The organism is Mesorhizobium sp. WSM4976, from assembly GCF_029625685.1.
Lineage (GTDB): Bacteria > Pseudomonadota > Alphaproteobacteria > Rhizobiales > Rhizobiaceae > Mesorhizobium.
Window position 1 is genome coordinate 1 of the sequence record NZ_JARTVT010000020.1, and the last position, 112,345, is coordinate 112,345.

The window sequence follows — 112,345 nt, forward strand, 5'->3', positions numbered from 1 at the left end:
TTCCTTCTTTGCATTCCCACTCTCCAGTTCCGTCAAACACCTTATCTCGGTGTCCACGAAACCGGCAGCAGGCCAGCCTCCCAGGTTGCGGTGGCACGTCCGCAAGCTGGTGAGCAGCCGTCCACACTGAGCCAAGGCCAAACCTACCAGTCACCCGCATATCAGTCTGGCCCCAAGCCCACTTACCAGCCGAACTATGCGCCATCGGCGCCCTCAGTTGGTCCCTGTGCAGAAAACGGAAGTTGTTACGGCGACCTGAGCAATCTTACCGGCAGACCTAAGACCGTGTTGGTGCGCGGCTATTTTCGGAAGAACGGCACGTATGTCAGGGGACACTATCGCAGCCACTGAGTCTGCGTTGCTCTTGCCGGGTGACTTGGGGCAGACTCTTCGGCATGTGCAACCTCTACAACATCACCACCAGCCAAGACGCCATCCGTGAGTGGACCCGCGCCATGCGGGACATTATGGGCAACCTTGAACCCTCTCTGGACGTCTACCCCAACATGCCAGGTCCCGTGGTTCGCAATGCACCGGACGGCCAGCGAGAGTTAGCTAAGCTGTTGTGGGGCATGCCCACACCAATCGAACGAGTGAAGGGCAAAGCTGACTACGGGACGACTAACATCCGCAATCCACAGTACGGGCATTGGCAGCAATACGTTGGGGTGGAGAACCGTTGTGTGGTGCCCGTCACGAGCTTTGCGGAGCCGAGCCCAACGCCGAATGATAAGGACCCTGAGACGGGCATTCAGCGGAACTACTGGTTTGCACGCGGCGAGGGCCTACCTCTTTTCTTCTTTGCTGGATTCTGGACGCGGTGGCAGGGCGTCCGCAGGGTCAAGGACGGGCCGGGCGATTTCGAGCTTTACGGATTCATGACGACCAAACCCAATGCTCTCATCGCACCGATCCATGAAAAGGCTATGCCGGTCATCCTTACGACGCCAGATGAGGTTGAAGTCTGGCTCACGGCACCATGGTCGGAAGCGCGGCGCATGCAGCAAACAGCCCTGGACGATGCCTTGGTGATCGTGGACAAGCCAGCTACGCAGATTAAAATTGGGCAGGGTGAGTCGCACCAGGACGGCCAGCTGCCGCTCCTATGACACTACTCCAGCTGCGCCCGCCCGCTAAATTTCAGGTCCCGGATCACGTGGGCATTGCAAGTCGTCCCAGACATGCATTTAATACTGCCCGGGGGGAGTATGGGCAGCTCGGCGATCTCAGTTGTGTCGGTGAAACCGCGCGAGAAATCTGGCGCTCGCACTGCGGCACGCTATGCGTTCCAAGTACATGTATCCCTTGAAAAGCTTTTGAACCTCTATCAGAGCGGTGCGGATTTTCGAGCTGTTATCGACTATTTTGACGATTTGACCATCTTCGACGCAGATGAAATGCCCACTTCCGCGGAATTTTTCCAAATCAAAGGAAAGGCTACTGGCAAATGGACATCAGTAAGCCTCTCTAAAGAGGAGCCCGAGGCGCCAAAGACTATAGTAGGAAAAATGTACTATAACTCCCAAAATTTTGGTGCAGCCACCAAGGCATGCGTTTTCGTGACCAATGCCCACTTTGATTTCCAACTGGCGGATGGCACAAAGACCACCGTCGACCACGAAGAAATAGAGTACGGTGAGTTGGGTACGATCGATAAGGCACGATTTTCAACAGCGTTGACCCTCGACTTTGCCCCACCACGAAATCCTGACGAAGCTGCGGTGATTCGTTTCGAGCGGACAAAAGTGCCGCTGACAGGATACGACACTTTTCTCAAGGGGCGGATAGTCGACATCGTAGCCAACATGCCCGGTGCGACTGTCGCAGCTGTCTACCGAACACTGATCGAGACCATATCGACCAAAGGAAATGATACTACAGAATGTAAGTCTCTCGCCGATGTGTTCGACCATAAGTCGATTGGGCGGACGGATTTCGAGGCCACGTTCAAAGCAGCCGAGGAGCATGAGAGCATCCTGGACCACTGGGTTGTCGTCGAGCAAGAACTTGCAAATGCCGGTCGAACGCCCGTCGCGCGAATTCGTACCAAGACGGCGACAATCCAGTATTTGCGTGATCGCGCCAAGCGCACATCAGACACGTCGATTTTGACGAAGGCTATCGACGGCGCTGTTGCTGAAATCATGACCACCCTAATTACATTGGACAGCCTGTTAGCTGCAGCCGCTCTGATCCAGCAACATTTGGACGCTAACCTCGTCGCGAGTGCGGAACCCTCCAAATTGGAAGCCGCCTTGCTGACTGCGGCTTACGAGGTTCTCAATGGATGATGAGCGTGAATTTGGCCTGCGGCGGTTGCTACTAAATCTCGGGGGGAGGCGGCGTGCGCACTCTGAAGTTCAACAAGATCTTTCTGCTCTCACAGGTAGAGCGACGAGCGACCTCGGTGGAGTTCGACTCAGGAGCGACAGTGCTTCAGGCGGGGAACGGGTTCGGCAAGTCAGCACTCCTGAAGAGCCTGTATGATACCTTTGGGGCTGAGCCCCATCGGATTGATGACAGCTGGCGTAACGCCAATGTAGCCTCGCTTGTCGATTTCGAGATTGACGGAAAGTCGATGTCGATGATGAAGTTTGCGGGGACTTACACCGCATTTGATTCCGAGGGCGTCAGGGCCTTCCAAGGGAATTCCATAACCCAGGAATTGGCGCCGTATCTCTCTGAGGTTCTCGACTTTCGCCTCTTGATGACGGATCAGCGCGAAAAAGTTCTCATCCCCCCGCCAGCGTATGCGTTTGCTCCTTATTATGTCGACCAAGATAAGAGTTGGTCTTCGGCCTGGGAGCCGTTTCGCGGAATGTATTTGCCGCGCAGCGCTGCGACGTTGACGGACTATCATTCTGGTTTGAAGCCGAACGACTTCTATGTTGCGCAGGCCGAGCGTGACCGCCTCGCTTTGAGTCTAAGGGACGCCGAGGGTCGCCACCGAGGTCTTACCGACGCACTAACGCAGCTGCGTGAGATTGCGCCGGAGACCGCAGTATTTTTCAGCCTGAGCGATTTTCAAGCCGAAACAGACGCTTTGACAAACGAAAGCGCGCGTCTGTACGAACAGCAAGCCAACAAGCGAAGTGAGTTGAACGACCTAACGGAGGTCCGCGCAATGTGGTCTGCGCAGATCACTGTCACCAAGGCGGCCTTGGCTGAGATTGACGACGTTTTTAAGAGCGCGGCCGAGCACCCAATTGAAGTTGAATGCCCTACCTGTGGCGAACATTACGTCAATGATATCGCCACGCGCTTCCATATCGCAGCCGATGCCGAGGCTTTAGTCGCGGCGCTACAGCACGCCCAGCACGAGCAACAGCGCGTAGACAAACATATCTCTACGGCGCGTACCAGCATGGACGAGATTTCTGCATCTATTTCCCGGGTGCAGGCTGTTTTGTCCACGCGGAAGGACGGAGTGTCGCTGGACGAGGTCATCGCAGCCGAAGGCCGAAACGCGGCGATTCGAGTCCTTCGAGACCGTCTCAAGGAAGTCGAGGAGGAAATCGGGAGAATTAAAGTCAGCATGGACGGCTTTTCGCGCGATATGAAGGCGTCGCAGGACAGGAACCGCCAAAAGGCGATAAAAGACTACTTCGCTGCCAAGCTGGCGGAATTCTCCGCTGAACTGGACGTGCGTGTGGATGCAACGCGAATCAAAAGTCTGTCAGCTGCCACCCACGCGAGGGGTAGTGAGGGCCCGCGAGGTCTGGCCGCATACTACTATGCGTTTCTTCACACCACACACCAGTTTGGGTCGGCGACGTTCTGCCCGATAGTCATTGATGCTCCCAATCAGCAGGGGCAGGATGCGGTACACCTCCCGGCAATCATTTCCTTCCTCGTCAAGCGTCGTCCAAAAGGGGCGCAACTTGTCCTTGGTACTGAGGAGGCTGTGGGCATTGGCGCAAGCGACGCAAAAATAATCTCGGTGGGTAAGCAGAAACTGCAGCTACTTGGCGACAGGGAGTTCGATGCGGTAAGCGAGCATTTTCGGCCGTACTTGGCGCAGTTGGTAGCCTAAGTGCCAGCCCCTCAACCGCACCAAGGGCGCGGGGTAGGTGGGCAACTGGTCGCACCGCAGATAAACGGCACCGCCAGCCCCTCGGAAATCAGCACGTCGCCGACGTCCTGGCCATTCGCGAACAGGTGGCCGCAGGTTCGCCCGTAGTTGCACCTGTCGGTACCTCGGTCCCCTTGGGGGCACGAGCAGGGGATCATCTGCAATTCCAGCTTTGCTGAAGAGACCAGTTCTGTCAGGCGCGCCTTGGCGCGGCGCCCAAGGTCTCCTTCAACGGCGCACCTTGGCTCGATGCTCTCGGGGGCATTGAAGCCGACCAGCCGGGTTCCCTTCGCGGTGCCGTCAAGTCGGATGGTGTCGCCATCTGTGACGCTGAACTGTGATCTTGCGAGCGGCGCTCTGTCACCCGTGCCTGACCTCGCGAAGGATGGCATGCTTGGCCAGGGGATTTGTCTGTCCTTGACGATGAACGAGTAGATCAGAGACCCGACTACCAGTGCCAACACGATCCCAAAGGTCCTGGCAAAACGGCGGGCCAAGTATCGGGCCTCACGTTCGAGCGGGCTTCGCCTGCGGCTCGGCTTCCACCGCGGTGGCGAGTAGGTTTTGTTCGGGGGCGATTGCGGTAGTGTGTTGAGGCTTGCCGGGGCCGCGCCGATAATCTCGTACAGCTTAGCCCACTGCTTTGCGCTCAGCCGCGTGCGTGGGCCGTACTTGATCAGCCGATCGCGTATGTCGAGCAGAAATTGCTTTTGCCATTGGGTAAGCTGGCCGCGAACAAGCGCAGCCTCGATACGGGACTTTAAGTCGTCCTCCGGCTCCATCCTGCCCGTGCCCGCAGAGATACTTGTTAGACGATCAAGCGTGACCCAAATCTAATGTCTGAGTTGAATCTGCACCGAGCTTACCGTCGTTCATCCTCTGGGTTAATACGGTCCATGGCCTCGCGCCTCTTTTCCTCAGTCTGCATTTTGCGAGATTCTAAGTTTAAGACGTAAAACACATAGAATGCCAGTGAAATGCAGAGGTAGATCGCCCCTGCTGCAATGATCCACCCCAGTCCTGCTGCAGGGTCGCCAAGAACTATAATTAGAGTGATCAACATTAGGCTAAACGTGGTCCAGAACCATGCATGAATATTATAGAGCAACCAGCCGATCAACCCACCCAGGGCCAAAGCAGGGGCTATTGTGCCGAACCCTCGGGCAAGTTTCAGCCCACTGGTTTGACGCAATTCGGAGGGCATCAGCCACAAGGCCGCAACTAAAACGACTGCTCCCGCTATGGCGATCCGCCTGCCTGGGTGTTCGGAAAACATTTGTTACGCTCCGTCAAATGTGCATTTGCCGCCGCAATTCAGCTGGTACGTCAAACGTCGCGCTTGTCTAAATCGACGAGGAATTGATCTTTACCCCGAGCATTGTAGGTGATGGCGGCTATCCCAGTCGCGGTGAAGGCGATTCCCAGCGGGTATACAAAAGCCAGCAACAAGAAGGATGTCGCGAACAGCACCCACGGATACTTCTGGACGAGTGTCATCAGTCCGACGGCGATAAGGAAGCGCATTTGGACGTTCCAAGTTGACACAAGCACCCGGCCCAAAATCGGGATCAGCCCGTTAACGGAATTCTCGAATTCCTTTAGCGTTCCCGGCTTTGGCGCCTGAGTCTCGCCAGGACGCTCTGAAGAGTCCTCGTTCGATGGTCCTGAGTTATTTGCGTGACTGCTCATAGTACCCCCGTGTTTGTGAAGTCGGAGGTACCGAATTGGCACGACCTACGTCAACTCTCCGCGATAGCGCAGCCTCTCTGGTGCTCGGACTTTTTTCCTCTGACGACATGTGATTCATGGCGTGTCGGCAACAACGCCGTGCTTCAAGATGGAAGGCCGACATCATGGTCAACTACAGAGTCATGTTCTTTGGGAAACGAGGACGCCTTGTCAGTCAGCGACAAGTGCCCTGCGAGGGACATTGGGAGGCCTGCGAATGGGCGTGGAGACATAAACCTTCTCAGGCGGATGACTTCCATATCGAAGAGGCGGACCTTGACCATGATCCGGAAGCGCAGCTTCGCAAGGAGGATGCGACGATCAGTGCGGCGTTCCACATTCTTCGCAAGCGAGCAGGAATGATCAAGCTACCCTGACGGAAAGTCGGGGCACCTTGCGCGACCGTAACGAAACGCAAGGTGCCCCTGTCGTTCTATCCTCCAACGACCCAGCTACCCGCTGACCGGGTGAGACAACGAACGGGAAAGCCGCGCGTCGGGGGTAGATTGAAGGATTATGCGCTCGCGCTATCGCGAGGACGCTTCGGTTTCCAACACCTCATCTTCATCATTAACTTCGTCCTCGTCATTGACTTCGACTTCCCACAACTCAGTTTCGTCGTTGATTTCGACATCGGAGTCGCTCAGGGCCGGGAAGAACGAAGTCAGTTCCGTCTTGGTGACTTTGAGCGAACCCGCTTCCAGACTACGCCGTGGCTTTGTCTCGACGGTATGGGGCAGGCCGGTAGCGGGGTCGTGGGTGCCTCGGCGAATACCCGCGCGGACCTCGGCCAGGGCCATGCGGTCAGAACGGTCAGCAGCGGCAGCAGTCTCAGCTAGCCTGTCGGCGCCATGTGAACGCGTCCGGACGTCGACCTTGCGGATTGCCTCGCGGACCAACTGCATGGCCTCGCGTTCCTGCTTAAGCTGCCGCTCAAGCTCCCGGCGTTGCGCCGCAAGGGTTGCGTTTTCATTGATGAGCCGTGAGACTTCGGCGTTCAGCTTGCCGACCTCGGTGGAGTTGTCGAGGGCGTCGAGTTGGGCGAGGAGTTCCTCGCGGGTCATTGGTTTCTTGGCCATGTTCTTCCTTTCGGTTATTGTTAGTGGGGCAGCAGGGCTGCGATGGTGGATGCGGTCGCGATGACCAAATAGAGGGTGGCGAGGTGTTTCATGAGAACAGCCATGGATCAGAACTCGTCCGCGTCGGGCAGAGACTGCCACCACCAGTCATAGGCCTGGGGTAGACGGGAAGGGTCCAAGCGACCGGTGACCACATCGGAAACGATGCGACGGGCGAATGTGTCGTCCGTCCGGGAGGCCGCATAGACCAGAGAGGCCCAACGTTCATCGCCGATATGCTCGGATGCTACCGGCGAGGCCTCCATCACAGCTGTCTCGACCAGGACCGAAGCGGTGGCGGCATCCACCCCAGTGGCCTCGGAGAGGCGGGTGAGCGTGTCGTTGAAGTCGCCTGTTTCGACCAGGGTTTCCACGCCATCCACGAAGGCCTCGGGGGTGAAGCATTCCGCAATGGCGTCAAGGGTCTCGGAGGGTGACGGCGCCGCGTCCTCGTCCTTGATCTCAAGTTGCTCCTGAAGGCCCGCAAGTTCCGCGTCGGTCATCTCGTCAACGTCGATGTGTTCGAGAGGGTCGTGACCCGCAGGAATGGCCTCAGGGTTGAGGGTGGCACGCGAGGCAATGGGAGCGGCCTCGGGGTACGCTTGAGACACTTGGGCACCACCAGTGAGACCAAGCTCGGCGGCGATGTCGGCATCCACATAGGTGTTGAGACCAGCCACGAAGACCTTGCCATCGGGGGCAGGACCAGCGGCAGAGCCTGAGGCATAGTTCGGGTTGCTGTTGGGGGACCAACCGGACCTATGGTCCATCGGGTTGGGCATGCGCATCATTCCGTCATCGGACATGAGGTTGTGTTTCCTTGCAGTTAGAGAAGACCAGCGGCCTTGAGGGCCATGCGGGTGTAGTCGCGGAGGGTCAGAGACTGACCGTCATTGGAGGAGACGGGTGAGGACCAGAAGTCCCTCCCGTAGATCGTGTTGGCGTGGTGGATGAAATCGCGGCCAAGAAGCCGGTGGGTTGCCCCTGAGGCCTCCTTGCGCAGCGTCGTCCGACCGATGATCTTGCGGAAGTCCCCCAGAAGGGAACCGGCTCGAGTGGTCAGGAAGGCCTTGCGGTTCTCCCAGAGGCCCCCGGCGTGGCCCGTGTCGTAGTATACTTCCATCCATCCGATGAGCGCCAAAGCGTTGGTGACTGCCTCGGTATAGGTTCGCTTGTCACGGTGCTGCCAGTTGGCCAACAGACCCTTGGCCTTGGCGATCTGGGGCAATCCCTTGTGGATGTCGGCAGGGCTGAGGCAGAAGGCAGGAGGCTGTGACATGCGGCGCTCAAGACCCCTGAGGTCCACCCCAATGCGCTCGGCCAGCTTGGTGTCGGTCTGGAGGTAGACGGCAATGGCATGGCGGAAGATGGCCAGTTCGTTGCGGGAGGGCAGACGAGCCAGAGGGTCCCCTCGGGAACTCGTCGCGTCCCTATGCGTGCTGCAGTATCGAGAGACGCCGTAACGCGTCCTATCGCATCCCGGGCAGGAGCAAGGTTTACGTTCGTTGATGATCTGGCGGCGCCGCAATTGGGCGCCATTGTCAGGGGCTTGGACACCCACACGCCAGTCGCGCGGGTGGCCCCGAGTGACCGGAGAGGCCATGAGGTTTCCTTGGGGTTACTGAAAGGCGCCGTAGTTCTTGAGACCAGACGACGCGATGTCCATGAAGGTGGACATTGGGTTCGGCTTCAGAGCGTTGACGGTACTCTGGGCCTGCAACTGCTGGGACTTGCCAGTCATGATGTAGTTGGCCTTGGCCCCGTCCATCTGGTCCTTGGCGTTGGCGATAGAAAGGGCAGTCTGGCGGGATTGTTCGGCTACGCGGAGACCAGCGGTCGGCCCAGACATGCCAGCGCCTGAGGCTACAGCCGCCGAATGGGCGCGGTCGCCCTCCAACTGGGCCTGATAGCCATCCTTGAGGGCGGCATTGGTGTTTACGATGAACTCGCGTTCATTGGCGGCTTGCTGCAGATTGTAGTTGGTCACAGTAGCCTTTTGTTTGTCGCTCGCTACAGCTGCCTCACCGGCAGCACTTGCGGCCCCGGCAGCAAGGCCGAGGACAAATCCGAAATCGCACATGGCGACCTCCTATGGTTGATGATGGTGATGAGGTAACTCGGGATAACTATCGGCGAGCCCATGGATGAGACGGCTTTGCCGTTCATGGGAGAAGCGATAGGTCTCCGAGCTAATCCTGTTAATGAGGAGATCGAAGAGGTGTGGTTGTCTTCACCAATCCGATCTCTGCTTTTGTCTTCTCTAATCGGTCTTCCAAGCGCAGCTGGCAGCACGGTCGGTTATCCCATGAACGGCGAAGCCGTCTCATCCATGGGCTCGCCGACTTATCCCGCCAGTAGGGTGGCCTTGAGTTTCCCTATAATAGCTATGTTGTAGCTTAGCGCGTTGAATTGGTTATAGTTTTCACTTTCCATTGGCTTTTTTGGCGTTGGATACGTAACCTTGCCGAGAAAAGGTTGTTGACGTGTCTTGATACAGCCTGCTGTGAGATGCCCAGCAGCTTGGCCACGTCCCCTTGCGTGAGCCGACGGCTCGATAGGTCTTCCAGAAAGCCCTGGATCGTGGCCCGCATGTCACCACGAGTCCCCTGCATTATCTCCTCCCACGCAATATCTGCGTCGGACAGGAAGCGTGTACAGGGAGCGCGGCGGTTTTCCCGGTCCCGCCGTTCTTCGTCGTAGGCAGGGCAGGGAGTGTACTGAAGGCGTCTGGCGGTAGCCTCGGATAGCCCCAGGAGTGCCGCGATCGCAGAACGCTCGATGCCGTTGGTCGTGAGCGCCTTGACGGCTTTGTGGTTGAATTCGCCCTGGTCGCGCTTGGCTGCGGACGCTGCGAAGACTGAATTGCGGCGGCGGTCTGAGACCGTCCCGGCGGTGGTGTGCATGTTCATGGGAATGCCTTTCCTCGGGGCGTACAGGCCGTCCTGAGTCAATCGAATAGAGGAGCGGTGTAGGTGCCGAGAAACCCGAACGCCTCTCAGGCCCGCTGGGAGAGTCAGGGGAGCGCTATGCGTCCTTACCGTCTCGGAAGGTCTTCAGTTCATCGGCCGTATGGCGCCGAGCGAACCATTCGGGGATTAGGTCCAGGGTGTCCGCAGGGCGCTGGGTGCCAGCCGCGACGAACTGCTCGGCTTGAGACCACGTGAGGTAGAGCGTGTCCGAGGGGAGCCACCCGAGGAGCCGGAAGGACCAGAGGGTTTTCATGATGTCCTTGAGAACATCAATGCGAATGCGGTGATTGGTGCGGACGCGTTCCATCTCACCTGCGGCGCAGCCTTCGAGGGCCATGGCGCCGTTGTTGGCGAGGCGGCGGGTGGCACGAGTCAGACGGATGGGAAGGGGCGACTCGCGCGCCCAATGGCGTTTGTCGGGGCACGGAAAGGTTTTCGCGAGGCTTGGGGTTTTCGAGGGGGTACGCATGGCTGCATGGAGGGCGAGCAACTCGGCATCGCCAACCTCATAGGTTGTGGCGGTATAGGTCATTGATCCTGCATGTTGTGTTGGGCTGGTGAATGGGCGCCAGATGTAGAGGCGAGAGCTTAGGTGACCAGAAGGGACCCCCAAGAAAAAAATCAGAAAGACATGGGAGGGAATGTGAGCAAGCGAAGGCTGGCCCTGTTTGGACTTTCTATGTGCAGAATGACGACATAATCGAAAGCGCGAGGTCCCGTTTGGGCTTCCTATGTGCCATATGACGACATAATCGAGAGCCAATGTTAGATGATGCTAATGCTCATCTTGCGCTCTTCTCTTTATGAGGCCCGCAATCCGGATGATGGAGGTAGGGAGCTTGGGGCTATCTGTATGGTCCCCTAATTAGCCGGGCTCTCCGCTACCATTGAAAATGATGGAGTGGCTGTGGCCGCTCCGCATGGTGACAAAGGCCCACCTGGGGCCATCGATGCGCCCACAGGGTTGATGCCTCGGCTGCTGGGCGCAAGAGCTTGGGCTCTCTATACGGCAACCTAATCAGCCCGGCTCTTACCAAGCCTTCTCAAGAGCGGCGCGCTTCACATTGAGCGCATAGCCAGCGCCATAGTTGAACGCCACGCCTGCCTCCGAGTGTCCCATGATTTCCTTGGCGAGGCTCTCAGGGCAGTCAGTGTTGCGGAGTAGGTCTTTCATCCTGTGGCGTAGGCTGTGGATGGTCTTCTTTGTATCGGTGACCACGGTGCGTAGGCGCTTCATCAAGGCTGCGGAAGCTTTCTCGGAGCGACGCGGACCAGCGTAGCGCTTGAACAAGGTGGCTTCGGGGGCAAGGTCGGACGCGAGAGACTTGAGAACCTCCAAGGCCTTCGGAGAGAGCGGCACGTCCCGCTCTGAGTTCTTCGTCTTGAGCGTGTGGTCACCATAGGGCCGGATACGCATGCACCTCGACGCCTCGTCGACGTCCATTCGCCTGAGGTTGCAAACTTCGCCAAGGCGCGCCCCGGTGTCCCTGAGGACCACCCACAGCGCAGCGAGGGAGGCGTCACCCTTCTCCATCGTGGGAGCGAGAGCCGTCATGTCGTCCTCAGACAGCGGGAGCCGGGCGTCCCTGCTATTTGTCGCGCCCTTGATCTCCAGTTGGGCGAAGGGGTTCTTCATGTCGAGGTCATGCTCCTTGATCATCTTGTTGATGGCAGGGCTCACGATCTCAATGGTTCGCTTTACGGAGGGCGGGGCCATCTCATCGGCCAGGGCGTCACGGAACTTGCGGGCCTCAGCGCGGGTCAGCTTCTCCAGAGGGCGCTTGGTGACCTCGTGCTTGCCGATCACAGCTATAAGCCGCTCCTTCACCTTGTTGACCCGATTGGTCAGCGCGAGGTCCCTTGCATGAACCCCGGTTGCCTTCATGGTCAGATAGTGGGTGAGGGCGCTTGCGACGGTATAGGTGTCCTTCGGCAACCGCTTTCGGCCAATTGCGCGGATGGCCTCAAGGGAAACTGCTGGGCTCTTGCCCCGGTCTTCGGCGTCTTCGTACTCGGTTATCAATTCGTCTTGGAAGATGCTCAGGCCTTCGTCCAGGCGGTCACTTAGTTCCCCGCCATGACCGCCGACGGTGTTGATGTCCTTTTCCGTAAAGCCGAATTGCCGCATCTTGCGAATGATCAAGGCGCGGTCGCTCGCGTCCACGGAGGCTGTGGCCTTGACCGACTTGAGCAGCCTTTCGGTCTCCCGCTCGACCTGAGCGTACATCTTGAGGGCTCGGGTACGGTCCTTCCCGAGAGACTTCTTGATCTCGCGCTTGCCAACGATTCCCCTGAGGGCCTCAGGGACGACGAAGCGGTATTGATAGTGACCGGATGGAGAGACTTTGAGGTGCGGTGTGGACAAGGCTAACTCCCGAATTGACGGGATCTTTGTACCGAAATTTGTACAACTCAGTCAACCGGAGAGCCAAGGAAGCCAATGTTTCCGGGCTTTCCAGTGGATTTTGTGGTGCGGATGAAGGGACTCGAACCCCCACGCCTTTCGGCACTGGAACCTAAATCCAGGGCGTCTACCAATTCCGCCACATCCGCTTTCCCCGGCAATCCCATGTAGCCATCATTCTGTCAATGTCGGGGCTCAGATCATGCTTATCCGGCTAGACGCGAAGATAGTTGAAAATTGGGCTAGCCTGTGACAAAAGGCGTGTCGAATGTGACGGAACGTGAGTTTCCGCTTCTGCAAGATGTGAAAAGTTATAGGAAAAACAAAAACTTATTCGCATCTGGCACGGCGTAGTTCAGGAGAGTTTGAACCGCGTTAGCGGTCAAATCGCCAGGTTCCGTACCAAAAGCCATTTCCGGCAACATCATACCGGCAGGCTGTAAACGGCTAATACCGTTTCGCAGCCTCATTGTTGAAAACAAAGGTTCTAGGATGCAGGTCACCGAAACGCTCAACTCCGGTCTCAAGCGCGAGATCAAGATCACCGTGCCGGCCGGTGACATGGAAGCCAAGCTGATGGCGCGGCTGACCGATGCCCGCGACAAGGTGCGCATCAACGGCTTCCGCCCGGGCAAGGTGCCGGTGCAGCACCTGCGCAAGATGTACGGCAAGTCGTTCATGGCCGAGGTCGTCAACGAGATTCTCAACGACTCGACCCGCTCGATCATCACAGGGCGCGGCGAAAAGGCCGCCATGCAGCCCGAAGTGATCATGACCGAGGACGAGAAGGAGGCCGAGAAGATCCTGGCCGGCGGCGCCGATTTCGAATTCAGCCTCAACTACGAAGTCATCCCGGCGATCGAGATCAAGGATTTCTCCGATATCAAGGTGACGCGCCAGGTCTATGACGTGCCGGAATCGGAAGTCGACGATCAGGTGAAGCGCGTTGCCGAATCGTCGCGCAGCTACGAGCCGAAGACCGGCAAGGCCGCCGAGGGTGACCGTGTGAGCATCGATTATGTCGGCAAGATCGGCGGCGAGGCTTTCGCCGGCGGCGCCGGGACCGACCAGCCGCTCGTGCTTGGCTCCAAGGAGTTCATCCCGGGCTTCGAGGACCAGTTGATCGGCACGAAGGCCGGCGACGAGAAGCAGATCACCGTCACCTTCCCCGAAAACTACCAGGCGGCGCATCTGGCCGGCAAGGAAGCCACGTTCGACGTCACCGTCAAGGAAGTGTCGGCGCCCGGCGAGCTCGAAGTCAATGACGAGACGGCCAAGAATCTCGGCCTAGAATCGCTCGAGCGCCTGCGCGAGATCGTGCGCGGCCAGCTCGAGAACCAGTTCGGCTCGATGACTCGCCAGAAGGTGAAGCGCCAGCTGCTCGACCAGCTCGACGCATCCTACTCCTTCGAGGCGCCATCGAAGCTTGTCGAGGCCGAGTTCAACAATATCTGGGCTCAGGTCAATCGCGATCTCGAAGCCGCCGGCCGCACCTTCGCCGACGAAGAGACGACGGAGGAAGAGGCACGCGCCGAATATATGCGCCTTGCCGAGCGCCGCGTGCGTCTCGGTCTGGTGCTCGCCGAAATCGGCGAAAAGGCCGGCGTCACCGTGTCGGACGAGGAACTGCAGCGCGGCCTGTTCGAGCAGGTGCGCCGCTTCCCGGCCAACCAGCAGCAGGAAGCCTTCGAGTTCTATCGCAGCAATCCGGAAGCCATCAACGCGCTGCGCGCGCCGATGTTCGAGGAGAAGGTCGTCGATTATTTGCTCGGCCAGATCTCGGTCAATGACGTCAAGGTCGGCAAGGAAGAGCTGATGGCCGACGACGAGGAAGCCGAAACCGCGACCAAGGCGAAGCCGGCCAAGAAGGCCTCTTCGAAGAAGGCCGAAGTCAAGGCAGAGGCGGGCGAAGCCGCCGCCGAGGCGGAAGAGCCGAAGAAGAAGGCCGCGCCGAAGAAGAAAGCAGCCAAGGAAGCCGAGTAACAGGTTTCAACACCGCGATTTCGAAAGGCCGCCTCCGGGCGGCCTTTTTCATTGCGGGATGTTTCATTGTGGCGGCGCGGCAACACAGACAACTTGTCTTGATTGTCCGGTGCTGGCGATACCAAGCATTGAACATTATCTGCGCCTCATCGTATTCGCGGGCGTTTGGAGGCATCGGTGAGGCTGGGTCCATGATGAGAGACGTGGTCATTGCCGCGGCGCTCTTGTTGGCCGCGACGGTCGGCGTCGCGCGGGCTGAGCCGAATATGGGCAACTGGAGCGTCGGCTCCGGCAATGACGGCCAGATCACGGCGTCGCTCCATGCCAGCAACAAGCTGATCACTGGCGGCGGAGCCCTAGGCTACAGTCCGGTGCTTACGCTTGCTTGCCGGCCTGATGGCGAACCGCGCTGGAGCGAATGGCTCCAGCTCGACGACGCCGTCTCCGCCAGCCGCAAGATCACCATCTCCGTTGTTGTCGACGGCGGCAAAACCGATGAAAGCTGGTCGGTCGGCCCGCGCGGCAGAACTCTGGTCAGGGATGGGAACGACGGCATCAAGCGCCTGGTTTCGGCGAACCGGCTGACGCTGTCATGGCGCTTCGGCCTGCTGTCGGGGCGTGGTGAGGCGGATTTCGAGCTTGCCGGTCTTTCGGAAGCGATCGGTCAGCTTGCTGCGAGTTGCAACACCGATCCGCCTTGATCCCACCGCTTAAAGCGCGTCGCGCTGAAACGGAATCAGGCGCGGCGCTTTAAAAGATCTTTGTTTGATGGATGTCGTCATCCCAAAACCCTGCCCAGTTTTGGGCGACATGCATTAGAATAGGCTGTCCAGTTCGGCGGCCTTGTCACGCACCGAACAGCTTGCCGATGACGCCGAGCACCGCAGTGTACGGGCCTAAGCCTCGGCCAAAGCCGGCCTTTTCTATCCATTTGGACAATTCTGTGGTATGTAGGTGCCGCAATTCCACTGAAGAGCCCGGATCCTCCGCTCTAGCGTGCAGCGCCCGCAGGCGGGATTGGCGTGGTGCCGATCGTTCCGACGCAAAACGAGAACCATCAGGGAGGAAATGCGATGCGTACAATCGCGCTTTTCATCGTCTTGCCCGCTACCACCTTCTTCATAAGCCCATCGCAGGCGCAAGATGCTGCCGCGGGCGAGAAGGTCTTCACGAAGTGCAAGGTCTGCCACATTGCCGACCAGGACCAGAATAAGATCGGTCCGTCCCTGCACGGCGTCATCGGGCGTGTTGCCGGCACGCATCCCAACTTCACTTATTCCGCAGCGATGATCGCAGCTGGAAAATCCGGCGTCAAATGGGACGAGCCGACCCTGACGACCTACCTGCACGCCCCCCAGGCGATGGTCAAGGGGACAAAGATGACATTTCCCGGCCTCAAGGACGACAAGGACATAGCCAACGTCATCGCCTACCTGAAGCAGTTCTCCAAATAGGTCACCCTTCCGGGCACCGTCGCTGGTCGTCCTGCAATTGCGCTGTTGAAATGTCGCGCCCCCGTGCCGTTATGCCGGCAGCGTGAGGAATCCCAACAGCAGCAGAACAACTATGCCAAGGCCGAGTATGACAAGTGTCCGCGTGTCCATGACGTTCACCTTCGACCGGGCGGATGACCGAAAATCTGGATCGATTTTCGAAAAGGATCATAGGCCCATCAAAGCGGAACAGCGCCCTGCGCTTCCGAAAAAGGGCGCGCGACGCTGTAAGAGGATATCTCCTCGTTTTTACGCGATCAGGGGCCGGGTCCGAAAAACGCGATACGGGTCAGCAGCGTATAATCGGCTTCGAAAACCATCATGGTCACGAAGACCAGCACCAATATCGGCGGCAGGATGATCGCATACATCATCGCCAGCCGCTCCCAGGCCATGTGCATGAAGACGGCGACGATCAATCCCGCCTTGAGCATCATGAAGATCAGGATCAGCGACCATCTGAGATAGCCGTGGATGCCGAAATAGTCGACCAGGTAGGAGCATGTGCTGAGGATGAACAGCCACGCCCAGACCACCAGGTAGAGCTTGATCGGGTGCTCCTGGTGGGTGTCGGTGGTGGCGACGGCCGCCGCATCATGCCCATGGGTGGCGTGCAGCGCGTGTTGTCCGAGACCGTTTGCGGTTGCTTCAGCCATATCTGCCTCACCAAAGATAGAAAAAGGCGAAGATGAACACCCAGACCAGATCGACGAAGTGCCAGTAGAGGCCCATGATCTCGACATTCTCATAGCGGCCCCGGCGGCTGGTGAAGAAGCCGGGGCGCCCAGTGTCGAAGTCGCCACGCCAGACCTTTCGCGCCACGATGACCAGGAAGATCACGCCGATCGTGACATGGGTGCCGTGGAAGCCCGTGATCATGAAGAAGCATGAGCCGAACTGCGCTGCCCCCCAAGGATTGCCCCATGGCCGCACCCCTTCGGTGATCAGCTTGGTCCATTCGAAGGCCTGCATGCCGACGAATGTCGCGCCAAGTACTGCGGTCAAAAGCATCAATATCGCGGTTTTGCGACGATCGTGGCGGTAGCCGAAATTGACCGCCATGGCCATCGTTCCGCTGCTCGAGATCAGCACGAAAGTCATGATGGCGATCAGGATCAGCGGAATTTCCGAGCCGCCGATGCGAAGTGCAAAGACCTCACTTGGATTCGGCCACGGCACGCGCGTGGAAATGCGCGCGGTCATGTAGGAGAGCAGGAAGTATCCGAAGACGAATGTGTCGCTGAGCAGGAAGATCCACATCATGGCCTTGCCCCAGGACACGTTCTTGAAGGCCCGCTGGTCCGAGGCCCAATCGGCGGCGATGCCGCGCCAACCGGCGGGCCTGGGCTCCATCTGGCTGGTATGGGTCATGGTCGTCTCGGCCATCGCCGGTCTCCTAGGTCAGCAGCCGTTGGCAGATGTCGATGAAGGTCGCGGCCCAACCCGCCAGCAGGGCGAAGATGCAGAGCCAGACGAAAAGCAGGAAATGCCAGTACATGGCGCAGAGCTCGACGCTGAGTCGAAGCCGCTCTGGCCGCGCTCCATTCCAGGCGCCGATGCTCGTCCTTCCAAGTCCAACCAGACCGCCGAATATGTGCAGGCCATGCATGCCGGTGATCAGATAGAAGAAGCTGTTGGCCGGGTTGGATGCGAGCAGGTAGCCGTCCCCGGTCAGTTGCCGCCATGCCATCAACTGACCGACGAGAAAGGCAAGCGTCGTGAACCCCGCCGTGGCAAGGCCCAGCCGGACGTTGTCGATCTGGCCTTTGCGCGCGGCGACCACGGCACATTGCAGCGCGACGCTGCTTAGCACCAGCACGCCGGTGTTGAGCCAGAGCAGGCGCGGCAGCGGCAGCGGCTGCCAGTCGGGCAGCCCCATGCGCATGAAATAGGCGCTGGTGAACAGCGAAAACAGGCAACCGACGACGGCGAGGAAGACACCGAGGCCGATCTTGGCGGTGGGCAGCGCTGACCGGTCGAAACCGACGAAATCGCCGACAAGGCCTTGCTCCAACCAGGGCTTGGCCGTCAGCCGTTGGTGCGAAAGCCACCATCCGGCAAAGCCCGCGATCACCAGCAGAAAGACCAGGATGACGCTCATGCCGGCTCCCTCGAGGGGGCGAAGTCGCCCGGCACGTTCTGCGGGATGAAGTCCTCCTTGGCCCCCGGCACGCTGTAGTCATAGGCCCAGCGATAGACGATGGGCAGTTCCTTGCCGAAATTGCCGTGCGCCGGCGGCGTCTGCGGCGTCTGCCATTCGAGCGTCGTCGCCCGCCAGGGATTGCCGCCGGCCCCTCGGCCATGCCGGATGCTCCAGATCAGGTTGAACAGGAAGACCATCTGGGCGAAGCCGACTGTGAAGGCCATGATGCTGATGAACGAGTTCAGGTGACGAGCCGATTCCGTCATTATGGTCATGTCGGTGAGCTCGGCGTAACGCCGCGGAACGCCCATCAGGCCGAGATAATGCATGGGGAAGAAGATCAGGTACGCGCCGACGAAGGTCACCCAGAAGTGGAACTTGCCGAGCGTCTCGTCCAGCATCCTGCCGGTGACCTTCGGGTACCAGTGATAGATCGCGCCGAAGATCACCAGGATCGGCGCGACACCCATGACCATGTGGAAATGAGCGACCACGAACATGGTGTCCGACAGCGGCACGTCGACCACGACATTGCCGAGGAACAGTCCGGTCAAGCCTCCATTGACGAAGGTGACAATGAAGGCGAGCGCGAAAAGCATCGGCAGGGTGAGGTGAATATCGCCGCGCCAAAGCGTCAGCACCCAATTATAGACCTTGATCGCCGTCGGCACGGCAATGATCAGGGTCGTGGTCGCGAAGAAGAAGCCGAAATATGGGTTCATGCCGCTGACATACATGTGGTGCGCCCAGACAACGAAGCTCAGGGCGCCGATGGCGAGGATCGCCCAAACCATCATGCGGTAGCCGAAGATGTTCTTGCGCGCATGCGTGCTGATCAGGTCGGACACGATGCCGAAGGCCGGCAGGGCGACGATGTAGACCTCCGGGTGGCCGAAGAACCAGAACAGATGCTGGAACAGGATCGGGCTGCCGCCATTGTGCTGCAGCTGCGCTCCCATCTCGACAATCGCCGGCATGAAGAATGAGGTGCCGAGAACGCGGTCAAGCAGCATCATCACACAAGCGACAAACAGGGCCGGGAAAGCGAGCAGCGCCATGACGGTGGCGGTGAAGATGCCCCAGACGGTGAGCGGCAGGCGCATCAGGGTCATGCCGCGCGTGCGGCCCTGAAGCACCGTCACCACATAGTTGAGGCCGCCCATGGTGAAGCCGACAATGAACAGGATGAGCGAAGAGAGCATCAGGATGATGCCCCAGTCCTGTCCGCCGGGTGTGCCGGACATGATGGCCTGCGGCGGATAGAGCGTCCAGCCGGCGCCGGTCGGTCCGCCCGGCGCAAAGAAGCTGGACACCAGAACGAGCACGGCGAGGAGATAGACCCAGTAGCTCAGCATGTTGACATAGGGAAAGACCATGTCGCGGGCGCCGACCATCAGCGGGATGAGGTAGTTGCCGAAGCCGCCGAGGAAAAGCGCGGTGAGCAGATAGATCACCATGATCATGCCGTGCATGGTGATGAACTGGTAGTAAGCTTCCGGAGTGATGAAGTCGAATGTGCCGGGAAAGCCGAGCTGAAGGCGCATGAGCCAGGACAGAACCAGCGCCACCAGGCCGATCGCGGTTGCCGTTGCCGAGTACTGGACCGCTATGACCTTCGCGTCCTGCGAGAAGACATATTTCGTCCACCAGCTGTGCGGATGGTAGAGTTCCACCTCCCCAACTTCGGCGGGCGGAATGGCATCTGCGGGTGTGACGTCGACCATTGGAGCACCTCCGTGCCCTATTGTGCGGACCTCGAAAGTTTCGAGTTTGCCGCGACGCCCAGACTGGACGCGATTATCTTTCCCGGCGGCTGGTTCGCTGAGCCCGATTGCGGGGGCGCCGACAATTGCGCGAAAGTCTGCTGCTGGCCGAGCCAGGCCAGATAATCCTGCTCGGTGTCGACCACGACCACGCCATGCATCAGCGGGTGCCCTTGGCCGCATAGTTCAGCGCACAGGACCTGGAAGGTCCCGGTCCTGATCGGGGTGAACCAGAAATAGGTCACCGAGCCGGGGATCATGTCCATCTTGGCGCGGAATTCCGGGATATAGAAATCATGCAGCACGTCGATCGAACGCAGCAGCACCTTGACCGGCTTGCCGACCGGCAGATGAAGATCGGCGGCTTCGACCAGGACATCATCCTGACCGTTCGGATCCTTGGGGGCGACGCCCAACGGATTGTCAGCAGTGACGTCGCGGGTGTCGGAAGTGCCGAGCTTGCCGTCCTTGCCCGGCAAACGGAAGCTCCACTGCCATTGCTGAGCGACGACTTCGATTTCGGTCGCATCGCTTGGCACCGTGACGAAGCGGCTCCAGACGAATAGTCCAGGAACCAGCAAGGCGGTGACGCCGAACGCGGTGACGATCATCAGCCACGATTCGAGGCGCTTGTTCTCGGGTTCGTATGTGGCGCGATTGCCCTCCCGGTGCCGGAAGCGGAAAACACAATAAGCCATGAACAGGACGACAGCGGCAAAGACGATGCCGGTGATCCAAAAGCTGATGATGATGGTGTGGTCGATGTAGTCCCAGTTCGAGGCAATGGGCGTCCACCACCATGGGCTCAGGAAGTGGAACAACACCGAGCCCACAACGATCAAAACGAGTACAAGCACGACGGCCATGTCCCGTTCCTCCGGCATTCCAAACGCGCGAAGCGTCCTAGAATGCCAAGCGCATCATGCTCGTTTTTCGGCAGAAATTCCAGAGCCGACTATCTGATTGGCAAAATGTTGCTCTTTACGCCCGGTTTTTTCGGGATGCGGGCGGCGGCTGTCAGGTGGCCGGAACGCCATGCCAGCGCGATCGCTATGTCTTTGGATCACGCTTCAGCTTGCTCTAGCGGCACCATTTCTCCACGGCAATCGCAATTGCCTTCGTGCAATCGACAAGGTCGCGCACCGAAACGCGCTCATTGGGCTGATGCGCCTGAGCCGGGTCGCCAGGGCCGAAATTGACGGTCGGCGTGTTGCCGAGGCCTGTCGGCAGGCCGATGTCGCTATGCGCGCCGAAGCCGCTCAGCACCGGCGACAGATTGGCATCCTTCACGGCTTCCTGGAAGACGCTCACAAACGGACTGTCGGCGGGGATTTCGGCGCAGTCGGCATCAAGAATCCATTCGACGCGGGCAGGGTGCAGGCGCAGATAAGGGTCTGCCTGGCAGACATTGGCGATATGCTCTTCGATCTCGCGCTTGACGTTGCCGCCCAGCCTGAATTCGTCATGCTCGCTCGGCAGGTACTGCGCGTCGATGATGATCTCGCCGCGGCCAGCCATGGAGGAGGGATGCTCGCCGGCATTGATCTGGGTGACGATGATCTGGTTGGGCAGCTCCATCAGTGGATGGTTCTTTTTCGGGTCGAACATCCAGCGCCGGTTGAGGATGTCGATGCCGTCGAGGAGCTGCCGGCAGAGCTGCACGGCATCGACAGGGCCGCTCGAATACCAGGCGTTCGGCGTCAGCTCGGCATGGCCGCCTATGCCGTCGATGATGATCCTGCCCCAGAGTATGCCGTGGCAGAGCGGTGCGATCTTGTTTGCCGTCGGCTCGGTCATGATGCCGGCGTCGGCGCGAAAGCCGCGATCGACCATGGCCAGCGACCCCATGCCGCCGATCTCCTCGTCGACGACGGTGGTGAAGACGATGTCTCCGGAAAGCGGGATGCCAAGCCCCTTCAGGATATCGACAGCCATCAGCATGCAGGCGACGCCGCCCTTCATGTCGACTGTGCCACGGCCGTGCAGGAAGCCGTCCTTCAGCACCGGCTGGAACGGATCGGTTGCCCAGTGTCCGGCGGCGCCTGGCGGCACAACGTCGATATGGCCGGTCAGCATGATCGAGCGGCCGCCGCCCGTGCCCTTCAGCACGCCGCCCAGATTGGGCCGGCCCTCAAAGGTCCTGCCCTTGTTGGCGCCGGCGCGTCCTTTGTATTTTTCATAAAGCGCCGGGCCGTCCGGATCCCACAGGTCGGTCGTGAAGCCGAGCGCCTCCAGGCGCTTTTGCAGATAGAGCTGGCAATCGCGCTCGCCTGGGCCGGCCTCCTTCGGATTGGATTTCACGATCGAGGGGAAGGCGACGAGATCGCTCAGCGTCTCGACGATGCGATCGGCCGCTGCCTCGACGCGCGTGGCGATGGTCTCTTCCATGGAAGGCATTAGGATCTCCAACGTTGGGAAAGCCGGTCGGCAAGAAGGACGAACACCAGAAGGGCGCCGACGATCCCCACCTGCCAGACCGTGTTGATGTTCAGTTGCAGCAGGCCGGTCTTGAGCGTGACCAGGAGCAGCACGGCCGCGAACACGCCGCCGACGCCGCCGCGCCCGCCAGTGATGGCGATGCCGCCAAGCATCGCGGCGGTCAGCGATTCCAGCTCGAGGTTCTGGCCGATATTGGGCCTGCCGCTGCCGAGCCAGGCGAGCGAAACCAGGCCGGCGGCGCCGGCGAGCGCGCCGCTCAGGGCGTAGAGGATGAAGCGCACGCGATCGACTGGAATGCCGACCAGCCTGGCCGAGCGTTCGTTGAAGCCCATCGCGTAGATCCAGCGCCCCCAGGCCGTCGCCATCAGCGCAAGGCTGGCCAGCGCGAAGCAGGGGATGGCCAGGGTGAGGAAGGGCAGGGGAATGCCGGCGACGACACCGCGCCCCCACACAAGCAGCCATCCTGGCACGCCCGACTGGGCCGCGCCGCCCGTGACGGCAAGCGCTACGCCGGAATAGACGAAGAAGGTGCCGAGCGTAGCGATGAAGGGCAGCAGCGCCAGGCCGTTCACCAGCAATCCGTTGAGGGCGCCGAGCGCTGCGCCGGCCAGGATGCAGACGGCCGGCAGCAGGACCGGCGGCAAGCCCAGTTTGAGCGACAGCATGGCGATGATGGCGGAGAGCGAAACCGCGCCGCCGACCGATAGGTCTATGCCTGTGCCGCCGGCCAGGATGACCATCCCCTGTCCGAGGCCGACCAGCGCCAGGATGGTCGAGAACTGAAGAATGGTAGTTACGGTGCCGAGATTGAAGACGGAAGGCTTGAGCGCCAGCAGGCCGACAATCACGATCAGCCACAGCGCGCACAGCAAAGCCAGGATCAGGGCCGGGCCCTGCAGGTTCCGAAGCGTTCTCATGCGCGGGCTCGCTGGAACCGGGTAAGTGGCAGGCGATTGGAGACCGCTTCGAAGCCGAGCACACCGATGATCAGCACGCCGGTGACGACCGGCTGCCAAAGCGAGGGGACACCGATGAGAAGCAGGCCATTCTGGAGGATTCTGAGCAGGAGCACGCCAAGCACCGTGCCGAGCAGGCTGCAGCGGCCGCCCAATATGCTTGTGCCGCCGAGAATGACCGCGGCGATGGCATCCAGCGCCGAGGTGCTGCCGATCGACATTTCAACGTTGCGGTAGGTTGCGACATAGAAGGTGGCGGCAATGCCGGTCAGGACGCCGCTGATGACAAAGGTCAGGAATCTGACCTTGATCACCGGAATTCCCGAAAGCCGCGCCTTTTCTTCCGAATTGCCGATCGCCAGCAGATGCAAACCATAGGGCGTGCGCCGCAGTGCCAGCCAGACAGTCAGATAGGCAACGGCGATCACCAGGGCCGGCACGGGGATGCCGAGCACGGTGGTTGCCAGCAGATCGGTGAGGCTCGAGGGCAGACCGGAAAGCCATTGCCCGCCAAGCAGCGCAAACACGGCGGTGCGGTAGACGCCGAGCAAGCCAAGCGTTCCGACGATTGCCGGAACGCGGCCCAGGACGACGACGGCGGCCGTCACGCAGCCCAGCAGCGCACCGACCAGCGGGCCCGCGACAAGCGCCACGTACGGGCTGCCATCGGCGCCAAGAATGCGGCCGATGGCGATGGCCGCGAGGCCCATGACGATGCCGATCGAGACATCGATGCCGCCCATGGCGAGCAGCAAGGTCATGCCGAGGCCGATCAGCAGCAGCTCGACGCTGTTGCGCAGCACGGTGACCGCGTTGCCCGGGGTCGCGTAGTGCGGCGATGCGACAGAGAAGATGGCGATCGCCAGCAAACAAGCGACAAGCAAAGACCACTCCCGCCCGTTCATGGAGAAGACACCGGTTCCAGACTGCCGCACCGCGCTCACGCCAGGCTCAGAAGTTGAACTTGTCGACATTGTCCTTGGTGAAGACGGCCGGCGGCCCGAGCAGCAGGATGCCCTTGGCGGCATCATAGGTGGCGGGCTTGTCCAGGCCGGCAATCTTGTTCTCGGCCTCGAAGCTCTTGCCGTCGATGAGCTGCTTGCCGGCCCAGACCGTCAGGTAGCCGAGCTGTTCGGGGTCCCACAGCACGGTGAAGCCGAAGGCGCCGCTCTTCAGATAGGAGCGGGCGGTGTTCGGGCTGCAGTACCCCGTGCCGATGACCGAGCCGATCTTGCCGGCGGTCTCGATCGCCTGGGCAACGCCCGGGCAGGTCGAGGATGCGACGGCGATGATGGCCTTGATGTCAGGGTTGGCGGCCATGAGGTCGCCGGAGATCTGCGCGGCGCGCTCCGCAGTGCCGCCGGCAAATTGCGGGGCGAGCAGCTTCAGCTTGGGATATTTGGCGGCGGCTTCCTTCTGCATGAAGCCGATCCAGGCGTTGAGGTTGGACGCGGTCGCCTCGCCGGAGACGATGCCGATCGTGGCGTCTTCGCCGACGCGCTTGACTAGTTCGTCAATGATCGTTGTGCCGAGACCCTCGTCTGTCGCCTGCGCCACATAGACCGCACGGCCGCTGTCGGGCGCATCGCTGTCGCTGGTGAACAGTTTGACGCCCTTGGCCTTGGCGCTCTCCACCACCGGGGCGATGCTCGAAGCATCGAGAACGGAGACCGAGACCGCTTCGACGCCTTGATCGATCAGGTTCTGCACGATCTGCAACTGGTCGACCGGGTTGGTGTCGACCGGACCGGAATAGACGAAATCGACGCCGAGATCCTTGGCGGCTCGGTTGCCGCCGGCCTCCATGGCATTGAAGTAGGGAATGCCGATAAGCTGCGGGACGAAGGCGACCTTGTGCTTGTCTGCCGCATGCCCCGCCGTCGCGGCGACCAACGACAGCGCGGAGGCCGCGAGCACTTTCCTGAGTTGTGAAAGCATTGTGTGTGATCCTCTCTGGAATGACGTGCGTTTCAGTTTGTTTTTTCGAGCGCCCGCACGTCGGGATGGGCGCCTGTTATGAGCGAAACGACTTCCTCGTGATTGGTCTCGGTCGCCAGCCGTTCGGCCACCTTGCGGCCGCGCCGGAACACGACGATCCGGTCGGCAACCTCGAAGACTTCGGAAATGTTGTGGCTGATCAGCACAACCGCGCAGCCGCGGCCGGCAAGGCGCCGCGTCAGCGCCAGCACCTTGCGGGTCTCGGCGACGGCAAGGGCGGCCGTCGGTTCATCCATGATGACCAGCCGGGCGTTGAGATTGAGCGCCCGACAGATGGCGACGGCCTGGCGCTGGCCGCCCGACAGGCTGCCGACCGGGGCCTCGGGATCGGAAATATGGGCGTCGAGTTCCTGCAGAAGCCCGTCGACGCGCTGGCGCATCTCGGCGCGTTTCAGGAAAGGGATGCCAAAAATGGAGCGTTTCAATTCGCGGCCGAGGAAGACATTTTCGGCGATCGAAAGGTTCTCCGAAAGCGCCAGTTCCTGGAAGATCGTCGCGATCCCGGATGCCGCCGCATCCTTCGGCGAGGAGAATGCGACGGCGTTGCCTTCGATGAGAAGTTCGCCGTCGCTCGGCGGATGGGCGCCCGCCAGGATCTTGATGAAAGTCGATTTGCCGGCGCCGTTGTCGCCGAGCAGCGCCAGCACTTCGCCGGAGCGGATCTCCAGGTCGACATCGGCAAGGGCGGTCAGCGCGCCGAAGCGCTTGGCGATGTTCCTGGCGACGAGAAATGGTGCCGTCATGACGGTCTCTCCGGCATTCGTGCTAGACGGCCTTGCTGACCCAGCGCAGCACGTTCGTCCAAAGCCGGGCATAGCCCGGCCATTCGACGAAGCCGTTCGGCAGCCAGTGCGGGCCGATGTCGGACGTCCAGACCAGGGTGCGCCCCTCGCCATGGCGTCCGGTGACCAGCAGCGGATGGCCGCCCTGGTCCTGCGGCAGCCGGGCCAGGACCTCGACATCATCGCGGTCGCGGGCGATGACCTCGTTGGCGCCGAGCAGGATCGGCCATTCGCCCTCGATACCGGCAAAGAGCGCATGATCGCTGAGGCCGGTGATCTCGGGCCGGAAGCCCTCGGGAATCTCGAGCCGGTCGTCATTGGGAAGGCAGGTCACCGGCAGCGCCTCCTCGACGGCCGTGCGGTGCCAGCGGGCCTTGCCGTCGATACCCTGGAAGCTGAAATAGCCGCCGATCATGACCAGGCCGCCACCGGCCTGTGTCCAGTCGCGCAGCAGCTTGAGTCGGTTGGGCACGGTCTTGCCGTGCAGCCAAACATCGGGATGCAAAAGCAACGAGTTGGCGCCGATATCGGAGAGCACGATCGCCTTGTATTGCGACAGGCCCTCCAGGGTGAAAGGGAGCTTATCGACGGCCTCGTGGGCCGGCATGTATTCGAGATCGAACTCGCTGTCCTTCAAGGCGTTGACCAGGGGCGTGGCGCCGAGATGGAAGGTAACGCTGCCGAACTGGTCAAAGCCCTTGTAATGGGTGGCGGAACTCATCCAGCTCTCGCCGACCAGAAGGACTTTCGTTTTCGCCATGACCCATGTTCTCCCGATATTGCCTGGTGGTTGCTCACCGGATGCCCTCGGCCCGGTAAGCTGTTGATCTAGCTGGCCATCACGTCGCTCGCGGCGGCGGTGGCTTTCAGTGTCGCGAAATCGGCGATGTAGCCTTGCGCGCCCTCGACCGTGGTCGTCAGGCTGGCGCCGACCGCGGCGTAGCGGGCAGCGGTCTCCAGCGATGCGCCATGCAGCCAGAGGCTGAGGAAGATGCCGGCGAAGCTGTCGCCGGCGCCGGTCGCGTCCACCCGGTTGACGGGCAGCGCGGGCACCTCGATCTGCGGCCCGCCGGTTGCCGGAAAGACCACCGCGCCGAACTCGCCCAAGGTAAGCACGACCGTTCCGCGCGGCTTGATGCGCGACAGCATGAGGCGGACCTCTTCGATCATGGTCGCCATGCGCGTGCGAAATCCGTAGATCTCCCTGATCATCACGTCGTTGATGAAGGTCAGGTCGATCTGCCTGACCATCTGCGCGAAGATTTCAGGCGTGCGCGCGCTGCTGGGCAGGCCGGCAGAATGCAGGCTCACCTTCCAGCCGGCCTGGTGAAAGCGCGCGATGGATGCTGTCATCGTCTCGTAATGGAAACCTTCAATGTGAAGGCAGGCGGGTCGCTTTTCGGGTTGGATGTCGAGGTTGGCGGTGAGATCGACTTCGCCCAGCTCGAAAGGCTCGCTGATGATGGTGCGGCTGCCGTTGCGCTCGATAATGACGATCGCCTGCGAGAGCCGGTTGTTGGGCGTGCTGCGGATGGGCAAAGTATGCACGCCCAGCTTGGAAAGCTCGCCTAGCGCCCAGTCGCTCTCGGCGTCCTTGCCGACCGCCGTCGCCAGCTCGACGTCAAGCGCATAAGGCGCCCCGACGCCGGCGGCGGCAACCGCGAGATTGGCGGCGGGGCCGCCGAGCGCCTTGTCGATATGGCTGGCCGTGATCCGGTCGTCGCGATGAGGTAGCACCTCGACGCGGCAGAGGAAGTCGATGCTCACCCGCCCGGCGACGAGAAGCCTGGGCAGATGGTCGAGATTCTTCGGCCGCTGCGGCGCACGACCGGGCAGGGAGCGCGCAAACGAGCTCGGCCGGTACATCAAGGCGGCGATCGCCTTCTCGATCCGGTCCCGCGTGCCTTGTCTGAGCCCGGCCGTGCCATTGATGAAATTCGACACCGTGCCGATGGAGACACCGGCGGTTCGTGCGACATCCGCGATGGTCGGGCGTCTGCGTTGCAAAGGCGTGATCCGATTGAAGCGTTTCAAAACGCTAGCAGTGGATGTGAAAGGCCTCAACGAAATTATCTTCCAAAGAGGCATCGGTTGTCCTTTGTAGATAGAAGATTGATCCGTGAGAGGGCCGTCACGGGGATCATTCGTTGCGCACTTGAAGTATTTTCAAATCCAGCCTTTTTGCGCCTTGTGCGACAGGCCGTGCCATTCATCGTCAGACGGCAGTTCGATCCGCCGGCAGTTTGCAAGCCGCGGCAGATGTCAGGCAGCCGATCAGATCAGCAGCAGGCCTTTCATCGAGGCGTTGCCCTTGCGGCCGATGATGATGTGGTCATGCACAGCGATGCCAAGGGGCTTCGCCGTATCGATGATCTGCTTGGTCATCTCGATGTCCGCGCGGGAGGGTGTGGGATCTCCCGAAGGATGGTTGTGGACCAGGATGACGGCGCTGGCGGAGAGCTCCAGCGCGCGCTTCACCACCTCGCGCGGATAGACCGGCGTATGGTCGACGGTGCCAGTCTGCTGCACCTCGTCAGCGATCAGCCCGTTCTTCTTGTCGAGGAACAGGATACGGAACTGCTCACGCGTTTCGAAGGCCATGGCGGAGCGGCAATAGTCGAGCAGTTGCGTCCAGTTGGACAGCACCTCGCGACCGCGCACCTCGCCGCGCGCCATGCGCTGGGCCGTCGCGGCGATGACTTTTAGATCGATTGCAACGGTCGGCCCGATGCCTTTGACTTCCTCGAGCAGCGAAGGCGGCGCGCCGAGGACTTCGGCCAGCGAACCGAAACGAGCGATCAGCGCCTTGGCGATCGGCTTGGTGTCGACGCGCGGGATCAGCCGGAAAAGCAGCAGCTCAAGCAGTTCATAGTCGGGCAGGGCGTCCGGCCCGCCCGTCGCAAAGCGTTCGCGCAGACGATCGCGATGGCCATGATAGTGCGGCTTTTCGGCCGGCGCGGCCTTGGTGGGCCGCCGGACGGGCAGCTCCGCGAAAAATCCCCTCTCGTCGTCGCTGGTTTCCCCCATGGCCGCCCGCTCTTGGCCGGAAAGGCCCGGCAGAGCGAAACTGTAAGGCGACGGGCCGGGCGCAGTCGAGTTCTTTTCGGCGCGAGCGCGAAAATCCTGCATCGATCATGGCGACGGTGCGCGTGTGCTCCAACCGTGATTTCGAGGGCTCGCGTGCTCGCGGTGTGAGGAGGGTACAAGAAGGCATCCTCCTCATGGCTATTCAAATGTAGGCAGCCGGCTTTCGTCCCGCCTTGTCAGAAGCGGTAGGTGACGCCCGTGCCAATTAGCCAGGGGTTGAGCTTGGCCTTGCCCGTCAAGTTCGTGCCGCCGACCGTGACGTCGAATTTCGGCTCCAGAAAGAGCTTCTTGACGTCGAAATTGACGCCCCAATGCTGATCCAGCATGTAATCGAACCCGACCTGCAAGGCGCCTCCGAATGTATTCTTGACATGGAGAGCTTCGGCGCTGCCGGTATCCTGATTGTAGAAGATCGTGTAGTTCACGCCAGCGCCGACATAGGGCTTGAAGGCGCCGAAATCGGTAAAGTGGTATTGCAGCGTGAGCGTCGGCGGCAGCACCCAGACCTTGCCGATCTTGCCCAGCCCGCTGATCGTCCCCTCGCCGTAGATATTGGCGTAGGTGGTGCCGAGAATGAGCTCGGCAGCGAGGTTGTCGGTGAAGTAGTAGGAAATGTCCAATTCCGGCGTCACGGTATCGGAATAGGAAAGGTCGGAACCGGGGATTCCATTCACGTTGCCCTTATTGTCCGTGATCACGCCCAAGGCGCGCAGGCGAACCTGCCAGGGGCCGGATGCTGCTACAGGCGGCTCGTTCTGTGTCACGGATTGTATGTCCGCCGCCATGGCCTGCTGCATCCCTGCCGCGACAATCGCTGCGGCAACTGCGATCCCCCGCCACTGCCCAACCCAGTTTCTCACCATAATATCTCTCCATGGAATTCGAATGTGGTGCGCTGCAGCAATGACAGCCCTGGAGAGATGGCCGGTTGATCCAGGTCAATGGTCGGAGGAAGTCATTGGAGCTGCGTTCAATCCGGCGTCGCATGTAACAAAAATGCTACATGCCGATCACCATGGTCGCTGTTCGGAACGACTCGAAGGAAAGGCCCCTAACGGGACCTGTGATGCTGCAGATCGCCCCGGCCGCTCTTCGTCGCGCGCCAGATGCCTTTCGCGACTTGAAGGCGCCACGGGGTTCGATTCTCGGGGACGAACGTCAAGCGAGCGCCTAAAGCGCGTCGCGATCTTTCAGATTCGCTCCATGCGCTTTAGGTTTTTTGATTTTACGCATGTCTTTATCCCGAAACCGGTTCCCACTTTCGGGAGACATGCTTTAGCCGGGAAGGCCGGCGGCAAGAAAGCTAGGCCGGCAGGCCGGGACGGTCGAGCTTTTTCGGCGATAGCGTGAAGATCTCGCAGCCGGTGTCGGTGACGCCGATCGTGTGCTCGTACTGCGCCGACAGCGAGCGGTCGCGCGTGACCGCGGTCCAGCCGTCCGACAGTACCTTCACATGCGGGCGGCCGAGATTGATCATCGGCTCGACGGTGAAGATCATGCCGGGCCGCATCTCGACGCCTTCATTGATGGTGCCGTAATGCAGGATGTTCGGCGCGTCGTGGAAAAGTTGGCCGACGCCGTGGCCGCAGAAATCGCGCACCACCGAGCAGCGCTCGGCCTCGGCGTAGGTCTGGATCGCGGCGCCGATGGCGCCGGTGCGGGCGCCGGGCTTGATCGCGGCGATGCCGCGCATCAGGCATTCATAGGTCACCTCAAGCAGGCGCTCGGCTGCGCGTTTGATCGTGCCCACCGGATACATGCGGGAGGAATCGCCATGCCAGCCGTCGAGGATGTAAGTGACGTCGATGTTGACGATGTCACCTTCCTTCAGCGGCTTGTTGTCGGGAATGCCGTGGCAAACGACGTGGTTGATCGAGGTGCAGGACGATTTGGTGTAGCCGCGATAATTGAGCGTCGCCGGCAATGCGCCATGGTCCATGCCGAATTCGAAAACGAAGCGATCGATCGCTTCCGTCGTCACGCCGGGCTTCACCATCGGCACCAGCTCGTCGAGACAGCGCGCGGTGAGATCGCAGGCCTTGCGCATGCCGGCAAAACCTTCCTCGCCATAGAGGCGGATCTGGCCGGTGTTTCGAAGGGGGGCCGTGGAGGCGTCGAGATAGGTAACCATTTTAGTCCGTTTGCCGGCGTTGGCTCCAAAGGGAGCCGAGTGCCAAAATCTGTCCCAGATTTGGCACCGGAAGCCGCAAGGTTCAAGGACGAAGTGCGAGCGCGCCGTCCATTGCGGCTTTCCTTCGGCCATTCCATGGGTTACGGCGGACCTGAATTCCGGAGATTGCCTTGACGGCACCTGAACGCGAAAGATCGAAATTGCCGCCGATCAGGACCGCTTTTGCGGGCCTGATGGCGCTGCTGATGCTCGCGCTGCTGGGCTTTGCCCAGGCCGGAATTTCCGCGTCGGCCGCCTCGTTCCAGGGTGGCTCCAGCATCAGCGCCGCCCGCCAGGGCGATACGATCGCGCTGCTCAGGACCTCCGGCAAGGCCTCGGCGCTTGAAGTCCGGGCCAGCCGGCCGTTTCCCGTAAAGCTCGCCAGCGGCAATCACGGTGCGCTTGCGCCCGCATCCGATTTCCAGGTTGTTGGACAGGCGCTGCCCGTCGAAATGGGCGTCACGCCCGTAGCGGCAAGCGTAACAGCCGCACCCACCAACCAGCCGCGCGCGCCACCCGCCGCGTAGAGCCTAGCCCACAAGCGCGGCCTTCAATCAGAAACATTCCTTCGCGTCGCGATCCGGCGACGGCCGCCAGCCGTCCGCCGGTCGCGTGCGCGTCAGTTCGGATTCCCAATCAATGCAACGCATCAAGACATTCAAGACACTCACCCACGCGGCCGCTGCGGCCTCCTTTCTGGCCGTCCAGGCGGTGATCTGCATCGGCACTGTCTACTGGGCCGTTGCCGTCACCCTTCGCATGGAAGGAACGGCGGCCATCGTGCTCGGCGCCATCTTCGCGCTGCCGTCCGCCTATGTGCTGATGGTGGTTACTCGCATGGCCTACGACGCCGAGACTGATCCGGGCAATCATTAGCGGCAAGGGCACGGAAGAGGGGGGCAGGGCGAAGCGGGTTGCGTCGCCTTGTCACCTGGCCTGCGCGGATTGTCGGGCGCCGGCCTGCCGCATCTGTGAACCTATTGTTGACCGCACTGAGGTCACATTCCTGAGTCAGAAGGCCGCCAAAGCAACTTTTGACATCGAGCGGCGTTGCTGGGGCTGCGCCCGTTCGGGAGACAGGGAATGGACAGACTGCAATTCGCGGTGCCGGTGCGCATCATGCCCGCGCCCGGCCTGCCGGTCGAGGAAATCTACAGTGTCGAGCAGGCGCTCGATTTCCTGCAGGACTGGCCGAAGCGCCGGCAGGGCAAGATCTACGAAGCCGCCTTCAATGCCTGCTTCGGGGCGACGGTCGATGTGGCCAGCACCGAGGAAGCATGCCGGGCGTTTGCAACTTTCTGCCGCGTCAGCGGATTGCTGGCGAGGGATGCGATGTTTCCCGGCAAGCGTAGGGCAGGGACGCATCGCGAGGCGCGGGCCTGAGTCTTTAATTCATCCAGGTCGTTCCCCCCAAGAGCGTGTCGTCGGGCGACATGCGTCGCAACTGGCTCAGCCGCCGAACGACACGCCCCGATAGCGCATTCCCACCTGCACGCCGCGCACTATCACGCGCGACAGGATCTCCATGTCCAGCGGCATTTGCGGACGCCACACGTCGAGCAGGAGAGCGACGCGCGGCTGATCCGAGTTGTTCATGACTTCGTGCTCGAACGTGTCGTCCCACAGCATGCACTCGCCGTCGGCGATGCGCCTTTCCTCGTGGTTGATCATCATGATCGTCGCCGGACGGCCGTCCGGCTGTTTGGGGATGACGAGGCCGAGGTGAAAGCGCATGATGCCGCGAAACGGTCCGCGGTGCGGCGGGATGTGCTTGCGCGGGGCGAGGAACGAGACGGCGGCCGACTTGACTTCGGGGCATTCGGCGAGCAGCCGGCTCAACACCGGCATGCGCGCGAGATTCTCCGGCACCGTCATGTCGTAGGCCTTGAGCACGAACATGCGCCAGTCGAGCCCGTCATTGGCCGAGATATCGGCCTGTTCCGGCATGATCTCGTGGAAACGCGGCGCCTTGTTCAGCTTTGCCGCCAGCGCCTCGTCGCGGATGTCCTGCCAGGCGGCGGCGAACTTCGCGGCATTGGGAAAATGCGTGCCCGCGTCAAGGATAGCCGGCGCATCTATGCGTTTTTCATAGATACGGCGGACCAGATTGGTTCCCAGATCGTAGGCGCCTGGCATCTCATCACCTCAGTGGGCCCGTTATATAGTGGGATATTGCTTGCGGCCATCGCTCACGGGAATTTGTATAGGCCGTCAACAGGCTGATAGAATCCTGCGCCTAGTCTAAGCCTCGCTGAGCCTTCGACGCCAGTCGTGGTGCCGACATCGATGATTTCGGCGTGGCGGCGTCGATCGTCCCAGCCGCCGCCAGGCGCCTTGCTGAGGCAATGCAGTCGGGGCAATCCCGGCTCTGCCTCTTCAAGGCTTCGCTCGCTGCATCGTGACCGCGCCACCGTTGCGGAACCGCCTCGCAAGGTGCGTATCTTGCGATACGATGTTTTGCGAGGATGCCACCATGCCCTTACGCAGGATTGCGTTTTGCGCCGCAGCGATGATCGTTGCGGCCACGAATTTCGCCGATGCACGGCCCGACTCACGCAAGATGACTTGCGCGCAGACCCAGGCGCTGATCCAGAGCCGGCATGCGGTAGTGCTGACCACGGGGGCGAACACATATGAGCGCTATGTCCGCCAATTCGGCAATGAATGCGATGCTCCTTATGTGCCGATGGTCGACTATGTTCCGGCCAGTGACGGTCGATGCATGGTCTATCGGTGCGAAGAGCCGGCGCCGATGGTTCCGGATTGATCGGAGACGGCCGCTTCTCTCTGCTGATGCCTGCTTTCTTTGAGCGTCAACGCGACCAGGCGAGGGTGGCGGCCTTCTATTCCCGCGACAGAGCCCCACTGCCTCTCACTTGACCTTCTTGATCTCCGGGCCCGCCGGCTGGTCGGTCGCTGGAGCCGGCGTGCAATCCTGCCCCTTGCACTCCAAGGCGGGATCGTCCTTCGCCGGCAGGCAGTTCTGACCCTTGCAGTGAATTGCCGGCTGCGCCGCATCGCCGTTTGGCTGGGTGGGCTGATCCTCGGCACGGACGGGCTGCAACCCGGCCGGGCAGGTCATTGCCGCGCACAAGAGCGCTGTCCAAAGCAGGTTCATCCGCGCCTCCAGGGCGAGGTAGAACTCTACACTGTCCGATTGCCGCCTACATGCGTCACTTAACAACGCCGTTAACGACGCGTTTCCGTTCGGAGAGCGTGAATTCGCGGCTGTTCAGGGGAGACAAGTCTGGTACGCCCAAGGGGAATCGAACCCCTGTTACCGCCGTGAAAGGGCGGTGTCCTAACCGCTAGACGATGGGCGCGCTCAGACGAAGCGGCTTATAATTGTGTTGTTGGCTACCGGCAACCCATCTGCCGCCATATGCGACAACTTTTTTCACGGCGCCGTGCAACGCGAGCTTTGGGCAAAAAGTGGGCTGCGAACGAGGCCGAGGGACAGGCGGGCTCAGCCGTCTTCCCCACCGCCGCTGCGGCGACGGCAGCGCCAGTTCCAGTCGCGCTCCGGGCCGACGTCGATATGGACGGATTCGGTGTGGCAGTAGGTGCCGACGCCGCCGCGGCCGGGCATCGAGCGGACATAGCTCGCCAACTCCCACTTCGAGATGCCGGGCAACTGGATGTCGGCGGCGGCGCAGTACATGTGCAGCGAGTTCTTGGCGCCGTTGGCGCGGCGGTTGCGCGAGGGATCGCGGTAGCCGGAGGTGACGACCATCTTGCGGCCGAAATGGCCCTCGATCGTCTTCAGCACCCGCACCAGCGACGGTTTCAGGCAGGCGACGTCGACGCTTTCGTTCTGCTTCAGAAGGCCGTTGGGCGCGAGTCTTGCCATGCCGGCGGCCGAGGCCACTTGGTAGGAACCGCCACCGCCCTCATCCTCGTTGAGGTCGACGTCGCTCTCGTCGTCGATGCCGGACTTGCGCTTGATCTCGAATAGCGCGGTCTGGCGCACGCCGGGAAGGGCGTCGGCGCCGGTGATGTGATAGCTCGGGTCGTCGAGCGAGGCCAGTTGCACCGGTTTTGCGGCGGGTGTCGCGGAGGCCAGCTCAACAATCGGCTTGGCAGGGGCGGGCGCGGCGGTTGCGGTCTTGGCCTGTGCCGCCGGTTGATCGCCGGAGCGCGAATTGATCAGCGGCGCTGGCGCGGCCGAAGCCGGCGTGGTGCTGAACAGCGAGGCAAACAGGCTCTTCTTTGGCGCGGTGACCTGTGGCTGCGCCGGCTCGCCGGCGGTCACATAGACGCCGTTGCTCATGGCCTGCGTTGTCGCCTGCGCCTTCGACGCAATGGCGGCGGCATCGCCGGCGGCGACCTGCTGGGCGACGGCTTGCGTCTGTTCCGCCGTCTGCGCCGGCTGAACCAGTGGTTGCGGTGTGTTCCCGGCAATCGCGGTGGCGCCCGCGGGCACGGCAACGGCAGGGAACGCGGCCTGCGGTCGCGTCTCCGGCACAAACGCGACCTTCTCGGGCAAAGGCGTGTCGCCTTCGCTCATCACGGTGGCTGCCGTATCGGTGGTTGCGGATGCCGCTTGGGCCGACGAATCGGCGGTTGCTGCCGTCTTGGCGCCGGATGTCGCGCTCATTTCGGCGGTTGAATTATAGGCGGGCGAAACCACCGACATCGTCGGGTCGCCGGTCGATGTGCAGGAGGCCAGAAGCACGGACAAAAGCGCTGCCACTATGCTGCGACCTTCCCTTCGTGCAAGACGCCAACCTGCTGATTTCAAAATAAATTCCCCCTCGGCATCCGGTCGGTCTGTCATCGCGGCGCCACTCCAGCATTGCGCCGCGATAACCCTCCTGTTCCCAACCGGAAACGGGATATGTGTCGAATCTGCAAGCCCCGGAATTATTCTGCGTCTGAAGGCGAATTGAGGCCGTGAAACGATTGACGCCACCATTTCGCCCTGTTTTGGCGGCCCGTCAACTCACCAGACATTACAGTCCGTTACACGCGCACCTTGACATAAGTCCCCGGCGCATCTCCCAAGGTTTTCATGCGCTTGCCGGGTTTGCGGGCGGTCACGCGGATGTTGTCCTGGTTCTCGATCCAGTGCTGCCAGTGGGTCCACCAGGACCCCTGATGCTCATGGGCCGCGGCGAGCCACGCGTCGAAGTCGCCCACCGGTTTGCCGCCGGTCCAGTACTGATATTTCCTGGCGGCAGGCGGGTTGACGACGCCTGCGATGTGGCCGGAACCCGCCATCACATACTCGACGTCGCCGCCGAAGAACCGTGAGCCCAGGAACACCGAAAGCGCTGGCGCGATGTGGTCTTCTTTCGTGGCAAGGTTGTAGACGGGGATGGTGATGTCGGCCAGGGAGACGGTGCGGCCGGCAAGCTCCATCGTGCCGCGCGAGAGATTGTTCTCAAGATAGCAGTTGCGCAGATAGAAGGAGTGATTGGCCGCCGCCATGCGCGTGGAATCGGAATTCCAGTAGAGCAGGTCGAAGGGCAGGGGCTCCTTCCCGCGCATGTAGTTGTTGATGACATAGGGCCAGATCAAGTCGCCCGAGCGCAGCATGTTGAAGGCGGTGGCCATCTTGGTGCCTTCGAGATAGCCCTTCTCGCTCATCGAGCGCTCGACGGCTGCGACCTGGTCCTCATCGACGAAGACCTTGAGGTCGCCGGCATGGGTGAAGTCGACCTGCGTGGTGAAGAAGGTGGCTGATTTGATGCGGTGGTCGCCTTCCTGCGCCAACAGCGCGAGGGCCGCGGCAAGCAGCGTGCCGCCGACGCAATAGCCAATGGCGTTGACTTCCTTCTCGCCGGTCGCCTTCTCAACAATGTCGAGGCCGTATTGCAGGCCTTCGCGGATATAGGCCTCCCAGCCCTTGGCGCCGTGGCGCTCGTCAGGGTTGATCCAGGAGATGACGAAGACCGTGTGGCCCTGCTCGATCGCCCAGCGGATGAACGATTTCTGCGGGTTGAGGTCGAGGATGTAGAACTTGTTGATCCATGGCGGGCAGATCAGCAGCGGCCGCTTCAGCACCGTCTCCGTCACCGGGTCGTATTGAATGATCTCGGCGACATCGCTGCGGCCGATCACCTTGCCGGGCGTGGTGGCGATGTTCTTGCCAATTTCGAAGGGCGTGTAGTCGGCCTGGCGCAGTTTCAGGTCTCCGCGGCCGGCCGCGATGTCCTCGGCCAGCATCTTCATGCCGCGCACCAGGTTCTCGCCGTTGGAGGCGACAGTCTCGCGGAACAGCTCCGGATTGGTCAGGATGAAGTTCGACGGCGCGATCGCGTTCGACACCTGCTTGACGTAGAAGCTCGCCTTGTGGCGGGTGTGATCGTCCAGGCCCTCGGCGTGCTCGACCAGCTCGTTCGCCCAGCGGGAAGTGACAAGATAGGCCTGCTTCAGGAAGTCGAAGAAGGCGTTGCGGCCCCATTCGGGGTCCTGGAAGCGCTTGTCGCCGCGCTCGGGCTGAACCGCGTCCTGTGGCGCCTCGGCATTGGGATTGACCTTCTGGATGGCGTTCGCCCAGACCGTCATATAGCCGGCGAACAGTCGCGTCTGCGCTTCGAGCGCGCGTTGAGGGTCGCCAAGCCAGTACTCCGAGAGCTTGGAGAATGTCTTGACCATGTCGACGACCGGTTCGGCGATATGGTCGCGCACCTCGCCTTTCTCGCGCGGCTCGGTCCAGGCGGAAGCCGCCTTGCCGGCCTGCTCGATCATGCGGGCCATGTTCAGGGCAAAGCGCTCGGGGTCCTTCACCAGATATTGCTCGATGGCCGAAGGTCCGCCATTTTCCGCTTTGTCCGAATCGTCAGGTTTGGACATGGTCCGCGGGGTTCCTCCCGGAGCGTTTTCTTGACATATTACCATGGGACATCTGACCGGGTCCAATTTGCTGTAACCCGGCTGCCAGGAAAACAATATGACGATTAATGTTGGCGGGACTTTTTTCCTCAGGCTCGGTTCTCTCTGCCGCAAGGCGGCCCTGGCCGGGCTGGTCGGCGTGCTGTTGCCCGCCAGCGGCTGCACGAGCACCAGCACCAACAATGTAGCGCCGACAGCCTTGACCGAAGGCCCGAAGGACACCGGCTCCTACCCGAACCTCAACATCCCGCCGCAGGTGGCCGCCAAGCAGTTCACCAAGGAGGAGACCGCGGCGAACCTGGCCAAGCTCAAGGCCGAGCAGCAGGCGCAGAATGCCAAGGGCGGCAGCGTCAAGGCGCCGACGAATTCCGCGGCGCTGAAGACGCTTGCCAAGACGCATGGCGGCGACACGCTGAAGCAGATCGAGGGCAAATGCGACCCGACCCTCGACCCTAACTGCAATTAGGTTTATATCGCGCGCCGAAAGCGCCCCCTTCGATCGTCTGGAACTCAAATGGAAGAATTTCACAAGGTCCGCCGGCTTCCGCCCTACGTGTTCGAGCAGGTCAACCGGCTGAAGGCCAGCGCCCGTTCGCGCGGCGCCGACATCATCGACCTTGGCATGGGCAATCCGGACCTGCCGACGCCGAAGGCCATCGTCGACAAATTGTGCGAGGTGGTGCGTGATCCGCGCACGCATCGCTATTCGTCCTCGCGCGGCATTCCGGGCCTGCGCCGCGCCCAAGCCAACTACTACGCCCGCCGCTTCGGCGTGAAGCTCAACCCCGACACCCAGGTGGTGGCCACGCTCGGCTCGAAGGAAGGCTTCGCCAACATGGCGCAGGCGATCACCGCGCCGGGCGACGTCATCCTGTGCCCCAACCCGACCTATCCGATCCACGCCTTCGGCTTCATCATGTCGGGCGGCGTCATCCGCTCCCTGCAGGTCGAGCCCGATGACGGCTTCATCCCGGCGGTCGAGCGCGGTATCCGCCATTCGATCCCGAAGCCGCTGGCGCTGATCCTCAACTATCCGTCGAACCCGACGGCGCTGGTCGCCTCGCTCGACTTCTACAAGGACGTGGTCGCCTTCGCGAAGAAGAACGACATCATCATCTTGTCGGATCTCGCCTATTCCGAGATTTATTTCGACGGCAATCCACCGCCTTCGGTCCTGCAGGTGCCGGGCGCGATGGATATCTGCGTCGAGTTCACCTCGATGTCGAAGACCTTCTCCATGCCTGGCTGGCGCATGGGATTCGCCGTCGGCAACGAGCGGTTGATTTCGGCGCTGACGCGGGTGAAGTCCTATCTCGACTATGGCGCGTTCACGCCGATCCAGGTGGCGGCGGCGCACGCGCTGAACGGCGACGGGGCCGACATCGAGGAGGTTCGCGAGGTCTACCACAAGCGGCGTGACGTGATGGTCGATTCCTTCGGCCGCGCCGGCTGGACCATTCCCGCGCCCGCGGCTTCGATGTTCGCCTGGGCGCCGATCCCGGAACAGTTCCGCCATCTCGGCTCGCTCGAATTCTCCAAGCTGCTCATCGAGCATGCGGATGTCGCGGTGGCGCCGGGCATCGGCTTCGGCGAGCACGGCGACGATTATGTGCGCGTGGCGCTGGTCGAGAACGAGCACCGGATCCGTCAGGCTGCGCGCAACATCAAGCGCTTCCTGGCATCGACCGCCAAGCAGCCCAACAATGTGGTGCCGCTCGCCGCTCGGCGCTGAGTCTGCCTAATATTTCTGGATTTTGAGGGGCGTCGCCGGATATGGCTGAAGCGTTGCGTGTTGGAATTGCCGGCCTCGGCACGGTTGGCGCCTCGGTGGCGCGCGTGCTGCGCGACAAGGCGGCGGAGCTCACCCGCCAATGCGGTCGCGACATTGTCGTGACCGCCGTTTCCGCCCGCGACCGGAAACGCGACCGCGGTATCGATCTCAGCGCCGCGACATGGTTCGACGATCCGATCAAGTTGGCAGAAAAGGCCGATATCGATGTCTTCGTAGAGCTGATCGGCGGCGACGAAGGGCCGGCCCGGCTGGCGGTGAAGGCGGCGCTCGAGGCCGGTCGGCATGTCGTCACCGCCAACAAGGCGTTGCTTGCCAAGCATGGCGTGGCGCTTGCCGAGATCGCCGAGAAGAAGGGCGTTCTGCTCAACTACGAAGCGGCGGTGGCCGGCGGCATCCCGGTCATCAAGACGATGCGCGAGGCAATGGCCGGCAACGCGGTGACGCGTGTCTTCGGCATTCTCAACGGCACCTGCAACTACATCCTGACCCGCATGGAGGCCGAAGGCATCTCCTTCGATGCCTGCCTGAAGGACGCGCAGCGGCTGGGCTACGCCGAGGCCGATCCGACCTTCGACATCGATGGCCATGACACGGCCCACAAGCTTTCGATCCTGACCAGCCTTGCCTTCGGCACGAAGATCGCCGCCAACGACATCTATATGGAAGGCATTTCCAACATCACCCAGGCCGATATCCGCGCGGCGGCAGATCTCGGCTACCGCATCAAGCTGCTCGGCGTCGCGCAGCGCACCGACAGTGGCATCGAGCAGCGCGTCCATCCAACGATGGTGCCGACGGCCTCCGTCATCGCGCAGGTGCACGGCGTCACCAACGCCGTGGCGATCGAGACCGACATTCTGGGCGAGCTTCTGCTCTCCGGTCCAGGCGCCGGCGGCAATGCCACCGCGTCGGCGGTGATCGGCGACATCGCCGATATCGCCAAGAGCCGGCCCGGCTTCCAGCATGCTCCGGTGTTCGGCTGGCCGGCGAAGGAGTTGAAGCCTTATAAGAAGGCCCAGATGCGCAGCCATGCCGGCGGCTACTTCATCCGGCTGACCGTGCATGACCGCATCGGGGTCTTCGCGGCCATAGCCAAGCGCATGGCCGACAACGACATCTCGCTGGAATCGATCGTCCAGCAAGCGGCCGGCACGGAGACAGAGGCGCAGAAGACGGTCATCCTCGTCACCCACGAGACAACGGAAGCGGCGGTGCGCAAGGCGGTCGAAGGCATCACCAAGGACGGTCATCTGACCGACAAGCCCCAGGTGATCCGCATCGAGCGGGCGGAATAGGATCGATTGTCAATCGCGCTCGGCCCGTTTTCCGTTGATGTTATGCGGCCTTTGTCGACGATGCCGGCGGCCTTTCCCGGACGGACGGCCCTAGTCATACTTCGCTTAATCGATTGATATTGCTGTGATTTCAAAAAATGACAGTCGCGGTCTTGCCGTTGTCATGGAGCTTTGCCAGAAGAAGTCCGCCTCTGGCGGGAGGCGGGAGCAATCCACGGGAGACGACCCATCGGGTCCTTCGACCACGGATTGTCCGAAGCAAACAGTCAACGAGGAATGCCCTTCATGAACATGGCCTCCAACATCGCTGCCGGCCTCGACCGGATCCTCACCATGGAAGTGGTGCGCGTCACCGAGCGGGCCGCCGTCGCGGCCGCCAGGCTGCGCGGGCGCGGTGATGAGAAGGCAGCCGACCAGGTGGCGGTCGATGCGATGCGCCAGGAGCTCAATCGACTGGCCATCAAGGGCCGTGGTCATCGGCGAGGGCGAGCGCGACGAGGCGCCGATGCTCTATATCGGCGAAGAAGTCGGCACCGGCAAAGGCCCGGCCGTCGACATCGCGCTCGATCCGCTGGAAGGCACGACGATCTGCGCCAAGAACCTGCCCAACGCACTGGCGGTCATCGCCATCGCGGAAAAGGGCAGCCTGTTGTTCGCACCCGACGTCTATATGGACAAGATCGCCATCGGCCCCGGCTATCCGGAAGGCCTGATCGACATCGACGCTTCGCCGGCCGAGAACCTCGCCAATCTGGCCAAGGCCAAGGGTGTGGCGGTTTCCGACGTCACGGCCTGCATCCTCGACCGGCCGCGTCACGCCAAGCTGATTGACGCCGTGCGCGCCACGGGCGCCGCGATCCGGCTGATCGGTGACGGCGATGTCGCCGGCGTCATCCACACCACCGATCCGGATGAGACCGGCATCGACATTTATCTCGGCACGGGCGGCGCCCCGGAAGGCGTACTGGCGGCGGCCGCGCTGCGTTGCACCGGCGGGCAGATGCTGGGCCGGCTAATCCTCGACACTCCGGAAAAGCTGGCGCGGGCTGAGAAGATGGGCATTTCCGATCCGAAGCGGATCTATCGCGCCCAGGACATGGCGCGCGGCGACGTGCTGTTCGCGGCGACCGGCGTCACCGACGGCAATCTGCTCGACGGGGTGAAGTTCGGCCGCACCTTCATCACCACGCATACCATCGTGCTGCGCTCGTCCTCGCGCACGGTGCGCGAGATCAAGGCGCGCCACCAGGATCTGGATAAGTTCTGATTTCGCCTCGCCTGGAGGTTTTTGCGGCAATTCGGAAGAAGCCTTCCAAAGTTTTCCCCGAATTGCCCACTTCCCCGCAATTGCTCCGGTCGCCGCATATTGATATCTGCCCAAAGATGATGGGCGGATGGCGCGTCGCATGACGGGCGAGAAACGGTTCTTCCTCGATGTCAGGCAGTCGGCGACCGGTGTTTCCTGGCAACACCGGCTGACCGAGCGGCAGGACATGGCCGCCTTGGCGATCGCCCAGGGCCACGGCGTGCCCGATATCGTCGCGCGGGTGCTTGCCGGCCGCGGCGTCAGCGCGGAGCAGGCCGAGCGCTTCCTCGACCCGACCATTCGCGAGCTTTTGCCTAATCCGGCATCGCTGACCGACATGGAGAAAGCCGCGGCACGGTTGGCCGATACGATCGTCGCGCGCGAGAAAGTGGCAATCTTCGGCGACTACGACGTCGATGGCGCCGCCTCGTCGGCGCTCCTGAAACGCTTTCTCACGCATTTTTCGGTGCCGTCGGAGATCTACATCCCGGACCGCATCTTCGAGGGCTATGGACCCAATCCGGAAGCGATGCGAGAGCTGATCTCGCGCGGCGCAAAGCTGATCGTCACCGTCGACTGCGGCACCAACAGCGCGACCTCGATCGAGGCGGCCAGGGAAGCCGGTGCCGACGTCGTGGTGCTCGACCATCATCAGGTCGGCGGCCCGCTGCCAGCGGCGAACGCGGTGGTCAATCCCAATCGCGAAGACGATTTGTCGGGGCAAGGACATCTGTGCGCCGCCGGCGTCGTCTTCCTGTGCCTGGTGCAGACGGCCAAGGTGCTGCGCGAAAGGTTGCCGAACGCCGCGCCGATCGATCTGCTTTCACTGCTTGACCTCGTGGCGCTGGCTACGGTCTGCGACGTGGTGCCGCTCACCGGGGTCAACCGTGCTTTCGTGGTCAAGGGGCTGCAGGTGGCGCGCCAGCAGAAGAATGAGGGGTTGGCGGCGCTGGCGCGGGTCTCGCGCATCGGCGAGCCGATCAACACGTTCCATTTGTCCTTCCTGATCGGCCCGCGCATCAATGCCGGCGGCCGCATTGGTGATGCGGCACTCGGCAGCCGGCTTTTGGCCACCGACGATCCCATCGAGGCAGCAAGCATTGCCGAGACGCTCGACCGGTTGAACCAGGAACGGCAGCAGATGGAGCAGGAGATGCTGGCGCAGGCGCGCGCCGAGGCCGATGCCGAGCTTGCCGGCGGCAACGGTCCGGCCATCATCGTCACTGCCAGCAACAGCTGGCATCCGGGAATTGTCGGGCTGATCGCCTCCCGGCTCAAGGACTACGCGCGCCGGCCGGCCTTTGCCATCGCCTTCAATTCGACCGGCATCGGCACGGGCTCCGGTCGCTCGGTGACTGGCTTCGACCTTGGCCGGCTGGTGCGCGAGGCGGCGGATGCCGGGCTGATCGTCAAGGGCGGCGGCCATGCGATGGCCGCCGGCATCACCGTCGAGCGCGCCAAGCTCGGCGAGTTGCGCGCCTTCTTCGAGGAGCGCGCCGCGGCCGATGTGTTCCGGCTGCAGAATGAGGAGAGCCTGGCAATCGACGGCGCCCTGGCCGCCGAGGGCGCTACGATCGCGCTGCTCGACGCGCTGGAGAAAGCCGGCCCGTTCGGTGCCGGGCATATCGCGCCGGTCTTCGTGCTGCCGCGGCACCGGCTGGCCGATGCGCGCGCGATCGGCACCAATCACATTCGAGTGGACCTGCAATCGCAAAGCGGCGGCAACATCCAGGCCATAGCGTTCCGTGCCGTCGACACCGCGCTGGGCGAATTCCTGTTCAAGAACAGGGGCAGGACCGTCCATATCGCCGGTTCGCTGTCGGGCAACTACTGGAACGGCAACCGCACAGTGCAGTTTCGCATCAGCGATGCGGCGCTAGCTTAAGGTTTGTCAGACCAGAACGGACTGTAGCCGGGTCAGTTCGCTGATCTGGGACATCGTCGCCTGGTAGCCGAGGCTGATCGCCTCGTCGGCGCGGTGGAATTCGGTGAGGCCGATATGGCTGAGCTTCGGCTGCAGCGACATATCCGGCGGGTCGCCAGCGAGCCTAGCGCGCGAAATCCGATCCTGGATGATGTTGAAGGCCTCCACCATGACGCCGGTGATGCCAAGCCGCGTCTGGTGTGATTGAGGGTTGATCTGGCCGGGTCGCGGCGCGTCTTTCTCGACGACCAGCTCGCCGGCGCTGTGCTTGATAACGGCGGCGCGTCCAAACAGGTCGTAATGCAGGTTGACCGCCACGACGAGCGGCTGCTCGTAGGCGCGGCAGACCGAGACCGGCACCGGATTGACCAGCGCGCCGTCGACCAGCATGCGGCCGTTGCAGGCCACCGGCTCGAAGACGCCGGGCAGCGCATAGGAAGCGCGCATGGCGGTGACGAGCGAGCCGCTCGACAGCCAGATCTCATGGCCGGTGCGGATTTCAGAAGCGACGGCGACGAAGGGTTTCGACAGGTCGTCGAAGCGGGCGCCGTCGAGATGCTCGCGCAGGCGCTGATCGAGCTTCATGCCGCCGAACAGGCCGCTGCCGCGCAGATTGAGGTCGAGCAGGCCGAAAATGCGCCGTTTGGTCAGGCTTCTGGCGAACTCCTCCAGCTCGTCGAGCTTGCCGGCGAGATAACAGCCGCCCACCAGGGCACCGATCGAGGTGCCGGCGATCATCGACACTTCGATGCCGGCTTCGTCAAGCGCGCGCAACACGCCGATGTGGGCCCAGCCGCGGGCGCATCCGCCACCCAGCGCCAGCGAGATGCCGGTTTTCCTGCCGGGCTTAGGATCGGGCAAGCCCCCGGACGATGCGGGCCCATTGGCCTCCCGAACGTCAGGTCTGCTGCGCAATGACGCCCATTCGAGCATCACGATCTCCCCTTGTCCCATATCCCTTCTACCGCAAGGATATTTGAGAATAGTGAATCTGAGTGGTTTGTGAATATTGAATGGTTCACACCGGCTTCCGATACGTCTCTTCCGCATCGAACAGCGGCCTGCTGCCGTCGCCGGCAAGCGTCGCTTTGCCGTCATTCAGCCCCACCGTCCGATAAAAACAAGAACGCCGTCCGGTGTGGCAGGTTGCGTCGTGGCCCAACACTTTCACGCGCAACCATATCGCGTCCTGGTCACAATCCGTGCGCATCTCGACGACGTGCTGGAAATTGCCCGAGGTCTCGCCCTTCTTCCACAGGGCGCTGCGCGAGCGCGACCAGTAGTGAGCAATGCCGGTCTCCAGCGTAAGCGCCAGCGCCTCGGCATTCATATGCGCGACCATCAACAGCATGCCGTCACCGGCGTCGGTGACGACGACGGTGACGAGGCCCGCGGCGTCAAAGCGCGGAGAAAGGACTGAGCCTTCCTCCAGCGCTTTCTTGTCGGATGAAGGTTTCGGGAATTGCAGTGCCGACATCGCCGGTCCTTATGTGTTTTGGCCGGCGACGGCCGGCAAATCAGCCGCCTGCGCGCACCATGGTAACGAAGCGGACCTGCTCCTCGGGCGTATCCTTGAAAACGCCGGTGAAGGTAGAGGTCAGGGTGGTCGAGCCCTGCTTGCGGATGCCGCGCATGGCCATGCACATATGCTCGGCCTCGAGCATGACGGCGACTCCGCGCGGGTTGAGCACGTCCTGGATGACGCCGGCGATCTGCGCGGTCATCGCTTCCTGCGTCTGCAGGCGGTGGGCGAAGATGTCGACCACGCGCGCGATCTTCGACAGGCCGACGACCTTGCCGTCCGGCAGATAGCCGACATGCGCCTTGCCGATGATCGGCACCATGTGGTGCTCGCAATGCGAATGGAACTTTATGTCCCTGACGATGACGAGATCGTCATAGCCGGCGACTTCCTCGAAGGTGCGGCCAAGCTCGTCGGCCGGGCACATGTCGTAGCCATTGAACATTTCGCGAAATGCCTTGGTGACACGCTTCGGCGTGTCGACAAGCCCTTCGCGGTCCGGATTGTCGCCGGTCCAGCGCAACAGCGTGCGCACGGCGGCTTCGACCTCAGCTTCGCTCGGCCGGTCGGTGACGGGCTTCTCCAGATATTCGGATGGGGGCATGATTTTCTTGATGACGGCATCCATAAAGGCGTCTCCCGTAGTCCCACTCAGGGGTGGGACGAGTTGAACGGACCACGACCTTTTGGGTGAAAATCGCCCATTTCCATCCCGCAAGCGGCGTGAACAGATGGGCAAGAACAATGGCTTGTCGATGCCCGACTGCGGTCATTATATATGGTCCTAGCGGAGCGAAAGGAAGACGCGAGAGCGGCAAAGCCTGTTCGCTGGGCGGCCACGGATTGGAAAAATATGATCGACGACGTCTACAATGCGAAAATTCTCGGCTTCGCCGGAAACATCGGGCGGATCGGCCGGCTCGACGACGCCGACGCGACGGCCAGGGCGCACTCCAAATTGTGCGGGTCGACTGTGACCGTCGACCTGAAGATGGACGGCGACGTGGTGACCGATTTCGCCCATGACGTGAAGGCCTGCGCGCTTGGCCAGGCCTCGTCGTCGATCATGGCCCAGCATGTGGTCGGCGCCAGCGCCGACGAATTGCGCGCCGTGCGCGAAACCATGCTGAAGATGCTGAAGGAAAACGGCGCGCCACCGGAAGGCCGCTTCGCCGACCTCAAATATCTGGAACCGGTGCGCGACTATAAGGCCCGCCACGCCTCCACCATGCTGACCTTCGACGCGGTGGTCGATGCGATCGGCCAGATCGAGAAGAAGCGCGCCGGACAGGCGGCTTGAGGAAAGGGCTTAGGCCGTTCTCCTGGTCGCAGCGAATTCACTTCGGATCCAGTCAGCAAAAGCCTTTGCTGGCTCCGGCAGGTTCTTCAAGCTCCTGGCCACCAGCCAGTAGGCGCCGGACGCGACATCGATATGGAACGGCTTGATCAAAGTCCCCGAAGCGAGCTCCTCGCCGACCTGCAGGAGATCGCCGAGCGCCACGCCATGTCCAAGCAGCGCAGCTTGCTTCGAAAGCGAGACATCGGCCAGCATCGGGCCACGCGCTGGCACTGCGTCGGCGGGCACGCCGGCTGCCTGGAACCAGCGCGCCCAACCCTGGCGGTTTTCCTCGTGCAGCAGCGTGTAGTGGCGAAGGTCGATCGGCTTTTCCAGCGGAGGCCCGGCGGCAAGCAGCGCCGGCGACAGTACCGGTGAATCGACAGTCGAGGCTAGACGCTCGGCCTCGCTGCGCGGCCATGAGGTAGTGTGCGCGCTGAAACGAAGAGCGAGTTCGGGCTGATCGCTGCGGAACTCGATCGGCCGTGGATCGACTTCAAGGGAAACGTCGATATCGGGTCGAAGTTGGCGAAAACGATTGAGCCGCGGCAGCAGCCATATGGCGGCAAGGGCCGGTTCGACGCTGACGCGGACAATCGCCTGCGCTGGCGAGGCCGTGAGCTCGGAAAGCACACGGTCGATCTCGTCGAAGCTTTTCACCAACTGGTCGAGTAGTCGATGCCCTGCATCCGTCAGTTCGACGCGCCGGTGGAGACGCAGAAACAGTGGCCGGCGCAGAAAACTTTCGAGCTCGCGGATCTGCCGGCTGATCGCGGCCTGCGAGACATAAAGCTCTTCGGCCGCCCGGCTGAAGCTCAGATGCCTGCCGGCCGTCTCGAAGCTTCTCAATGCCGTCAGCGGCAGGCGGCCCCGCTTCATTCGCATAACCTCAAGTTATCCGAGAAGGAAATTATACTCGTTTGAGGAGGAAGGCCAGCGGCAGTCTAGTCCGCCTCAAAGGAGACCTGCCATGAACGAGTTCCTGGCCATTTTCAGCAACATGATACGGATAGCGACCTTCCAATGGCACGGTGAAGTCGTGCGCGACGGCCCCCATGACCGCCGCGATCTTCCCGTTCACCATCGCCCATGGACCGGCAGCCATCCAGTCCGGCGCTCCAGGCGTTGAGGGCATTGCGTTTCGGTGCCGAAGCCCACATCTATCGCGCAGGGAAACAGGCTGCGGAGCGATGGGCGATCATTGCGGGCATACACATGGCGTCCGGCCGATACAGCGCGGGCGCAACTGGCCGGGGCCATGGCGCAAGACGCCTGGGCGCGTGCTCGGCACGTTGCTCGTGCGCCTTTATCAGCTGACGCTCTCCGGCTTCGTCGGCAACAGCTGCCGGCACCTGCCGACCTGCTCGGAATACGCGCATGAGGCGATCGCCCGCCATGGCCTGTGGGCCGGCGGTTGGATGGGGCTGTTCCGGGTCATGCGCTGCGGGCCTTTCGGAACGCATGGCATCGACCGCGTGCCGGAGACGCTTGCGGCGCGCTATGTCTGGTTCATGCCCTGGCGCTACTGGCGCATCGGGAAGAAGCGCAGCGACTCCGAAATCTGATCGCTAAGACGTCACGCGCGACCGATTTTAGCGATCCGGTAGGGTTAACGCGAAGCTGCACAAACACTGCGAATTTGAGACAAAATCGAGACAAGACGCCTCGTTAAGTCGCTCCTGTAATCTCATACCGGAGTGACTTCGCCATGCGCCATATGGACCGCTATCCCTTCATTTTTGCCATCGTCCTTTTCCTTCTGGCCTGGATGCTCGGCTTGCCGGTGCGGGCGCAGTCGGCGCCGCTCAACGACATCCGCTGCACGCTGATCCAGGATGCGCAAAGCGGCGCCACGCTTTACCAGGACGGCGTCTGCGACCAGCGGGTCAGCCCGGCCTCGACGTTTAAGGTGCCCCTGGCGCTGATCGGCTACGATGCCGGTATCCTGGGCGATCAGCACACGCCGAGCTGGGATTACAAGCCGGAATTCAAGGCGGCGAAGCGCGACCAGAAGACCGTCGATCCGACGATCTGGGAACGCGATTCCATAGTCTGGTATTCGCGCGAGATCGCGCGGCGTCTCGGCGCCGAGAAGTTCGCCGGCTACGTGTCGAAATTCGGTTATGGCAACAGGGATGTCTCGGGCGATGCCGGCAAGGACAATGGGCTGACGCAATCCTGGATCAATTCCTCGCTCGAGATATCGCCGGTCGAGCAGGCGACGTTCCTGCGCCAACTGCTCGCGGGCAAGATGCCGGTGTCGGCGAGGGCGCATGAGATGACCAGGTCGATCCTGCCGAGCTTCGCGGCAGGAGACTGGACGGTGCAGGGCAAGACCGGCAGCACCAGGCTTGGCCAGGACGGCAGGCGATCGCTCGGCTGGTTCGTCGGCTGGGCCGAGAAGGACGGCCGTCGCATCGTCTTTGCAAGGCTCGTCGTCGACGCCAAGCGCACCGACCAGCCGAAAGGGCTTGCGACGCGGGCGGCGTTCCTGAAAGACCTGCCCGGCCTCGTCAAGTAGAACAGCTTGCAGCTTTACGGCGGCGGAAACTCCTCATAAAAGACTGCCGCTGCCGGACGCCTCCGGCTAACACTCTGCATGCAGCAACTCAACCTGCGACATGCATTTTCACCACCCGCGCTCGTTTGCGGGACTGGATAGGAGAACCTTGATGCCGAATTCCGTTTCCCTGACATTTCCCGATGGTTCCGTCCGCGGCTACGACGCGGCGATGACCGGTGCTGCCCTTGCCGAATCGATCTCGAAGTCGCTGGCCAAGAAGGCTGTGGCCTACAGCCTCGACGGCACGGTTCGCGATCTTTCCGATCCGCTCGGCACGTCCGGCAAGGTCGAGATCATCACCCGCGAGGATCCGCGCGCGCTGGAGCTGATCCGCCACGATACGGCGCATGTGCTGGCCGAGGCCGTGCAGGAATTGTGGCCGGGAACGCAGGTGACGATCGGGCCGGTGATCGAGAACGGGTTCTATTACGACTTCGCGCGCAACGAGCCATTCACGCCGGACGATTTCCCGGTGATCGAGAAGAAGATGCGCGAGATCATCCAGCGCAACAAGCCGTTCACCAAGGAAGTCTGGTCGCGCGAGAAGGCGAAGAAGGTCTTCGCCGAGAAGGGCGAGCGCTACAAGCTCGAGTTGATCGACGCCATCCCCGAGGATCAGGACCTCAAGATCTACGCGCAGGGCGACTGGTTCGATCTCTGCCGCGGTCCACACATGGCTTCGACCGGGCAGATCGGCAACGCCTTCAAGCTGATGAAGGTGGCCGGCGCCTACTGGCGCGGCGACTCTAACAATCCGATGCTGACGCGCATCTACGGCACCGCCTGGGCTGACCAGGCGCAGCTCGACGCCTACCAGACGTTGCTGGAAGAGGCCGAGAAGCGCGATCACCGCAAGCTCGGCCGGGAAATGGACCTGTTCCATTTCCAGGAAGAGGGGCCGGGCGTCGTCTTCTGGCACGCCAAGGGCTGGAAGATGGTGCAGAACCTCATCAACTACATGCGCCGCCGCCTGGATGAGCACGGCTATCAGGAAGTCAACGCGCCGCAGGTGCTCGACAAGAGCCTGTGGGAGACGTCGGGACATTGGGGCTGGTATCGCGACGCCATGTTCAAGGTGACCGTCGCCGGTGACGACACTGATGACGACCGTGTCTTCGCCCTGAAGCCGATGAACTGTCCCGGCCATGTGCAGATCTTCAAGCATGGGTTGAAGTCATACCGCGAACTGCCCGTAAAACTTGCGGAGTTCGGCAATGTGCATCGCTACGAGCCGTCTGGCGCCCTGCATGGGCTAATGCGCGTGCGCGGCTTCACGCAGGACGATGCGCATATCTTCTGCACCGAGGAGCAACTGGCGGCCGAATGCCTGCGCATCAATGACCTGATCCTGTCGACCTATGCCGATTTCGGCTTCGACGAGGTCAGCGTGAAGCTGTCGACGCGGCCGGACAAGCGCGTCGGCACCGACGAGGCCTGGGACCATGCCGAGGCGATCATGAGCAATGTGCTGGAGACGATCCGCACGCGCTCCGGCAACCGTATCAAGACCTCGATCAATCCGGGCGAGGGCGCCTTCTACGGCCCGAAATTCGAATATGTGCTGAAGGACGCCATCGGCCGCGAATGGCAGTGCGGCACCACGCAGGTCGACTTCAACCTGCCGGAACGCTTCGGCGCTTTCTATATCGGCTCGGATTCGGAAAAGAAGCAGCCGGTGATGGTGCATCGCGCCGTCTGCGGCTCGATGGAGCGGTTCCTCGGCATCCTGATCGAGAACTATTCCGGCCATTTTCCGCTATGGTTCGCGCCGCTGCAGGTGGTGGTGGCGACGATCACGTCGGATGCGGACGAGTACGCCTTGAAGGTGGTCGAGCGGCTCAAGGCGGCGGGACTGCTCGCCGAAGCCGACCTTCGCAACGAGAAGATCAACTACAAGGTGCGCGAGCATTCGCTGGCCAAGGTCCCGGCCATCCTCGTCTGCGGCAAGCGCGAGGCCGAGGAAGAAACCGTCAATGTCCGCCGGCTGGGCTCCCGTGACCAGGAAACGCTGAAGCTCGAGGACGCTGTGAAGGCTCTCGCCGACGAAGCGGTCTCGCCGGATCGCAAGCGTCGCGCGGCAGCCTGACATACCAACGCGTCCTGAAATGGCGGTAGCCGGTCCACCGCCATTTTCATATGTCTGTCACGCCAGCCCTGTAACGAGCCGCCATGCTCAAATTGAAACCGCGGGAAAGACGTTTTCCCGAGCTCTCCTACGCCAACCCGCATCAGCCGATGCTGACGCGCTGGTTCATCCATTCCGTCGAGGGCCTGTCGGGCCGCGACCGTTTTGCAGTGCTTTATGATTTCTGGCGCCGCCAGGTGGTGCCGACCGGCGACCGTGTGTTCAGCCGCATGCTGGAACTGATCGACGTCGAGGTCCGCAACGTCGTGCAATGGCCGCCAGCGGCGCTGCCGGACACGCCGCTGGTGATCGTCGCCAACCATCCCTTCGGCATCGGTGACGGCATAGCGGTGCTGTCGCTGGTCGAGCAGCTCGGCCGGCCTTTCCGGGTCATGATCCATAAGGATCTGCTCCGAATCCGCGAGATGGAGCCCTATTCACTGCCCATCGATTTTTCCGAAACGAAGGAAGCGATGAAGAACAACATGGCTGTGCGTCACGAGGCGGTGCGGCTGTTGAAGGACGGCGTCACCATCGTCGTCTTCCCGGCCGGCGGCGTCGCCACGGCGCCCAAGGGCTTTGGCCGCGCCGTCGACCTGCCGTGGAAGATGTTCCCGGCCAAGCTCATCCAGGACGCCAAGGCCTCGGTCATCCCGATGCACTTCTCCGGCCAGAATGGCCGCCTGTTCCACCTCGTCAGCGGCCCGATGAACATGGCCGAGCGCGACAACCGCGTGGCGAAGTTCATCGGCAAGGCGTCGCTCACGCTGCGCACTTCCTTGCTCATCCGCGAGTTCGCCCGCTTGTCAGGCAAGGCGATCGATGTGCGAATCGGCGATGTGCTGAGGTGGAGCGATCTCGATCCGCTGGGCGACCGCAAGGCGCTGCTCGATCGCCTCTATCGAGCGGTCTTCGACCTGGAGTCGCCTTCTGCGCAGCGCGGCCGGGTGCCGTTCCTGCAAAAAGCGGATGCGCAAAGCGGCCTGAATAAAAGCGATTAATCCGCGCCTTCCTCGGGATCGATGGCGGACTGTTCGTTGGCCAGAACCTCGATTTCCTGGTTCTGGCCGGCCACGACCGTGAAATCCTTTTGGTAGATGCGGTCGCGGTTCTTGGCGATGATGGTGTACTGGCCTTCGGCCAGCACCATCGAGGCGAAGGCCCCAACCGCTTCCTTGATCGGATCGCCACTCTCGTTGAGCAAAGACCAGGACGTGTCGGCGATGGCTTCGCCGCCGGGCTCGCGCACCAGCTTCATGGTCATTTCGGCGGCGCGGTGCTCGACGGTTGCCTCGGTCAGCTTGCCGGCCTCGACGCGGATGTCGGAGCGGATCACGGCGTTGACCGCACCGTAGGTGGAGACGACGTGGTAGGTGCCGGCGTTCAGCCGAACCACGGTGTTCGGCGCCACGTCGGGGGCGATCAGCGCGCGGTCGCCATTGGCGGCGGGATGGCCTTCATAGATCGAGAAGCGCAGTTTCTTCGACTGGATGGGGGCGCCACCGGATGTCACCGCGTCGAGCTTCAAACCGCCGGCATCGAGCACGAGGCTTTCACGCTTGGCGTCCTTGCCGACGGTGATGCGCTTGGTGGCGCCGGCGCGTCCATAAGAGGCGTGGACGAGATAGCTGCCGGGGTCGAGTTGGAACACCGCCGTGCCGCCATGGGCTGAGGCCACCATCGGAAGCTTGCCGTCGCCGGACGGCTGCGGCTTGAACACCCGCCAGACGATGCCGCGCGTGATGTCGGAGCCCTTGTCGGTCAGTTGCGCCGAAAGGGTGATGGCGCCGCCATTGCCAAGCGCCAGCGGTGCTCCTGTCTTCGGCGTCGCGTAGCTCGAAATGCCAGGAAGCTTGATGTCGCCGACATCGTTGGCGTTCTGGGCCAGCGCGAAGGAAACCGGCACCGCGAAGAACGCAGCGACGAGTGCGATCACCAAAAGGCGCAGGGTCCCCTCAAACATGCCTTGCGTTGAAGCCCAAGGCGGTGGCAATTTCAAGGCTTAAGAGTTCGAGGCCTTGCGCCGATAGCTCTTTATCCGGCGCAAAACGCCACCGCCCGAGCCGCCCGACCTCCCGATGGCGCGCTTCAGCTCAAAATTGAACGCTATAGAATGCTTAGGAGACTTGCGCCCATGGCGTCGCCGATCATCAACTTCCTGCTCACCCGCAATTCCGCGCCGATCACCGACCTCAAGGAGCCGGCGCCGAGCGATGCCGAGATCGCGACGATGATTGCGGCGGCCTCGCGCGTTCCCGACCATGGCCGTCTCGAGCCCTGGCGCTTCATCCTCTACCGCGGCGAGGCGCGTGTCGAGATCGGCAAGAAGCTGGCCGCACTTGCCGAGCAGCGCGAAGGGCCATTGCCGGAGGGCAGGCGCAACCAGGAACTGGCGCGTTTCTCGCGGGCGCCCCTGGTGATCGGCGTCGTGTCTGTGCCGAAGGAGAACCCGAAGATCCCGCAGTGGGAGATGTTCCTGTCGGGTGGCATGGCGGCCATGAACCTAATGATCGCGGCGAACGCGCTGGGCTACGGCACCAACATGATCAGCAACTGGTACTCCGACGTGCCGGAGGGCAGGGCGATCCTCGGGCTCTCGCCGCAGGAGCGCGTCGTCGGCTTCGTCCATATCGGTTCCTATCAAGGGCCGGCGCCGGAGCGGCCGCGGCCTGATCCGGCAAAGCTTTATGCCGACTATGCCGGCCCTTGGGCGGGGTGAGTGATCTGCGGGTGGCGCGAGCGGTTGGCCCTGCTTCGAGGCGCCAACGCCGAAGGTGGCATTGGAGTGGCGTCGCTCGCGTTCGCTACAAGCTGATCCCGTCGGTTTGGTAGTGGGATCACGCAGGTCTGACCGCAGCCTTGGCGCGGGCCAGCAAGCGCTCGGCCAGCCGCTGATGCGGCCTGTCATACATTTTTCCGTCGATGCCGACGACGCCCGGGTTTCCCGCCGCCGCGAAGGCGTCCACGATTGCCTGAGCTCGCTCGACCGCTTGGTCGGACGGCGTGAAGGCGGCGTTGATGACCGGCACCTGCGCCGGATGGATCGCCATCTTGCCGGTGAAGCCGTCGCGCTCGGCCTCGCGGCACTCTTGCTCGAAGGCGGCCATGTCACGGAAATCGGGAAAGACGGTGTCGATAGCAGCAACTTCGGCCGCTCCCGCCGCCAGGATGGTCATGCTGCGCGCCAGGCGAAACACGTCGGTATTGCGGCCGTTCTCGTCGCGGGCTGTCCGCGCGCCGATCGCCGCCGACAAATCCTCCGCGCCCCAGGTCAGGCCAGCGAGCCTCGCGCTTGCTCCGGTATAGCTTGCCGCTGCCAGCACGCCGGATGCGGTTTCGGTGATGATCGGCAGGATTCTTGTGGCGCCATCCGGCAACCCGTTTTCGGCTTCATGCACCCTCAGCTTCGCCGCCAGCTGCTGGACGTCCTGCCCGCTGTTCGACTTGGGCAGCATGATGCCGTCGGGCTTTGCAGGCACGAGGGCCGCGAGGTCGTCGTCGGTGAGGCCAGTGGACAGGTCGTTGACCCGCACATAGACAGCGGGACCTGCCCGGCGCCTTCGGTTCGAGATGAAGCCGGCCGCGGTCGCGCGCGCCGCAACCTTGTTCGTGCCGGCGACGGAATCCTCGAGATCGACGATGACCACGTCGGCGCCGGCCCCGAATCCCTTTTCCAGCTTGCGCTCGGAATCGCCGGGCACGAACAGCAACGAGCGCATCAGCCAGCCTTCTTCAGCATCATCGCCTGCCTGGTGCATTTGGCGACAAGAACGTCGTTCTGATTGTAGGCACGGTGCTCGAACTCGACGATGCCGCGATCGGGTTTGGACTTGGAGTCGCGCACGGAGACGACCGTCGTCTCCACCCGGATGGTGTCGCCGTGGAAGACGGGGTGCGGGAACATCGTTTCCTTCATGCCGAGATTGGCGACCGTTGTGCCGACAGTGATGTCGTTCACCGAAATACCGATCATCAGGCCGAGCGTGAACAGGGAGTTGACCAACGGCTTGCCCCATTCGGTTTTCGCGGCGAAGTCAAAATCGATGTGCAAAGGCTGCGGGTTGAGTGTCATCACCGAAAACAGCATGTTGTCGCTCTCGGTCACGGTCTTGCGAAGCGTGTGGCGGAAGACGTGGCCGACGGCAAACTCTTCCAGATAAAGTCCGGCCATGATCGATCTCCCGCAATTCCACCGCTTGATAGGCGTTGGCTGCGCCTCCATCAAGCCGGTTAAAAAATATGGTGAACCGTTCGTAAACCATTTCCAGCCTACCGTTCACAAAGGGGCCGGGGACATTCCGGCAAGGGCGTAGCTGGTCGGCATGGTTGTTTCGCACTTTCTAAAATGGATTGATACGGCAAGGGTTTCCGAGCGCGCCGCCGCCGCGAGCGCGCTGGCGCGTGCCTATATCAATTCCGATCTGCCGTTCGAGGACCGCTGCGCCGCCGAGGCGGCGCTGACGCTGCTTCTGGACGACGCCTCCGCCAAGGTGCGCCTGGCGCTCGCCGAGGCGCTGTCGATGAGCCATCACGCGCCGCCGCAGGTGATCCGCGCACTGGCCGCCGACCAGCCGGAAGTGGCGGCGCTGGTATTGGCGCGTTCGCCGCTGCTTACCGATGCCGATCTGGTCGAGCGTGTCGCCTGCGGCCGGAAGGCGACGCAGACGCTGATCGCCAACCGTCCGGTCGTCTCGATGTCGCTGGCGGCGGCAATCGCCGAGATCGGCGAGCCGGAGGCCTGCGCCGTGCTGATCGGCAACAGCGGCGCCGAGATTGCTTCGCTCAGCTTCCGCCGCATGGCCGAGCGGCACGGCCACATGCCGCTGGTGCGCGAGGCGCTGATCGCCGATCGGCGGCTGCCGGCCGACTGCCGGCATATGCTGCTGGTCAAGCTTGGCGAGACCCTGAAAGGATCGCCGCTGGTTCTGGCGATGATGGGTGCGGCGCGCGCCGATCGCCTGATGCGAGATGCCTGCGTGAAGGCCTCGGTGACGCTGATCGAGGGAACGCGCATGGAAGAGCATGCCGCGCTGATCGAGCATCTGCGGCTGCGCGGCGACCTCACAGCCAGCTTCATCATCCGCACCATCGCCCACGGCAAGGTCGACTTCTTCGGTTCGACGCTGGTAGCGCTTGCCCGACAGTCCGAGCAGCGGGTTACGGCGCTTCTCGCCGGCGGGCACGACGTGGCGCTGCAGGCGCTGTTCCGCAGCGCCGGACTTCCGCCGGCGACGCATGGCATCATCCTGCGCGCGCTGAAAGTCTGGCGCGAGGTCGCCAACGGCCGGCGTGTCGCCGGCGTGCAAGAAGTGAGCTGGCTGATGCTGAAGGAACTGGGCGGCCAATCGGCCGAGGGCGATCTCGCCGGGCTGGTGAAGTCGATCCATCTCGACGCGCTACGCGAAAACGCGCGCGGGCACGCGCTGGCGATTGCCGCGGCCTAAAGCGCGTCGCGATCTTTCAGTTTCGCTCGATGCGCATTAGGCTTCTGATTTTATGGATGTCTTTCCCGAAACCGGTTCCCACTTTCGGGAGACATGCTTTAGCGCATATCAGGTCTTAGCTGAGTTCCTGGGCAAGTCCGATGAGAAGCCCTTCGGGCCCACGGATGTAGCAGAGCCGGTACACGTCCTTATAGCGGACCACCTCGCCAACGAGCTCGGCACCGTGCTTGCGGAGCCTCTCCAGCGTGTCGTCGATGTCGTCCACCGCGAACATGACGCGGAGGTAGCCGAGGGCGTTCACCGGGGATTTGCGGTGATCCGCCACGACGGGTGGCCTGAGGAAGCGGGACAGTTCCAGCCGACTGTGGCCGTCCGGCGTGCGCATCATGGCAATCTCGACATGCTGGTCGCCCAGTCCGGTGACACGTCCAGCCCATTCTCCTTCGATCGTGGCCCGCCCTTCGAGTTCAAGGCCGAGCTCGCGAAAGAAATCAATTGTCCCGTCGAGATCTTCGACGACGATCCCCACGTTGTCCATCCGTTTGAGCGCCATCTGCCCAACCTAAAAAGCGTCTACCAATCCAACAAGGAACCATTTCCAAACCGGTCCGACTTGAATGCGATACTCCCCGAATTGTTCAAGCGCGGCCCCTTGCAAAGAAATCCGGATAGTCTTCCATCGCCGCGGCAATGATGCGCAGCGAGGCGGCGATCCGCAGCATTTCGAGCCGATCGCTGCGTTCGCCGATGCTGGCCGCATATTGCCTTGCCACAGCGATGGTCGCGGTCTGCGGCTCGCCCGGCCGCCGGAACAACAATTCGCGCGCCAGGCCGCGCAGAAAATTGCCGATGGATTCGACTGTCTCGCGCGGCACGGCGGAGTTCAGTTGCGCATGGCGCAGCCGTAGCACCTCCAGCCCGACGGTGACGGCGGCGATGCTGCCGCCAAGAATGGGGTCGCCCCTGCGGCCCGTTCGCTGCACCTGCGGCATCAGCTGGTTGATCCGGTCATAGGCGAGGCTTTCGAATGCCGAACGCCGGGCTATTCGCTCATGCAGGCAAAGCCGCGCCAGATCCTCGCGCATCGCCTGCGAGATACGCTCCACGGTGACCCAAGGGTCAGCGGGCAGCACGACGATGAAGACGCCGATGGCGATCAGGATGCCGACCAGGATCGAGGCCGAGCCGGCGAGGAACGGCCCGGGATCATAGGTCATCTGCTGATGCGGGCTGAGGAAGGCGAGGAAGTTGATGGCGAAAGCGGTGGCGACGCCGACATGGCGTGGATTGGCCATGCCGAGTGCCGCAGGCACCAGGATCGGCACGACGAAGAGCGTGAACCAGCCGAAGCCCGGCAGCGCCGGCAGCGCGATCTGGCCCACCAGGAAGGCAAAAGGCAGCGCGATCAGAGTGCCGGTGAAGAAACCCCAGGCCGACTGCACGGGATCGGGGCGCGTCGCGAACAGGCTGGAGACCACCGCGACGAGGATGACGGTGCCGGCGGCTTCCGACCATTTGGTCGTCAGCCAGAAGACCGCGACGAGCAGCGTCGCGAGCGCGGCGCGCACGGCGTTGCGCCACGCGGCCTGGTAGTCGCGGTGGACGACCAGGGCCGGTTGGCTTCGCTCATTCGATTTCCGGGAGACAGGCAAGCGAAGCGCGTCCAGGCCGTCCAATACCTGCTTCAGCGCTTCGGCAAAATCGCCGGCAATGGTGAGGCGAGTTATGGTGCCCACCTTGTCCTCGGCGCCAGCGTTTGTACCGGCATCGTCGGGCAGGGCCGGCACCTCTCTGGCCTTGCTCGCGATCGCGTCGAGCCGCGCTACCCAGGGGCCCGTGTCGTCGAGCGCGCCGGGTGTCGCCGCCAACTCGCCGACAAAGGCCTTCAGGTCGCGTCGCATCGGGATGAGCGCCGCATTCTTCGGCGCGCGGTGGCTGTGCAGCGTGCGCGCCGCCGACAGCGCCCACAGAAGCTGACCGATGGTGCGCCGCACCGGGTGGGCGCGGGGGGCGAAGCTCGGCGCCTCCAGGCGCGCATAGGTGCGCATTTCAGCGAGCGTCTGGGCGTCGGTGATCAGCTTGCGCTGGAGCGCGGCAAGGCTTCCCGGATCGCCGCCGGAAAAGGCGCCCCCAGCATATTCCGCGAGGTCGAGGATGCTGCGCTTCAGCCTGGAAATGATGGCGTCGGCCGCGAGCTTAGGCAGGATCAGCCGGCTCGTCACACCGGCGCATAGGATGCCAAGCACGATCTCGGCGCAGCGCGCGATGGCGAGGTCAACAACGACGATCGGTTGGCCGAGCGCCGGCAGGCTGATGATCATCGCCGTGTAGCCGGCAAGAGCTGCGCCATAGGCCTCCGGGTTCCGCAACAGAGAGGATACGAGCGTGCAGATGCCGATCCAGAGCGCCAGGACAGTGACCAGCAGCCAGGGATTGGTGCCGGACAGGGATGTTATGCCGATCGCGGCCAGGCCGCCGGCCAGCGTGCCGAGCAGCCGGTAGAAGCCCTTCGCCAGCACCATTCCTGCCACCGGCTGGGCGACGATGAACACCGTCATCATCGCCCATTGCGGATGGTCGAGCTTCAAGGCGTAGGCAACAAGCAGCGCAATCAGCCCGGCCGAAACCGTGCGCAGGGCAAAGATCCAGTCCGAACGGGTCGGCTGCGTCAGACTGCTTAACGGTATCTCGACAAGCTCTTTCAGACGCGTCCAGGTCACATTCGTCTCCGTACAGGAGTCTCTATGGACCCTTCCGCGATCAGATATCCAGCACGTCCGTCTCGGCGAATTCGGCGCGCTCCTGGATGAAGCGGAAACGCGCTTCGGGCTTGGTGCCCATCAGCGCGTCGACGGCATCCTTGGTGGCCTGCTCGGCGTCGATCACGTCGACCCGCAGAAGCGTGCGCTTCTTCGGATCCATCGTGGTCTCCTTGAGCTGCGAGGCCATCATCTCGCCAAGGCCCTTGAAGCGGCCGATCTCGACCTTGCCGCGTCCGGTGAATTCGGTGCGCAGCAGTTCGTCCTTGTGCGCGTCGTCGCGGGCGTAGCCGACCTTGCCGCCCTGCCGGATCGAATAGAGCGGCGGCACGGCCATGTAGAGATGGCCGCCGCGGATCAGGTTCGGCATCTCCTGAAAGAAGAAGGTGATCAACAGGGAAGCGATATGCGCGCCGTCGACGTCGGCGTCGGTCATGATGATCACCCGGTCGTAGCGCAGGTCCTCGTCGCGGTATTTCGAGCGCGTGCCGCAGCCGAGCGCCTGGATGAGATCGGAGATCTGCTGGTTGGCGGCGAGCTTGTCGTTGCCGGCGCTCGCGACGTTGAGGATCTTGCCGCGCAGCGGCAGCACCGCCTGGCTGGCGCGGTCGCGCGCCTGCTTGGCCGAGCCGCCGGCCGAGTCGCCTTCGACGATGAAGATTTCGGCGCCGGCCGCCGCATTCTGCGTGCAGTCGGCGAGCTTGCCCGGGAGGCGCAGCTTGCGCACAGCACTTTTGCGCGAGACTTCCTTTTCCTGGCGGCGGCGCACGCGCTCGTCGGCGCGCGCGATGACCCATTCGAGAAGCTTCGAGGCTTCCTGCGGATTGTCGGCGAGCCAATGGTCGAACGGATCGCGGATGGCGTTTTCAACGAGGCGCATTGCCTCGATGGTCGCCAGCCTGTCCTTGGTCTGGCCGACGAATTCCGGCTCGCGGATGAACACCGACAGCATGCCGGCGGCTGAGATCATCACGTCCTCGGTGGTGATGATCGAGGCGCGCTTGTTGCCGATCAGGTCGGCATAGGCGCGCAGTCCGCGCGCCAGCACGTTGCGGAAACCGGCCTCATGCGTGCCGCCTTCGGGGGTCGGGATGGTGTTGCAGTAGGAGTTGAGGAACCCGTCGCCGCCGAACCAGGTCACCGCCCATTCCAGCGAACCGTGGCCACCCTGCTTGTCGCTCTTGCCGGCAAAAACCTCGCGCGTGACCTGGAACTCGTCGCCCAGCGTCGCCTTGAGATAGTCCTTCAGGCCGCCGGGGAAATGAAACTCGGCCTTGGCCGGCGTCTGGTCCTTCTCCTTGATCAGCGACGGATCGCAGGTCCAGCGGATCTCGACGCCGCCGAACAGATAGGCCTTCGAGCGCGCCATGCGATAAAGCCGAGCCGGCTCGAAGGCAGCACCCTTGCCGAAGATCTGCTCGTCGGGGTGGAAGCGTGTCCTCGTGCCGCGGCGGTTATGAACTTCGCCCAGATGCTCGAGGCCACTGACCGGGACGCCGCGGGAAAAACGCTGTCGGTAGAGCTGGCGGCCGCGCGCGACCTCGACCTCGAGATGGTCGGACAGCGCATTGACCACCGAAACACCGACACCGTGCAGGCCGCCCGAGGTCTCATAGACCTTGGAGTCGAACTTGCCGCCCGAATGCAGGGTCGTCATGATGACTTCGAGCGCCGGCTTCTTGAATTTTGGATGCGGATCGACCGGGATGCCGCGGCCATTGTCGGTGACGGTCAGGAAGCCGTCGGCGGAAAGCTCGACATCGATGAAGGTGGCGTGGCCGGCCACGGCTTCGTCCATCGAATTGTCGATAACCTCGGCGAACAGGTGATGCATCGCCTTGTCGTCGGTACCGCCGATATACATGCCCGGACGGCGTCGCACCGGCTCGAGACCTTCCAGCACCTCGATATCGGCGGCGCTATAGCTCTCGCTGCCGTCGCGAGCGGCGGTCGAGCGCTTCGCGGCTTGCACGAGCGGATCGGCGGGACGCGAGGGCGCACGCGGCTGTGCGGGCTTTTCCATCTTGCCGAAGAGATCGTTGCTGTCGTCCATGCTGGCCTAGCGTCCGGTAATGCGAATCACGTCTCGATACTGCCACGCTTTTGGCGGGTGAACGAGTTCCTGTTCCGTTCAGGGTTCAAACTGTCTCTTATTCCAAAACCATTCGATAACCAAGCCGGGTGAAATAGGGCGATCGGCGGGTCGCCGGATTCCCGATTCTTTAACATTAACGCCTAAGCGTGGGGTCCAACTAACAAAAGACCACGGGCGTCAGGGGTTTCGTTGTGCGGGGCAGAGCCATAACCATGATCGGTATCGCAGCCGTCTTCGGCGCGATCTCGATCTTTGCGGCGGACTTCTGGGTCAAGAGCCAGGCAAAGGCTCAGTCCGAGGTCAAGGTGGTCACGGTCGAAGCTCCGCAGCAGCCCAAAGTCGAGTTCAAGACCATCGTGGTGGCTCAAGCGCCACTGCGATACGGAATGGAGCTCGGACGGCCACAACTGGCGGAGATTCCGTGGCCGCAGGATTCGTTGCCGCAAGGCGCTTTCCCGACGATCGACAAGCTGCTTGCCGATGGCAGCCGTGTCGTGCTGTCGCCGATCGAGGTCAATGAACCGGTGCTGCTCACCAAGCTGTCGGGACCGAATGGTCGCGCCACGCTTTCCAACATGCTGTCGCCCGGGATGCGGGCCGTCACCATCCGCACCGACGAAATTGCCGGTGTCGGCGGCTTCGTCACGCCGGGAGACCGGGTCGACGTCGTCCTGACGCGCGACGCGGGAGACATCCAGGAAGTATCCAAGAATGCTCAAGGGGCGGCCGGCTCGACGGTGACGTCCGAGGTCGTCGTCTCCGATGCCAAGGTGCTTTCGGTCGGGCAAGGCGCCGACGAGCGCAAGACCGCGCCGCAGGTCGCCAATTCCGTGACCCTCGAAGTCACCGACGAAGGGGCGCAGAAGGTGGCGTTGGCCCGTACCGTCGGCACGCTGTCGTTGTCACTGCGGTCCGCCGCCGACGCAACCACCGGCAATGGCGGGCTTACGACCATCTCTTCCTTCGGCGGTTCAGCCGCCGCAAAGGTACAGGCGAGCGCCGCCTCGCTTGTCAGCGCCGCGACGAAGGGATCCGACGAGCCGAAATTCAAGACGGTGATCGTGACGCGCGGCGAGAAGGTCGAAGAATACAAGGTTCCGTCACGGGAACCACCGCAGGAACTGCAGCAATAGCCGGTGGGGACCGGCGGGACGGGGACAACATGTTCGGGTTTGATGCATTTCGGACGGCCGGCGGATGGCGCCTTCCTGGCGTGATCGCGTTGGCGGCGTCGCTGGCTATGTTCGGCTTCGCCGCGCCGGCAAGGGCGGGCAATGACGTCGTCTATGTCTCGGCGAACAAGAATGCCTCGATCAAGGTCGCCAAGGGCAAGCCGAAGACGATCATGACGAGCGCGGCCTTCTACCAGATCGTCATCGGCGATCCGGAGATCGCCAACGTCAATCCGCTGACCGACAAGTCCTTCTATGTGCTGGGCAACAATCTCGGGACAACTGGCATTGCCCTGTTCGACCAGAACAAGCAGCTTGTCGGTACCATCGACATCGAGGTGACGCTGGACACCGACCAGTTGGCCAGCACCATCCGCGCCAGCGTGCCGGATGCCAAGATCAAGGTCGGTTCGGCAAACGGCCGTGTCGTGTTGTCGGGCGAGGCCGACGATGCCGTCGCAGCTGACAAGGCGAGCAAGATCGCGTCGCGCTTTTCCGGCAACGAAGAAGTTATCAATTCGGTCAACATCTCGTCGTCGCAACAGGTGCAGCTCAACGTCCGCTTCGTCGAGATCAACCGCCAGGCCGGTCAGGACCTCGGTGCCAAATACTCTGCCAATTTCGCCTATGGCATCGGCAACCGCAAAGTCGTGCTGAATCCGGATGGGGGGAGCGTAACTGGCGCAGGCACCGGTGAGATCATCGGCAGCCTGCTGTCGAACGGCTTGTCAATCGATATCGCCATCAAGGCGCTGGAGGAACGCGGCCTGGCGCGGCGGCTCGCGGAACCGAACCTGATTGCCCGTTCGGGCCAGACGGCGAGCTTCCTCGCCGGCGGCGAGTTTCCGATTCCGGTTTCGGAAGACAACGGCAAGATCAGTGTCACCTACAAGAAATACGGCGTCGGCCTGGATTTCACGCCGACGGTGCTCAAGGACGGCCTGGTGAGCCTCGATATCGCGCCGGAAGTGTCGTCGATCGACCCGTCTGCTTCCATCCAGGTCAGCAGCGGCATTTCCATTCCGGCTTTCATCGTGCGCCGCGCCAGGACATCGGTCGATCTCAAGAACGGCCAGAGCTTCATGATTGCCGGCCTTCTGCAGTCGCAGAACGACATCACGACATCGCGGGTGCCCGGGATCGGCAAGCTGCCGGTGCTCGGTCCGCTGTTCTCCTCGAAATCCTATCAGCGGCGCGAGACCGATCTGGTCATCATCGTCACGCCGTACCTGGTCAAGCCGGTCGATCCCTCGAAGAAGATGGTCGAGCCGACCGACGGTACCCGACCGGCAAGCACTGCCGACTATTTCCTGAACAACACCGATGAGGTGGACGCCTCGGCGCCGAAACGTCCGGTGGCGCTGGCCGACGGCAGCGCCATCCGCCCGGTGGCCGCCACCACGTCCGGCCATTTCCTCGATCTCCCCAAGGACTAAGGCCATGCGCATCTCCCTTTGGACTGCTTTGTTGCTGCCGGCGCTGGCCTGCGGCTGCACCAGCGATGACTATGTGCGCACTGAAGGGGTGACGCCGGGCGTCGGTAATGCTCAGGCATCCAACACCGTCATGCAGATGGTCGACCCATGGAAATACGGCGTCCAGAACACCAGGCTTCTGGTGCCGGCCCAGCGTCCTGGCTCGGAGACTGCCGCCGTCGGCGCGAAAGCCGGCTCGGGACCGACGACGACGACATCATCATCAACGACATCGAATTGATCGGCCAACGACGATGGCATCTGGCACCAAGACCAAGAAGATCCTGCTTGTTTCGACGGACAGGGCGTTTGTGCAGGACACGCGCACAGCTTTTGCGACCTCCGAGGTCATCGAACTCCTGACGGTGGAAAAGAGCATCAACGAGCTGCGCGGCGAGGCCCTCGAGACCGATTTCGGCACCGTCATCGTCGATATGGACGCGGCCAAGCTCGAGGAGATCGAGTCGCTGCAGCGCGTGATGCGCCGGCTGGAGGGCAGCGTTCCCGTGGTCGTCGTCACCCAGGAATTCAACGCGGCGGCGGTGCGCATCCTGGTGCAGCTCAAGGTCGCCGATTTCCTGGTCAAGCCGATCACCACGGCAGACCTGGTGCGCTCGGTCATCCGGGCGTTGCAGGGGCCGGGACGGGAAGAGAACACCGAATCGCACATCTATACCTTCATGCCGGCCGCCGGCGGCGTCGGCACCACCACGCTCGCCCTGCAGACAGCCTTCCAACTCCATCATTCGGTGACGCGCGGCGCCTCGACTTGCGTGGTCGACCTGAATTTCCAGCAGGGCGCCTGCGCCGAATATCTCGACCTCGAACCGCGCTTCGACATCACGGAAATCGAGAACCAGCCGGAGCGCCTCGACCGGCAACTGCTCGATGTGATGTTGTCGAAGCATGCGAGCGGCCTGTGCGTGCTCGCGGCGCCGACGCGTCCCTCGGACATGCGCTCGTTCAAGACCGATGTGGTGGTTCGCATGCTCGACCTCGTGGCGGCTTATTTCGACAATGTCGTAATCGACATGCCGCGCACCTGGTTCCCCTGGACCGAAACAGTGCTCTTGGGTTCCAACAAGCTCTACATCGTCGCCGAGATGACGGTGCCTTGCCTGCGCCACACGCAGCGTCTCATCCAGGCCGTCTATGAGACCGCCGGCAAGGAAGTGAAGCCCAACGTCATCGTCAACCGCTTCGAGCAGAAGATGTTCGACAGCGGCATCAAGCAGGCCGACGTCCAGGAGATACTCGGCGAGCATTTCGTTGGCGGCATCTCCAACAACTACCGGCTGGTGCGCGAGGCCGTCGACCGCGGCGTGCCGCTGCACGCCATCGACCCCAACGCCAATGTCGTCAACGACCTCAAGAAGATCATCCTGCCGGAGGAGGCCGTCCAGACCACGGTCAAGTCGAAATCGCTGTTCGGCCTCGGCAAGGGCCTGCTCAAGAGGAAAGCCGGATGACCACTCGCTTTTCCAACCTGCAGAACCGCGACACTCGTCCGCAGCGGGCGCCGGAGCCCGCGCCTGTGGTGCACAATGCGGTGATCATCCCGACGACCCGCAAGCCGGCGCCGCCGAAGCCGGAGGCTGCGCCCGCAAAAAGCGCCAACAAGGTGCTCGATGCGCGTGTGCGCATCCACCGCATGCTGCTCGAGGAGATCAACCTCGTGGCGCTCGAGCGGCTGCCCAAGGATGAAATGCGCAGGCAGGTGCATGAATTCGTCTCGGAAAAGACGCGCGAGGAGCGGATGGCGATCAACATCGCCGAGCTCGATGCGCTGGTCGACGACATCGTCGACGAGATGGTCGGCCTCGGGCCGCTCGAGCCGTTGCTCAAGGACCCCGAGATCAACGACATCCTGATCAACGGCCACCAGAACTGCTTCGTCGAAAAGCGCGGCAAGCTGCAGCAGGTCCACATCCCGTTCAAGGATGAAGCGCATCTGCTTCGAATCATTAATAAAATCGTCGCGGCGGTCGGCCGCCGTGTCGATGAATCGCAGCCGATGGTCGACGCTCGCATGCTGGACGGCTCGCGCTTCAACGCGGCGATCCGCCCGGTCGGCGTCGACGGTCCGCTGGTGTCAATCCGCAAATTCTCCAAGAACAAGCTCGGCCTGCACAAGCTGGTCGAGTTCGGCGCCATCACCCAGAACATGGCCGAGGTGCTGGCTGCGGCTGTGCACGCCCGCAAGACCACGATCATCTCCGGAGGCACCGGCACGGGCAAGACGACGATGCTCAACGCTTTGTCTGCCTTCATCCCGGAAGACGAGCGCCTGATCACCATCGAAGATGCGGCCGAGCTGCAATTGCAGCAGCCGCATGTGGCGCGCATGGAGACGCGCCCGGCCAACATCGAGGGCCATGGCGAACTGAAGCAGCGCGACCTGGTCAAGAACGCGCTGCGCATGCGTCCCGACCGCGTCATCCTCGGCGAGTGCCGCGGCGAAGAAGCCTTCGACATGCTGCAGGCGATGAACACCGGCCATGAGGGCTCGATGGCCACCATCCACGCCAACACACCGCGCGACGCCATCTCGCGCCTGGAACAGATGCTCGGCATGACCGGCATGCCGATGACGGTGCAGTCGATCCGCAGCCAGATCGCCAGCGCGCTCGACATCATCGTTCAGCTGACGCGCCTTTCCGACGGCAAGCGCAAGGTGACCAGCGTCGCCGAGGTGACCGGCATGGAAGGTGATGTCATCCAGATGCAGGAGATATTCCGCTTCGTGCGCACCGGCATGGAGGCGGACGGCAAGATCCTCGGCCACTTCGAGGCGACCGGCATCCGCCCGCGCTTCCTCGAGGACCTGCGCAACATGGGCATCGAATTCCCGGGCAAGTACTTCGAGCCCGGCCGGCCGCAGGACTAGGCCGGTGTTCGAGGGATTCAGCCCGATCTATGTCGTGTACGCCGCGGCGGCACTCACCGGCATCATGATCGCCGAGGGCCTTTACCTGCTCTATGCCGGGCGCAGCGACAAGCGCAAGGCGATCAACCGCCGCATGAAGCTCGCCGAGAACAAGATCAGCCAGGAGCAGGTGCTGATCCAACTGCGCAAGGAGCGCGGCATCGACGGCCGCAGCTCCGTCTTTTCCCTCGACCGTTTCCGCGCCCTGCGCACGCAGTCCGGCATGACCACGCCGTTGCCGAAGTTCCTGATGATCACATCCGGGATCGCTTTCGCGCTGGCGCTTCTCACGATCTGGAAGGGCTTGCCGGTTCTATTCGGCCTGGTTCTGCTTCTCATACTGCTGCCGGTGCTGCCGGTGATGGCGATGCGCTTCATGCGCAAGCGCCGGCACAAGCGGTTCGGGATACAATTGCCCGAGGCACTGGAACTGATTACACGCGGCCTCAAGGCCGGCCATCCGGTGCCGGTGGCGATTGCCATGGTTGCGCGCGAAATGGCCGACCCGATCGGCACGGAGTTCGGCGTCGTCGCCGACGAGGTGACCTACGGCTCGGACCTAGTGTCGGCGTTGAACAATCTGTTCGACCGGGTGGGGCACGAGGATCTGCCGCTGTTCGTCACGGCGGTGTCGATCCAGAGCAGTTCGGGCGGCAATTTGCGCGAGATCCTCGACGGTCTGTCCGCGACAATCCGCGAGCGCGGCAAGCTGCGCCGCAAGGTGCGCGCCATTTCGACCGAAGGGCGCATGTCTGCCTACATCCTGACTGCGGTGCCGGTGCTTCTGTTCACGGCCATCATGGTGCTGATGCCACAATTCTACCAGGATGTCTGGGACGAGCCGAAGACCTGGTACATGCTGAGCGGAACTATCCTCTGGCTGCTGCTCGGCAACGCCATCATGTTCAAGATGTCGAATTTCAGGTTCTGAAATGGAAGACGTCATCCGGTTCCTCGCTTCGCTCGCGCCGACGTCGCTGATGCCGGTTGCCGTGCTGCTGCTGGTGCTGGGCGGCGGCGCTGTCGCCTGGCCGCTTGTGCTCGCCAAGGGCGATCGCGGCGAGGTAAAGCGCCGGCTGAAGGTCGAGGTGGTGCAGCCGGCCGAGCAGGTGGAAGCTGCGCCCAAGAAGAGCACCAGTGCCGTGCGCGAGAAGGCGGTGAAACGGGCGCAGGAGTTCTATGCCAAGAGCGACCCGGAAAATGTCGCGCGGCTACGCATGAAGCTCATCCAGGCCGGCTATATGGAGCCGCGCGCCGTCGGCATGTTCTTCCTGATCCGCTTCGCCGCCCTGATCGGCGCGGCGTTGGGCGCGTTCCTGATCAACCATTGGGCAGCAAGCGCCGGGTCGACCATGACCAGCCGCTGGACCTTCATCATCCTGTCGGGCGCCGGCGGCTATTTCCTGCCGGGCCTGGTGCTGACGCAGAAAGTTCGGGAGAAGATGCGCGAATACCGCAACGGCTTTCCCGATTTCATGGATCTGATGATCGTCTGCTCCGATGCCGGCATGAGTATGGAGGCCGGCATCGAGCGGGTCTCAAGGGAGCTTTCCAGGACCTATCCGTCGCTCAGCCAGAACCTGATCCTGGTGTCGCTTGAACTGCGGGCCGGGCGCAGCCTGGACGATGCGCTCAAGGCGCTCGCCGACCGTCTCAGCCTCGACGAGGTGCGCTCCTTCGCGACGCTGCTGCAGCAATCCAAGGAACTCGGCACCAGCCTGTCGGGCTCGCTGCGCGTCTTCTCCGACGAAATGCGGCACAAGCGCATGTCGCTGGCGGAGGAGAAGGCGCATGCCTTGCCGGCCAAGATGTCGGTGCCGGTGACGGTCTGCATCCTGCCGGTGGTGCTGATGATCGCCATTATTCCGATCATCGTGAAGCTGACCACCCACCACTGAGGATGTTCCGGGAAGGCACCGTTTTCGACTCGGCCTGACCTAATCCGTGGGGTGGTTAACGCATCCTTGGCGGGCAACCAAAATTTAGCTGCATTTCGGCACCGAAGCTTAATCGCTCTTCTGTATCGTCTTTTCCTGAAGAACGACCCGGCAAATCGGGCGATGGGGCAGGGGCATGCGTCAGAGACTTCCCAGGGCGGCGGCGGCGTTGGCAGCCGTCTTGATGATCACCGGCTGCACGACGAACAACAACGTCGACGCGACCAAGACCACGGCGATCCAGCCGGTGGCCAAGGATATCAGCGCCAACGACCTCGTCGAAGGCAAGGCGCAGTTCCGCGAGGCGAATTTCGGCCTTGCCGAACAGCATTTCCGCAAGGCGGTCGAGCTCAAATCCGACAATGCCGAAGCCTGGATGGGGCTCGCCGCTTCCTATGACGAGCTCGGCCGTTTCGACTTCGCCGACCGCGCGTATGCGCAATTGTTGAAGGTGGCCGGTCGCAAGCCGCAGATCGTCAACAATATGGGTTATTCGCAGCTCCTGCGCGGCAACAAGAAGAAGGCGCGCGCGCTGCTGCTCGAAGCCAAGGCCGGCATGGCCGACCAGACGGTGGTCAACGCCAATCTGGCGCTGCTCGACAAGGGCTGATTGGCGCAAGCGACGCGGCGCGTCAGTCGGCGCCTCAGTCGAGAACAAGACGGCCGGCCCGATGCCGGGCCGGCCCTGAAAACTACGTGAGCAAACGCTACTCCGCGGCGCCGAGATATTCCGACAGCGGCGGGCAGGAGCAGACCAGGTTGCGGTCGCCGGCGACGTTGTCGATCCGCGAGACCGGCGGCCAGTATTTCGCCGCCAGGTCGACGTCGCCCGCGGGATAGGCCGCCTCCAGCCGGGAATAGGGATGCTTCCAATCACCGGCGAGCGCTTCCGCCGCTGTGTGAGGGGCGTTGACCAGCGGATTGTCGTCGGAGGGCCAGTCGCCCTTCACCACTTTCGCCGCCTCCCCGGCAATGGCGATCATCGCTTCGCAGAATCGGTCGAGCTCGCGCTTGGGCTCGGACTCGGTTGGCTCGACCATCAGCGTGCCGGCGACCGGGAACGACATGGTCGGCGCGTGGAAGCCGTAGTCGATCAGGCGCTTGGCGATATCGTCGACGCTGATGCCGGCGCTCTCCTTGAGCACGCGGGTGTCGAGGATGCATTCATGGGCGATGCGATCGTGCCTGCCCTTGTAGAGGAGCGGGAAGTGCGGCGCGAGCCGGGTGGCGATGTAGTTGGCGGAAACGATCGCCGTTTCCGTCGCCTGCTTGAGTCCCGAAGCACCCATCATGCGGATGTACATCCAGGTGATCGGCAGGATGGAGGCGCTGCCGAACGGCGCCGCCGCCACGGCGTGCGTCGTGCCTTCCGTCACGTGGCCGGGCAAGTAGGGCTTCAGATGGGCCTTGACGCCGATCGGACCGACACCGGGCCCGCCGCCGCCATGCGGAATGCAGAAGGTCTTGTGCAGGTTCATGTGGCAGACGTCGGCGCCGATATCGCCAGGACGGGCGAGGCCGACCAGCGCGTTGAGGTTGGCGCCGTCGAAATAGACTTGGCCGCCATGCTCATGGACGATGGTGCAGAGGTCGCGCGCGCCTTCCTCGTAGACGCCATGCGTCGAGGGGTAGGTGAACATCAGCGCGGCGAGGTCATTCGAATGCTCGGCCGCCTTGGCCTTGAGGTCCTCGACATCGATGTTGCCGTCCTCGGTGCAGCGCACGACGACGACTCTCATGCCGGCCATCGCGGCGCTTGCCGGATTGGTGCCATGCGCGGAGGACGGGATCAGGCAGACGGTGCGATGGCCTTCGCCGCGCGCGCGGTGATAGCCGCGAATGGCGAGCAGGCCGGCATATTCGCCCTGGCTGCCGGCATTGGGCTGCAAGGTCACGGCGTCGAAGCCGGTGATCTCCGACAGCCAGGCCTCCAGGTCGCCGGCCATCTTACGATAGCCTTGCGAATGGCCGGCCGGCGCAAACGGGTGCAGATTGGCGACACTCGGCCAGCTCACCGGCATCATCTCGGCGGCGGCATTGAGCTTCATGGTGCAGGAGCCGAGCGGGATCATGGCGCGGTCGAGCGCGAGATCCCTGTCGGCCAGCCGGCGTAGGAAGCGCATCATGTCGGTCTCGGAGCGGTTCTCGTGGAAGACCGGCTGCGTCAGGAACTCCTTGCCGCGCGGTTTGCCGGGCATCGAGCCGCCTTCCGTGCCCGGCTTGGCGCCGAATAGCCCGGCGATCGCGTCGAGATCGGCTTCCGTCGAGGTCTCGTCGAAGGCGATGCTGATCTTGTCCGCATCGATGACGCGCAGCAGCCGGCCTGTCTTCTCCGCGGTGGCGGCGATCTCTCTGGCCTTGCCCTTCGCCTCGGCCGTCACGGTGTCGAAGCGGCTTGCGCCGAGCACCGACACGCCGGCGGCTTTGAGACCTGAGGCTAGGCGGTCGGCAAGGCCGTGGATACGACCGGCAATCGCCTGAAGGCCGGCGGGGCCATGCCAGATCGCATAGGCCGTGGCCATATTGGCCAGCAGCGCCTGCGCGGTGCAGATGTTGGAGGTGGCCTTGTCGCGGCGGATGTGCTGCTCGCGTGTCTGCAGCGCCAGCCGGTAGCCGGGGCGGCCCTTGGTGTCGGTCGACTGGCCGACGAGGCGGCCGGGCATCAGACGGGTGAGCTTGTCCGAAACGGCGCAATAAGCGGCATGCGGACCGCCGAAGCCCATCGGAACGCCGAAGCGCTGCATCGGGCCGACGGCGATATCGGCGCCGAGCCTGGCCGGCGCATCCGTGAGCGTGAGTGCCAGCGGGTCGGCGATGAACACGACCAGCGTGCCGGTAGCGCGGGCCTTCTCGATCGCCGCCTTGTGGTCGCCATAGACGCCGAACGTGTCCGGCCAGGAAACGAGCAGGGCTGCGGTGTTGTCGTCGATCGTCTCGCCATTGACCTCGATGCCGAGCGGCTCGGCGCGGGTGCGCACGACATCCAGCGTCTGCGGATGCGGGGTGCCGGCAAGCGCCACCTTGGTGCGCTTGTCGCGATGATGGCGCAGCGCGATGCCGACGGCTTCGGCGACGGCGGTGGCCTCATCGAGCAGCGAGGCCGATGCCACCGGGAGGCCGGTGAGCTCGGTGACCAGGGTCTGGAAGTTGAACAGCATTTCCAGCCGGCCCTGGCTGATCTCGGCCTGATAGGGCGTGTAGGCCGTGTACCAGGCCGGATTCTCGAACAGGTTGCGCTGGATGACCGGCGGCACGAAGACGCCGTGATAGCCGGCGCCGATGAAGCTCTTCAGCACCGTGTTCTTCGCCATCATCGCCGACAGTTCAGCCAGCGCTTCGGCTTCGCTCGCCGGGGCAGGCAGGTCGAGAGGCCGATCGAGGCGGATCGACTTCGGCACGGCCTGGCTGATCAGCGTTTCGACGGATGGAACGCCGATGGCGGCGAGCATCGCCCTGACGTCGTTGACGGAGGGGCCGATATGGCGGGCCGAGAAAGGAATAGGTGCTGCGGTCATTTCCAAGATCCTGTTGTCAGCCGATATGGGCTTTGTAGGCGGCCTCATCCATGAGGCTGTCGAGTTGGCCTTCGTTGGAGAGCTTCATCTTCCAGAGCCAACCGTCGCCGGTTGCCGCCGAATTGACCAGCGAAGGGTCGGCCGACAGTGAACCGTTGGCTTCCGTGATCTCGCCGTCGACCGGCGCATAGACGTCCGAAGCCGCCTTCACGGATTCGACGACGACGGCGGTATCGCCCTTAGCGAGCTTGCGGCCGATTTCCGGCAGCTCGACGAAAACGAGATCGCCGAGCTGTTCCTGCGCATAGTCGGTGATGCCGACAGTGGCGACGCCGCCTTCGACGCGGAGCCATTCATGGTCTGCAGTGAAATAGGTCTTTGCCATCTGGAAATCATCCTTTGCGGTAGCGGTGTGGGGTGAAGGGCAGGGACGTGACGTCGATCGGGATCTTCGTCCCGCGGACATCGGCGAAGAGTTTCGTGCCGGCCTTGGCCAGCGCGGTGTCGACATAACCCATGGCGACCGGGTAGCCGGTCGAAGGGCCGAAACCGCCCGAGGTGACGTCGCCGGCCGGATTGCCGCCGGCATCGACGAGTGTCGCGCCCGCGCGCACCGGCTGGCGGCCATCGGGCTTCAGGCCGACGCGCCTCTGCGACGGCCCGCGCTCCAGGATCGAGCGCAACGCGTCGGCGCCGATGAAAGCGCCGGAGGCGCGCACGTCCTTGTGGATCGCCCACATCAGGCCGGCGCTTGCCGGGTCGATCCCGGGCGTCAGGTCCTGGCCATGCAGGCAGAGCCCGGCCTCGAGGCGCAGGCTGTCGCGGGCGGCAAGGCCGATCCATTGCACGCGCTCGTCTTCCAGGAGTTTGGCGACCAAATCCCGCGCGTCCTTCTCCGGCAGGCCGATCTCGAAACCGTCCTCGCCGGTGTAGCCGGACCGGCTCATGAACCAGTTCTGGCGCGGCTCGATGCCATGCATGAAGAGCAGCGAGCCGGTCTCGATGCCGGCCCGTGCCAAAGCTGCCCAGGCGTCCGGACCCTGAATCGCCAGGAAGACGCGGTCGAGCGGCGAGACCCTGGCGTCGAAATTGGCGGAGAGCGCGCGCAGATGCTTCTCGTCCTCGATGGCGTTGCCGGCATTGGCCACGACCATGAACCGGTCTTGGCCCAGGCGCGTGACGATGAGGTCGTCGATAATGCCTGCCGCCTCGTTGAGGAAAAAAGTGTATTTGGACTGCGAGATGTCCAGCGTGACGGCATCGAGCGGGCAGGCCCGGTTCAACAGCGCCGCGGCGCCCGGACCGTCGACCTCGAACAGCTTCATATGCGAGATGTCGAATAGCCCGGCGTGCTCGCGCGTGTGCAGGTGCTCCTTCATCACGCCGGGCGGATAGGTGAGCGGCATCGACCAGCCGGCGAAAGCGCCGAAGCGCGCGCCCGCGGCCTGATGCAAATCCTCGAGGGGTAGGTGCCTGGTGTCTTGGCCTGTCATGTCTTCTCCAGAGTCGCACGCAATCGACCGCCTTTGGCGGCCTAGTTCGTGCCCCTCTGTCTGAAGCCTGAGAGACTCGCGCCCCGTAACTCTGTCGGCAGCGCTTACACCTTCGGCGCGGGGCCAGGCCCCGACTTTCCAGAGTTGTCTTTCCCGTCAACGGTTCTTTTGCCTGAGAGATTTCGGGCGATTTCCCCTTCGGCGACAGCTTTCGCTGCTCTCTCCCGCAAACAGGTGGGACTCACAACCGAGCCCCCGACGCGCCATCCATAGCCCGTCGGCGACACCTTGTCACCTCCCAGCGACATCTAGATGCGTTGATGTTCTAGATATTCAGGTGAGGCCGGTCTGCAAATGCAGGCTTCCTGCGCTTCGGGTGCCTACGTACTGCAAGTACGCTCCGCTCCGGTTCTCGAAAGCCACCATTTTCGACTCGAGCTGACCTGAATCTCAACACATCTAAAGCGCGGCACCGACACAAGTCTTCGCTAACCACACCATTTGCCGGTTTCTCAAGACAACGCTGATAAAGCTGACGGGATAACGCCGGCAAAAGGCGACGGGCAGGGACGGCAGATGGGCGAATTGATCATGAGCGCTCCGGTGGCGGGGCTGACCTCGAAGAACAGAATCACAGCCGAGGATGTGGCAATGCTGCGGCGCGAGGTATTCGCCGACGGCGTGGTGACCCGGGGCGAGGCGGAGGCGCTGTTCGCGCTCGACCAGACGTCGCGCGACAAATGCGACGAATGGACACCGTTCTTTGTCGAGGCGGTGACCGACTACATTGTCCACCAGGAAAAGCCGGAAGGCTACATCTCGGACCAGAATGCAGACTGGCTGATCCGCACCGTCTCGCGTGACGGCATGGTCGACAGCCGCACAGAACTCGAGCTGCTGGTGCATGTGCTGGAGGAGGCGAAATCCTCGCCCGGCCAGCTTTCGGTCTATGCGCTGGAGCAGGTCGCGCATGCTGTGATCGACGGCAAGGGGCCGCTGATGATCGGCGGCGAACTGGTTCCGGGCCTGATCGCCAAGGCCGAGGTCGATCTCCTGCGCCGCATCCTCCATGCCGTTGGCGGCGACGGCAACATCGCCGTCACCAAGGCCGAGGCAGAGGTGCTGTTCAGGATCAACGATCGGACCGCAGCCGCCGAGAATGATCCATCCTGGAACGAACTCTTCGTCAAGGCGATCGCCAACTATGTCATGTGCTCGGCCGGCTACGAGCCGCCGACGCGCGAGGTGGCGCTGCGCCACGAAAACTTCCTCGACGAGGCAGGCTCGGCGCTTGGCGGGTTCTTCAGCCGGATGGCGTCGGGTGGGTTCGCCGCGATCCTCGAAGCCTATCATTCTCCCGGCAATATCGAGGCCGAATGGGAAGCCAGGAACCGGGCCGCGGAGGCGCTTGCCCGACGCGCCGAGACCATCGATGCCGATGAAGCCAAATGGCTGGCCGAGCGCATCGGCGACGGCCAGCGGCCGCTGCGCGACAATGAGCGCGCGCTGCTGATGCTGATCAAGCACGCTTCGCCGGAAATCCATCCGGCGCTGAAGCCGCTGCTGGATAAGGTCGCTTAGGCGCTCTCTGAATTGTCTTGCAAAGGGCGATGTTGGCGTGGCCTTCCGGCCATCCGGTGAGTTCGGCGATACGCTCGAAACCGGCCTTTTCGTACAGGCCAGGTGCCTGGAAGTCGTGGGTCGAAACCCATATCCGCAGGGAGCCGCGCGCGGCGGCCTCCGCGACAAATGCATCGAGCAGCTTCCTGCCGTGGCCAAGGCCTCGATAGGTTTCGTCGACCCACATCAGCGTGAGCTCGGCAATGCCGGCCCAGGAATAACCGGCGGCGATCCCGACGACGCTCCCTTGCCCATCCCGCAAGGCAAAGATGAGGGCACGGTCGTCGTCACGGCCGGTCAGCCGCCGATTGTCGTCATGCAGGCGCTCCTCGACGGCATCAAGCTCGGCGGACGGCAGATCGTGCTCGGCCTGCAGGCGAGGGATCATCAAATCCCGCCATACCAGTCGTAGCCATTATCCTCCCAGTAGCCGCCGCGGCCGCCGCCGACATTGGCGAAACTGTCGACCAGTTCGATTTTGTAGATGTATTTTGGCATCTTATAGCCGAGCTGGCGCTCGACCCGTACCCGCAGCGGCGCGCCGTTCTCGACCGGCAGCGGCTTGCCGTTGAGACCGTAGGCCAAAATGGTCTGTGGATGGCGGGCATCGACCAGGTCGATCGTGCCGTAATATTTGATGTTGCCGGAGAGGCTTTGCTCGATCGTGTCGAGGCAATGGAACATCACATAACGCGCCTGCGGTTTCACCACCGCCTGGTCGAGCACCAGTGACAGCGGCGTGCCGGTCCATTTGGCGATGCAGCTCCAGCCTTCGACACAGTCGTGGCGGGTGATCTGGGTGCGGCTCGGCATGTTCCGGAGCTGCTCGCGGGTGAGCGACAGCGGCTTCTCGACAAGGCCTGTCACCTCCAGCCGCCAGTCGGCGAAATTGTTGGCGAGCAGGCCCTTGTAAGTGTCGTCGTCCGGCGCGGTGACGCCGTTCGGCCGCTGCGGCTGGCGGATATCGGCCTCGGTGAATTCCGGCGCCAGCGCGTCGCGGCCGGCAAGCAGGCGCTGCGCGCGCCAAGTGAGGCCATTGGCATTTTCGAGGAAGCTGCGCAGGCCGCCGCCGATGCCGAGACCGCTGTCGAAGGCGTCGCAGCCTGAGAGTGCGATGCCGGACAGGCCGAGGGTGCCGGCAGTAAGGAACTTGCGGCGGCTGATCTGGAATTTCGCCATGTCAGGCGCTCCTCTCGGTTGGCTGCTCGTGCTTCGCCGGCGGGTCTGTGCGGTACCAGCCGGTGATGATCGAGCGCAGCTCGTTGATCGGGCCGGCGGCCAGGATCATCAGGATGTGGATGACGAAGAAAAGGACGAGCAGCACCATGACGGTGAAATGAATGGTGCGCGCCGTCTGGCGGCCGCCAAGAATTTCGTTGAGCCACGGCAGCACCGAATCCATGCTCGGCGACATGGCGAGCCCGGTCGCGATCATCAATGGCAGAGCCACGAACAGCACACCGCCATAGGCCATCTTCTGCAGCGTGTTGTATTCGCGCGTGTGATGGAATTTCAGCTTGGCGTGATCGACGATGTCGCGCGGCAGCTTGCGCAGATCCGACAGGCGAGGGGCGAGATCGCGGCGGATATGGCCGTTGATCAGGCCGGCGATCAGCCAGACGAGCAGCGTCGTGGTCAGGATCCAGGCGAAGAAGAAGTGCACGACGCGGGCGGTGCCGAGATCGTAATAGGACGGGATCGTCGCCCAGGCCGGGAAGGCGCGCGGCGTCTCCTGTCCCGGCGGACCTGACCAGCCGAGCACGCCGGTAGTGTTGAAGCGATGGCCGAATATTTCAGTGAAACCGCGCGGACCGTTGGCGGTGTTTTCGGCTCCGATCTGGAGGATCGTGTTGTTGAACTCGAAGCCGGATTGCTTGCCGATATAGAGCTGCGGCCGCGCGTTGAAGATCTGCAGGCCGGAAAGCAGCATGAAGAACAGCGAGAAAGCCCAGATCCAATGGGTCAGCCGCGTCCAGCGCGACTGCCGGTAGATGAGGGTCGTGTCCTTGCCGTCCGCCTCGGCGGCGGATTGGTTGTTGGCAACAGTGTCCATCTTGCCTCCGGCCGCCTCAGGCAGGCGGCTTCTCAGGTCATTGTCTTCCCATCAATACGTCGCCGCACAAGGCAATGTTTCATGCGATCACGGATTTATTACGGGCCACCGAAACTGACTGCGAGATTGACCGCGGCGGCGAGGATCACGGCGTTGAAAAAGAAGGAAAGGATCGAATGGAGTAGGACGATGCGACGTAGTTGCGTTGTGGTGATGCCGGTGTCGGCGGTTTGTGCGGTCATGCCGATAACGGTGGAAAAATAGAGGAAGTCCCAGCCTTCCGGCCGCTTCCCGCCGGGGAATTCGAGGCCGCCGACAGGCATTTTGTTCTTGGTGTCGGCGTCTATCTCGTCGCCGTCCATCCAGTAGACATGAGCGTAGTGCAGCGACGCCATGGCATGGATGGTGAACCAGCCGAGCGGGATCGACAGCATCGCGAAGATAATCGCTATCGGATGGGCTCCCTTCTGGTTGATGATCTGAAACAGAGAACCAACGGCAACGCCGACGACGAAGAGTGTGACCGCGAAGATCATTCGCAACGGCAGGTCGGCTGACCGCGCGTTCTTGCTGAGGTAGCGGCCGGTCAGCTTCGGCATCAGCCGCAAGACCAGAACGACATAGGCGGCAAAAAAGGCGTTGGCGCCAATCAGATAGGCCAGCGGCGCTCGCACGATGAGCGCGATCGCGAGTGCGCCGACGCCGACGATCGCCGATATGGCGAACTGCAAGTGCCTGTGCATCGGTGATTTGACGGATGCGTCGTCAGCCAAGGCACAGCCTCCGAAAAGTGCTCAATCAATCCGGTGTGGCGGATTTCAATGCGCGTCGCAAGATGCGGTCGAGCTCACCAAGAAACTGCGACCTGTCCTTCGGTGTGAACGAGGCGTTGAAGCCGCGGCTTTCGCCGGTCTCGCGCAGATGCTGCTTCAGATCGCGCATCGCCACCGCCATGCCTATGGTCTCCGGCGTGAAGGGCCGGCCGGTGGGGCCGAGCACGTGCGCGCCGAGCGCTACCATGCGCGCGGCAAGCGGAATGTCGGCCGTCACAACGATGTCATTGGCCCTGGCGTTCTCGACGATCCAGTCGTCCGCGGCATCGGCACCCTTGGAGACGACGACGTTGCGGACCATTGGATCGCGCGACGGGCGCAGCCCGCCATTGGAGACATGGGTGACGACGACCCCATGGCGCTCGGCGACCTTCTCGACCTCGGCCTTGACCGGGCAGGCGTCGGCGTCGACGTAGATAACAGGTGCAGGCATCGTTGCTTCCAGACAAATATGGGGCCGGCGTGTCGGCCAGCCCCATGGCAGAAATTGCAGGATTTGTCAGGCCGGAAGCGCGCCCGACTTCTTCGCCGTCCAGGTGGCGATATAGTCCATCAGGCCCGGGCTGAGGCAGTCATAGGGTTCGAGCCCGATCGACCTCAACTGCGCGCGGATGCCATCCATGCGGCTCGGGTCGACGCCGGATTCGATGATCGAGGAGACGAAGGCGGCAAAGCCCGGCGGCGACCAGCCGTCCTCCTCGAAGCGCTCGGGATGGATGAAGGACAGGCCCTTGAAGGGATGGTCGCGCTCGACCGGGCCATGCATATGGACGCCGCAGCCGGTGCAGGCATGGCGCTGGATCAGCGCCGAGGGATCGACCACTTTCAGCTTGTCGCCATTCTCGGTGACGGTCACGTCGCCCGTGCCGGCGACGGCCACGACCGAGAAGATGGCGCCTTCCGGTTTCCAGCATTTGGTGCAGCCGCAGGCGTGGTCGTGAGCGATCTGGCCCTTGACCTTCACCTTCACCGGCTTCGAGGTACAGAGACAGACCAGCGTGCCGCCGGTGAAGGATGCGCTTTCCTTTGGCAAGCCATTGTCAATCTTCGGATGCAGTTTCTCGGCCATTCCATTCCTCCCATGTTTTACCACAGAGGTCGCCGGCGTTCTGGGCCTGCGGCCTGGTGGCTTCCTCAGTAAACCACGACGCTCCGGATAGACTTGCCCTCATGCATGAGGTCGAAGCCCTTGTTGATGTCCTCGAGCTTGAGCGTGTGGGTGATCATCGGATCGATCTGGATCTTTTTCTCCATGTACCAGTCGACGATCCGCGGCACGTCGGTGCGGCCGCGCGCGCCGCCGAAGGCGGTGCCCATCCAGGTGCGGCCGGTGACCAGCTGGAACGGGCGCGTCGAGATCTCCTGGCCGGCGCCGGCAACGCCGATGATGACCGACTTGCCCCAGCCGCGATGCGAGGCCTCCAGCGCCTGGCGCATCACCTTGGTGTTGCCGGTGCAGTCGAAGGTGTAATCGGCGCCGCCGATCTGGTCGGCGCCGCGCTTGGTCATGTTGACCAGGTAAGGCACGATGTCGCCGTCGATCTCCTTCGGATTGACGAAATGCGTCATGCCGAACTTCTCGCCCCAGGGCTTCTTGTCGTTGTTGACGTCGACGCCGATGATCATGTCGGCGCCGGCAAGGCGCAGGCCTTGGATGACGTTCAAGCCGATGCCGCCGAGACCGAAGATGACAGCGGTGGCCCCTTGCTCGACCTTGGCAGTGTTGATGACAGCGCCTATGCCGGTGGTCACGCCGCAGCCGATGTAGCAGATCTTGTCGAAGGGCGCGTCTGGATTGACCTTGGCGACCGCGATCTCGGGCAGCACGGTGAAGTTGGAGAAGGTCGAGCAGCCCATGTAATGGAAGAGTTTTTCGCCGCCGAGCGAGAAGCGCGAAGTGCCGTCGGGCATCAAGCCCTGTCCCTGTGTGGCGCGAATGGCGGTGCACAGATTTGTCTTGCGCGACAGACAGGACGGGCACTGGCGGCATTCGGGCGTGTAGAGCGGGATGACATGGTCGCCCTTCCTGACCGAGGTGACGCCCTTGCCGACATCTACGACGATGCCGGCGCCCTCATGGCCCAGGATGGCGGGGAACAGGCCTTCGGGATCGGCGCCCGACAGCGTGAACTCGTCGGTGTGGCAGATGCCGGTCGCCTTGACCTCGACCAGAACCTCGCCCTCGCGTGGGCCTTCGAGGTCCACCTCCATGATCTCCAGCGGCTTTCCGGCGGCAACGGCAACGGCGGCACGCGTTTTCATGAGGCATTCCTCCCAAACGATCTGTAAGTTTTGGCTAACGGCAGGCTGCCCGTGGCGAATGCCAGCCTGCCATCCCTTTGGTGTTGTGCGCAATCTTAGCGAGTTCCGCGGTGGCGGCCAACGTCTCTTGCGACCTTTTTCGGCGCGGTTTCTGCAATCGTCACAGAGGGGAAGCGGACCTACGGACACTTGAGGCGCGCCGGAATTATCCATAGAACTGGACCGCTTCGCCGGAGGAACGACATCCGAATGTTCAAGAAGATCCTGATCGCCAATCGCGGCGAGATCGCCTGTCGCGTCATCAAGACGGCGCGCAAGATGGGGATTGCGACCGTCGCGGTCTATTCGGATGCCGATCGCGATGCCGTGCATGTCGAAATGGCCGACGAGGCCGTGCATATCGGCCCGCCGCCCGCCGCACAGAGCTATCTCTTGCCGGAGAAGATTATCGCCGCCTGCAAGGAAACCGGCGCAGAAGCCGTACATCCGGGCTATGGTTTTCTTTCGGAACGCGCCGCCTTCTGCGAGGCACTAGAGAAGGAAGGCATCGTCTTCATCGGGCCGAAGCCCAAAGCCATCAAGGCGATGGGCGACAAGATCGAATCGAAGAAGTTCGCCAACGAGGCCAAGGTCTCCACCGTGCCTGGATGGCTGGGCGTCATCGAGGATGCCGACCACGCCGAAAAGATCGCCGGCGAGATTGGGTATCCGGTCATGATCAAGGCGTCGGCCGGCGGCGGCGGCAAGGGCATGCGCATCGCCTGGAGCAAGGCGGAAGTGCGCGACGGCTTCGACCGGGCGCGCTCGGAAGCGAAAAGCTCCTTCGGCGACGACCGCGTCTTCATCGAGAAGTTCGTCGTGGATCCCCGCCATATCGAGATCCAGGTGCTGGCCGACGCGCACGGCACCGCCCTTTATCTGGGTGAGCGCGAATGCTCGATCCAGCGCCGCAACCAGAAAGTCGTCGAGGAGGCCCCGTCGCCCTTCCTCGATGCCAAGACCAGGAAGGCGATGGGCGAACAGGCCGTAGCCCTGGCCAAGGCTGTCGACTACCAGAGCGCCGGCACGGTCGAGTTCATCGTCGATAAGGACAAGAACTTCTATTTCCTTGAAATGAATACGCGATTGCAGGTCGAGCACCCGGTGACCGAACTGATCACCGGCATCGACCTGGTCGAGCAGATGATCCGCGTCGCCGCCGGCGAGAAGCTCGCGATCAAGCAGAGCGACGTGAAGCTCAACGGCTGGGCGGTGGAGAGCCGTCTTTACGCGGAGGATCCTTTCCGCAACTTCCTGCCGTCGATCGGCCGGCTGACCCGCTACAGGCCGCCGCAGGAGGGCACGTTCGGCGACATCGTCATCCGCAACGACACCGGCGTGACCGAAGGCTCAGAAATCTCGATGTTCTATGACCCGATGGTGGCGAAGCTCTGCACCTGGGCGCCGACAAGGCTGGAGGCGATCGACGCCATGTCGGAGGCGCTCGACAGCTTCGTCGTCGACGGCATCGAGCACAACATCCCATTCCTTTCGGCGCTGATGCAGCATCCGCGCTGGCGCGAGGGGCGGCTGTCGACCGGCTTCATCGCCGAGGAATATCCGGACGGTTTTTCGCCGGTCGCGCCGGATGGCGAGGAGAGGGCCGTTTTCGCCGCCGTCGCTACCGCGATCGAACTTTTGCGCCGCGACCGGCTCGACCGCCTGAGCGGCCGGCTGGCGCCGCATTCCGGCCATCACAAGCGCGACTGGGTGGTGAAGATCGGCGCGGACTATCTTCCGGTCGAGATCGTCGACGGCATGGTCTCCATTCCGATAGAGGTCGATCTGTCGATCGACGGCGGCAAGCCGCTGACCGTTGCCTCCGACTGGCGGCCGGGCGACGCCCTCTGGCAGGGCAGGGTCGGCGCCCACAAGATTTCGGCCCAGATACGTCCGATGCTGAACGGTGTGCACGTCGCTTGGAAAGGCATGTCGGTGACTGCCCGAGCAATGCTGCCGCGCACGGCCGAGCTTGAAAGGCTTATGCCCGAGAAACTGCCGCCGGACACCTCGAAGATGTTGCTGTGCCCGATGCCTGGCCTCGTCGTCTCGGTCGCGGTCGCCGAGGGCCAGGAGGTCAAGGCAGGCGAGACGCTGGCCGTGGTCGAGGCCATGAAGATGGAAAACGTGCTGCGCGCCGAACGCGACCTCACCGTGGCAAAGCTCAATGCCAAGCCGGGGGATAGTCTCGCAGTCGATGCGGTCATCATGGAGTTCGCCTGAGAAGAGGCGGTACCGGGTCGCAAGCTGTGTTCTGAGGGTCATTTGTGCTGGACTGGCATGGCCCCGTCCGGGACAATACATCTCAGCTGATTGAGTCTTTGGGACAGCACGAAGAAACATGGCGGATGAACGACTTCCACGCGACCCGTTGCAGCGCGAAGCAGCCGTGAAGGCCGCGCGGCCGGAAGCGCCGGCCCGTACCTTTATCCATTTGCGGGTGCACTCGGCCTATTCGCTGCTCGAAGGCGCGCTTCAGCTTGGCACGATCGTCGGCCATGCGGTCAAGGACGAGGCGCCGGCGATCGCGGTTACCGACACCAACAATTTGTTCGGCGCGCTTGAATTCGCTCAGAAGGCGGTCAAGGACGGCATCCAGCCGATCATCGGCTGCCAGGTCGATCTCGCCTTTTCCGGAGAGGCGAGCGACGGTCAGCGCGACCGCCGCCGACTTGGGCCGGAGATGTCGCCGGTCGTGCTGATCGCCGCCAGCGAGGCTGGCTATGCCAATCTGGTGCGGCTGATCAGCAAGGTTTATCTGGAGACGCCGCCCGGTGAGCCGGTGCACCTGACGAGCGCCACGCTTGAGGGCAAAAGCGACGGGCTGATCTGTCTGACCGGAGGCCCGCGCGGTCCGATCGGCAGCGCCCTGAAAGCGGACCGGCGCGACCTCGCCGAACAGCGACTGCTGTTCCTCAAGGACCTGTTCGGCGACAGGCTCTATGTCGAGCTGGAGCGGGTCGCCGGCTACGACCGCATGCTCGAAAAATCGACGGTCGACTTGGCGTACACTCACGACCTTCCGCTGGTCGCCACCAATGAGGCGTTCTTCTCGAAGCGCGAGGATTATGAAGCGCATGATGCCCTGATCGCCATCGCCGAGGGATCGGTAGTCGCCGCGGACAATCGCCGGCGGCTTTCGCCGGACAATTTCCTGCGCGGCCAGGCCGAGATGGCGCGGCTTTTCTCCGACCTGCCAGAAGCGATCGACAACACGGTCGAGATCGCCATGCGCTGTTCCTATTATCCGAAGAACCGCAGCCCGATCCTGCCGCGATTCACCGGCGCAGACGCAGCCGACAAGGATGCCGCCGAGAAGGCGGAAGCCGCAGAGCTTGCCCGCCAGGCGCGAGAGGGGCTGGAGAAGCGGCTTGCGGCGCACGGGCCGACCCCGGGCTACACGGTCGAGCAATATCGCGAACGGCTCGAATTCGAGCTCGGTATCATCGAAAGGATGAAGTTCCCCGGCTACTTCCTGATCGTTGCCGACTTCATCAAATGGGCCAAATCGCAAGGTATTCCGGTCGGGCCGGGACGCGGCTCGGGCGCGGGATCGCTGGTCGCCTATTCGACCACCATCACCGATATCGATCCGCTGCGCTTCTCGCTGCTGTTCGAGCGCTTCCTCAATCCGGACCGCGTTTCGATGCCGGACTTCGACATCGACTTCTGCCAGGATCGCCGCGAAGAGGTCATCCGCTACGTCCAGCAGAAATACGGGCGCGACCAGGTCGGCCAGATCATCACCTTCGGTACGCTGCAGGCGCGTGCGGTGCTGCGCGACGTCGGTCGTGTGCTGCAGATGCCTTATGGCCAGGTCGACAAGCTCTCCAAGATGGTCCCGCAGAACCCGGCCAACCCGGTCAAGCTGGCTGATGCCATAGCCAATGAACCGCGCTTCGCCGAGGAGGCGGAGAAGGAGCCGATCGTGCAGACGCTGCTCGACACGGCGCAGAAGCTCGAAGGCCTCTACCGCCACGCCTCGACGCACGCCGCCGGCATCGTCATCGGCGACCGGCCGCTGTCGGAACTGGTGCCGATGTACCGCGATCCGCGCTCGGACATGCCGGTCACCCAGTTCAACATGAAATATGTCGAGCAAGCCGGCTTGGTGAAGTTCGACTTCCTTGGCCTGAAGACGCTGACCGTGCTGGAAACGGCGGTGAAGCTGATCCGCCGGCGCGGCGTCGACATCGATCTCGCGACGATACCGCTCGACGACAAAGAGACTTACTCGATGCTGTCGCGCGGCGAGGTGGTCGGCGTGTTCCAGGTTGAAAGCGCGGGCATGCGCAAGGCGCTGATCGGCATGCGGCCGGACTGCATCGAGGACATCATCGCGCTGGTGGCGCTCTACCGCCCAGGCCCGATGGAGAACATTCCGACCTACAACGCCAGAAAGCATGGCGAGGAGGAGATGGCCTCGATCCATCCCAAGATCGACCATCTGGTGAAGGAGACGCAAGGCGTCATCGTCTACCAGGAACAGGTGATGCAGATCGCGCAGGAACTGTCCGGCTATTCGCTCGGCGAGGCCGACCTACTGCGCCGCGCGATGGGCAAGAAGATCCGCGCCGAGATGGACAAGCAGCGCGAGCGCTTCGTCACGGGCGCAGTCGAGCGTGGCGTGTCCAAGCCGCAGGCCGACTTCATCTTCGACCTGTTGGCCAAGTTCGCCGACTACGGCTTCAACAAGTCGCACGCGGCGGCCTACGCGGTCGTTTCCTACCAGACTGCCTATCTCAAGGCGCATTACCCGGTCGAGTTCCTGGCGGCGTCGATGACGCTCGACATGAGCAATACCGACAAGCTGGCCGATTTCCGGCAGGACGCGATGCGGCTTGGCATCGAGGTGGTGGCGCCGTCGGTGATGTCGAGCTTCCGCCCCTTCGAGGTCGGCGAGAACAAGATCTTCTATTCTCTGGCGGCGCTCAAAGGCGTCGGCGACGCGGCGGTCGAGCACATCGTCGAGAAGCGCGGCGAGAAGCCGTTCAAGAACCTTGCCGATTTCTGCGAGCGCGTCGATCCGAAGATCGTCGGCAAGCGCGTCTTCGAAAGCCTGATCATGGCCGGAGCGCTCGATTGCTTCGGCCACGACCGCGCGCAGATGATGGCCGGCGTCGAGCGCATGATGGGACTTGCCTCGCTGGCTCAGCAGAACGCAATCTCCGGCCAGGCCGACATTTTCGGCGCTTCGCTCGGCAGCCAGTCGCAGGCGCTCAACCTGCCGGCGACCGACCCGTGGCTTGCCGCCGACCGGCTGCACCGCGAGTTCCAGGTGGTGGGCTTCTATCTCTCCGCGCATCCGCTGGACGAGTACAAGGCAGCGCTTCAGAAGATGCGGGTGCAGAACTGGGCGGAATTCTCGGCCGCCGTTAAACGGGGAGCGGCTGCCGGGCGACTTGCCGGCACCGTCACCACCAAGCAGGAGCGCAAGACCCGCACGGGTAACAAGATGGGCGTGGTGCAGTTTTCCGACACGACCGGCCAGTACGAGGCCGTGCTGTTTTCCGAAGGGCTGGCGCAGTATCGAGACATGCTGGAGCCCGGCCGCTCGGTGGTGATCACCGTTTCGGCGGAGGACCGGCCGGAAGGCATCAATCTGCGCATACAGACCGTGCAGTCGCTGGAGGACGAAGCCAGCCGCATCCAGAAGGCGCTGCGTATTTTCGTGCGCGACGCAGCACCCCTCGGCACGCTTGCCAACCAGCTCTCGGTCAAGGGCGAAGGGCAAGTGAGCTTGGTGCTGATCAAGGAAGCAGGACTGGGCGAAGTGGAGATCGAGCTGCCCAATCGCTACCGCATCTCGCCGCAGGTTGCCTCGGCAATGCGGGCGGTGCCGGGTGTGGTGGAGGTCGAGCTGGTTTAGCTCAGGGCGTTGCCGCCTCAGCCTCCGCCACTTGCGGCGTCTTGCGCTGCAGGTTGAGCAGGTTGCCGGCAAGGATCAGCGCCGCGCCCCCGGCGGTGAAGATGTCGATCTGCTCGCGATAGAGCAGCCAGCCGACCAGTGCCGACAGCGGCACGCGTAGGAAATCCATCGGCGAGATGATAGTGGCGTCGGCACGGGTGAGCGCGCGGGCCAGGCAGAAATGCGATGACATGCCGGTGAAGGCGATGACGAAGATCCATGGCCAGAGCCCTGGCGAAGGGGTGCGCCAGTGGTAGAGAGCCGGGATCAAGCCAACCGCCGACTGGATGATCAGCATCCAGAAGATGATGCGAACCACGCTTTCGGTCTTGGTCATCGACTTCACCAGAACCATCGAGACGCCGAAGCAGACCGCGGCGCCGAGCACGACGAGGTGTCCGGGTTCCATCGAACCCGCGCTTGGGCGCACGATGATCACCACGCCGATCAAGCCAAGCACGATCGCCGTCAGTTTTGACCGGGATAGTCTTTCCCTCAGAAAACTGACCGCGAGAATCGCCGTCCAGATCGGCGTCGTGAACTCGATCGAGATCAGCACGGCGAGCGGAATGAGCGTCAGCGCATAGAGCCACGCGGCCTGGCCGGTATAGTGGATGACATTGCGGGCTATGTGGGCGAAAGGGCGCCCGGTGCGCATTGCGGCAAAACCGCCGTTCACCATCACCAGCGGCAAAAGGATGAAGAAACCGATCACGGAGCGCAGTTCCAGCACCTGAAAGACGTTGAGCTCGGCCGTCGTTTCGCGGCCGGCGACCGACATCGCCAGCATCGAGGCGATTGACAGCGCCATCCAGAATGCGGCTTTGGGGATCGAGGGAGCGGGTGCCATTGGGACTCTATCTCGCAAGCCCGGACCCGGGCTGCAATCGTTAGTGGCGTCATTCCACTGGGCCAGCCGATCCATGTCAAAAACAGTCATTGCCACGCCGGAACCTGGCAACCGGGCATCCGTTAAGCCCACGCTTTCCGTCGGCAGGGGCCGGGCGAAACCGATTCAAACTCTTCCTGAAATTGTACTAGTGATCGCGAGAGGGGAACACCTTGATGAAATCGACCGCCGCCTCGCTGGCCGCCGCCTGTCTTTTCTGCGCGACCGGCGCGCATGCCGACGAGGCGGCTTTCCTGCGTTCGCTGCAGGGCAGGTTTTCCGGCGAGGGAACGGTCAGGATCAGGACGAACACGCCGGTGATGAATATCAATTGCACCTTCACCTCGGACGCGACGGCGGACTCGCTGTCGCTTGATGGCACCTGCCGTGCGTTTTTGATCATGTCGCGAGAAATCCGCGCCAACCTGAAGGTTAGCGGGGCGAGCTACACCGGCACTTACATCGGCTCGCGCAGCGGACCCGCCGGCCTCAACGGGAGCCGCAAGGGCGATGCGATCGACCTGGACATCCATTGGGCGAATATCGTCAATGGCGACCGCGACGCCGAGCTGAGGGTTGAAAAGATCGGACCGGACAATATGCGCATGACGGTGACCGACATGGATCCGGCCACCGGCAACATGGTGGTGACGAGTTGGATCGATCTGAAGCGCAGCTGACCCCTCAATCCTCGAGCGGCTCGGGCGGATTGGCGGCGCGGCCCTTGCCGAATGTATAGCCGGTCTCGACGGCCTTCCCGCCGAACTTGTCGCGCAACGCGTCCATCGCGCCTTCGGCCAGCGCGCGCTTGCGCGACTGCAGGTCGACCAGGTCCGGCGGATCGGCCTTTTCGTCGTCGGAGAGGTCGCTGACGCCGATGCCGAGCAAACGGAACTTCGTGCCGTCGGCTTCGCGGCGCAACAGGTCGAGGCCGGTCTGAAAGATGCGGTCGGCAAGGCGCGTCGGATTGCCGAGCTGGCGGTTGCGGGTGCGCGTCTTGAAATCCTGCGTCTTCAACTTCAGCACCACGGTGCGCCCCGCAATGCCGGACTTCTTCAACCGCGCCGAAACTTTTTCCGACAGGCCTCGCAGAACCGGCACCAGTTCCGACAGGGCGCCGATGTCATTATCGAAGGTGGTTTCGGCCGACACGCTCTTGGCGTCGCCGCCGGGGTCGACCGGGCGGTCGTCCTCGCCGCGCGAGAGCCGGTAGAGCCGGTCGCCCATGACGCCATAGCGGCGCATCAGGTCGCCGCGCTCCACGCGCTGCAACTGCGCGATCATGCGGATGCCGTCGCGCTCCAGCGTCGCAGCCAGCGCCTTGCCCACGCCCCAGATCATCGTCACCGGCTGCGCGGCGAGAAAGCTCAGAGCTTCCGCCTCGCCGATCACCGAAAAGCCGCGCGGCTTGCGGAAATCCGAGGCGATCTTGGCCAGGAACTTGCAGTAGGAAAGACCCGCCGAGACGGTGATGCCGAGTTCTTTTTCCACCGTCTGCGCGAAGCTCGCCAATACCAGCGCCGGCGGCATGCCGTGCAGACGCTCGGTGCCGGCGAGGTCGAGAAACGCCTCGTCGATCGACAGCGGCTCGACCTGCGGCGTCAACGCCAGCATCAGCGCTCGCACCTGGCGGCCGACGCCGACATATTTTTCCATGTTGGGCGGAATCACCACCGCTTCCGGGCAGAGTTCCAGCGCCTTGAACATTGGCATGGCCGAGCGCACGCCCTGGATGCGGGCGATGTAGCAGGCGGTGGAGACAACGCCGCGCCGGCCGCCGCCGACGATGACCGGCTTGTCCTTCAGCGCCGGATTGTCGCGCTTTTCGATCGCTGCGTAGAATGCGTCGCAATCGATATGTGCAATCTTGAGCCGGTAGAGCTCCGTGTGCCGGACAAGGCGCGGACTGCCGCAGCGTTCGCAGCGCTGCGTCTCGCTGCGCTGGAGCGCCAGGCAGTCACGGCAAAAACCGTGTTCGGGATTGTTGACAGGAGCCGCCATCGCTGCGAACATAAAGAGAACAAACGCAATGGTACGACAGCGCAAGGCTGGCAACAAGCTTGGCCTGGGGAGAACGCATGAGCACGACCATAGCAGCACTGACCCCCGAGCGCTGGGCCGATTTCGAGGACCTCTTCGGCAAGCAGGGGGCCTGTTACGGCTGCTGGTGCACGCATTTTCGGCTGGCGCCGGCGGAGCGCCGCGCCAGCGACAAGGAGCGCAACAAGGATCTGATCAAGGCGCGCATCGAGGCAGGTCCGCCGCCGGGGCTCCTGGCCTTTGAGGACGGCAACGCCGTCGGCTGGATGCAGGTCGGCCCGCGCGCCGACGTGCCCGAGTGGAACAACCAGGGCAGGGGCTCGGCCCCGATCGATCCGGCCGACGCCGGCGATCCGAATGTCTGGGCGATCTCCTGCTTCTTCATCCGCGTCAAGGCGAGGGGCCGCGGCATCACGCACCGTCTGATCGAGGGTGGGATCGCCTTTGCCCGTGAGAACGGCGCGAGGCTGCTCGAAGCCTGCCCGATCGACCTATCACGCGATTCGCGTTCGATCGGGCTTTTCGTCGGCTCGTCGCGGGTGTTCGAGAAGGCCGGCTTCGAGAGGCTGGTGGAGCGCAAGCCAGGCAGGCCGCTGATGCGACTGGTGCTTTAGCCGGATGCGCTTTTGGCCTACAGTCGGCGTCTTGCGGCTGTAACGCTTCTTGCCTACCAGACGCACCATTGTTTCGTCTTCCGACAGCACGGAGAACCGACGTGAAGCGTATTTTGCCACTTGCCTTTGTCCTCGCGCTCAGCGCGCCCGCTCTTGCCCAGACCGTCGACAGCCAGGGCGCCAAGCAGCTTTCCGACGATCTGGCGCGCTATTTCGGCAAGCAGGCGTTCGACAAGGGCGTGCTCAAGGTTTCGGTGGAGGGCGACGCCTACAAGATCGCACTCGACATCAAAGCGCTCGTCAATGCGGTGCCGGAGCAGAAGCTCCTAAAGTTCGACATGGCGCCATATGCGCTGATGGTGAAGCCGCGCCCGGACGGGTCGTGGGACGTCTCGTCCAATTTCTCGCAGGGCGCGTCATTCGAATTCGATGGGCCGGAAGGCCGACAGAGCTTGGAATTCACGATCAAGGACGGCAAGCTGATCAGCGTCTACGATCCGGCCCTTGCGGCCTTCACCAATGCAACCAGCTCCTTGGCCGGGATGACCATGACGTCCCGGGACGCCAAGCAGCAGGCCGAGGCCTCGACTGGCGCCGGCACCGCCACCCTGACGGCGACCAAATCCGCCAATGGTGGTGTCGACTTCACGGCGACTCAAAAGGTCTCGGACTTCGTCGAGACCATCAAGGTCACGGATCCCGACAACGGGATGAATTTTCCGCTCACCTTGAAAACCCCGGAACTTTCCGTGGACGCCACCGGCAAGGGCGTGCGGACCAAGCCGCTGCTCGACCTGCTTGCCTTTGCCGTGGCGAATGAGGACGAAGCCAAGCTCAAAGCGAACCAAGCTGAGCTCAAATCGCTGATGATGGCCGCGCTGCCGATCTGGCAAAGGGTCGACGGCAATTATGGCTTCAAGGATTTCGTCGTGGAAAGCCCCATCGGCGAATTCGGGGCGAAGCAATTCAGCACCGCATTCGGCATGGATGGCGTTTCCCAGAATGGCAAGGTGGATTACGCCATTAAGGCCTCCGGGTTAACGATCCCGCATCAGACCCTGCCCGAATGGACGCTGCCGCTATTGCCTACCGAGATCGACCTGAATTTTGGCGGCGCCAATATCGATCTCGATACGATGGCGAAAAAGGCGATCGAAGCCTTTGATCTCAATAAGCAACCACCGCTCTCGGATGAATTCGGCAAGGCTTTGGTCGCCGATTTCAAGGCCAAGAATCCCAAGGTCGTCATTGGGCACAGCACGGTGAAGAACGGCGACATCGAGGTCGCGCTGGAAGGCGAGATGACATTTCCAGGCGAGAAGCCGGATGCGACCCTGACCGTCGACGTCGCCGGCTATGACAAGATCGTCGATGCCCTCAAGGCAGGAGCCAAGAGCGATGAGCAGATGGCGCAGGCCTTCCCGTTTGCGTTGGCCGTCAAGGGCTTCGGCAAGACGTTGCCGGACGGCCGGCTGGAGTGGATGATCAACACCAAGGCCGACGGGTCCGTCGCCGTCAACGGCGCGATGCTGAAGGGGCCGGATGAGGTCCAGGACAACAGCGCGGGACAGGACGGCAATTCGAGCGGCGATGACGGCGCGAACGGAACGGACGATTCCACCGGAGGTGACGGTTCGGACGGCGGCGACAACGGCGGGGCGGGCGCTAAGCTGCAGCCCTGAGCATTGGGCCTCAGATTTCGAACATGTTTTGTCCCGAAAGCGGTTCCCATTTTCGGGACATGTGCCCTAAAGCCCGAGCGCGGCTGCGATCTTGGGCGCCGCCTCGCGCCAGTCCTCGACCGAGACGATGTCTTGCGGCGTCGGCGGCAGGAAGGCGCGCAGCGAGTTGTCGGCCATCAGATGGAAGAGGTGCGCATCGGCCACGGAATTGCGCGCTGAGACCAGGTTGGAAGGCTGGTCGTCGACAAAGGCGACCGGCCGGCCTTTAAGGCCGCGCAGTTTGGCAATGGCCGGCCCCTTGGCCATCTCCGTCGTCAGCAGCGGATAATCGAGCCCCAGCGCATCGAGGTGCGCGCGGCGGACGGCGCGATGCTTGTGCGGCATGGCCGTCAGCAGAACGATCTCGGCGCCTTGTCCAAGCATCGCCAAGGCATCCGCCGCTCCCTCGGTGATGCTTTGCCAATCCGACTGGCTGTCGAAGAAATCACCGAGCAGCGCCGTCACTTCCGGCTGGTCGATGAACCTGCCGGTTGCGGTTTCGGCGATGTTGCCGGTCAATCGGAAGGACGAGAGCGTCAGTCCGAAGCCGCGCGTTTTGAGGAAATGAGGAAAGGGCCGGACGAATTCGAGCACGACATCGTCGACGTCGAGCACCAGCAGCGGCCGGTCGTCGGCGGCAAGCTCTTCGATCTGCCGCGCCGTCTCGGGATCGTCGCTCATGTCGAGCGCTCGTGGTCGTCATTGCCGAGCGGGAGGGCGCGCAATGCCTTGCCGACGGAGGCCGGCGGCGTGCCGGTCTCCTCGGCGAAGCGCAGCAGCGTCGGCTCATGAGCGAGGACGAATTGCAGGACGCCGGCAAGGAAGCCGGGCTCCGCGGCGGCCTTGCGGATCGAGTTGGCCTCGATGCCGGTGATCGCCAGGAAGCGGGGCAGAAGTTCCGGATCGGCGGCGACGAAGCCCAGAGCCTTGACGGCAATGGTTTCCGCTTCCTCGCGCATTGACGCTGCGTTCGCCATCATTACCTTTGGAATGGTGGATTTTTGAGTCTCCTACCGCAGTAACGGCAAGCGTCGCTCGCGGCAAGCCTCCGCTCTCTCCCCTACAGCGCCCGACGGCGGAATTGGTGCAGCTTTCCAACCTCCGGTTTCCGTTTCGTCAATTATATTGGGCTAGGGTGGAAAGGGTTGGGTGCGGTCCGAAGGGGACGCATTACGACGGTCTTCGACTTCGAGGGCAGTCGGGACGGGAAATTGATGGCTAAGAAGGTCATGATCGTCGAGGACAACGAGCTCAACATGAAGCTCTTTCGGGACCTCATCGAAGCCAGTGGTTACGAGACGGTTCGCACGCGCAACGGGCTGGAGGCGCTGGATCTGGCGCGCCAGCACCGGCCGGACCTCATTTTGATGGACATCCAGCTGCCCGAGGTCTCCGGCCTGGAAGTCACCAAATGGCTGAAGGAAGACGACGAGCTGCATTCGATCCCCGTCATCGCCGTCACCGCCTTCGCAATGAAGGGCGATGAGGAGCGCATCCGCCAGGGCGGCTGCGAGGCCTATATCTCCAAGCCGATTTCGGTGCCGCGCTTCATCGAGACGATCAAATCCTATCTGGGCGATGCCTGATGCCCGTGACCAGCAGAACCGGAGCCTTTTTGAGATGACCGCGCGGATCCTCGTCGTCGACGATATCCCCGCCAATGTGCGGCTGCTGGAGGTTCGGCTGCTTGCCGAGTATTTCGAGGTGCTGACGGCCAATAACGGCCCGGATGCGATCGAGACCTGCGAGAACGGCAAGGTCGACGTCGTGCTGCTCGACGTGATGATGCCGGGCATGGACGGGTTCGAGGTCTGCAAGCGCCTGAAGGGCGATCCGGCGACTTCGCATATACCGGTGGTCATGATCACCGCGCTAGACCAGGTCTCGGATCGGGTGCGCGGCCTCGAGGCCGGCGCCGACGATTTCCTGACCAAGCCGGTCAACGACCTGCAGCTGATGACGCGGGTGAAGAGCCTCGTCAGGCTGAAGTCGCTGACCGACGAGCTCAGGCTGCGCGCCTCGACCACGCGCAACATCGGCATCGAGGAACTTCTGAGCCGCGATTTCGCGACCGACGACGTCAAGCCGAAGGTGCTTCTCATCGACGAGCGTAGATCCTCGGTCGAACGCATCCAGAAGATGCTGCGCAACAGCGCCGAGCTCGATGTCGCGACCGATCCGAACGCAGGGTTCTTCCAGGCGGCGGAGACGCCGTATGAATGCGTGCTGATCTCGACCGCCTTCTCCGGTTTCGATGTGCTGAGGCTCTGCTCGCAGCTGCGTTCTCTGGATCGCACCCGCTTCCTGCCGATCATGCTGCTCGCCGACGAGGGCGAGGAAGGCCGCATCCTGCGCGGCCTGGAACTTGGCATAAACGACTATCTGATCCGGCCGATCGACCAGCACGAGTTGACGGCGCGGCTGCGCACACAGGTGCGGCGCAAGCGCTACAACGACCAATTGCGCGCCAGCGTCGCCCAGACGATCGAGATGGCCGTGATCGACGGGCTGACCGGGCTTCACAACCGGCGCTACCTCGACAGCCACCTGCAAACCCTGTTCGATCGCGCCGCAGCGCGGCGGCGGCCGCTGTCGGTGATGATCACGGATCTCGACCGATTCAAGTCGATCAACGACACCTATGGCCATGACGGCGGCGACGATGTGCTGCGCGAATTCGCCAGGCGGCTGCGCAAGAATGTGCGAGGCATCGATCTCGCCTGCCGCTTCGGCGGCGAGGAGTTCGTCGTGGTGATGCCGGATACCGAGGGCGCGGTCGCCGAGAAGGTGGCCGAGCGCATCCGCGCGGAGATCGCCCAGGCGCCTTTCGCCATCGGGAGCGATGGCAAGACGATCGAGGTGACGGTCAGCGTCGGCGTGTCCTCGCTTTTGAAGGGAACCGACAGCGTCGCGGCGCTGATGAAGCGCGCTGACCTTGCGCTCTATGAGGCCAAAAGCGGCGGCCGCAACCGGGTGGTCGCCAAGGCTGCCTGAAGCGCCTCGCCATCTTCCAGACCCGCTGTTTATGCTCTACATTTAGATTTTGCGCATGTTCGCGCTCCAGCGGCATGCCTGCAGAAGGCGCCAATTCGCGGCCGTACCCACAGGGTTACGAATTTACCTTAACCCAAGCGATTCGAGAGCGGTGGTTAAGAAATGGTTGATTTTTATAAGGTCTTGCGCAAATCTGCGGCGCATAGACAGAAGACGAGGCCGGCACGAGGGTAGACTAGCCGGCTCGATCCGAAAAATACCCCATGATGCTCAGGTCCGCCGCATCTCCTGGGTCCGTGGGGTCGGCCGGCCGGCGCTGGCACATAGTGGCCTCCTCGTACCGCTGCCAAACGCCGACCGGCCCCCTTTTTCCAAAGGATGACATCAGGCTCCAGCCAAATTCCGGTATTCCGGGCCCTCGGAGACTTGAAACAAAGGCAGCCATTGTCGACCGGCAATATGAGGAATTGTCCGATCGGATCGATCGCAAGGCCGCGCGGGATCGTGCCTTGTTGCTGCTGAGCGGCATTTCGGCTGGTAGGAGCCGGGCGGCGTCCCTCCCTCTCAGAGCGCGCGACATCAACCGAGCGCTTCAACCCAAACCAACCAGCCTGCTCCGGAACAGGCAGCCCGCGATGTCGGATCACTGACATTGCGGCGCTGAAGCCAGTCGCCGTCGAGATGTGGGTGACACTGGAAAATCTAGGTTTTTCCAATCAGGCTAATTTTTTGATCCGCGTCAATAAACGGCGGGCCTGTCTCTCTATAATAGCGGACTAAATTAGAAAGCAAAAATAGAAAGGATAGGGGAAGGAGAAAATCGATGGAGATCACCACTCGCGATTTAATGACGGTTTTGCATGGAATGGGTTTCGGTGCCCTTTTCATGCTCGCATTTTCCGGCGCGATTGCCGGTCTCTATAGAATGTCAGCCCCCGGAGCGCCGCCAATGAGCACGAGGGAGCAGTCGTTGCTCAACTTCTGGCTTATTGCGATGGTGGTTCTCTCCTGGCTCACGGTGTTCTCTGGCGCCTATGGCGTCTATCCATGGTACCGCGCCGTTCCGCCGGCCGGGGTAACGGATCTATCGAACTATCCGCGCAGCCTTCTCCTGTCGAGCCCGAGAACATCTGAGTGGCACTCCCTCGGCATGGAGTGGAAAGAGCATGTCGCTTGGCTGGCGCCAATCGCAATGACCATGGTGGCCTTTGTAACCATGAAATACGGACGCGCGATCATTCAGCACAGGAACATGCGCATCTCGGTCCTGGCTTTCGCGGTCGCGGCGTTTGTCGCGACGGGTGCAGCTGGTGCTTTGGGCGCGTTCCTCAACAAATATGCCCCCGTCCGCGGCGGCCAATCGATCGTGTTGATACAGGGAGAGCAGCCGGAAGGTGGCCAAACCCCAACCCAAACACCTGGAGTGCAGCCACAGCCCGCGCAGCCAAAAGGAGAACAGCCATGACCATCTCGCAGAAGCCGGTCGTCGGCCAACCCGTTGAAGCGATCCCCGAAACCATACCCAATGGTCCTGGCGCGGCGGCCATTCTCGCAGCAGGCATTGGTTGCGCTGCCATAGGCATCCTGGCTCTCGCCGGCGACGCCTCGAAAGCCATCAACGGCTTGCTGAACTTCTACAAACCGTCGGGTGCTCTCTCCGGCGTAACGACCGTTGCTATCATTATCTGGCTTGCGGCGTGGTTCATCCTCGCCCGTCGTTGGGGAAACAAGACGGTGGCAATGAGCAGGGTTAATATCGGGGCTTTTGCGCTGCTCCTCGTCGGCGTGCTTCTCACTTTCCCGCCGTTCATGGATCTGCTGCAGGGGAAGTAGGGATCAACCCAGCGGTTACGTGCTTCGGTTGTCGCGAATCGCCAACACCACCAAACAAAAACGCCGCCCCGTGGGGCGGCGTTCGGCATTTCGGGACAACCAAATTACTTGATCTTGGTTTCCTTGAACTCGACGTGCTTCTTGGCGACCGGATCGTACTTGCGGAACGAGAGCTTGTCCGTCTTGGTACGGCTGTTCTTGCTGGTCACGTAGAAGAACCCGGTGTCGGCGGTCGACAGAAGCTTGATCTTGATGTTTGCGGCTTTGGCCATGATGTTCGTCCGTTAATGTTCGTGGAGTTTTGGCCGCTGGAGCACGGGAAAACACCCGGACGCGGGAAACTTGGCGCGACACATAAAGAACGCGCCCGGAAAGTCAAGCCCGGACGCCTTTTCGCCTATTTTCGGCATGGCCGATTTCACCGCTTCAAACGCTATGCTCGATCAACTGCCCCTTCCTTTGCCAGTCGCCCGTCGTGTTCCACCAGCGGTTCGGATTGGCGCGGTCGTCGAGGCCCTTGGAGCGGCTGGCGAGCAGCGGCTGAATGCGGATGACGGGCTCCTGATAGGAATGAGCCTGGAAAATCACCTCGACGACAAGGGCGGCGAGCGCCTGGTCGTCGGCGATCTCGAACGACACTTCGACGGTGCCGGGTCGCCGGCGCAGTTCCGTCTCGGGGCCGGCGGCGGCGCCCTCAATCGGCCGGTAGCGCTCGATGCCTTGCGCCGACTGATAGGCGTTGCTGTCATATTTGCCCATGCGCAGTGGTGTGATCGCCACCACCGCCTCCATGATGCGCTCGACATCGGCGGCTGGCGCCTGGAATGTGACGAGCAGAAGCAGTTCCATCCTGAGGGATTTGGTTTCAAAGCCACTGTCGATCATCGCAATTCTCCTGCCTGGCGTTTGAGGCAGGGTATAGCAGGGGTACTGCTGACACGGTGATGTCAGCAGACCCGGTGCCGGCGGCGTCGGCCGCTAGATGATCTTGCGCACCAGCCTGACCAGGACCAGAAGCATGTAGGCGGCGAAGAAGATCGCCAGCGACCAGCCGAAGCCCGAGGGGCCGAAGGCGTCCATTCCGATGCCGATCGCCTGCGGGCCAATCACCATGCCCACACCATAGCAAAGCACGAAAGCTGCGTTGGCCGAGGCCAGCTCATGGCCGGAAAGCTGGGAGCCGAGATGGGCAAGGCCGATCGTGTACATGGCCGCGACCACGCCGCCCCAGACGAACAGAAGGGCCGCCATCAGATGCCAGTTCTGCGCGAAGAACGGCATGAAGACGGTGCCGACCAGTCCGACGGTGGCGCAGGCCAGAAGCAGATAGCGGCGGTCCGAGACACGGTCGCTGATCATGCCGATCGGGATCTGCAGAAGCACGTTGCCGAGCCCGATCATCGTCAGCAGGAGCGCGGCGTCTGCCTCCGAATAGCCGATCCGGCTGCCATAGACGGGGAACAGCGAGAAACCGCCGGTCTCGACCGCGCCGAAGACAAGAACGGCGAAGGTCGCGGTCGGCACCAGCCAGATGTAGCGCAGGAAATGGCTGGTCTCGCTTTCAGCGACGATGGTCGGGCTCTCGTTGCGGGCCGCAAGCACCGGAATGGCGGCAAGCGTCACCAGCGCTATGGTGACGCCAAATGGCAGGAAGCCCGAACTGCCGAGATGGGCGAACAGCCAGGGTCCGGCGGCAAAGCCGAGCGACAAAACGGTAGCGTAGATGCCAAGCACAAGGCCGCGGCGGCTGGGCGGGGCGGAGGTGCTGATCCAGAACTCCGACAGGATGAACAGCACCGTCAGCGAGATATGCAGGGCGACGCGGAGCGGGAACCACATCCAGAAATCCGGCGCGAAATGGAAGCCGACAAAGGCGAGCGCGCCGATGGCAATCATCAACAGCATGGTCCAGGCGACGCCAAGCCGCATCGCAAGCGGCGTGGCCAGGGGCGCGCCGGCGATCGAGGCGAGGCCGGCGACAGCCGTGTTGAGGCCGATCATCGAAGCGGAATGGCCGCGGCTTTCCAGAATGACGCTGAGCAGCGGCATGCCAAGGCCGATGGCGATGCCGACGACGCTGATCGAGGAGATCGCCGCGACCATCGGCAGCCAATGTACGCGTTCGTCGCCCTGTTGTTGGGTATCGACCGTCATGGGATCAAAATGCTCTGCTTCTAAAGGACTTCGCGGACAAAGCGGTTGCGGACGAGCCGGAAGAACGGCACGGCGCCCCCCGGCCGCAGCAAGGGATCGTCGGCAAGCCGACCCTCCAGTTCTTCCAGGATCATGCCGGTGATGTCAGGAATGTCGGCCTTGCGGGCAGCGGCAAGCGGCAGCCAGACGAGTTCCTCCAGCTCGTTGGTCGGGCCGCCGCCGGGCAGTTCCACGGCAACGTCGTGGCGCCAGGCACTGAAGAAGCGCGTGTCGAAACGGCGCACGCGATTGGGCGGGGTGATGGCGCGGGCGACGAAGCGGAGCACGTCCAGCGAGGGCATCACGCCATGTTCGACGAAACCCTGCCAGTCGCGCTTCGCGGTCGAGAAGGCGCCTCTGCGGCCAATGAGCAGGCCGGCTTCCTCATAGGTCTCGCGAATCGCCGACAGGGCGATTGCCCGCACCCGCGTCGCGCTCGCACGGCCGGGACCGGCGAGCAATTTTTCCTCCTCCTGGTCCGGCAGAGGGGCGGAAACGGCAATGCGGCTATCCGCGGGATCGGTGCGCCCACCGGGAAAGACGAATTTTCCGGGCATGAATGCATGCCTTGCGTGGCGCCTGCCCATCAGAACCAGGACATCCTCGCCCCGGCGATCGAGCAGAATGAGGGTCGCGGCATCGCGCGGACGCAACGCCCGGCCGCTGCGCACAGCCAGGCCCTTATCGAGCTTGTCGACATCCGCCTTGGTCATTCCTTCCATGCGCCCGACCTAGCGGAAACTTCCTTGGTGTGAAAGTGGCTTGCGCGTCGCGGCTTTTGAACCAGGGCGAACAGCGGTGAGACCTGGCTTACGAATGGCTCTCGAATTCGTCCTTCTCGTCGCCGAAACCGTGCATATAAAGCGCCCATTGCAGGCCGATGACAGCGCCCTTGACAGGCTGCAGCAGCGCGACGGCCAGAATAATGGTCAGCGGCACCCAGATCAGCGCGTGCTGTAAGTTCGACAGCGTGGTGGTCGCCTCCACCGCCATGAAGGAGCCAACCACGATGTGGCCGACAATGACAATGACCAGATAGGCAGGCAGGTCGTCGGCCCGATGGTGGTGCAACTCCTCGCCGCAGACCTCGCACTTGTCCACGGATTTCACGAAAGCGCCGAAGAGCTTTCCCTTGCCGCAATGCGGGCAGCGGCCGAGCAAGCCGCGCTTGATCGCCATCCACAGCGGACGCGCGACGCGGCCCGAATGATGCTCACCGCCGAAAACCTGTTCTTCCACCTGGAAGTTACCTGGCATTACCGTCTCCTGCCGCGCGGTCCGACACGCGATTGCGAAGCGCGGGCGCGGCCTTTGGCCTTGTGGAACGACCGCCTTGAGCCGGGCAGGGGCTTCGGGTCGGTCAGCATCTCGAAACGCATCGCGCCGGCCATCGGAGCGACCTCGACCAGCCGAACTTCGACGCGGTCGGCAAGCTGATAGCCTTTGCCGGTGCGTTCCCCGTACAGCGATCGGGCGGTTTCGTCGTAGATATAGTAGTCGCCGCCCAGAGTTGACACCGGAATAAAGCCGTCGGCGCCATACTGCGGCAATTGGACAAAGAGTCCCGCCTTAGTGACGCCGGAAATGCGCGCGTCGAAGGTGTCGTTGAGGCGCTCGGCGAGATAGGCGGCGATCAGCCGGTCGACCGTGTCGCGCTCGGCGGCCATGGCGCGGCGCTCCGTGGCGGAAATCAGCGCGGCGACCTCTTCCAGCTGGTCCGCCTCCTGCTGGGTCAGGCCGCCTTGCCCGAGGCCAAGCGCCGAGATCAGCCCCCGGTGCACGATCAGATCGGCATAGCGGCGGATCGGCGAGGTGAAATGCGCGTAGCGACGGAGGTTGAGGCCGAAATGGCCGATATTCTTCGGCGAGTACTCGGCCTGGCTTTGCGAGCGCAGCACGACTTCATTGACCAGCGCCTCGTTGTCGGCGCCGCGCACCCGTTCCAGAATGCCGTTGAACTGGCTGGGCCGCATCTGCGCGCCGCGCGCCAGGGACAGGCTGAGCGTTTGCAGGAAGTCGCGCAGCGATTCCTGCTTGGCGAGCGACGGCGCGTCATGGATGCGGTAGACGAGGGGCTCTTTCTTGCCCTCCAACGTCTCGGCGGCCGCGACATTGGCCTGGATCATGAACTCCTCGATGAGCTTATGCGCGTCAAGGCGCTCCGGCACCACGACCCGGTCGACGGTGCCATCGGGCTTCAGCAGGATCTTGCGCTCCGGCAGGTCGAGTTCCAGCGGCTGACGGGCGTCGCGGCCGCGCTTCAGCACGGCATAAGCGTCCCAGAGCGGCTTCAGGACGCTGTCAAGGATCGGCTGTGTCTTGTCGTCCGGCACGCCGTCGATTGCCGCCTGCGCCTGCGGGTAGGCGAGCTTGGCCGTCGATTTCATCATGACGCGGTGGAAGGAATGGCGCAGCTTGCGGCCTTCCGAGGAGAAGGTCATGCGCACTGCGATCGCCGGACGATCCTCGCCCTCGCGCAGCGAGCACAGATCGTTCGAGATGCGTTCGGGCAGCATCGGCACGACCCGGTCCGGGAAATAGACAGAATTGCCGCGCTTCAACGCTTCGCGATCGAGTGGCTTGCCGTAGCGGATATAGGCGGCGACATCGGCGATCGCCACGGTGACGACGACGCCGCCGGGATTCTTCTCGTCGGTATCGGGCGCGGCGAAGACAGCGTCGTCGTGGTCCTTGGCGTCGGCGGGGTCGATGGTCACCAGCGGCAGGTCGCGCCAGTCCTCGCGGTGAGCAAGCGTGGCCGGCTTCACCGCCTCGGCCTCGGCAATCACGTCCGCCGGAAAGACATGGGGGATGTCGTGCGCGTGGATGGCGATCATCGAGACCGCCTTCTCGCTGGTGAGCGACCCCAGCACCGCCAACACCTTGGCGCGCGGCAGGCCGAAGCGAGAAGCGCGCGCCGGCTCGACCTGGACAAGATCGCCGTTCCGGGCGCCGTTCTGGAATTCCTTGTCGACGATCAGTTCCGGCTGACGGCGTTCGACAGGCTCGATGCGGAACGTACCATCCTTCAGCACGCGGAAGACGCCGAGCACCGCGTCGCTGCGTTTCTCGAAGATCTTCATCACCCGCCCGGTATAGGCAGGGCCTGACGGATCGTCAGTCGGGAAGGTTTTGGCGAGCACGCGGTCGCCGATGCCGGGCGCCGGGCCGCCGGCGCCGCGCGACAAGCGGATGGCGATGACGGGCGGAGAGCCGGCGCCGGTGTATTCGCTCGGATTGGCCAGGAGCACGCCGTCTTCGTCGCGGCCGAAAATATCGAGCACGGCGACGTGAGGCACGGCGCCGGCGCGGGTCAGGCGCTTGCGTTCCTTGTTGAGCAGACCTTCATCCTGAAGGTCGCGCAGCATATCTTTCAGCCAGACGCGGTCTTCGCCGCGCAGCGCAAACGCCTTGGCAATCTCGCGCTTGCCGGAACGGTCGGGATTTTCGGCGATGTAGCGCAGGATCTCGTCACGCGAGGGCCGATAGTCGTCTTTGACCTTGGCTCTGGTGTCGGCGTGGCGCGGATCGCCGTGGCTTCTTCCGGAGATCCTGCGCGCCACGTCCTGCTACCCCTTCTTTGCCGCCCTGCGGAAGGGCTTCTTGCCGCCTCCGCCCTTGGCTTCCTTTTCGGCGATAAGGGCGAGCGCCTCTTCCATCGTCACCGATTGCGGATCCTTGCCCTTGGGCAGCGTAGCGTTGACCTTGCCGTAATTGACATAAGGCCCGTAGCGGCCGTCACGTACCGTGATCTTGCCGCCGCCGTCGGGATGGTCGCCAAGCTCCTTCAGCGCGGCCGGCGTAGCGCCGTTGCGGCCGCCTTTGCCCTTCTGCTGCTTCTCGGCGATCACCGAGACAGCGCGGTTCAGGCCGATCGAGAACACGTCCTCGATGCTCTCCAGATTGGCGTAGGTGCCGTCATGCAGCACGAACGGACCGTAACGCCCGAGGCCGGCCGAGATCATCTTGCCGGTTTCGGGATGTTTTCCCACATCACGCGGCAGCGCCAGCAACGCCAGCGCCTTCTCGTGATCGATCGACTCCGGCGTCCAGCCTTTGGGCAGGCTGGACCGCTTGGCCTCCTTGCCTTCGCCGCGCTGTATATAGGGGCCGAAACGGCCGCTGCGCAGCGTGATCTCCTCAGCCGTGTAAGGATCCTTGCCGAGCAGCTTGACGCCGTCCTCGCCATTGCCGTTCTCGCCATTGGGGTTGGCGGCGTCGCCCAACTGGCGGGTGTAGGAACACTCCGGATAGTTCGAGCAGCCGACGAAGGCTCCGAACTTGCCGAGCTTCAGCGAGAGGTTTCCGGTGCCGCATTTCGGGCAGATGCGCGGATTGGAGCCGTCCTCGCGCTCGGGGAAGACAAGCGGCGCGAGCTCTTCGTTGAGCGCATCGAGAACGTCGGTGACGCGCAACTCCTTGATGTCGTCGACAGCGCCGGAGAAATCCCTCCAGAAGTCGCGCAACACATCCTTCCAGGCGAGCTTGCCGTCGGAAATCTCGTCGAGCTTTTCTTCAAGCGATGCTGTGAAGTCATATTCGACGTAACGCTCGAAGAAACTTTCGAGGAAGGCCGAGAGCAGCCGGCCCTTGGCCTGCGGCACCAGCTTGCGCCGGTCGATGGTGACGTAGTCGCGGTCTTCGAGCGTCTTCAGGATCGCGGTGTAGGTCGAAGGCCGGCCGATGCCGAGCTCCTCCAGCTTCTTGATCAGCGACGCCTCGGAATAGCGCGGCGGCGGCTCCGTGGTGTGCTGGGTAGCGTTGATCACCTGGCGGGCGAGTTGCTCGCCCGCGCGGATCTCGGGCAGGCGCCGACTTTCCTCGTCCTCGGCGTCCTCTTCCTTCTGGTCGGTATAAGCGGCGATGAAGCCGTCGAAGCGGACGACCGAACCGATCGCGCGCAGCTCGGCGGTGCGAGCGCCGTTGACCGCCTCGATCTCGACCGTGGTGCGCTCGATCTCGGCCGGCTGCATCTGGCTGGCGATGGCGCGCTTCCAGATCAGCTCGTAAAGGCGAGCCTGGTCGGCATCGAGATATTGCCGAACGGAAGCCGGCGTGCGCTTGAAGTCGGTCGGGCGGATAGCCTCGTGCGCTTCCTGGGCGTTTTTGGCCTTGGTGGTGTAGAAACGAGGCTTCTCCGGCAAGTACTTTGCGCCGAATTCGCTGACGATGGCATTGCGGGCGGCTTCGATAGCCTCGGGCGCCATCTGGACGCCGTCGGTTCGCATATAGGTGATGAGGCCTGCGGTCTCGCCGCCGATGTCCATGCCCTCATAGAGCTTTTGCGCCACCTGCATCGTGCGTGTGGCCGAGAAGCCGAGCCCGGAAGAGGCGGCCTGCTGTAGCGTCGAGGTGGTGAAGGGCGGGCCGGGGTTGCGCTTGGTGGGCTTGGCCTCGACCGACAGTGCCTTGAAGGTCGCGCCTTCCAGCATCGCCTTGATGTCGTCGGCCTGCGCCTTGTTGGCTATGTCGAGTTTTTGCAGCTTCTTGCCGGCAAAGGCGGTGAGCCGCGCCTCGAAGCTGTCGTTGCGCGGCGTGTTGAGGATGGCGGCGATCTGCCAATATTCCTCGCGGATGAAGCGCTCGATCTCGGACTCGCGATCGCAGACGAGGCGCAGCGCCACCGACTGCACGCGCCCCGCGGAGCGGGCGCCCGGCAGCTTGCGCCACAGCACCGGCGACAGCGTGAAGCCGACGAGATAGTCGAGCGCGCGGCGGGCGAGATAGGCGTCGACCAGGGGCGCGTCGATCTGGCGCGGATTGGCCATCGCGTCGAGCACCGAGGCCTTGGTGATGGCGTTGAAGACGACGCGGCTGACCGGCTTGTCCTTCAGCGCGCGCTTCTGCTTCAGGACTTCCAGCACATGCCAGGAAATCGCTTCGCCTTCGCGATCCGGATCGGTGGCGAGGATCAGGCCGTCGGCGTCCTTGACCGCCTTGGCGATGTCAGCGAGGCGCTTGCCGGACGCTGTGTCGACCGACCAAGACATGGCAAAATCCTCGTCAGGGCGCACCGAGCCGTCCTTGGCCGGCAGATCGCGGACATGGCCGAACGAGGCTAGAACCTTATAGTTCTTGCCGAGGTACTTGTTGATTGTCTTCGCCTTGGCCGGCGATTCGACGACGACGACGTCCATGAGGTCTCTTAATCTGTTGTGAGGCTGCGGAAGAAGGCTCCGCGGCGCACGACGAAATCCCACTCTTTTCGTCGCTCACATGGCCGCGCTTTTGCAATCGGTCAAGGGGAAGCGGGCAAATTGGGAAGCGGCCGCCGACGATACACTCTTAGAGTGTATGGCAAAGATCACATTTTTCGGGATGGAGGCATGCGGGTCTCGAACCGGCGGTGACCGGCGGAAGATGACTGGCTGCCGGATCAAGGAACCCGGCAGCCGGATCGCTCAATGAGGCGAGCTCAATCTGCTTTGACGACGTGCCAGGCTCCGCCGACGCCTTCGCCGGTCATGTCGCCGGCCTTCTTGTCCTTGATGAAGGTATAGACCGGCTTGCCGTCATAGGCCCACATATGGGTCCCGTCGGTGCGCTTGACGACAGACCAATCGCCTTCGGTCTTCGCGCTCGCCTTGGCTTTCAGCGGCGGCCAGTTGGCGGCGCATTTATCATAACAGTTGGACTTGCCTTTCTCGTCCTTGTCGAAAGTGTAGAGCGTCATGCCCTTGGCGTCGGTGTAGATCTTGGTGCCGCCGACTTCGGCCTCCTTCCAGGCCTCGGCGGCCTGGGGCGCGGCGGTGCCGAGCAGAAGGGCGGCAAACCCGAGTGCGATCGTCTTCATGCTGAATCTCTCCCTCAGAACAAAGCGCGCGATCGCGCGCTCATCCCGACAACGCGTTGGGAAGCCTGTTTCTTCCTGCGGCGAAGCGGCGACGTGCCACACAATGGTGATTGGCAGGCGTGCGCCTGCTTCGCTATATCGACGCCAGCACAATCAGGACTCATGGGATGGCACTGGACATCGGCTATGTCAGCGCGGTCGGGGCGGGGGCGATCTCGTTCCTGTCGCCTTGCGTGCTGCCGCTGGTGCCGCCCTATCTCTGTTACATGGCCGGCGTGTCGGTCGACGATTTCCGCGGCAATCATGGCGTGACGGCGCGGGAAGGCACGCGCGGCGCGCTGCTCTATGCCTCGCTTGCTTTCGTGCTCGGCTTCTCGACGGTGTTCGTCGCGCTCGGCGCCGGCGCCTCGACCATCGGCAGGCTGCTGCGCGTCTGGCAGGAGCCGCTGGCGATGGCGGCTGGCGCGCTCATCATCATCATGGGCTTGAACTTCCTAGGCATCCTGCGCATTCCGCTGCTGTCGCGGGAGGCACGCTTCCAGTCGCAGGGTAAGCCCGCAAACATGGTCGCCGCCTATGTCATGGGTCTGGCCTTCGCCTTCGGCTGGACGCCCTGCATCGGCCCGGTGCTGGGGCCGATCCTGACTTTGGCGGGCGGGCGCGAGACGGTGGGCGAGGGCGCGCTGCTGCTCGCCGCCTATTCGCTCGGGCTAGGCATTCCGTTCCTGATCGCGGCGCTGTTTTCCGGCGCCTTCATGCGCTTCCTCGGCAAATTCCGCGTCCATCTCGGCCGCGTCGAGAAGGGGATCGGCGCGCTGCTCGTCGTCGCCGGCGTGTTTTTCCTCACCGGCGGCGTGCAGAGTGTCTCCTACTGGCTGCTGGAGAATTTTCCGGTGCTGGGAAGGTTGGGCTGACTTTGCCCCGAAACCGGATCGAACTGTGGACCCGCTGACTGAGAGTAAGCTGCTCCGCCGTCTCACCGGAATTTAACCGCATTGGTGCAGCATCACGCGGCTGCTAGCATGCATTGATTCAAGCCCTTTCATACGGTTGCCCATCCATGAGCCAGAGATCCTGCCTGTCCGTCATCCTCGCCGCCGGCGAAGGCACGCGCATGAAAAGCGCCATGCCCAAGGTGCTGCACGCCATTGCCGGCCTGCCGATGGTGGCTCATGTGGTGAAGGCGGCGGAGGCGGCAGGCGCTTCTGGCCTGGCGCTGGTGATCGGCCACGGCGCCGACGAGATGCGCAAAGCGGCGCAGAAATTCGCCCCCAAGGCGGAGACTTTCGTGCAGGAGGAGCGGCTCGGCACCGCGCATGCCGTTCTGGCTTCTCGCGAAGCGATATCAAAGGGTTACGACGATATCCTCGTCATGTTCGGCGACACGCCGCTGATCGATGCGCAGGCGCTGGCCGCCGCGCGGCGGAAGCTCGCCGACGGCGCCGCGGTGGCGGTGATCGGCTTTCGCTCGCCAAGCCCGACCGGCTATGGCCGGCTGATCGAGAAGGGCGGCAAGCTCGTCGCCATTCGCGAGGAGAAGGACTGCTCCGACGAGGAGAAGAAGATCGGCTTCTGCAATGCCGGCATGATGGCGGTGGCGGGCAAGCATGCGTTGCGGCTGCTCGACAAGGTCGGCAACAAGAACGCCAAGGGCGAATACTACCTCACCGACATCGTCGAAATCGCCGGCGCGGAGGGGCTTGATGTCGTGGCTACGGAGGCGAGCTTCGAGAGCGCGCTCGGTATCAACAATCGCGCCGAGCTTGCCGAGGCAGAATCCATCTGGCAGGCGCGCCGGCGGTGTGAGGCGATGCTGTCGGGAGTTACGCTCATCGCGCCCGAAACCGTCTATTTCTCGCACGATACCGAGATTGGCGCGGACACGATCGTCGAGCCGAATGTCTGGTTCGGACCGGGCGTCAGAATAGCCTCTGGCGCCAAGATCCACGCCTTCAGCCATATCGAGGGCGCAACGATCGCTTCCAATTGCGATGTCGGGCCGTTTGCGCGGCTGCGGCCGGGCGCAGATCTTCGAAACAAGGCGAAGGTCGGCAATTTCTGCGAGGTGAAACAGGCGACGATCGAAGAGGGCGCCAAGGTCAACCACCTGACCTATATCGGCGATGCGCGCGTGGGTGCCGCGGCCAATATCGGCGCCGGCACCATCACCTGCAATTACGACGGCTACTCGAAATTCTTCACCGATATCGGCGAAGGCGCCTTTGTCGGTTCGAATTCCTCTCTGGTGGCGCCGGTCTCGATCGGCAAAGGCGGGTACATCGCTTCCGGTAGCGTGATCACCGAAAGCGTGCCCGACGACGCGCTGGCCTTCGGCCGCGCCCGCCAGAAGACGATCCCAGGCAAGGGCAAGGAATTGCGCGAGCGCTTCGCCTCGGCCGCAGCGGCAAGGAAGAAGGCGGCGGCGGAATAGGCTGCGCGGACTGACACGTGAAAGAACAGCGGTAGCGGGCCGAGTCTCAAAGACGCCTTGCGCGATCTAGCGTGGATCGTCATTTGGACGATGACGCACCCCGCGGCAAAGGATACTTAACGCTGCAGCGGTAGTTCACGAACGGCAATGTGCGTGCGCGTTTCGGTGCGGAAACGGCCGAAAAACCGAGCAATTGCGGTAACTGGATCGCAATGGCCCTCTGCCATGATGGTCCTCGAACAGAGTTCGTTTTGACACGGGACGAAACGCAAAGTGACTTTCGCGGCAGGCCGGCAATCCCTAGATAAAGCCGGGTTTTCTGCTGGGAATCAGGGGTTAGCGCATGTGCGGTATCGTTGGAATCGTCGGCCATTCGCAGGTCGCGCCGCTCATCGTCGACGCGCTGAAGCGCCTTGAATATCGCGGTTATGACTCGGCCGGCGTCGCCACCATCGAGAAGGGCGGGCTTGGACGGCGCCGCGCCGAAGGCAAGCTGATCAACCTCGAACGCCGGCTGAAGGACGAGCCGCTCGGCGGCACGATCGGCATCGGCCACACCCGTTGGGCCACCCATGGCGTCCCCAACGAGACCAATGCGCATCCGCATTTTTCCAACGGCGTCGCCATCGTCCACAACGGCATCATCGAGAATTTCGCCGAGTTGCGCGACGAGCTCACCCGCGACGGCTACACCTTCTCCTCGCAGACCGACACCGAGGTCGTCGCGCATCTTGTGGCGCGCGAGCTCGCCAAGGGTCAGAAGCCGGTGGAAGCCGCGCACGCGGCGCTGAAGCGCCTCTCGGGCGCCTTCGCGCTGGCAATCATGTTCAAGGACGACGAGGATCTGATCGTCGGCGCCCGCAACGGCCCGCCTTTGGCCGTCGGCCATGGCGAGGGCGAGATGTTCCTGGGTTCGGACGCCATCGCGCTGGCGCCCTTCACCAATTCGATCACTTATCTCGAGGACGGCGATTGGGCCGTGGTTCGTCGCGACAGCGTGACCATCTACGACATCGATGGCAACAAGGTCGACCGTAAGCGGCAGCAATCGCTGTCGACCAGCTTCATGGTCGACAAGGGCAACCGCCGGCATTTCATGGAAAAGGAAATCCATGAGCAGCCGGAGGTGATCTCGCACACGCTGGCGCATTACGTCGATTTCGTTTCAGGCAAGTCGAAGCCGCTCGCCCTTCCGTTCGACTTCGCCAAAATCGGCCGGCTGGCGCTGTCGGCCTGCGGCACCGCCTATCTCGCCGGGCTGATCTCGAAATACTGGTTCGAGCGCTATGCGCGTTTGCCCGTCGATATCGATGTCGCTTCCGAGTTCCGCTACCGCGAGATGCCGCTTTCGGCCAATGACGCGGCCTTCTTTATCTCGCAGTCGGGCGAGACCGCCGATACGCTGGCCTCGCTGCGCTATTGCCGCCAGGCCGGCATGAAGATCGGCGCTGTCGTCAATGTACGCGAATCGACCATGGCGCGCGAATCCGACGTCGTGCTGCCAACGCTTGCCGGCCCGGAGATCGGCGTCGCCTCGACCAAGGCTTTCACCTGCCAGCTGTCCGTCTTGGCTGCGCTCGCGGTCCGCGCGGGGGTGGCGCGCGGCACGATCGCGCCCGATCAGGAAAAGCGGCTGGTACGCGAGCTTTCGGAAGCGCCGCGTTTCGCCACCCAGGTGCTGAAGCTCGAGGAGCAGATCGAGCGAATCTCGCGCGAGCTCTCACACTACAAGGATGTGCTCTATCTCGGCCGCGACACCAATTTCCCGCTAGCCATGGAAGGGGCGCTGAAGCTTAAGGAAATCTCATACATCCACGCCGAGGGCTATGCCGGCGGCGAGCTCAAGCACGGGCCGATCGCGCTGATCGACGAGAACATGCCGGTGATCGTGATCGCGCCCCATGACCGCATCTTCGAAAAGACGGTGTCGAACATGCAGGAAGTGGCGGCGCGCGGCGGCAAGATCATCTTGATCACCGATGCCAAGGGTGCGGCGCAAGCAGGCATCAAGACGATGGAGACGATTATCCTGCCCGAGGTGCCGGAGATCATCGCGCCGATCATCTACGCGCTGCCGATCCAGATGCTGGCCTATTTCACCGCCGTGTTCATGGGCACAGACGTCGACCAGCCGCGCAATCTGGCGAAGTCGGTGACGGTGGAGTAACTGGATCTATGCCTTTCTGACGAAGGCGTTCTTTAAAAACTTCGCAGTTCCAAACCGGCTCGCGGTTCATTAATCTCGGCGCTGCAACATGCGCCGCGGTGAGCCCCATGTCCGACGCCCTGAAGACTTCTGGCATGACCCGGCTGAGGAACTATTTCCTGACCGGCTTCGTCGTCTGCGCGCCGCTGGCGATCACGGCCTATATCGCCTGGTCGCTGATTGGCTGGGTCGATTCCTGGGTGAAACCCTACATCCCGGCCCGCTATAATCCCGACACCTATCTGCCGTTCCCAGTGCCCGGCTTCGGGCTGATCGTGGCGCTGGTGCTGATCACGCTGATCGGTTTCCTGACGGCCAACATCGTCGGCCGCGCGATCGTCAATTTCGGCGAGCGGCTGCTCGGCCGCATGCCGCTGGTGCGCGGGATATATGGCTCGCTGAAGCAGATTTTCGAAACGGTGCTGTCGAACAAGGGTGACATGTTCCGCCAGGTCGGTCTGGTCGAATATCCGCGCAAAGGCGTCTGGTCGCTGGTGTTCGTCGCCAGCGAGAAGGAAACCGAGATCAACCAGAAGCTCGACCAGGAAGGCGATCCGCTGATTGCCGTGTTCATGCCCTGCACGCCGAACCCGACCACCGGCTTTTTGATGTATGTGCACAAATCCGAGATCGTGCTGCTCGACATGTCGATCGAGGACGGCGCCAAGCTGATCGTCTCGGCCGGCCTGGTGGCCCCCGAAGCCAAGGCCAAGCTGGTGACGCTGAATGGCGAGCCCGTCGAGGGCGGCCTTGCCAATCCGCCGCTTGGCGCTCAACCGGCGCGCAGCAGCCGTACCGCCTCGTCGCGGCCGAACAGATAAAGCAACAGCCGCAGCGCCTCGCCGCGTTCGGACTGCAGTTCCGGGTCGCGCGACAGGATCAACCGCGCATCGTCGCGTGCCGCTTCCAGCAGGTCCGCATGGAATTCGATCCGCGCAACCTGGAAGCCAGGCGTGCCGGACTGGCGGGTGCCGAGCAATTCGCCTTCGCCACGCAGTTTCAGATCCTCCTCGGCGATCTTGAAGCCGTCCTCGGTCTCGCGCATCACCGACAGGCGGCGCTTTGCCGTCTCGCCGAGCGGGTCCTTGTAGAGCAGCACGCATGAGGAGGGCTTGTCGCCGCGCCCGACGCGGCCGCGCAACTGGTGCAACTGGGCAAGTCCGAAGCGCTCCGCATGCTCGATGACCATGATGGTGGCGTCCGGCACGTCGACGCCGACTTCGATGACGGTGGTGGCAATCAGGATGCGTGTCTCGCCCTCCTTGAAGGCGCGCATCGCTTCGTCCTTCTCGGCA

At 62.8% G+C, this 112,345-nt stretch carries 108 protein-coding genes, 2 tRNA genes, 1 pseudogene and 1 riboswitch (1 of these 112 cut by a window edge); of the genes and pseudogenes, 47 read left to right on the forward strand and 64 right to left on the reverse strand.

Translation table 11 applies throughout. From position 1 onward, the window contains the following. From P9272_RS23205 to P9272_RS23220, 4 genes are all read left to right on the forward strand, one after another. Positions 1-351 (forward strand): hypothetical protein (locus tag P9272_RS23205; protein ID WP_278162328.1); only part of this gene is annotated, 351 nt, incomplete at its 5' end. 44 nt (positions 352-395) lie between these two features. Then, a complete protein-coding gene (locus P9272_RS23210) occupies positions 396-1,109 on the forward strand; it encodes an SOS response-associated peptidase (RefSeq protein ID WP_278162329.1) in 714 nt (237 codons plus the stop codon). 99 nt (positions 1,110-1,208) lie between these two features. Then, on the forward strand, positions 1,209-2,291 hold the full coding sequence (locus tag P9272_RS23215; protein WP_278162330.1) for a dsDNA nuclease domain-containing protein: 1,083 nt from the start codon (positions 1,209-1,211) through the stop codon (positions 2,289-2,291). 53 nt (positions 2,292-2,344) lie between these two features. Next, positions 2,345-4,033, forward strand: a complete 1,689-nt coding sequence (locus P9272_RS23220; protein ID WP_278162332.1) for a hypothetical protein — start codon at positions 2,345-2,347, stop codon at positions 4,031-4,033. 11 nt (positions 4,034-4,044) lie between these two features. On the opposite strand, the gene P9272_RS23225 is transcribed toward P9272_RS23220, so the two are convergent. From P9272_RS23225 to P9272_RS23235, 3 genes are all read right to left on the reverse strand, one after another. Beyond that, positions 4,045-4,854: a thermonuclease family protein gene (locus P9272_RS23225; RefSeq protein ID WP_278162333.1), complete on the reverse strand. Its 810-nt coding sequence runs from the start codon at positions 4,852-4,854 to the stop codon at positions 4,045-4,047. Between the two features lie 80 nt (positions 4,855-4,934). Then, a complete protein-coding gene (locus tag P9272_RS23230) occupies positions 4,935-5,348 on the reverse strand; it encodes a hypothetical protein (protein ID WP_278162334.1) in 414 nt (137 codons plus the stop codon). A 50-nt stretch (positions 5,349-5,398) separates the two neighbouring features. Then, positions 5,399-5,596 carry a hypothetical protein gene (locus P9272_RS23235; RefSeq protein WP_278162335.1) on the reverse strand — a complete coding sequence of 66 codons (198 nt, stop codon included), beginning with the start codon at positions 5,594-5,596 and terminating at the stop codon, positions 5,399-5,401. Between the two features lie 329 nt (positions 5,597-5,925). Between P9272_RS23235 and P9272_RS23240 the strand changes: the two genes are divergently transcribed. Then, entirely contained in the window at positions 5,926-6,177 is a 252-nt protein-coding gene (locus tag P9272_RS23240; protein WP_278162336.1) for a hypothetical protein, read from the forward strand. A gap of 150 nt (positions 6,178-6,327) precedes the next feature. Here the strand turns inward: P9272_RS23240 and P9272_RS23245 are convergent, their stop codons facing one another. The 8 genes from P9272_RS23245 to P9272_RS23280 form a co-directional block, all read right to left on the reverse strand. After that, positions 6,328-6,879, reverse strand: a complete 552-nt coding sequence (locus tag P9272_RS23245; protein WP_278162337.1) for a hypothetical protein — start codon at positions 6,877-6,879, stop codon at positions 6,328-6,330. A gap of 107 nt (positions 6,880-6,986) precedes the next feature. After that, positions 6,987-7,724 (reverse strand): hypothetical protein, encoded by a 738-nt coding sequence (locus P9272_RS23250; RefSeq protein ID WP_278162339.1) that lies wholly within the window; start codon positions 7,722-7,724, stop codon positions 6,987-6,989. Positions 7,725-7,744: 20 nt separating this feature from the next. Next, positions 7,745-8,197, reverse strand: coding sequence for a hypothetical protein (locus tag P9272_RS23255; RefSeq protein WP_278162340.1), 453 nt, complete (start codon positions 8,195-8,197; stop codon positions 7,745-7,747). Between the two features lie 339 nt (positions 8,198-8,536). Next, positions 8,537-8,998 (reverse strand): hypothetical protein, encoded by a 462-nt coding sequence (locus P9272_RS23260; RefSeq protein WP_278162341.1) that lies wholly within the window; start codon positions 8,996-8,998, stop codon positions 8,537-8,539. A gap of 316 nt (positions 8,999-9,314) precedes the next feature. Further along, positions 9,315-9,827: a winged helix-turn-helix domain-containing protein gene (locus P9272_RS23265; RefSeq protein ID WP_278162343.1), complete on the reverse strand. Its 513-nt coding sequence runs from the start codon at positions 9,825-9,827 to the stop codon at positions 9,315-9,317. Between the two features lie 115 nt (positions 9,828-9,942). Then, positions 9,943-10,419: a hypothetical protein gene (locus P9272_RS23270; RefSeq protein WP_278162344.1), complete on the reverse strand. Its 477-nt coding sequence runs from the start codon at positions 10,417-10,419 to the stop codon at positions 9,943-9,945. A gap of 498 nt (positions 10,420-10,917) precedes the next feature. Further along, the gene (locus P9272_RS23275) at positions 10,918-12,252 is read right to left on the reverse strand and encodes a tyrosine-type recombinase/integrase (RefSeq protein WP_278162345.1); all 1,335 of its coding nucleotides are present in this window, start codon (positions 12,250-12,252) and stop codon (positions 10,918-10,920) included. 103 nt (positions 12,253-12,355) lie between these two features. Next, a tRNA-Leu gene (locus P9272_RS23280) sits at positions 12,356-12,440 on the reverse strand. Positions 12,441-12,783: 343 nt separating this feature from the next. On the opposite strand from P9272_RS23280, the gene tig reads away from it, so the two are divergent. The 3 genes from tig to P9272_RS23295 all read left to right on the forward strand — a co-directional run bounded on the left by tig (position 12,784) and on the right by P9272_RS23295 (position 15,728). After that, positions 12,784-14,274 (forward strand): trigger factor, encoded by a 1,491-nt coding sequence (gene tig / locus P9272_RS23285; protein WP_278162346.1) that lies wholly within the window; start codon positions 12,784-12,786, stop codon positions 14,272-14,274. Positions 14,275-14,465: 191 nt separating this feature from the next. Next, a complete protein-coding gene (locus P9272_RS23290; RefSeq protein ID WP_278162347.1) occupies positions 14,466-14,975 on the forward strand; it encodes a hypothetical protein in 510 nt (169 codons plus the stop codon). A 372-nt stretch (positions 14,976-15,347) separates the two neighbouring features. Next, positions 15,348-15,728, forward strand: coding sequence for a cytochrome c family protein (locus P9272_RS23295; protein ID WP_278162348.1), 381 nt, complete (start codon positions 15,348-15,350; stop codon positions 15,726-15,728). 296 nt (positions 15,729-16,024) lie between these two features. Here P9272_RS23295 and P9272_RS23300 read toward each other — a convergent pair whose 3' ends face one another. From P9272_RS23300 to map, 15 genes are all read right to left on the reverse strand, one after another. Continuing rightward, positions 16,025-16,423: a cytochrome C oxidase subunit IV family protein gene (locus tag P9272_RS23300; protein WP_128257419.1), complete on the reverse strand. Its 399-nt coding sequence runs from the start codon at positions 16,421-16,423 to the stop codon at positions 16,025-16,027. 7 nt (positions 16,424-16,430) lie between these two features. Next, positions 16,431-17,153 (reverse strand): heme-copper oxidase subunit III family protein, encoded by a 723-nt coding sequence (locus P9272_RS23305; protein WP_278162349.1) that lies wholly within the window; start codon positions 17,151-17,153, stop codon positions 16,431-16,433. A 10-nt stretch (positions 17,154-17,163) separates the two neighbouring features. After that, entirely contained in the window at positions 17,164-17,868 is a 705-nt protein-coding gene (locus tag P9272_RS23310; RefSeq protein WP_278162350.1) for a cytochrome c oxidase subunit 3, read from the reverse strand. Next, a complete protein-coding gene (gene ctaD, locus P9272_RS23315; RefSeq protein ID WP_128257416.1) occupies positions 17,865-19,634 on the reverse strand; it encodes a cytochrome c oxidase subunit I in 1,770 nt (589 codons plus the stop codon). The genes P9272_RS23310 and ctaD overlap by 4 nt, the downstream gene beginning before the upstream one ends. Before the next feature lie 17 nt (positions 19,635-19,651). Beyond that, a complete protein-coding gene (locus tag P9272_RS23320) occupies positions 19,652-20,539 on the reverse strand; it encodes a cytochrome c oxidase subunit II (protein WP_128257415.1) in 888 nt (295 codons plus the stop codon). A gap of 214 nt (positions 20,540-20,753) precedes the next feature. Next, complete coding sequence (locus tag P9272_RS23325; RefSeq protein WP_278162351.1) at positions 20,754-22,070, reverse strand: ArgE/DapE family deacylase; 1,317 nt, start codon at positions 22,068-22,070, stop codon at positions 20,754-20,756. Further along, positions 22,070-23,029 carry an ABC transporter permease gene (locus P9272_RS23330; RefSeq protein WP_128257413.1) on the reverse strand — a complete coding sequence of 320 codons (960 nt, stop codon included), beginning with the start codon at positions 23,027-23,029 and terminating at the stop codon, positions 22,070-22,072. The genes P9272_RS23325 and P9272_RS23330 overlap by 1 nt, the downstream gene beginning before the upstream one ends. Beyond that, positions 23,026-23,952, reverse strand: a complete 927-nt coding sequence (locus P9272_RS23335; RefSeq protein ID WP_278162352.1) for an ABC transporter permease — start codon at positions 23,950-23,952, stop codon at positions 23,026-23,028. Before P9272_RS23335 ends, P9272_RS23330 begins: the two co-directional genes overlap by 4 nt. Positions 23,953-24,019: 67 nt before the next feature. Then, positions 24,020-25,006: an autoinducer 2 ABC transporter substrate-binding protein gene (locus tag P9272_RS23340; protein ID WP_128257412.1), complete on the reverse strand. Its 987-nt coding sequence runs from the start codon at positions 25,004-25,006 to the stop codon at positions 24,020-24,022. Between the two features lie 32 nt (positions 25,007-25,038). Further along, on the reverse strand, positions 25,039-25,809 hold the full coding sequence (locus tag P9272_RS23345) for an ATP-binding cassette domain-containing protein (protein WP_128257411.1): 771 nt from the start codon (positions 25,807-25,809) through the stop codon (positions 25,039-25,041). A 22-nt stretch (positions 25,810-25,831) separates the two neighbouring features. Continuing rightward, positions 25,832-26,608 carry a glutamine amidotransferase gene (locus P9272_RS23350; RefSeq protein WP_278162353.1) on the reverse strand — a complete coding sequence of 259 codons (777 nt, stop codon included), beginning with the start codon at positions 26,606-26,608 and terminating at the stop codon, positions 25,832-25,834. Positions 26,609-26,676: 68 nt separating this feature from the next. Then, positions 26,677-27,855 (reverse strand): PfkB family carbohydrate kinase, encoded by a 1,179-nt coding sequence (locus P9272_RS23355; protein ID WP_278162354.1) that lies wholly within the window; start codon positions 27,853-27,855, stop codon positions 26,677-26,679. 267 nt (positions 27,856-28,122) lie between these two features. Then, the gene (radC, locus tag P9272_RS23360; protein ID WP_278162355.1) at positions 28,123-28,875 is read right to left on the reverse strand and encodes a DNA repair protein RadC; all 753 of its coding nucleotides are present in this window, start codon (positions 28,873-28,875) and stop codon (positions 28,123-28,125) included. A 236-nt stretch (positions 28,876-29,111) separates the two neighbouring features. Next, positions 29,112-29,798 (reverse strand): OmpW family protein, encoded by a 687-nt coding sequence (locus P9272_RS23365; RefSeq protein WP_128257407.1) that lies wholly within the window; start codon positions 29,796-29,798, stop codon positions 29,112-29,114. Positions 29,799-30,238: 440 nt separating this feature from the next. Further along, positions 30,239-31,066 (reverse strand): type I methionyl aminopeptidase, encoded by an 828-nt coding sequence (gene map, locus P9272_RS23370; RefSeq protein WP_278162356.1) that lies wholly within the window; start codon positions 31,064-31,066, stop codon positions 30,239-30,241. Between the two features lie 170 nt (positions 31,067-31,236). On the opposite strand from map, the gene P9272_RS23375 reads away from it, so the two are divergent. The 3 genes from P9272_RS23375 (at position 31,237) to P9272_RS23385 (ending at position 32,488) form a co-directional block, all read left to right on the forward strand. Then, on the forward strand, positions 31,237-31,632 hold the full coding sequence (locus P9272_RS23375; RefSeq protein WP_278162357.1) for a hypothetical protein: 396 nt from the start codon (positions 31,237-31,239) through the stop codon (positions 31,630-31,632). 112 nt (positions 31,633-31,744) lie between these two features. Continuing rightward, entirely contained in the window at positions 31,745-31,981 is a 237-nt protein-coding gene (locus P9272_RS23380; protein ID WP_278162358.1) for a hypothetical protein, read from the forward strand. Between the two features lie 207 nt (positions 31,982-32,188). Beyond that, positions 32,189-32,488 (forward strand): DUF982 domain-containing protein, encoded by a 300-nt coding sequence (locus P9272_RS23385; RefSeq protein WP_278162359.1) that lies wholly within the window; start codon positions 32,189-32,191, stop codon positions 32,486-32,488. 66 nt (positions 32,489-32,554) lie between these two features. Here P9272_RS23385 and P9272_RS23390 read toward each other — a convergent pair whose 3' ends face one another. Next, a complete protein-coding gene (locus tag P9272_RS23390; protein ID WP_278162360.1) occupies positions 32,555-33,241 on the reverse strand; it encodes an aspartyl/asparaginyl beta-hydroxylase domain-containing protein in 687 nt (228 codons plus the stop codon). 337 nt (positions 33,242-33,578) lie between these two features. Between P9272_RS23390 and P9272_RS23395 the strand changes: the two genes are divergently transcribed. Further along, complete coding sequence (locus tag P9272_RS23395) at positions 33,579-33,872, forward strand: hypothetical protein (RefSeq protein ID WP_278162361.1); 294 nt, start codon at positions 33,579-33,581, stop codon at positions 33,870-33,872. Positions 33,873-33,977: 105 nt separating this feature from the next. Here P9272_RS23395 and P9272_RS23400 read toward each other — a convergent pair whose 3' ends face one another. From P9272_RS23400 to phaC, 4 genes are all read right to left on the reverse strand, one after another. Continuing rightward, positions 33,978-34,223, reverse strand: coding sequence for a hypothetical protein (locus P9272_RS23400; protein ID WP_128257401.1), 246 nt, complete (start codon positions 34,221-34,223; stop codon positions 33,978-33,980). A 130-nt stretch (positions 34,224-34,353) separates the two neighbouring features. Then, a tRNA-Glu gene (locus P9272_RS23405) sits at positions 34,354-34,428 on the reverse strand. A gap of 143 nt (positions 34,429-34,571) precedes the next feature. Continuing rightward, positions 34,572-35,798 carry a YcbK family protein gene (locus P9272_RS23410; protein ID WP_278162362.1) on the reverse strand — a complete coding sequence of 409 codons (1,227 nt, stop codon included), beginning with the start codon at positions 35,796-35,798 and terminating at the stop codon, positions 34,572-34,574. A gap of 269 nt (positions 35,799-36,067) precedes the next feature. Continuing rightward, entirely contained in the window at positions 36,068-37,903 is a 1,836-nt protein-coding gene (gene phaC, locus P9272_RS23415; protein WP_278162363.1) for a class I poly(R)-hydroxyalkanoic acid synthase, read from the reverse strand. 97 nt (positions 37,904-38,000) lie between these two features. Here phaC and P9272_RS23420 point away from each other — a divergent pair, with 97 nt between their 5' ends. From P9272_RS23420 to recJ, 5 genes and pseudogenes are all read left to right on the forward strand, one after another. Beyond that, positions 38,001-38,408, forward strand: a complete 408-nt coding sequence (locus P9272_RS23420) for a hypothetical protein (RefSeq protein ID WP_278162364.1) — start codon at positions 38,001-38,003, stop codon at positions 38,406-38,408. Positions 38,409-38,456: 48 nt separating this feature from the next. After that, complete coding sequence (locus P9272_RS23425) at positions 38,457-39,674, forward strand: LL-diaminopimelate aminotransferase (protein WP_126060457.1); 1,218 nt, start codon at positions 38,457-38,459, stop codon at positions 39,672-39,674. A gap of 41 nt (positions 39,675-39,715) precedes the next feature. Continuing rightward, positions 39,716-41,029, forward strand: a complete 1,314-nt coding sequence (locus P9272_RS23430; protein WP_278162367.1) for a homoserine dehydrogenase — start codon at positions 39,716-39,718, stop codon at positions 41,027-41,029. A 285-nt stretch (positions 41,030-41,314) separates the two neighbouring features. Further along, positions 41,315-42,296 (forward strand): annotated as a pseudogene (glpX, locus tag P9272_RS23435) (class II fructose-bisphosphatase). A 139-nt stretch (positions 42,297-42,435) separates the two neighbouring features. Beyond that, entirely contained in the window at positions 42,436-44,220 is a 1,785-nt protein-coding gene (recJ, locus tag P9272_RS23440) for a single-stranded-DNA-specific exonuclease RecJ (RefSeq protein WP_278162368.1), read from the forward strand. Positions 44,221-44,226: 6 nt separating this feature from the next. Here the strand turns inward: recJ and P9272_RS23445 are convergent, their stop codons facing one another. From P9272_RS23445 to folE, 3 genes are all read right to left on the reverse strand, one after another. Beyond that, positions 44,227-45,192, reverse strand: coding sequence for a patatin family protein (locus tag P9272_RS23445; RefSeq protein ID WP_278162369.1), 966 nt, complete (start codon positions 45,190-45,192; stop codon positions 44,227-44,229). A gap of 85 nt (positions 45,193-45,277) precedes the next feature. Then, entirely contained in the window at positions 45,278-45,736 is a 459-nt protein-coding gene (hisI, locus tag P9272_RS23450) for a phosphoribosyl-AMP cyclohydrolase (RefSeq protein ID WP_128257393.1), read from the reverse strand. 40 nt (positions 45,737-45,776) lie between these two features. Next, positions 45,777-46,409 (reverse strand): GTP cyclohydrolase I FolE, encoded by a 633-nt coding sequence (gene folE / locus P9272_RS23455; RefSeq protein WP_128257392.1) that lies wholly within the window; start codon positions 46,407-46,409, stop codon positions 45,777-45,779. 225 nt (positions 46,410-46,634) lie between these two features. On the opposite strand from folE, the gene P9272_RS23460 reads away from it, so the two are divergent. Continuing rightward, complete coding sequence (locus P9272_RS23460) at positions 46,635-47,081, forward strand: iron-sulfur cluster assembly scaffold protein (RefSeq protein WP_040981567.1); 447 nt, start codon at positions 46,635-46,637, stop codon at positions 47,079-47,081. 9 nt (positions 47,082-47,090) lie between these two features. On the opposite strand, the gene P9272_RS23465 is transcribed toward P9272_RS23460, so the two are convergent. Then, positions 47,091-47,996 (reverse strand): LysR substrate-binding domain-containing protein, encoded by a 906-nt coding sequence (locus P9272_RS23465; protein ID WP_128257391.1) that lies wholly within the window; start codon positions 47,994-47,996, stop codon positions 47,091-47,093. Positions 47,997-48,087: 91 nt separating this feature from the next. On the opposite strand from P9272_RS23465, the gene P9272_RS23470 reads away from it, so the two are divergent. The 5 genes from P9272_RS23470 (at position 48,088) to P9272_RS23490 (ending at position 52,806) form a co-directional block, all read left to right on the forward strand. Then, the gene (locus tag P9272_RS23470) at positions 48,088-48,246 is read left to right on the forward strand and encodes a hypothetical protein (protein WP_278162370.1); all 159 of its coding nucleotides are present in this window, start codon (positions 48,088-48,090) and stop codon (positions 48,244-48,246) included. A 61-nt stretch (positions 48,247-48,307) separates the two neighbouring features. Continuing rightward, positions 48,308-48,682 carry a membrane protein insertion efficiency factor YidD gene (gene yidD / locus P9272_RS23475; RefSeq protein WP_278162371.1) on the forward strand — a complete coding sequence of 125 codons (375 nt, stop codon included), beginning with the start codon at positions 48,308-48,310 and terminating at the stop codon, positions 48,680-48,682. A 143-nt stretch (positions 48,683-48,825) separates the two neighbouring features. After that, the gene (gene blaOXA / locus P9272_RS23480) at positions 48,826-49,638 is read left to right on the forward strand and encodes a class D beta-lactamase (RefSeq protein WP_278162372.1); all 813 of its coding nucleotides are present in this window, start codon (positions 48,826-48,828) and stop codon (positions 49,636-49,638) included. 151 nt (positions 49,639-49,789) lie between these two features. Continuing rightward, a complete protein-coding gene (gene thrS, locus P9272_RS23485; RefSeq protein WP_278162373.1) occupies positions 49,790-51,766 on the forward strand; it encodes a threonine--tRNA ligase in 1,977 nt (658 codons plus the stop codon). Between the two features lie 83 nt (positions 51,767-51,849). Continuing rightward, positions 51,850-52,806 carry a lysophospholipid acyltransferase family protein gene (locus tag P9272_RS23490; protein WP_278162374.1) on the forward strand — a complete coding sequence of 319 codons (957 nt, stop codon included), beginning with the start codon at positions 51,850-51,852 and terminating at the stop codon, positions 52,804-52,806. On the opposite strand, the gene P9272_RS23495 is transcribed toward P9272_RS23490, so the two are convergent. Beyond that, complete coding sequence (locus P9272_RS23495) at positions 52,803-53,768, reverse strand: hypothetical protein (RefSeq protein ID WP_278162375.1); 966 nt, start codon at positions 53,766-53,768, stop codon at positions 52,803-52,805. The two genes, P9272_RS23490 and P9272_RS23495, sit on opposite strands and share 4 nt — an antisense overlap. Before the next feature lie 171 nt (positions 53,769-53,939). Between P9272_RS23495 and P9272_RS23500 the strand changes: the two genes are divergently transcribed. Beyond that, on the forward strand, positions 53,940-54,524 hold the full coding sequence (locus P9272_RS23500; protein ID WP_278162376.1) for a nitroreductase: 585 nt from the start codon (positions 53,940-53,942) through the stop codon (positions 54,522-54,524). Between the two features lie 118 nt (positions 54,525-54,642). Here the strand turns inward: P9272_RS23500 and P9272_RS23505 are convergent, their stop codons facing one another. Next, complete coding sequence (locus tag P9272_RS23505; RefSeq protein WP_278162377.1) at positions 54,643-55,524, reverse strand: CoA ester lyase; 882 nt, start codon at positions 55,522-55,524, stop codon at positions 54,643-54,645. Beyond that, positions 55,524-55,976 (reverse strand): MaoC family dehydratase, encoded by a 453-nt coding sequence (locus tag P9272_RS23510; RefSeq protein ID WP_278162378.1) that lies wholly within the window; start codon positions 55,974-55,976, stop codon positions 55,524-55,526. Before P9272_RS23510 ends, P9272_RS23505 begins: the two co-directional genes overlap by 1 nt. A gap of 151 nt (positions 55,977-56,127) precedes the next feature. Here P9272_RS23510 and P9272_RS23515 point away from each other — a divergent pair, with 151 nt between their 5' ends. Continuing rightward, positions 56,128-57,249: a DUF2336 domain-containing protein gene (locus tag P9272_RS23515; protein ID WP_278162379.1), complete on the forward strand. Its 1,122-nt coding sequence runs from the start codon at positions 56,128-56,130 to the stop codon at positions 57,247-57,249. A gap of 115 nt (positions 57,250-57,364) precedes the next feature. On the opposite strand, the gene P9272_RS23520 is transcribed toward P9272_RS23515, so the two are convergent. The 3 genes from P9272_RS23520 to parE form a co-directional block, all read right to left on the reverse strand. Then, positions 57,365-57,802 carry a VOC family protein gene (locus tag P9272_RS23520; RefSeq protein WP_128257382.1) on the reverse strand — a complete coding sequence of 146 codons (438 nt, stop codon included), beginning with the start codon at positions 57,800-57,802 and terminating at the stop codon, positions 57,365-57,367. A gap of 85 nt (positions 57,803-57,887) precedes the next feature. Continuing rightward, positions 57,888-59,969 carry an FUSC family protein gene (locus tag P9272_RS23525; RefSeq protein ID WP_278162380.1) on the reverse strand — a complete coding sequence of 694 codons (2,082 nt, stop codon included), beginning with the start codon at positions 59,967-59,969 and terminating at the stop codon, positions 57,888-57,890. A gap of 40 nt (positions 59,970-60,009) precedes the next feature. Then, entirely contained in the window at positions 60,010-62,061 is a 2,052-nt protein-coding gene (gene parE / locus P9272_RS23530; RefSeq protein ID WP_278162381.1) for a DNA topoisomerase IV subunit B, read from the reverse strand. Positions 62,062-62,315: 254 nt separating this feature from the next. Between parE and cpaB the strand changes: the two genes are divergently transcribed. From cpaB to P9272_RS23570, 8 genes are all read left to right on the forward strand, one after another. After that, positions 62,316-63,236, forward strand: a complete 921-nt coding sequence (gene cpaB / locus P9272_RS23535) for a Flp pilus assembly protein CpaB (protein WP_278162382.1) — start codon at positions 62,316-62,318, stop codon at positions 63,234-63,236. Positions 63,237-63,343: 107 nt separating this feature from the next. Further along, positions 63,344-64,711: a type II and III secretion system protein family protein gene (locus tag P9272_RS23540; protein WP_278162446.1), complete on the forward strand. Its 1,368-nt coding sequence runs from the start codon at positions 63,344-63,346 to the stop codon at positions 64,709-64,711. 4 nt (positions 64,712-64,715) lie between these two features. Beyond that, on the forward strand, positions 64,716-64,991 hold the full coding sequence (locus P9272_RS23545; protein WP_128257377.1) for a hypothetical protein: 276 nt from the start codon (positions 64,716-64,718) through the stop codon (positions 64,989-64,991). 13 nt (positions 64,992-65,004) lie between these two features. After that, positions 65,005-66,219 carry a response regulator/pilus assembly protein gene (locus P9272_RS23550; RefSeq protein ID WP_127307073.1) on the forward strand — a complete coding sequence of 405 codons (1,215 nt, stop codon included), beginning with the start codon at positions 65,005-65,007 and terminating at the stop codon, positions 66,217-66,219. After that, positions 66,216-67,637, forward strand: coding sequence for a CpaF family protein (locus P9272_RS23555; protein WP_128257376.1), 1,422 nt, complete (start codon positions 66,216-66,218; stop codon positions 67,635-67,637). The genes P9272_RS23550 and P9272_RS23555 overlap by 4 nt, the downstream gene beginning before the upstream one ends. A gap of 4 nt (positions 67,638-67,641) precedes the next feature. Beyond that, positions 67,642-68,607: a type II secretion system F family protein gene (locus P9272_RS23560; protein WP_128257375.1), complete on the forward strand. Its 966-nt coding sequence runs from the start codon at positions 67,642-67,644 to the stop codon at positions 68,605-68,607. 1 nt (position 68,608) lies between these two features. Further along, entirely contained in the window at positions 68,609-69,574 is a 966-nt protein-coding gene (locus P9272_RS23565) for a type II secretion system F family protein (protein ID WP_128257374.1), read from the forward strand. A gap of 175 nt (positions 69,575-69,749) precedes the next feature. Continuing rightward, positions 69,750-70,223: a tetratricopeptide repeat protein gene (locus P9272_RS23570; protein ID WP_128257373.1), complete on the forward strand. Its 474-nt coding sequence runs from the start codon at positions 69,750-69,752 to the stop codon at positions 70,221-70,223. Positions 70,224-70,320: 97 nt separating this feature from the next. Here P9272_RS23570 and gcvP read toward each other — a convergent pair whose 3' ends face one another. From gcvP to gcvT, 3 genes are read right to left on the reverse strand one after another with little or no spacing between them, the layout of a single operon-like run. Continuing rightward, positions 70,321-73,128, reverse strand: coding sequence for an aminomethyl-transferring glycine dehydrogenase (gene gcvP, locus P9272_RS23575; RefSeq protein ID WP_278162383.1), 2,808 nt, complete (start codon positions 73,126-73,128; stop codon positions 70,321-70,323). A 16-nt stretch (positions 73,129-73,144) separates the two neighbouring features. Next, positions 73,145-73,513 (reverse strand): glycine cleavage system protein GcvH, encoded by a 369-nt coding sequence (gene gcvH, locus P9272_RS23580; RefSeq protein WP_128257371.1) that lies wholly within the window; start codon positions 73,511-73,513, stop codon positions 73,145-73,147. A gap of 7 nt (positions 73,514-73,520) precedes the next feature. After that, entirely contained in the window at positions 73,521-74,621 is a 1,101-nt protein-coding gene (gene gcvT / locus P9272_RS23585; RefSeq protein WP_278162384.1) for a glycine cleavage system aminomethyltransferase GcvT, read from the reverse strand. 150 nt (positions 74,622-74,771) lie between these two features. Next, positions 74,772-74,858, reverse strand: a riboswitch (glycine riboswitch). Between the two features lie 339 nt (positions 74,859-75,197). On the opposite strand from gcvT, the gene P9272_RS23590 reads away from it, so the two are divergent. Continuing rightward, the gene (locus P9272_RS23590; RefSeq protein WP_278162385.1) at positions 75,198-76,202 is read left to right on the forward strand and encodes a hypothetical protein; all 1,005 of its coding nucleotides are present in this window, start codon (positions 75,198-75,200) and stop codon (positions 76,200-76,202) included. Here the strand turns inward: P9272_RS23590 and P9272_RS23595 are convergent. The 7 genes from P9272_RS23595 to P9272_RS23625 form a co-directional block, all read right to left on the reverse strand. Further along, entirely contained in the window at positions 76,141-76,629 is a 489-nt protein-coding gene (locus P9272_RS23595) for a GNAT family N-acetyltransferase (protein ID WP_278162386.1), read from the reverse strand. The two genes, P9272_RS23590 and P9272_RS23595, sit on opposite strands and share 62 nt — an antisense overlap. Beyond that, positions 76,629-77,420, reverse strand: coding sequence for a molybdopterin-binding protein (locus P9272_RS23600; protein ID WP_278162387.1), 792 nt, complete (start codon positions 77,418-77,420; stop codon positions 76,629-76,631). Before P9272_RS23600 ends, P9272_RS23595 begins: the two co-directional genes overlap by 1 nt. Position 77,421: 1 nt before the next feature. After that, positions 77,422-78,294 carry a cytochrome b/b6 domain-containing protein gene (locus P9272_RS23605; RefSeq protein WP_278162388.1) on the reverse strand — a complete coding sequence of 291 codons (873 nt, stop codon included), beginning with the start codon at positions 78,292-78,294 and terminating at the stop codon, positions 77,422-77,424. A gap of 98 nt (positions 78,295-78,392) precedes the next feature. After that, positions 78,393-79,067, reverse strand: a complete 675-nt coding sequence (locus tag P9272_RS23610) for a DUF1345 domain-containing protein (RefSeq protein WP_278162389.1) — start codon at positions 79,065-79,067, stop codon at positions 78,393-78,395. 25 nt (positions 79,068-79,092) lie between these two features. Further along, complete coding sequence (locus tag P9272_RS23615; RefSeq protein WP_278162390.1) at positions 79,093-79,560, reverse strand: YaiI/YqxD family protein; 468 nt, start codon at positions 79,558-79,560, stop codon at positions 79,093-79,095. 66 nt (positions 79,561-79,626) lie between these two features. Further along, a complete protein-coding gene (gene gfa, locus P9272_RS23620; protein WP_278162391.1) occupies positions 79,627-80,196 on the reverse strand; it encodes an S-(hydroxymethyl)glutathione synthase in 570 nt (189 codons plus the stop codon). A gap of 65 nt (positions 80,197-80,261) precedes the next feature. Then, the gene (locus P9272_RS23625) at positions 80,262-81,389 is read right to left on the reverse strand and encodes an S-(hydroxymethyl)glutathione dehydrogenase/class III alcohol dehydrogenase (protein WP_278162392.1); all 1,128 of its coding nucleotides are present in this window, start codon (positions 81,387-81,389) and stop codon (positions 80,262-80,264) included. A gap of 249 nt (positions 81,390-81,638) precedes the next feature. Between P9272_RS23625 and P9272_RS23630 the strand changes: the two genes are divergently transcribed. After that, a complete protein-coding gene (locus P9272_RS23630) occupies positions 81,639-83,651 on the forward strand; it encodes an acetyl/propionyl/methylcrotonyl-CoA carboxylase subunit alpha (RefSeq protein WP_278162393.1) in 2,013 nt (670 codons plus the stop codon). 118 nt (positions 83,652-83,769) lie between these two features. Then, the gene (gene dnaE / locus P9272_RS23635; RefSeq protein WP_128257360.1) at positions 83,770-87,297 is read left to right on the forward strand and encodes a DNA polymerase III subunit alpha; all 3,528 of its coding nucleotides are present in this window, start codon (positions 83,770-83,772) and stop codon (positions 87,295-87,297) included. Position 87,298: 1 nt separating this feature from the next. Here dnaE and P9272_RS23640 read toward each other — a convergent pair whose 3' ends face one another. Beyond that, positions 87,299-88,186 (reverse strand): DMT family transporter, encoded by an 888-nt coding sequence (locus P9272_RS23640; protein ID WP_278162394.1) that lies wholly within the window; start codon positions 88,184-88,186, stop codon positions 87,299-87,301. 215 nt (positions 88,187-88,401) lie between these two features. On the opposite strand from P9272_RS23640, the gene P9272_RS23645 reads away from it, so the two are divergent. Next, positions 88,402-88,905 carry a hypothetical protein gene (locus tag P9272_RS23645; RefSeq protein ID WP_278162395.1) on the forward strand — a complete coding sequence of 168 codons (504 nt, stop codon included), beginning with the start codon at positions 88,402-88,404 and terminating at the stop codon, positions 88,903-88,905. Between the two features lie 4 nt (positions 88,906-88,909). On the opposite strand, the gene P9272_RS23650 is transcribed toward P9272_RS23645, so the two are convergent. Continuing rightward, positions 88,910-90,238, reverse strand: a complete 1,329-nt coding sequence (locus P9272_RS23650) for a DNA polymerase IV (protein ID WP_278162396.1) — start codon at positions 90,236-90,238, stop codon at positions 88,910-88,912. A gap of 65 nt (positions 90,239-90,303) precedes the next feature. Between P9272_RS23650 and P9272_RS23655 the strand changes: the two genes are divergently transcribed. Together P9272_RS23655 and P9272_RS23660 are read left to right on the forward strand one after the other, a co-directional pair. Beyond that, complete coding sequence (locus P9272_RS23655) at positions 90,304-90,879, forward strand: GNAT family N-acetyltransferase (RefSeq protein WP_278162397.1); 576 nt, start codon at positions 90,304-90,306, stop codon at positions 90,877-90,879. Positions 90,880-90,980: 101 nt separating this feature from the next. Continuing rightward, positions 90,981-92,561 (forward strand): hypothetical protein, encoded by a 1,581-nt coding sequence (locus P9272_RS23660; protein WP_278162398.1) that lies wholly within the window; start codon positions 90,981-90,983, stop codon positions 92,559-92,561. Positions 92,562-92,627: 66 nt separating this feature from the next. On the opposite strand, the gene P9272_RS23665 is transcribed toward P9272_RS23660, so the two are convergent. Both P9272_RS23665 and P9272_RS23670 read right to left on the reverse strand, forming a co-directional pair. Beyond that, on the reverse strand, positions 92,628-93,281 hold the full coding sequence (locus P9272_RS23665; protein WP_278162399.1) for a hypothetical protein: 654 nt from the start codon (positions 93,279-93,281) through the stop codon (positions 92,628-92,630). Further along, complete coding sequence (locus P9272_RS23670) at positions 93,278-93,577, reverse strand: DUF3572 domain-containing protein (RefSeq protein WP_278162400.1); 300 nt, start codon at positions 93,575-93,577, stop codon at positions 93,278-93,280. Before P9272_RS23670 ends, P9272_RS23665 begins: the two co-directional genes overlap by 4 nt. Before the next feature lie 237 nt (positions 93,578-93,814). Here P9272_RS23670 and P9272_RS23675 point away from each other — a divergent pair, with 237 nt between their 5' ends. From P9272_RS23675 to P9272_RS23690, 4 genes are all read left to right on the forward strand, one after another. After that, the gene (locus P9272_RS23675) at positions 93,815-94,186 is read left to right on the forward strand and encodes a response regulator (protein WP_027166515.1); all 372 of its coding nucleotides are present in this window, start codon (positions 93,815-93,817) and stop codon (positions 94,184-94,186) included. A gap of 34 nt (positions 94,187-94,220) precedes the next feature. Beyond that, positions 94,221-95,594, forward strand: coding sequence for a PleD family two-component system response regulator (locus P9272_RS23680; protein WP_128257352.1), 1,374 nt, complete (start codon positions 94,221-94,223; stop codon positions 95,592-95,594). An 823-nt stretch (positions 95,595-96,417) separates the two neighbouring features. After that, positions 96,418-97,059 carry a hypothetical protein gene (locus tag P9272_RS23685; protein WP_278162401.1) on the forward strand — a complete coding sequence of 214 codons (642 nt, stop codon included), beginning with the start codon at positions 96,418-96,420 and terminating at the stop codon, positions 97,057-97,059. Next, on the forward strand, positions 97,056-97,427 hold the full coding sequence (locus P9272_RS23690) for a hypothetical protein (RefSeq protein ID WP_128257351.1): 372 nt from the start codon (positions 97,056-97,058) through the stop codon (positions 97,425-97,427). The genes P9272_RS23685 and P9272_RS23690 overlap by 4 nt, the downstream gene beginning before the upstream one ends. Before the next feature lie 104 nt (positions 97,428-97,531). Here P9272_RS23690 and rpmG read toward each other — a convergent pair whose 3' ends face one another. From rpmG to P9272_RS23730, 8 genes are all read right to left on the reverse strand, one after another. After that, positions 97,532-97,699, reverse strand: coding sequence for a 50S ribosomal protein L33 (gene rpmG / locus P9272_RS23695; RefSeq protein ID WP_006201775.1), 168 nt, complete (start codon positions 97,697-97,699; stop codon positions 97,532-97,534). A gap of 154 nt (positions 97,700-97,853) precedes the next feature. Further along, complete coding sequence (locus P9272_RS23700; RefSeq protein ID WP_278162405.1) at positions 97,854-98,312, reverse strand: hypothetical protein; 459 nt, start codon at positions 98,310-98,312, stop codon at positions 97,854-97,856. Positions 98,313-98,405: 93 nt separating this feature from the next. Beyond that, positions 98,406-99,581: an MFS transporter gene (locus tag P9272_RS23705; RefSeq protein WP_128257349.1), complete on the reverse strand. Its 1,176-nt coding sequence runs from the start codon at positions 99,579-99,581 to the stop codon at positions 98,406-98,408. Between the two features lie 20 nt (positions 99,582-99,601). Then, the gene (locus P9272_RS23710; protein WP_278162406.1) at positions 99,602-100,342 is read right to left on the reverse strand and encodes an NUDIX hydrolase; all 741 of its coding nucleotides are present in this window, start codon (positions 100,340-100,342) and stop codon (positions 99,602-99,604) included. An 88-nt stretch (positions 100,343-100,430) separates the two neighbouring features. Beyond that, positions 100,431-100,877 (reverse strand): DUF983 domain-containing protein, encoded by a 447-nt coding sequence (locus tag P9272_RS23715; RefSeq protein WP_128257347.1) that lies wholly within the window; start codon positions 100,875-100,877, stop codon positions 100,431-100,433. Beyond that, positions 100,877-103,183 (reverse strand): ribonuclease R, encoded by a 2,307-nt coding sequence (gene rnr, locus P9272_RS23720; RefSeq protein WP_278162407.1) that lies wholly within the window; start codon positions 103,181-103,183, stop codon positions 100,877-100,879. The genes P9272_RS23715 and rnr overlap by 1 nt, the downstream gene beginning before the upstream one ends. Positions 103,184-103,189: 6 nt before the next feature. Beyond that, entirely contained in the window at positions 103,190-105,757 is a 2,568-nt protein-coding gene (topA, locus tag P9272_RS23725; protein WP_128257345.1) for a type I DNA topoisomerase, read from the reverse strand. Between the two features lie 278 nt (positions 105,758-106,035). Further along, positions 106,036-106,413, reverse strand: a complete 378-nt coding sequence (locus P9272_RS23730; protein WP_278162408.1) for a hypothetical protein — start codon at positions 106,411-106,413, stop codon at positions 106,036-106,038. Positions 106,414-106,580: 167 nt separating this feature from the next. On the opposite strand from P9272_RS23730, the gene P9272_RS23735 reads away from it, so the two are divergent. From P9272_RS23735 to P9272_RS23750, 4 genes are all read left to right on the forward strand, one after another. Next, entirely contained in the window at positions 106,581-107,327 is a 747-nt protein-coding gene (locus tag P9272_RS23735) for a cytochrome c biogenesis CcdA family protein (protein ID WP_042644161.1), read from the forward strand. A 146-nt stretch (positions 107,328-107,473) separates the two neighbouring features. Next, a complete protein-coding gene (glmU, locus tag P9272_RS23740; RefSeq protein WP_278162410.1) occupies positions 107,474-108,844 on the forward strand; it encodes a bifunctional UDP-N-acetylglucosamine diphosphorylase/glucosamine-1-phosphate N-acetyltransferase GlmU in 1,371 nt (456 codons plus the stop codon). A 343-nt stretch (positions 108,845-109,187) separates the two neighbouring features. Next, positions 109,188-111,011: a glutamine--fructose-6-phosphate transaminase (isomerizing) gene (gene glmS / locus P9272_RS23745; protein ID WP_278162411.1), complete on the forward strand. Its 1,824-nt coding sequence runs from the start codon at positions 109,188-109,190 to the stop codon at positions 111,009-111,011. Positions 111,012-111,118: 107 nt separating this feature from the next. Further along, positions 111,119-111,871 carry a DUF502 domain-containing protein gene (locus P9272_RS23750; protein WP_128257341.1) on the forward strand — a complete coding sequence of 251 codons (753 nt, stop codon included), beginning with the start codon at positions 111,119-111,121 and terminating at the stop codon, positions 111,869-111,871. Here the strand turns inward: P9272_RS23750 and recG are convergent. Next, positions 111,823-112,345, reverse strand: the 3' portion of a protein-coding gene (recG, locus tag P9272_RS23755) for an ATP-dependent DNA helicase RecG (protein ID WP_278162412.1). It continues 1,586 nt past the right edge of the window; the window shows 523 of its 2,109 coding nt (coding positions 1,587-2,109); the start codon falls outside the window, past its right edge; its stop codon occupies positions 111,823-111,825. The two genes, P9272_RS23750 and recG, sit on opposite strands and share 49 nt — an antisense overlap.

Bases quoted from the DNA above. Each gene is read 5' to 3' on its own strand.
- P9272_RS23210 (WP_278162329.1), top strand. From the start codon at position 396: ATGTGCAACCTCTACAACATCACCACCAGCCAAGACGCCATCCGTGAG.
- P9272_RS23215 (WP_278162330.1), top strand. From the start codon at position 1,209: ATGGGCAGCTCGGCGATCTCAGTTGTGTCGGTGAAACCGCGCGAGAAA.
- P9272_RS23225 (WP_278162333.1), bottom strand. From the start codon at position 4,854: ATGGAGCCGGAGGACGACTTAAAGTCCCGTATCGAGGCTGCGCTTGTT.
- P9272_RS23230 (WP_278162334.1), bottom strand. From the start codon at position 5,348: ATGTTTTCCGAACACCCAGGCAGGCGGATCGCCATAGCGGGAGCAGTC.
- P9272_RS23235 (WP_278162335.1), bottom strand. From the start codon at position 5,596: ATGCGCTTCCTTATCGCCGTCGGACTGATGACACTCGTCCAGAAGTAT.
- P9272_RS23240 (WP_278162336.1), top strand. From the start codon at position 5,926: ATGGTCAACTACAGAGTCATGTTCTTTGGGAAACGAGGACGCCTTGTC.
- P9272_RS23245 (WP_278162337.1), bottom strand. From the start codon at position 6,879: ATGGCCAAGAAACCAATGACCCGCGAGGAACTCCTCGCCCAACTCGAC.
- P9272_RS23250 (WP_278162339.1), bottom strand. From the start codon at position 7,724: ATGTCCGATGACGGAATGATGCGCATGCCCAACCCGATGGACCATAGG.
- P9272_RS23255 (WP_278162340.1), bottom strand. From the start codon at position 8,197: ATGTCACAGCCTCCTGCCTTCTGCCTCAGCCCTGCCGACATCCACAAG.
- P9272_RS23260 (WP_278162341.1), bottom strand. From the start codon at position 8,998: ATGTGCGATTTCGGATTTGTCCTCGGCCTTGCTGCCGGGGCCGCAAGT.
- P9272_RS23265 (WP_278162343.1), bottom strand. From the start codon at position 9,827: ATGAACATGCACACCACCGCCGGGACGGTCTCAGACCGCCGCCGCAAT.
- P9272_RS23270 (WP_278162344.1), bottom strand. From the start codon at position 10,419: ATGACCTATACCGCCACAACCTATGAGGTTGGCGATGCCGAGTTGCTC.
- tig (WP_278162346.1), top strand. From the start codon at position 12,784: ATGCAGGTCACCGAAACGCTCAACTCCGGTCTCAAGCGCGAGATCAAG.
- P9272_RS23290 (WP_278162347.1), top strand. From the start codon at position 14,466: ATGATGAGAGACGTGGTCATTGCCGCGGCGCTCTTGTTGGCCGCGACG.
- P9272_RS23295 (WP_278162348.1), top strand. From the start codon at position 15,348: ATGCGTACAATCGCGCTTTTCATCGTCTTGCCCGCTACCACCTTCTTC.
- P9272_RS23300 (WP_128257419.1), bottom strand. From the start codon at position 16,423: ATGGCTGAAGCAACCGCAAACGGTCTCGGACAACACGCGCTGCACGCC.
- P9272_RS23305 (WP_278162349.1), bottom strand. From the start codon at position 17,153: ATGGCCGAGACGACCATGACCCATACCAGCCAGATGGAGCCCAGGCCC.
- P9272_RS23310 (WP_278162350.1), bottom strand. From the start codon at position 17,868: ATGAGCGTCATCCTGGTCTTTCTGCTGGTGATCGCGGGCTTTGCCGGA.
- ctaD (WP_128257416.1), bottom strand. From the start codon at position 19,634: ATGGTCGACGTCACACCCGCAGATGCCATTCCGCCCGCCGAAGTTGGG.
- P9272_RS23320 (WP_128257415.1), bottom strand. From the start codon at position 20,539: ATGGCCGTCGTGCTTGTACTCGTTTTGATCGTTGTGGGCTCGGTGTTG.
- P9272_RS23325 (WP_278162351.1), bottom strand. From the start codon at position 22,070: ATGCCTTCCATGGAAGAGACCATCGCCACGCGCGTCGAGGCAGCGGCC.
- P9272_RS23330 (WP_128257413.1), bottom strand. From the start codon at position 23,029: ATGAGAACGCTTCGGAACCTGCAGGGCCCGGCCCTGATCCTGGCTTTG.
- P9272_RS23340 (WP_128257412.1), bottom strand. From the start codon at position 25,006: ATGCTTTCACAACTCAGGAAAGTGCTCGCGGCCTCCGCGCTGTCGTTG.
- P9272_RS23345 (WP_128257411.1), bottom strand. From the start codon at position 25,809: ATGACGGCACCATTTCTCGTCGCCAGGAACATCGCCAAGCGCTTCGGC.
- P9272_RS23350 (WP_278162353.1), bottom strand. From the start codon at position 26,608: ATGGCGAAAACGAAAGTCCTTCTGGTCGGCGAGAGCTGGATGAGTTCC.
- radC (WP_278162355.1), bottom strand. From the start codon at position 28,875: ATGGGGGAAACCAGCGACGACGAGAGGGGATTTTTCGCGGAGCTGCCC.
- P9272_RS23365 (WP_128257407.1), bottom strand. From the start codon at position 29,798: ATGGTGAGAAACTGGGTTGGGCAGTGGCGGGGGATCGCAGTTGCCGCA.
- map (WP_278162356.1), bottom strand. From the start codon at position 31,066: ATGGTTACCTATCTCGACGCCTCCACGGCCCCCCTTCGAAACACCGGC.
- P9272_RS23380 (WP_278162358.1), top strand. From the start codon at position 31,745: ATGCAACGCATCAAGACATTCAAGACACTCACCCACGCGGCCGCTGCG.
- P9272_RS23385 (WP_278162359.1), top strand. From the start codon at position 32,189: ATGGACAGACTGCAATTCGCGGTGCCGGTGCGCATCATGCCCGCGCCC.
- P9272_RS23390 (WP_278162360.1), bottom strand. From the start codon at position 33,241: ATGCCAGGCGCCTACGATCTGGGAACCAATCTGGTCCGCCGTATCTAT.
- P9272_RS23395 (WP_278162361.1), top strand. From the start codon at position 33,579: ATGCCCTTACGCAGGATTGCGTTTTGCGCCGCAGCGATGATCGTTGCG.
- P9272_RS23400 (WP_128257401.1), bottom strand. From the start codon at position 34,223: ATGAACCTGCTTTGGACAGCGCTCTTGTGCGCGGCAATGACCTGCCCG.
- phaC (WP_278162363.1), bottom strand. From the start codon at position 37,903: ATGTCCAAACCTGACGATTCGGACAAAGCGGAAAATGGCGGACCTTCG.
- P9272_RS23420 (WP_278162364.1), top strand. From the start codon at position 38,001: ATGACGATTAATGTTGGCGGGACTTTTTTCCTCAGGCTCGGTTCTCTC.
- P9272_RS23425 (WP_126060457.1), top strand. From the start codon at position 38,457: ATGGAAGAATTTCACAAGGTCCGCCGGCTTCCGCCCTACGTGTTCGAG.
- P9272_RS23430 (WP_278162367.1), top strand. From the start codon at position 39,716: ATGGCTGAAGCGTTGCGTGTTGGAATTGCCGGCCTCGGCACGGTTGGC.
- recJ (WP_278162368.1), top strand. From the start codon at position 42,436: ATGACGGGCGAGAAACGGTTCTTCCTCGATGTCAGGCAGTCGGCGACC.
- P9272_RS23445 (WP_278162369.1), bottom strand. From the start codon at position 45,192: ATGCTCGAATGGGCGTCATTGCGCAGCAGACCTGACGTTCGGGAGGCC.
- hisI (WP_128257393.1), bottom strand. From the start codon at position 45,736: ATGTCGGCACTGCAATTCCCGAAACCTTCATCCGACAAGAAAGCGCTG.
- folE (WP_128257392.1), bottom strand. From the start codon at position 46,409: ATGGATGCCGTCATCAAGAAAATCATGCCCCCATCCGAATATCTGGAG.
- P9272_RS23460 (WP_040981567.1), top strand. From the start codon at position 46,635: ATGATCGACGACGTCTACAATGCGAAAATTCTCGGCTTCGCCGGAAAC.
- P9272_RS23465 (WP_128257391.1), bottom strand. From the start codon at position 47,996: ATGAAGCGGGGCCGCCTGCCGCTGACGGCATTGAGAAGCTTCGAGACG.
- P9272_RS23470 (WP_278162370.1), top strand. From the start codon at position 48,088: ATGAACGAGTTCCTGGCCATTTTCAGCAACATGATACGGATAGCGACC.
- yidD (WP_278162371.1), top strand. From the start codon at position 48,308: ATGGGCGATCATTGCGGGCATACACATGGCGTCCGGCCGATACAGCGC.
- blaOXA (WP_278162372.1), top strand. From the start codon at position 48,826: ATGCGCCATATGGACCGCTATCCCTTCATTTTTGCCATCGTCCTTTTC.
- thrS (WP_278162373.1), top strand. From the start codon at position 49,790: ATGCCGAATTCCGTTTCCCTGACATTTCCCGATGGTTCCGTCCGCGGC.
- P9272_RS23490 (WP_278162374.1), top strand. From the start codon at position 51,850: ATGCTCAAATTGAAACCGCGGGAAAGACGTTTTCCCGAGCTCTCCTAC.
- P9272_RS23495 (WP_278162375.1), bottom strand. From the start codon at position 53,768: ATGTTTGAGGGGACCCTGCGCCTTTTGGTGATCGCACTCGTCGCTGCG.
- P9272_RS23500 (WP_278162376.1), top strand. From the start codon at position 53,940: ATGGCGTCGCCGATCATCAACTTCCTGCTCACCCGCAATTCCGCGCCG.
- P9272_RS23505 (WP_278162377.1), bottom strand. From the start codon at position 55,524: ATGCGCTCGTTGCTGTTCGTGCCCGGCGATTCCGAGCGCAAGCTGGAA.
- P9272_RS23510 (WP_278162378.1), bottom strand. From the start codon at position 55,976: ATGGCCGGACTTTATCTGGAAGAGTTTGCCGTCGGCCACGTCTTCCGC.
- P9272_RS23515 (WP_278162379.1), top strand. From the start codon at position 56,128: ATGGTTGTTTCGCACTTTCTAAAATGGATTGATACGGCAAGGGTTTCC.
- P9272_RS23520 (WP_128257382.1), bottom strand. From the start codon at position 57,802: ATGGCGCTCAAACGGATGGACAACGTGGGGATCGTCGTCGAAGATCTC.
- parE (WP_278162381.1), bottom strand. From the start codon at position 62,061: ATGGACGACAGCAACGATCTCTTCGGCAAGATGGAAAAGCCCGCACAG.
- cpaB (WP_278162382.1), top strand. From the start codon at position 62,316: ATGATCGGTATCGCAGCCGTCTTCGGCGCGATCTCGATCTTTGCGGCG.
- P9272_RS23540 (WP_278162446.1), top strand. From the start codon at position 63,344: ATGTTCGGCTTCGCCGCGCCGGCAAGGGCGGGCAATGACGTCGTCTAT.
- P9272_RS23545 (WP_128257377.1), top strand. From the start codon at position 64,716: ATGCGCATCTCCCTTTGGACTGCTTTGTTGCTGCCGGCGCTGGCCTGC.
- P9272_RS23550 (WP_127307073.1), top strand. From the start codon at position 65,005: ATGGCATCTGGCACCAAGACCAAGAAGATCCTGCTTGTTTCGACGGAC.
- P9272_RS23555 (WP_128257376.1), top strand. From the start codon at position 66,216: ATGACCACTCGCTTTTCCAACCTGCAGAACCGCGACACTCGTCCGCAG.
- P9272_RS23565 (WP_128257374.1), top strand. From the start codon at position 68,609: ATGGAAGACGTCATCCGGTTCCTCGCTTCGCTCGCGCCGACGTCGCTG.
- P9272_RS23570 (WP_128257373.1), top strand. From the start codon at position 69,750: ATGCGTCAGAGACTTCCCAGGGCGGCGGCGGCGTTGGCAGCCGTCTTG.
- gcvP (WP_278162383.1), bottom strand. From the start codon at position 73,128: ATGACCGCAGCACCTATTCCTTTCTCGGCCCGCCATATCGGCCCCTCC.
- gcvH (WP_128257371.1), bottom strand. From the start codon at position 73,513: ATGGCAAAGACCTATTTCACTGCAGACCATGAATGGCTCCGCGTCGAA.
- gcvT (WP_278162384.1), bottom strand. From the start codon at position 74,621: ATGACAGGCCAAGACACCAGGCACCTACCCCTCGAGGATTTGCATCAG.
- P9272_RS23590 (WP_278162385.1), top strand. From the start codon at position 75,198: ATGGGCGAATTGATCATGAGCGCTCCGGTGGCGGGGCTGACCTCGAAG.
- P9272_RS23595 (WP_278162386.1), bottom strand. From the start codon at position 76,629: ATGATCCCTCGCCTGCAGGCCGAGCACGATCTGCCGTCCGCCGAGCTT.
- P9272_RS23600 (WP_278162387.1), bottom strand. From the start codon at position 77,420: ATGGCGAAATTCCAGATCAGCCGCCGCAAGTTCCTTACTGCCGGCACC.
- P9272_RS23605 (WP_278162388.1), bottom strand. From the start codon at position 78,294: ATGGACACTGTTGCCAACAACCAATCCGCCGCCGAGGCGGACGGCAAG.
- P9272_RS23615 (WP_278162390.1), bottom strand. From the start codon at position 79,560: ATGCCTGCACCTGTTATCTACGTCGACGCCGACGCCTGCCCGGTCAAG.
- gfa (WP_278162391.1), bottom strand. From the start codon at position 80,196: ATGGCCGAGAAACTGCATCCGAAGATTGACAATGGCTTGCCAAAGGAA.
- P9272_RS23625 (WP_278162392.1), bottom strand. From the start codon at position 81,389: ATGAAAACGCGTGCCGCCGTTGCCGTTGCCGCCGGAAAGCCGCTGGAG.
- P9272_RS23630 (WP_278162393.1), top strand. From the start codon at position 81,639: ATGTTCAAGAAGATCCTGATCGCCAATCGCGGCGAGATCGCCTGTCGC.
- dnaE (WP_128257360.1), top strand. From the start codon at position 83,770: ATGGCGGATGAACGACTTCCACGCGACCCGTTGCAGCGCGAAGCAGCC.
- P9272_RS23640 (WP_278162394.1), bottom strand. From the start codon at position 88,186: ATGGCACCCGCTCCCTCGATCCCCAAAGCCGCATTCTGGATGGCGCTG.
- P9272_RS23645 (WP_278162395.1), top strand. From the start codon at position 88,402: ATGAAATCGACCGCCGCCTCGCTGGCCGCCGCCTGTCTTTTCTGCGCG.
- P9272_RS23650 (WP_278162396.1), bottom strand. From the start codon at position 90,238: ATGTTCGCAGCGATGGCGGCTCCTGTCAACAATCCCGAACACGGTTTT.
- P9272_RS23655 (WP_278162397.1), top strand. From the start codon at position 90,304: ATGAGCACGACCATAGCAGCACTGACCCCCGAGCGCTGGGCCGATTTC.
- P9272_RS23665 (WP_278162399.1), bottom strand. From the start codon at position 93,281: ATGAGCGACGATCCCGAGACGGCGCGGCAGATCGAAGAGCTTGCCGCC.
- P9272_RS23670 (WP_278162400.1), bottom strand. From the start codon at position 93,577: ATGGCGAACGCAGCGTCAATGCGCGAGGAAGCGGAAACCATTGCCGTC.
- P9272_RS23675 (WP_027166515.1), top strand. From the start codon at position 93,815: ATGGCTAAGAAGGTCATGATCGTCGAGGACAACGAGCTCAACATGAAG.
- P9272_RS23680 (WP_128257352.1), top strand. From the start codon at position 94,221: ATGACCGCGCGGATCCTCGTCGTCGACGATATCCCCGCCAATGTGCGG.
- P9272_RS23685 (WP_278162401.1), top strand. From the start codon at position 96,418: ATGGAGATCACCACTCGCGATTTAATGACGGTTTTGCATGGAATGGGT.
- P9272_RS23690 (WP_128257351.1), top strand. From the start codon at position 97,056: ATGACCATCTCGCAGAAGCCGGTCGTCGGCCAACCCGTTGAAGCGATC.
- rpmG (WP_006201775.1), bottom strand. From the start codon at position 97,699: ATGGCCAAAGCCGCAAACATCAAGATCAAGCTTCTGTCGACCGCCGAC.
- P9272_RS23700 (WP_278162405.1), bottom strand. From the start codon at position 98,312: ATGATCGACAGTGGCTTTGAAACCAAATCCCTCAGGATGGAACTGCTT.
- P9272_RS23705 (WP_128257349.1), bottom strand. From the start codon at position 99,581: ATGACGGTCGATACCCAACAACAGGGCGACGAACGCGTACATTGGCTG.
- P9272_RS23710 (WP_278162406.1), bottom strand. From the start codon at position 100,342: ATGGAAGGAATGACCAAGGCGGATGTCGACAAGCTCGATAAGGGCCTG.
- P9272_RS23715 (WP_128257347.1), bottom strand. From the start codon at position 100,877: ATGCCAGGTAACTTCCAGGTGGAAGAACAGGTTTTCGGCGGTGAGCAT.
- topA (WP_128257345.1), bottom strand. From the start codon at position 105,757: ATGGACGTCGTCGTCGTCGAATCGCCGGCCAAGGCGAAGACAATCAAC.
- P9272_RS23730 (WP_278162408.1), bottom strand. From the start codon at position 106,413: ATGAAGACGATCGCACTCGGGTTTGCCGCCCTTCTGCTCGGCACCGCC.
- P9272_RS23735 (WP_042644161.1), top strand. From the start codon at position 106,581: ATGGCACTGGACATCGGCTATGTCAGCGCGGTCGGGGCGGGGGCGATC.
- glmU (WP_278162410.1), top strand. From the start codon at position 107,474: ATGAGCCAGAGATCCTGCCTGTCCGTCATCCTCGCCGCCGGCGAAGGC.
- glmS (WP_278162411.1), top strand. From the start codon at position 109,188: ATGTGCGGTATCGTTGGAATCGTCGGCCATTCGCAGGTCGCGCCGCTC.
- P9272_RS23750 (WP_128257341.1), top strand. From the start codon at position 111,119: ATGTCCGACGCCCTGAAGACTTCTGGCATGACCCGGCTGAGGAACTAT.